This window comes from Azospirillum sp. UENF 211521 (assembly GCF_058780535.1).
The window spans coordinates 1,131,911-1,247,253 of record NZ_JBSNCF010000002.1; the positions used below are offsets into that span (position 1 = coordinate 1,131,911).

Annotated in this window: 95 protein-coding genes, 3 tRNA genes and 3 pseudogenes (1 of these 101 cut by a window edge); 54 read left to right on the forward strand and 47 right to left on the reverse strand. The window is 68.8% G+C overall.

All coding sequences use genetic code 11. The annotated features are described in order from the left end of the window. The 3 genes in view from ACWPN5_RS21930 to ACWPN5_RS21940 are tightly spaced (at most 27 nt apart) and all read right to left on the reverse strand, a layout consistent with a single transcriptional unit that may run on beyond the window. Positions 1-1,590, reverse strand: the 5' portion of a protein-coding gene (locus ACWPN5_RS21930) for a 3-hydroxyacyl-CoA dehydrogenase/enoyl-CoA hydratase family protein (RefSeq protein ID WP_492297353.1). 744 nt of this gene lie to the left of the window's left edge; only the first 1,590 of its 2,334 coding nucleotides appear in the window; it begins with the start codon at positions 1,588-1,590; its stop codon lies beyond the left edge, outside the window. A gap of 27 nt (positions 1,591-1,617) precedes the next feature. Next, a complete protein-coding gene (locus tag ACWPN5_RS21935) occupies positions 1,618-2,781 on the reverse strand; it encodes a thiolase family protein (protein WP_492297355.1) in 1,164 nt (387 codons plus the stop codon). After that, complete coding sequence (locus ACWPN5_RS21940) at positions 2,778-3,275, reverse strand: MerR family transcriptional regulator (protein WP_145680968.1); 498 nt, start codon at positions 3,273-3,275, stop codon at positions 2,778-2,780. Before ACWPN5_RS21940 ends, ACWPN5_RS21935 begins: the two co-directional genes overlap by 4 nt. A gap of 301 nt (positions 3,276-3,576) precedes the next feature. Here ACWPN5_RS21940 and ACWPN5_RS21945 point away from each other — a divergent pair, with 301 nt between their 5' ends. Further along, on the forward strand, positions 3,577-3,771 hold the full coding sequence (locus ACWPN5_RS21945; RefSeq protein WP_492297356.1) for a hypothetical protein: 195 nt from the start codon (positions 3,577-3,579) through the stop codon (positions 3,769-3,771). A gap of 103 nt (positions 3,772-3,874) precedes the next feature. Here ACWPN5_RS21945 and ACWPN5_RS21950 read toward each other — a convergent pair whose 3' ends face one another. The 5 genes from ACWPN5_RS21950 to ACWPN5_RS21970 all read right to left on the reverse strand — a co-directional run bounded on the left by ACWPN5_RS21950 (position 3,875) and on the right by ACWPN5_RS21970 (position 12,876). Beyond that, positions 3,875-8,725 carry an alpha-2-macroglobulin family protein gene (locus tag ACWPN5_RS21950; RefSeq protein WP_492297357.1) on the reverse strand — a complete coding sequence of 1,617 codons (4,851 nt, stop codon included), beginning with the start codon at positions 8,723-8,725 and terminating at the stop codon, positions 3,875-3,877. Between the two features lie 198 nt (positions 8,726-8,923). Then, the gene (locus tag ACWPN5_RS21955; RefSeq protein WP_492297359.1) at positions 8,924-10,552 is read right to left on the reverse strand and encodes a sensor histidine kinase; all 1,629 of its coding nucleotides are present in this window, start codon (positions 10,550-10,552) and stop codon (positions 8,924-8,926) included. Between the two features lie 147 nt (positions 10,553-10,699). After that, positions 10,700-11,863: an aminotransferase gene (locus ACWPN5_RS21960; protein ID WP_145680972.1), complete on the reverse strand. Its 1,164-nt coding sequence runs from the start codon at positions 11,861-11,863 to the stop codon at positions 10,700-10,702. A gap of 107 nt (positions 11,864-11,970) precedes the next feature. Beyond that, a complete protein-coding gene (locus tag ACWPN5_RS21965; protein WP_492297361.1) occupies positions 11,971-12,303 on the reverse strand; it encodes a hypothetical protein in 333 nt (110 codons plus the stop codon). A 117-nt stretch (positions 12,304-12,420) separates the two neighbouring features. After that, positions 12,421-12,876, reverse strand: a complete 456-nt coding sequence (locus ACWPN5_RS21970) for a hypothetical protein (protein WP_145680974.1) — start codon at positions 12,874-12,876, stop codon at positions 12,421-12,423. Positions 12,877-13,032: 156 nt separating this feature from the next. Here ACWPN5_RS21970 and ACWPN5_RS21975 point away from each other — a divergent pair, with 156 nt between their 5' ends. Together ACWPN5_RS21975 and ACWPN5_RS21980 are read left to right on the forward strand one after the other, a co-directional pair. Continuing rightward, complete coding sequence (locus ACWPN5_RS21975; RefSeq protein WP_492297363.1) at positions 13,033-13,884, forward strand: fumarylacetoacetate hydrolase family protein; 852 nt, start codon at positions 13,033-13,035, stop codon at positions 13,882-13,884. A gap of 32 nt (positions 13,885-13,916) precedes the next feature. Then, a complete protein-coding gene (locus tag ACWPN5_RS21980) occupies positions 13,917-15,200 on the forward strand; it encodes a hypothetical protein (protein ID WP_492297365.1) in 1,284 nt (427 codons plus the stop codon). Between the two features lie 166 nt (positions 15,201-15,366). Here the strand turns inward: ACWPN5_RS21980 and ACWPN5_RS21985 are convergent, their stop codons facing one another. The 3 genes from ACWPN5_RS21985 to ACWPN5_RS21995 are packed head-to-tail and all read right to left on the reverse strand — an operon-like array spanning position 15,367 to position 18,265. After that, complete coding sequence (locus ACWPN5_RS21985; protein WP_492297367.1) at positions 15,367-16,380, reverse strand: TRAP transporter substrate-binding protein; 1,014 nt, start codon at positions 16,378-16,380, stop codon at positions 15,367-15,369. A 30-nt stretch (positions 16,381-16,410) separates the two neighbouring features. Next, entirely contained in the window at positions 16,411-17,691 is a 1,281-nt protein-coding gene (locus ACWPN5_RS21990; RefSeq protein ID WP_492297369.1) for a TRAP transporter large permease, read from the reverse strand. Between the two features lie 34 nt (positions 17,692-17,725). Beyond that, positions 17,726-18,265 carry a TRAP transporter small permease gene (locus ACWPN5_RS21995; protein ID WP_145680979.1) on the reverse strand — a complete coding sequence of 180 codons (540 nt, stop codon included), beginning with the start codon at positions 18,263-18,265 and terminating at the stop codon, positions 17,726-17,728. A gap of 475 nt (positions 18,266-18,740) precedes the next feature. Here ACWPN5_RS21995 and hexR point away from each other — a divergent pair, with 475 nt between their 5' ends. After that, positions 18,741-19,625 carry a transcriptional regulator HexR gene (hexR, locus tag ACWPN5_RS22000; RefSeq protein WP_014197391.1) on the forward strand — a complete coding sequence of 295 codons (885 nt, stop codon included), beginning with the start codon at positions 18,741-18,743 and terminating at the stop codon, positions 19,623-19,625. A 225-nt stretch (positions 19,626-19,850) separates the two neighbouring features. Beyond that, positions 19,851-20,840 carry a tRNA dihydrouridine(20/20a) synthase DusA gene (gene dusA / locus ACWPN5_RS22005; RefSeq protein ID WP_492297371.1) on the forward strand — a complete coding sequence of 330 codons (990 nt, stop codon included), beginning with the start codon at positions 19,851-19,853 and terminating at the stop codon, positions 20,838-20,840. Here the strand turns inward: dusA and ACWPN5_RS22010 are convergent. Continuing rightward, positions 20,821-21,279, reverse strand: coding sequence for a DUF3429 domain-containing protein (locus ACWPN5_RS22010; protein ID WP_145680981.1), 459 nt, complete (start codon positions 21,277-21,279; stop codon positions 20,821-20,823). The two genes, dusA and ACWPN5_RS22010, sit on opposite strands and share 20 nt — an antisense overlap. 4 nt (positions 21,280-21,283) lie before the next feature. After that, positions 21,284-21,880, reverse strand: coding sequence for a glutathione peroxidase (locus ACWPN5_RS22015; protein WP_492297373.1), 597 nt, complete (start codon positions 21,878-21,880; stop codon positions 21,284-21,286). Positions 21,881-22,057: 177 nt separating this feature from the next. Here ACWPN5_RS22015 and ACWPN5_RS22020 point away from each other — a divergent pair, with 177 nt between their 5' ends. Together ACWPN5_RS22020 and ACWPN5_RS22025 are read left to right on the forward strand one after the other, a co-directional pair. Next, on the forward strand, positions 22,058-23,209 hold the full coding sequence (locus ACWPN5_RS22020; RefSeq protein ID WP_492297375.1) for an MFS transporter: 1,152 nt from the start codon (positions 22,058-22,060) through the stop codon (positions 23,207-23,209). A gap of 350 nt (positions 23,210-23,559) precedes the next feature. Continuing rightward, positions 23,560-23,793, forward strand: coding sequence for a hypothetical protein (locus ACWPN5_RS22025; RefSeq protein ID WP_200477109.1), 234 nt, complete (start codon positions 23,560-23,562; stop codon positions 23,791-23,793). A gap of 22 nt (positions 23,794-23,815) precedes the next feature. Here ACWPN5_RS22025 and ACWPN5_RS22030 read toward each other — a convergent pair whose 3' ends face one another. Continuing rightward, entirely contained in the window at positions 23,816-26,461 is a 2,646-nt protein-coding gene (locus ACWPN5_RS22030; protein WP_492297377.1) for a DUF3772 domain-containing protein, read from the reverse strand. Between the two features lie 267 nt (positions 26,462-26,728). On the opposite strand from ACWPN5_RS22030, the gene ACWPN5_RS22035 reads away from it, so the two are divergent. Beyond that, positions 26,729-26,911 carry a hypothetical protein gene (locus ACWPN5_RS22035; RefSeq protein ID WP_145680985.1) on the forward strand — a complete coding sequence of 61 codons (183 nt, stop codon included), beginning with the start codon at positions 26,729-26,731 and terminating at the stop codon, positions 26,909-26,911. A 451-nt stretch (positions 26,912-27,362) separates the two neighbouring features. Here ACWPN5_RS22035 and ACWPN5_RS22040 read toward each other — a convergent pair whose 3' ends face one another. Then, positions 27,363-27,566, reverse strand: a complete 204-nt coding sequence (locus ACWPN5_RS22040; RefSeq protein ID WP_247882965.1) for a hypothetical protein — start codon at positions 27,564-27,566, stop codon at positions 27,363-27,365. Between the two features lie 213 nt (positions 27,567-27,779). Here ACWPN5_RS22040 and ACWPN5_RS22045 point away from each other — a divergent pair, with 213 nt between their 5' ends. The 4 genes from ACWPN5_RS22045 to ACWPN5_RS22060 all read left to right on the forward strand — a co-directional run bounded on the left by ACWPN5_RS22045 (position 27,780) and on the right by ACWPN5_RS22060 (position 30,566). Continuing rightward, positions 27,780-27,986, forward strand: a complete 207-nt coding sequence (locus tag ACWPN5_RS22045) for a hypothetical protein (RefSeq protein WP_247888107.1) — start codon at positions 27,780-27,782, stop codon at positions 27,984-27,986. Then, a complete protein-coding gene (locus tag ACWPN5_RS22050) occupies positions 27,983-28,294 on the forward strand; it encodes a hypothetical protein (RefSeq protein ID WP_145680987.1) in 312 nt (103 codons plus the stop codon). The genes ACWPN5_RS22045 and ACWPN5_RS22050 overlap by 4 nt, the downstream gene beginning before the upstream one ends. A 66-nt stretch (positions 28,295-28,360) precedes the next feature. Next, the gene (locus tag ACWPN5_RS22055; RefSeq protein ID WP_492297381.1) at positions 28,361-29,548 is read left to right on the forward strand and encodes a hypothetical protein; all 1,188 of its coding nucleotides are present in this window, start codon (positions 28,361-28,363) and stop codon (positions 29,546-29,548) included. Further along, positions 29,499-30,566 carry a peptidoglycan-binding domain-containing protein gene (locus ACWPN5_RS22060; RefSeq protein ID WP_492297383.1) on the forward strand — a complete coding sequence of 356 codons (1,068 nt, stop codon included), beginning with the start codon at positions 29,499-29,501 and terminating at the stop codon, positions 30,564-30,566. The genes ACWPN5_RS22055 and ACWPN5_RS22060 overlap by 50 nt, the downstream gene beginning before the upstream one ends. A gap of 103 nt (positions 30,567-30,669) precedes the next feature. On the opposite strand, the gene ACWPN5_RS22065 is transcribed toward ACWPN5_RS22060, so the two are convergent. Further along, positions 30,670-30,756 (reverse strand) — tRNA-Leu (locus tag ACWPN5_RS22065). 421 nt (positions 30,757-31,177) lie between these two features. Here ACWPN5_RS22065 and ACWPN5_RS22070 point away from each other — a divergent pair. From ACWPN5_RS22070 to ACWPN5_RS22100, 7 genes are all read left to right on the forward strand, one after another. Beyond that, positions 31,178-31,927 carry a FadR/GntR family transcriptional regulator gene (locus ACWPN5_RS22070; RefSeq protein ID WP_247888109.1) on the forward strand — a complete coding sequence of 250 codons (750 nt, stop codon included), beginning with the start codon at positions 31,178-31,180 and terminating at the stop codon, positions 31,925-31,927. 32 nt (positions 31,928-31,959) lie between these two features. Beyond that, on the forward strand, positions 31,960-32,976 hold the full coding sequence (locus ACWPN5_RS22075; RefSeq protein WP_492297385.1) for a zinc-binding alcohol dehydrogenase family protein: 1,017 nt from the start codon (positions 31,960-31,962) through the stop codon (positions 32,974-32,976). A gap of 155 nt (positions 32,977-33,131) precedes the next feature. Next, complete coding sequence (locus ACWPN5_RS22080; RefSeq protein ID WP_200477625.1) at positions 33,132-34,106, forward strand: C4-dicarboxylate TRAP transporter substrate-binding protein; 975 nt, start codon at positions 33,132-33,134, stop codon at positions 34,104-34,106. A gap of 59 nt (positions 34,107-34,165) precedes the next feature. Continuing rightward, a complete protein-coding gene (locus ACWPN5_RS22085) occupies positions 34,166-34,636 on the forward strand; it encodes a TRAP transporter small permease (protein WP_145680989.1) in 471 nt (156 codons plus the stop codon). A gap of 23 nt (positions 34,637-34,659) precedes the next feature. Further along, positions 34,660-35,907 (forward strand): TRAP transporter large permease, encoded by a 1,248-nt coding sequence (locus ACWPN5_RS22090; RefSeq protein ID WP_492298015.1) that lies wholly within the window; start codon positions 34,660-34,662, stop codon positions 35,905-35,907. A gap of 40 nt (positions 35,908-35,947) precedes the next feature. After that, complete coding sequence (locus ACWPN5_RS22095; protein WP_492297388.1) at positions 35,948-37,447, forward strand: UxaA family hydrolase; 1,500 nt, start codon at positions 35,948-35,950, stop codon at positions 37,445-37,447. Positions 37,448-37,481: 34 nt separating this feature from the next. Further along, positions 37,482-38,951 (forward strand): tagaturonate reductase, encoded by a 1,470-nt coding sequence (locus tag ACWPN5_RS22100; RefSeq protein WP_492297390.1) that lies wholly within the window; start codon positions 37,482-37,484, stop codon positions 38,949-38,951. A 76-nt stretch (positions 38,952-39,027) separates the two neighbouring features. On the opposite strand, the gene ACWPN5_RS22105 is transcribed toward ACWPN5_RS22100, so the two are convergent. The 6 genes from ACWPN5_RS22105 to ACWPN5_RS22130 form a co-directional block, all read right to left on the reverse strand. Further along, positions 39,028-39,453 (reverse strand): NUDIX hydrolase, encoded by a 426-nt coding sequence (locus ACWPN5_RS22105; protein WP_200477622.1) that lies wholly within the window; start codon positions 39,451-39,453, stop codon positions 39,028-39,030. 129 nt (positions 39,454-39,582) lie between these two features. Further along, positions 39,583-40,596, reverse strand: a complete 1,014-nt coding sequence (dgcN, locus tag ACWPN5_RS22110; RefSeq protein WP_200477621.1) for an N-acetyltransferase DgcN — start codon at positions 40,594-40,596, stop codon at positions 39,583-39,585. A 33-nt stretch (positions 40,597-40,629) separates the two neighbouring features. After that, positions 40,630-42,705, reverse strand: a complete 2,076-nt coding sequence (locus ACWPN5_RS22115) for a TRAP transporter permease (protein ID WP_200477620.1) — start codon at positions 42,703-42,705, stop codon at positions 40,630-40,632. 176 nt (positions 42,706-42,881) lie between these two features. Further along, entirely contained in the window at positions 42,882-43,859 is a 978-nt protein-coding gene (locus ACWPN5_RS22120) for a TAXI family TRAP transporter solute-binding subunit (RefSeq protein WP_454017922.1), read from the reverse strand. Positions 43,860-43,993: 134 nt separating this feature from the next. Further along, a complete protein-coding gene (fghA, locus tag ACWPN5_RS22125) occupies positions 43,994-44,857 on the reverse strand; it encodes an S-formylglutathione hydrolase (RefSeq protein ID WP_492297392.1) in 864 nt (287 codons plus the stop codon). Between the two features lie 7 nt (positions 44,858-44,864). After that, entirely contained in the window at positions 44,865-45,980 is a 1,116-nt protein-coding gene (locus tag ACWPN5_RS22130) for an S-(hydroxymethyl)glutathione dehydrogenase/class III alcohol dehydrogenase (protein ID WP_173400351.1), read from the reverse strand. Positions 45,981-46,114: 134 nt separating this feature from the next. Between ACWPN5_RS22130 and ACWPN5_RS22135 the strand changes: the two genes are divergently transcribed. The 3 genes and pseudogenes from ACWPN5_RS22135 to ACWPN5_RS22145 all read left to right on the forward strand — a co-directional run bounded on the left by ACWPN5_RS22135 (position 46,115) and on the right by ACWPN5_RS22145 (position 48,573). Then, positions 46,115-47,032 carry a LysR substrate-binding domain-containing protein gene (locus tag ACWPN5_RS22135; RefSeq protein ID WP_145680998.1) on the forward strand — a complete coding sequence of 306 codons (918 nt, stop codon included), beginning with the start codon at positions 46,115-46,117 and terminating at the stop codon, positions 47,030-47,032. A gap of 187 nt (positions 47,033-47,219) precedes the next feature. After that, a pseudogene (locus tag ACWPN5_RS22140) lies at positions 47,220-47,960 on the forward strand (calcium-binding protein); the annotation flags it as partial. A 181-nt stretch (positions 47,961-48,141) separates the two neighbouring features. After that, on the forward strand, positions 48,142-48,573 hold the full coding sequence (locus ACWPN5_RS22145) for a M10 family metallopeptidase C-terminal domain-containing protein (protein ID WP_492298018.1): 432 nt from the start codon (positions 48,142-48,144) through the stop codon (positions 48,571-48,573). A gap of 81 nt (positions 48,574-48,654) precedes the next feature. Here the strand turns inward: ACWPN5_RS22145 and ACWPN5_RS22150 are convergent, their stop codons facing one another. The 3 genes from ACWPN5_RS22150 to ACWPN5_RS22160 form a co-directional block, all read right to left on the reverse strand. Further along, a complete protein-coding gene (locus ACWPN5_RS22150) occupies positions 48,655-49,890 on the reverse strand; it encodes a YeeE/YedE family protein (RefSeq protein WP_492297394.1) in 1,236 nt (411 codons plus the stop codon). Between the two features lie 129 nt (positions 49,891-50,019). Then, complete coding sequence (locus tag ACWPN5_RS22155; protein ID WP_145681001.1) at positions 50,020-51,267, reverse strand: cation:proton antiporter; 1,248 nt, start codon at positions 51,265-51,267, stop codon at positions 50,020-50,022. A 63-nt stretch (positions 51,268-51,330) separates the two neighbouring features. Continuing rightward, entirely contained in the window at positions 51,331-52,425 is a 1,095-nt protein-coding gene (locus ACWPN5_RS22160) for an MBL fold metallo-hydrolase (RefSeq protein WP_492297396.1), read from the reverse strand. Positions 52,426-52,590: 165 nt separating this feature from the next. Between ACWPN5_RS22160 and ACWPN5_RS22165 the strand changes: the two genes are divergently transcribed. Then, a complete protein-coding gene (locus ACWPN5_RS22165) occupies positions 52,591-53,592 on the forward strand; it encodes an ABC transporter ATP-binding protein (protein ID WP_492297398.1) in 1,002 nt (333 codons plus the stop codon). Between the two features lie 28 nt (positions 53,593-53,620). Here ACWPN5_RS22165 and ACWPN5_RS22170 read toward each other — a convergent pair whose 3' ends face one another. From ACWPN5_RS22170 to ACWPN5_RS22180, 3 genes are read right to left on the reverse strand one after another with little or no spacing between them, the layout of a single operon-like run. Beyond that, a complete protein-coding gene (locus tag ACWPN5_RS22170) occupies positions 53,621-55,348 on the reverse strand; it encodes an ABC transporter permease (RefSeq protein WP_492297400.1) in 1,728 nt (575 codons plus the stop codon). Between the two features lie 2 nt (positions 55,349-55,350). Continuing rightward, entirely contained in the window at positions 55,351-56,391 is a 1,041-nt protein-coding gene (locus ACWPN5_RS22175; RefSeq protein WP_492297402.1) for an ABC transporter substrate-binding protein, read from the reverse strand. Then, complete coding sequence (locus ACWPN5_RS22180) at positions 56,388-56,975, reverse strand: hypothetical protein (protein ID WP_492297403.1); 588 nt, start codon at positions 56,973-56,975, stop codon at positions 56,388-56,390. The genes ACWPN5_RS22175 and ACWPN5_RS22180 overlap by 4 nt, the downstream gene beginning before the upstream one ends. A gap of 187 nt (positions 56,976-57,162) precedes the next feature. Between ACWPN5_RS22180 and ACWPN5_RS22185 the strand changes: the two genes are divergently transcribed. Next, complete coding sequence (locus ACWPN5_RS22185; protein WP_145672669.1) at positions 57,163-57,471, forward strand: Rdx family protein; 309 nt, start codon at positions 57,163-57,165, stop codon at positions 57,469-57,471. Between the two features lie 10 nt (positions 57,472-57,481). Here the strand turns inward: ACWPN5_RS22185 and ACWPN5_RS22190 are convergent, their stop codons facing one another. Further along, complete coding sequence (locus ACWPN5_RS22190; RefSeq protein WP_145681007.1) at positions 57,482-58,615, reverse strand: D-alanyl-D-alanine carboxypeptidase family protein; 1,134 nt, start codon at positions 58,613-58,615, stop codon at positions 57,482-57,484. A gap of 365 nt (positions 58,616-58,980) precedes the next feature. Here ACWPN5_RS22190 and ACWPN5_RS22195 point away from each other — a divergent pair, with 365 nt between their 5' ends. Both ACWPN5_RS22195 and ACWPN5_RS22200 read left to right on the forward strand, forming a co-directional pair. Then, the gene (locus ACWPN5_RS22195) at positions 58,981-60,597 is read left to right on the forward strand and encodes a L,D-transpeptidase family protein (protein WP_492297404.1); all 1,617 of its coding nucleotides are present in this window, start codon (positions 58,981-58,983) and stop codon (positions 60,595-60,597) included. Positions 60,598-60,713: 116 nt separating this feature from the next. After that, positions 60,714-61,094, forward strand: coding sequence for a hypothetical protein (locus ACWPN5_RS22200; protein ID WP_492297405.1), 381 nt, complete (start codon positions 60,714-60,716; stop codon positions 61,092-61,094). A gap of 329 nt (positions 61,095-61,423) precedes the next feature. Here ACWPN5_RS22200 and ACWPN5_RS22205 read toward each other — a convergent pair whose 3' ends face one another. Beyond that, on the reverse strand, positions 61,424-61,906 hold the full coding sequence (locus tag ACWPN5_RS22205; protein WP_200478801.1) for a MarR family winged helix-turn-helix transcriptional regulator: 483 nt from the start codon (positions 61,904-61,906) through the stop codon (positions 61,424-61,426). A gap of 117 nt (positions 61,907-62,023) precedes the next feature. After that, complete coding sequence (locus ACWPN5_RS22210) at positions 62,024-62,212, reverse strand: hypothetical protein (protein ID WP_492297407.1); 189 nt, start codon at positions 62,210-62,212, stop codon at positions 62,024-62,026. Positions 62,213-62,654: 442 nt separating this feature from the next. On the opposite strand from ACWPN5_RS22210, the gene ACWPN5_RS22215 reads away from it, so the two are divergent. The 3 genes from ACWPN5_RS22215 (at position 62,655) to ACWPN5_RS22225 (ending at position 66,104) form a co-directional block, all read left to right on the forward strand. After that, positions 62,655-65,603 carry a hybrid sensor histidine kinase/response regulator gene (locus ACWPN5_RS22215; protein WP_492297408.1) on the forward strand — a complete coding sequence of 983 codons (2,949 nt, stop codon included), beginning with the start codon at positions 62,655-62,657 and terminating at the stop codon, positions 65,601-65,603. A 309-nt stretch (positions 65,604-65,912) separates the two neighbouring features. Next, positions 65,913-65,999 (forward strand) — tRNA-Leu (locus ACWPN5_RS22220). A 29-nt stretch (positions 66,000-66,028) separates the two neighbouring features. Further along, positions 66,029-66,104, forward strand: a tRNA-Ala gene (locus tag ACWPN5_RS22225). A gap of 260 nt (positions 66,105-66,364) precedes the next feature. On the opposite strand, the gene ACWPN5_RS22230 is transcribed toward ACWPN5_RS22225, so the two are convergent. Next, positions 66,365-66,889: a helix-turn-helix domain-containing protein gene (locus ACWPN5_RS22230; protein WP_186465953.1), complete on the reverse strand. Its 525-nt coding sequence runs from the start codon at positions 66,887-66,889 to the stop codon at positions 66,365-66,367. A 539-nt stretch (positions 66,890-67,428) separates the two neighbouring features. Here ACWPN5_RS22230 and fliF point away from each other — a divergent pair. The 11 genes from fliF (at position 67,429) to ACWPN5_RS22285 (ending at position 80,945) form a co-directional block, all read left to right on the forward strand. Continuing rightward, positions 67,429-69,093: a flagellar basal-body MS-ring/collar protein FliF gene (gene fliF, locus ACWPN5_RS22235; protein WP_014198332.1), complete on the forward strand. Its 1,665-nt coding sequence runs from the start codon at positions 67,429-67,431 to the stop codon at positions 69,091-69,093. Positions 69,094-69,097: 4 nt separating this feature from the next. Next, positions 69,098-69,868, forward strand: a complete 771-nt coding sequence (locus ACWPN5_RS22240; protein ID WP_145681012.1) for a FliH/SctL family protein — start codon at positions 69,098-69,100, stop codon at positions 69,866-69,868. A 63-nt stretch (positions 69,869-69,931) separates the two neighbouring features. Then, positions 69,932-70,261 (forward strand): flagellar motor switch protein FliN, encoded by a 330-nt coding sequence (gene fliN / locus ACWPN5_RS22245; protein WP_014198330.1) that lies wholly within the window; start codon positions 69,932-69,934, stop codon positions 70,259-70,261. After that, a complete protein-coding gene (locus ACWPN5_RS22250; protein WP_145681013.1) occupies positions 70,258-71,124 on the forward strand; it encodes a motility protein A in 867 nt (288 codons plus the stop codon). Before fliN ends, ACWPN5_RS22250 begins: the two co-directional genes overlap by 4 nt. A 1-nt stretch (position 71,125) precedes the next feature. Further along, positions 71,126-72,640 carry a sigma-54-dependent transcriptional regulator gene (locus ACWPN5_RS22255; protein ID WP_492297411.1) on the forward strand — a complete coding sequence of 505 codons (1,515 nt, stop codon included), beginning with the start codon at positions 71,126-71,128 and terminating at the stop codon, positions 72,638-72,640. Positions 72,641-72,675: 35 nt separating this feature from the next. After that, entirely contained in the window at positions 72,676-74,838 is a 2,163-nt protein-coding gene (flhA, locus tag ACWPN5_RS22260; RefSeq protein ID WP_145681015.1) for a flagellar biosynthesis protein FlhA, read from the forward strand. Between the two features lie 43 nt (positions 74,839-74,881). Then, positions 74,882-75,943: a flagellar biosynthesis protein FlhF gene (locus ACWPN5_RS22265; RefSeq protein ID WP_492297412.1), complete on the forward strand. Its 1,062-nt coding sequence runs from the start codon at positions 74,882-74,884 to the stop codon at positions 75,941-75,943. Then, entirely contained in the window at positions 75,940-76,734 is a 795-nt protein-coding gene (locus tag ACWPN5_RS22270; RefSeq protein WP_014198325.1) for a MinD/ParA family protein, read from the forward strand. The genes ACWPN5_RS22265 and ACWPN5_RS22270 overlap by 4 nt, the downstream gene beginning before the upstream one ends. A 7-nt stretch (positions 76,735-76,741) precedes the next feature. Then, the gene (locus ACWPN5_RS22275; RefSeq protein WP_492297414.1) at positions 76,742-78,817 is read left to right on the forward strand and encodes a hypothetical protein; all 2,076 of its coding nucleotides are present in this window, start codon (positions 76,742-76,744) and stop codon (positions 78,815-78,817) included. Between the two features lie 14 nt (positions 78,818-78,831). Continuing rightward, on the forward strand, positions 78,832-79,194 hold the full coding sequence (locus tag ACWPN5_RS22280; protein WP_145681016.1) for a hypothetical protein: 363 nt from the start codon (positions 78,832-78,834) through the stop codon (positions 79,192-79,194). A 143-nt stretch (positions 79,195-79,337) separates the two neighbouring features. Beyond that, positions 79,338-80,945, forward strand: coding sequence for a diguanylate cyclase domain-containing protein (locus ACWPN5_RS22285; RefSeq protein WP_492297416.1), 1,608 nt, complete (start codon positions 79,338-79,340; stop codon positions 80,943-80,945). A gap of 27 nt (positions 80,946-80,972) precedes the next feature. On the opposite strand, the gene ACWPN5_RS22290 is transcribed toward ACWPN5_RS22285, so the two are convergent. Together ACWPN5_RS22290 and fliI are read right to left on the reverse strand one after the other, a co-directional pair. Then, positions 80,973-81,410 carry a flagellar FliJ family protein gene (locus ACWPN5_RS22290; protein WP_137141835.1) on the reverse strand — a complete coding sequence of 146 codons (438 nt, stop codon included), beginning with the start codon at positions 81,408-81,410 and terminating at the stop codon, positions 80,973-80,975. Then, positions 81,407-82,753 carry a flagellar protein export ATPase FliI gene (fliI, locus tag ACWPN5_RS22295; RefSeq protein ID WP_145681018.1) on the reverse strand — a complete coding sequence of 449 codons (1,347 nt, stop codon included), beginning with the start codon at positions 82,751-82,753 and terminating at the stop codon, positions 81,407-81,409. The genes ACWPN5_RS22290 and fliI overlap by 4 nt, the downstream gene beginning before the upstream one ends. 277 nt (positions 82,754-83,030) lie before the next feature. Between fliI and ctrA the strand changes: the two genes are divergently transcribed. Then, complete coding sequence (gene ctrA, locus ACWPN5_RS22300; protein ID WP_109070287.1) at positions 83,031-83,762, forward strand: response regulator transcription factor CtrA; 732 nt, start codon at positions 83,031-83,033, stop codon at positions 83,760-83,762. 70 nt (positions 83,763-83,832) lie between these two features. On the opposite strand, the gene ACWPN5_RS22305 is transcribed toward ctrA, so the two are convergent. Beyond that, positions 83,833-84,027, reverse strand: coding sequence for a YjiS-like domain-containing protein (locus tag ACWPN5_RS22305; protein WP_145681019.1), 195 nt, complete (start codon positions 84,025-84,027; stop codon positions 83,833-83,835). Between the two features lie 175 nt (positions 84,028-84,202). Between ACWPN5_RS22305 and gcvA the strand changes: the two genes are divergently transcribed. Then, a complete protein-coding gene (gcvA, locus tag ACWPN5_RS22310) occupies positions 84,203-85,108 on the forward strand; it encodes a transcriptional regulator GcvA (RefSeq protein WP_200479130.1) in 906 nt (301 codons plus the stop codon). Between the two features lies 1 nt (position 85,109). Here gcvA and ACWPN5_RS22315 read toward each other — a convergent pair. The 6 genes and pseudogenes from ACWPN5_RS22315 to ACWPN5_RS22340 form a co-directional block, all read right to left on the reverse strand. Further along, a pseudogene (locus ACWPN5_RS22315) lies at positions 85,110-85,956 on the reverse strand (CheR family methyltransferase). Then, on the reverse strand, positions 85,953-87,053 hold the full coding sequence (locus tag ACWPN5_RS22320; RefSeq protein WP_186465968.1) for a protein-glutamate methylesterase/protein-glutamine glutaminase: 1,101 nt from the start codon (positions 87,051-87,053) through the stop codon (positions 85,953-85,955). Before ACWPN5_RS22320 ends, ACWPN5_RS22315 begins: the two are co-directional and overlap by 4 nt. Before the next feature lie 138 nt (positions 87,054-87,191). Beyond that, positions 87,192-87,557 carry a response regulator gene (locus ACWPN5_RS22325; protein WP_145672709.1) on the reverse strand — a complete coding sequence of 122 codons (366 nt, stop codon included), beginning with the start codon at positions 87,555-87,557 and terminating at the stop codon, positions 87,192-87,194. Between the two features lie 48 nt (positions 87,558-87,605). Further along, positions 87,606-88,104: pseudogene (locus ACWPN5_RS22330) on the reverse strand (chemotaxis protein CheW). Continuing rightward, positions 88,101-90,866, reverse strand: a complete 2,766-nt coding sequence (locus tag ACWPN5_RS22335) for a hybrid sensor histidine kinase/response regulator (RefSeq protein ID WP_492297419.1) — start codon at positions 90,864-90,866, stop codon at positions 88,101-88,103. The pseudogene ACWPN5_RS22330 and the gene ACWPN5_RS22335 overlap by 4 nt, the downstream one beginning before the upstream one ends. Before the next feature lie 334 nt (positions 90,867-91,200). Then, positions 91,201-91,845, reverse strand: a complete 645-nt coding sequence (locus ACWPN5_RS22340; protein WP_200478481.1) for a histidine phosphotransferase family protein — start codon at positions 91,843-91,845, stop codon at positions 91,201-91,203. A gap of 243 nt (positions 91,846-92,088) precedes the next feature. On the opposite strand from ACWPN5_RS22340, the gene ACWPN5_RS22345 reads away from it, so the two are divergent. The 5 genes from ACWPN5_RS22345 (at position 92,089) to ACWPN5_RS22365 (ending at position 98,504) form a co-directional block, all read left to right on the forward strand. Next, entirely contained in the window at positions 92,089-92,271 is a 183-nt protein-coding gene (locus ACWPN5_RS22345) for a DUF3553 domain-containing protein (protein WP_492297421.1), read from the forward strand. Beyond that, positions 92,268-92,666 carry a c-type cytochrome gene (locus ACWPN5_RS22350; protein ID WP_492297423.1) on the forward strand — a complete coding sequence of 133 codons (399 nt, stop codon included), beginning with the start codon at positions 92,268-92,270 and terminating at the stop codon, positions 92,664-92,666. The genes ACWPN5_RS22345 and ACWPN5_RS22350 overlap by 4 nt, the downstream gene beginning before the upstream one ends. Positions 92,667-92,782: 116 nt before the next feature. Next, positions 92,783-95,203 carry a penicillin acylase family protein gene (locus tag ACWPN5_RS22355; protein WP_492297425.1) on the forward strand — a complete coding sequence of 807 codons (2,421 nt, stop codon included), beginning with the start codon at positions 92,783-92,785 and terminating at the stop codon, positions 95,201-95,203. After that, on the forward strand, positions 95,200-96,435 hold the full coding sequence (locus ACWPN5_RS22360) for a threonine ammonia-lyase (protein ID WP_492297427.1): 1,236 nt from the start codon (positions 95,200-95,202) through the stop codon (positions 96,433-96,435). The genes ACWPN5_RS22355 and ACWPN5_RS22360 overlap by 4 nt, the downstream gene beginning before the upstream one ends. A gap of 113 nt (positions 96,436-96,548) precedes the next feature. After that, a complete protein-coding gene (locus ACWPN5_RS22365) occupies positions 96,549-98,504 on the forward strand; it encodes a M10 family metallopeptidase C-terminal domain-containing protein (RefSeq protein ID WP_492297428.1) in 1,956 nt (651 codons plus the stop codon). Between the two features lie 59 nt (positions 98,505-98,563). Here the strand turns inward: ACWPN5_RS22365 and ACWPN5_RS22370 are convergent, their stop codons facing one another. Beyond that, a complete protein-coding gene (locus ACWPN5_RS22370; protein ID WP_492297430.1) occupies positions 98,564-99,058 on the reverse strand; it encodes a flavin reductase family protein in 495 nt (164 codons plus the stop codon). Between the two features lie 255 nt (positions 99,059-99,313). Between ACWPN5_RS22370 and ACWPN5_RS22375 the strand changes: the two genes are divergently transcribed. The 6 genes from ACWPN5_RS22375 (at position 99,314) to ACWPN5_RS22400 (ending at position 106,177) form a co-directional block, all read left to right on the forward strand. Then, a complete protein-coding gene (locus tag ACWPN5_RS22375) occupies positions 99,314-100,375 on the forward strand; it encodes a flagellar motor protein MotB (RefSeq protein ID WP_492297432.1) in 1,062 nt (353 codons plus the stop codon). A 231-nt stretch (positions 100,376-100,606) separates the two neighbouring features. Then, positions 100,607-102,073, forward strand: a complete 1,467-nt coding sequence (locus tag ACWPN5_RS22380; RefSeq protein WP_145672733.1) for a circularly permuted type 2 ATP-grasp protein — start codon at positions 100,607-100,609, stop codon at positions 102,071-102,073. Then, positions 102,070-103,047: an alpha-E domain-containing protein gene (locus tag ACWPN5_RS22385; protein ID WP_145672734.1), complete on the forward strand. Its 978-nt coding sequence runs from the start codon at positions 102,070-102,072 to the stop codon at positions 103,045-103,047. Before ACWPN5_RS22380 ends, ACWPN5_RS22385 begins: the two co-directional genes overlap by 4 nt. Positions 103,048-103,140: 93 nt before the next feature. Then, a complete protein-coding gene (locus tag ACWPN5_RS22390; protein ID WP_145681030.1) occupies positions 103,141-103,881 on the forward strand; it encodes an arginyltransferase in 741 nt (246 codons plus the stop codon). Positions 103,882-104,105: 224 nt separating this feature from the next. Further along, positions 104,106-104,645 (forward strand): TRAP transporter small permease subunit, encoded by a 540-nt coding sequence (locus ACWPN5_RS22395; protein WP_145681031.1) that lies wholly within the window; start codon positions 104,106-104,108, stop codon positions 104,643-104,645. Positions 104,646-104,665: 20 nt separating this feature from the next. Next, the gene (locus ACWPN5_RS22400) at positions 104,666-106,177 is read left to right on the forward strand and encodes a TRAP transporter large permease (protein WP_145681032.1); all 1,512 of its coding nucleotides are present in this window, start codon (positions 104,666-104,668) and stop codon (positions 106,175-106,177) included. A 121-nt stretch (positions 106,178-106,298) separates the two neighbouring features. On the opposite strand, the gene ACWPN5_RS22405 is transcribed toward ACWPN5_RS22400, so the two are convergent. From ACWPN5_RS22405 to ACWPN5_RS22425, 5 genes are all read right to left on the reverse strand, one after another. Continuing rightward, positions 106,299-107,396 (reverse strand): TRAP transporter substrate-binding protein, encoded by a 1,098-nt coding sequence (locus ACWPN5_RS22405; RefSeq protein WP_014198296.1) that lies wholly within the window; start codon positions 107,394-107,396, stop codon positions 106,299-106,301. A gap of 475 nt (positions 107,397-107,871) precedes the next feature. Beyond that, positions 107,872-110,142, reverse strand: coding sequence for a DNA topoisomerase IV subunit A (gene parC, locus ACWPN5_RS22410; RefSeq protein ID WP_492297435.1), 2,271 nt, complete (start codon positions 110,140-110,142; stop codon positions 107,872-107,874). A gap of 18 nt (positions 110,143-110,160) precedes the next feature. Continuing rightward, entirely contained in the window at positions 110,161-110,886 is a 726-nt protein-coding gene (recO, locus tag ACWPN5_RS22415; protein ID WP_492297437.1) for a DNA repair protein RecO, read from the reverse strand. Between the two features lie 182 nt (positions 110,887-111,068). After that, the gene (locus tag ACWPN5_RS22420; RefSeq protein WP_145681035.1) at positions 111,069-111,302 is read right to left on the reverse strand and encodes a hypothetical protein; all 234 of its coding nucleotides are present in this window, start codon (positions 111,300-111,302) and stop codon (positions 111,069-111,071) included. Between the two features lie 42 nt (positions 111,303-111,344). After that, positions 111,345-112,328: a hypothetical protein gene (locus tag ACWPN5_RS22425; RefSeq protein ID WP_492297439.1), complete on the reverse strand. Its 984-nt coding sequence runs from the start codon at positions 112,326-112,328 to the stop codon at positions 111,345-111,347. Positions 112,329-112,704: 376 nt separating this feature from the next. Here ACWPN5_RS22425 and ACWPN5_RS22430 point away from each other — a divergent pair, with 376 nt between their 5' ends. Then, the gene (locus ACWPN5_RS22430; protein ID WP_492297441.1) at positions 112,705-115,242 is read left to right on the forward strand and encodes a sensor domain-containing protein; all 2,538 of its coding nucleotides are present in this window, start codon (positions 112,705-112,707) and stop codon (positions 115,240-115,242) included. Positions 115,243-115,343 lie beyond the last annotated feature (101 nt).

The following is a 115,343-nucleotide window of genomic DNA, read 5'->3' on the forward strand; positions in this document are numbered from 1 at the left end:
CGCGAACAGCGCGAGGCCGAGGTTGGCGCCGACCGAGAAGTTGTCGGCCTCGTTGTGGATGACCAGCGCCTTCCAATCGCCTTTTCCGTCGCCGATCAGCGTCATCGCCTTGCCGTAGGCGGCCATGACGTCGCCGTCCAGCGCGTTCATCTTGCTGGTGAACTCGACGCACAACACGCCGTCGCCGATGTCCCACAGGCTGGCCGAGCCGTTCTTCCACACCGGCTTCGACGCCCGCTTGATGTCCGACAGCAGCAGAACGCCGTCGGGACGCACCACCGTGTCGTAGAGGCCGGCGGTGGTCAGATGCTGGAGCTTGCCGTCCTCCACCCGGTAGAAGGGCCGCCCGGCGGCCTGCTCGACCAGCGGCGGGACGGGGATGCCCTCGCTGCGGCAGAGGTCGGCGAACCATTCGGTGCCCAGCCGGTCGATCAGCTCGAACGGACCCTGCTTCCAGTTGTAGCCGAGCCGCATGCCCTCATCGACCGCGACGATGCTGTCGGCGATCTCCGGCACCAGCGACGCAGCATAAGACAACGTGTGGGCCAGCACCCGGCGGGCGTACCGCCCGGTCCTGTCGGGGAAGTCGGCCAGCGCCCGCAGGTCGCGCCCGGCGGCCGACACGCTCTCCAGCTTCGGCCTGTCCGAGCGGCGGTAGGCGCCGGTGGACAGGTCGATGGCCTCCTTGACCTTGGCGCCGCCGTCGCGGTTCAGGCGGTAGAAGCCGCCCTTGCCCTTGCGGCCGGTGTAGCCCTCCGCGATCATCTTGGTGATGACCGGGTGCTCGCGGAAGGCGGCGCGGTAGGGGTCGTTCTCCGGCAGGGTCGCCAACAGGCTCGCGGATATGTGCGGCATCAGGTCGAGCCCGACGAGATCGACCAGACCGAACACGCCGGTCTTCGGGATGCCCATGGGACGGCCGACGATGGCGTCGGCCTCCTCAACCGTCAGGCCGAGATCGACGGCGGCGTTGATCGCCGTCTGGATCCAGTAGACGCCGATGCGGTTGGCGATGAAGCCCGGCGTGTCCTTGCAGCGCACCACGCCCTTGCCCAGCGCGCGGTCGCCGACGTCGGCGACGGCGGCCAGCGCGTCGGGCCGGGTGGCCTCGCCGCCGACGATCTCCAGCAGCCGCATGTAGCGCGGCGGGTTGAAGAAGTGGGTGATCAGGAAGTCGCGCTTGAAGGCGTCCGACTGCCCCTCGACCAGCACGCCCAGCGGGATGGTCGAGGTGTTGGACGACACCACGGAGCCTGCCTTTCGCACCGGGTCGATGCGGCGGTAGAGGTCGGCCTTGACGGCCGGATTCTCGACGATGGCCTCGACGATCCAGTCGACGTCGGCCAGCAGGGCGAGGTCGTCCTCCAGATTGCCCGGAGTCACCAGCTTAGCGTTCTTCGGGTGCATGAAGGGCGCGGGGTCGGTCTTCAGGAGCCTCTGGACGGCCCCCTTGGCGATGGCGCTGCGGTCGTCACCCTCCTTGGCGGGGATGTCGAGCAGGACGACGGGGATGCCGGCGTTCGCGAAATGGGCGGCGATGCCGCTGCCCATCACGCCGGAGCCGATCACGGCGGCGCGTTTGATCTGCATGGTTGGTGCCTCCCTGTCCCGCCGCCGTCAGACCGCTTCCAGAACCGTGGCGATGCCCTGGCCGCCGCCGATGCACTGGGTGGCGAGCGCGAACCGCTTGCCCTCGCGCTTCAGCAGGGCCGCGGCCTTGCCGGTGATGCGGGCGCCGGTCGCGCCGAGCGGGTGGCCGAGCGCGATCGCGCCGCCGTCCAGGTTCACCTTGGCCGGGTCGATGTCGAGGTCGCGCATGCAGGCGATGGCCTGGGCGGCGAAGGCCTCGTTCAGCTCGATCACGTCGATGTCGCGGATCGACAGGCCGGCGCGCGCCAGCGCCTTCTGCGCCGCCGGCACCGGGCCGAGTCCCATCACCTCCGGCGCGCAGCCGGCCACCGCGACCGAGCGGATTCGGGCGAGGATCGGCAGACCGTTGGCCTTGGCGTAGGCCTCCGTCGTCACCAGAACCGCCGAGGCGCCGTCCGTCAGCGGTGAGGAGGTGCCGGCGGTGACCGAGCCGTCGGCCAGGAAGGCGGGCTTCAGGCCGCTCAGCGTCTCGCCGCTGGTGCCGGGGCGGATGCAGCCGTCGCGCTCCACGAGGCCGGCGGCGGTCTGGATGGCGACGACCTCCTCGGCGAGGCGCCCGGCCTGCTGCGCCGCGGCGGCCTTGGCGTGGGACTCGGCGGCCATCGCCTCCTGGTCGGCGCGGGAAATCCCGTAGCGGCGGGCGACATTCTCCGCCGTGACGCCCATCGAGCAGTAGGCTTCCGGATAATGATCCTTCAGGCCCGGATGGGGCAGCGGGTTGTAGCCCATCATCGGGACACGGCTCATCGACTCGATGCCCCCGCACAGGAAGACCTCGCCCGCCCCCATCTGGATGGCGCCCGCCGCCTGATGGATCGCCTGCATGGAGGAGCCGCAGTAGCGGTTGATCGTGGTGGCCCCGGCGGTCAGCGGCAGCTTCGCCAGGAAGGACACGGTGCGGGCGATGTTCATGCCCTGCTCGCCCTCGGGGAAGGCGCAGCCGACGACCACATCCTCGATGTCCTGCGGGTTGACGCCCGTGCGCTCGACCAGCGCCGCGACGACATGGGCCAGCAGGTCGTCGGGACGGATTTTCGCCAGCTCGCCCTTGTTGGCGAAGGCGAAGGGGGAACGGGCGTAGCCGGCGATGACGACCGGATTGGCGGGCGTGGTCAAAGGCGCCGAGGTCATGGTTGCGTGTCCTCCGGGGTGTGCGTCTCCGTGATTCCGTTCTTGCGGAAATGGTCGGAGATCTGGGTGTCGATGATGCGCAGCTCGCCCAGCGTCTGCTGGACGTCCTGAAGCTGCCGTTCCAGGTCGGCGATGCGGCGGCGGGCGATGCGCTGCATGAAGCGCATCTGCTCCTTCTGGATTTCGTCCGCGTCGTAGAGGGTGAGGAATTCCTTGATCTCGGCGAGGCTGAAGCCCAGCCGCTTGCCCCGGCAGATCAGCGCGAGGCGCGCGCGGTCGCGGTGGCCGTAGACGCGGGCGGTGCCGTCGCGTTGCGGCGCCAGCAGCCCTTCGTCCTCGTAATGGCGGATGGTGCGGTGAGTCAGACCGAACTCGTCGGCCAGTTCACCGATGGCGAAGGAGCGTCCGGCACCATCGGCGCCGGGGTCCAGCCCAATGTCCAGCCCGACGTCGGCGCGCGTGCCCAGCCCCATCAACCTTGCGGGTTGCGACATTCCCCACCCTTCCCTTGATCGTCATTGCCCTTAATTGTCATGGGTTGACGTTTACGTAAAGGTAAGGTGCTTGCCATTTGCTGTCAAGCGGGCAGCCCGTTCCCATTCGGGCGCCCTCCCGATGGACATCCGGGGTGCGGCGCGGGCGCGCTGTGACAGCATGCCACGGGCGGTGTGCCTACCCAGCTATGGCAGGCTCGGGGCACTCAATGAACAAAGCCGCCGGCGGAACCGGGCCAGACATGGCCGGGCGCAACGGCCGGTCACAGGGCAGGACAAACCGGAGTCACGGCAAACAGGGTTGGGACAGCCGATGTCGTCGCGCGCCATCGTATCGCTGGGCGTCTGGATACTCGCCATGGTGCTGATCGGCACCTTGACGGTCGGGGTCGCGTTGCTGTTCTACGTGGCGCTGACCGCCTTCTTCGCGGTCGTGGTGGCCATCCTGATGCTCGTCACCCGCCAGCGCAACGAAGAGCACAAGACGAGCGTCTGATACCGGCATCTGGCCCGGCCAGTGCCGCAACGGCCCGTTTCAAAAAGCAAAAGCCCCATCGTCTGCCACGCGGCGGACGATGGGGCTTTTCCGTTTGGGCCGCCTACTCCGGCAGGACGCGCAGGCGCGACGCGGCGGTGCGGGCCGACTGGTGCGGGCGGTAGAGGTCTTCCACCGTCGCACCGGGCTGGGCGTAGTCGCCGGGCGTCACCGCGCGCACCAGATAGACCAGCCGAAAGCGCGGCGCCTGCTTCGTCATGTCGAGCGCGGCGACGAAGCGGTCGTCGCGGTAATCGATGGCGCGCGGCGCGGTCAGCTCGCCCAGCCAGGACAGGTCGCCCAGCGGCGCCCCACCCCCGGCGAAGCGGGCGGCCTCGATCTCGAAGCCGGCGGGCAGCGGATCGGACACCAGAACCTGCCGGTCCACCGGATCGGAGGCGCTGCCTTCCAGGATCACCACCAGCCGGTCGTTCGGGCGGACGGCGCCCGGATCGGCGGGGCGGCCGGTCATATCGAACAGGCCGCGGGTGACGGTCATGCCCTGCTCCTCCGCCCCCGGCGCCGCGTCGGCGATGCCGGACACCGACAGGATCTGGCGCAGCGGCTCGCCCCCGGCGTTGCGGATGGCCGGCGGGGCCGCCGGGTCGATGCGCTGGAACAGCGGCTTCGCCCCCTCGGCGACCTGATCGGCGCCTTGCTGGTCCTTCTGGGCGATCTTCATCGACGGCGCCCGGTCGATCAGCGCCCTAGCCGCCTGGAGAAGCCACGCCTGCTCCTGCACGCCGGTGGTGCGGACGGCGGCGTAGGTCTTGGACAGGCGTTCGGTCGCCTGGGCCAGGCGGTCCCGCTCAACCACGCCGCTCTCGCCCATCAGTGCCACCACGCCGGCCTCGTCGCGCAGGGACGAGCCGTAGTCGCGCAGGCTGGCCGACACGACGCGGGCGCCGGACAGCCGCCCGAAGGCTTCCGCCGCGCGGTCCTTGTCGCCCAGCGCGGCGATGGCCGTGGCGACCTGGGCGCGGGCGAAGTCGGTCTGCAGCTTGTCCCAGAAGGTCTCCTGGAAGTAGCGGACCGCACCGGCGTCGATCATCTTGGCGCGGGCCAGCACATAGAGCGCGTAGGCGCGGGCCGGCTGCTCGTCGGCCTCCACCCAGGCGTTGTCGAGCGCGCCGCGCAGCCCGTCGAGTCCCTTGCGATACGGCCCCTCCGGCACACGGTAGCCGGCGGCCTTGGCGCGGCCCAGGAAGTCGAGCGCGTAGGCGGTCAGCCAGGAATCGGCCTCCCCCTTCGGCGACCAGGCGGCGAAGGCGCCGTCCATCCGCTGGAAGGTCAGCACGCGATCGACCGACCGCTGCACCCGCGCCTTCACCCGCTCGTCCGAGGCGACGCCCAGCGCCACCGCCACATCGCCCAGCGACAGCAGGGGCAGCGCGCGGCTGGCCGTCATCTCCAGCCCGCCGGGGCCGCCGCGCTCCAGCGCGGTCAGCAGGCCGGGGATGTCGAGGTCCGGCAGGTTGCCGAGCGACAGGGCCGCCGTCGCGGTCTCCGGACGCAGGCCGTTCAGCAGGTCGGCGGGCAGTTCGACGCTGCGCTCCGGGGCCAGCATGGCGGTGGTGCGGCGGGTGACCAGCGGCGAGGCCGGCCGCACCGGGATTTCCCACTGGCGCGTGATGCGCAGGCCGTCCGGCCCGGTCACGTCCAGCGCGATGTGCCCCGTGCCGACGCCGTTGGCGGTCAGGACCCGCCCGGCGGTGGCCCGCTTGCCCTTGCCCAGCTCCGGCACGGCGATGTTGCCCTCGCTGAGCGACACCGCGCCGCTGGCGATCAGGGAAATGGTGTAGGCGCCCGCCGGGCCGGCGACGTTGTCGAGAGTCACCGGGACCACCGCCCGGTCCCCCGGCGCCAGGAAGCGCGGCAGGCCCAGATCGGCCAGCACCGGATCGGCGACCAGCATGGAGGATTCGGAACGGCCCAGCTTGTCCCCGCTCCACGCCACCGCCATCAGGCGCAGCCGGCCCTGGAAGTCGGGGACGTCCAGCGGCACCGCCACCTTGCCCTCCGGCCCCACGGTCAGCACGCCGGAGAACAGGGAGACGACGCGTTCCGACTTCTGCGGAACGGTGACGCCGACCTGGCGCAGCCGGGGCGCCGCGCCGGGGCGCGTGCGGGCGGCGTCGAGGACCGCCGGATCAATCAGCCGCCCGAAGGAATCGCGCAATTCCACGCCGAGGCGACGCTTGCCCAGATAATGGTCTATCGGGTTCGGCGAATGCTGGTCGGTGAGCTGGAGCACGGCGTCGTCCACCGCGGCGACCGTCACATAGGCCGGCTGGCCCTCCGGCGCACCCTCCACCACCACCTCGGCGGTGACGGAGCGGCGGGGCTCGGTCTGCGCCGGGGCGGCGACGCGCACGTCCAGCGCCCGCTCGTCCCCGTCCACGGCCAGCCAGGACAGGCCGACGGCGCGGCGCGCCACGCCCTTCGACGGGCCGCCCGCGGCGTCCGGCGCGCCGAAGGCGGTCGCCAGCACATAGACGCCGCCGGTCCAGGTCGGATCGACGGGGATCTCCAGGAAGGCCCCCTCCGGCCCGATGCGGCGGGTCGAGGCATCGCGGATCTTGCGGTCGGCGACGGTGATCAGCACTTCGCTGTCGTAGGGCGGCTTGACGTAGACCCAGGCGGTGTCGCCGCCCTTGTAGGCGGGCAGCATGACGGTCACGTCCACCTGATCGGGACGCTCGCCGGCGGTCGGGGTCATCCACCAGCCGGCGGCGAAGCGCAGGCTGCTCGCCACGCCGGTCTTGGGATCGAACACCTCCAGCCGGTAGCGGCCGGCGCCCACCGGGGCCTCCACCGACCCCGGCTTGGCCGCCTGGGCGGCGAGCGTTCCGCCGGTCACCCGCTGGTCGCGCACCGTGACCTTGTAGTCCCAGCGTCCGTTGGCCTCGAACCAAGCGTAGTCGTACTCCTCCTCGAACAGCTCGTAGGAGAGGTCCTCCTTGTCCATCGGCTGGCCGTCCGGCCCGACCGCCACCACGTCGAAGCCGGCGGTGGCGCCTTCCGGCACCCCGTCGCCCTCGAAGCGCGGGCGGATGCCGACGGCGAAGGGCTGGTGGCGCACCGGCAGGACCAGATCGCGGCTGACCGAGCGGCCCCCGATGTCGAGCAGGGTGGCGCGGACCACCGCCTCCAGCGGCTTGGTGCTCTCCGGCGCCTTGGGCAGCGCGAGGTCGGCCTTGGCCTGCCCGTTGCGGTTGGTCGTGAAGCCCGGCAGGTCGCTGCGCAGCGGCTTCACCTCCTCCTGCGTGAGGCCGAAGCGGTAGCCGGGCAGGTTCGGGTAGGGATTCGCCGCGGCGCGCAGAGTCACCGCCAGCTCGCCCGGCAGGCCCGCCGCCGGAGCGCCGTAGAGGAAATGCCCGTCAACGGTCAGGGTCGTCTTGCCATCCGCCGGCAGCTCCGCCGCCTCGGCGGCCAGGGCAACCTCGAGGCGCGGCGGCACGAAGTCCTCGACAAGGAATTCGGCGCGGCCCAGCACCGGGCCCATGGTGTTCGGCTGGGCGCCCGCCTCCGGCTCGCCGTGGGCGGTGACGGCCCAGGTGCCGGTCATGGCGTTGGCCGGAATCTCGACGCGGGCGGCGAAGCTGCCGCCGCCGGATTCGGCGAGCGGACGGCGGTCCACCTCGAAGCCGTCCGGACGCTGGATCTTCAGCGTGACGGGACGGCCGGTGACCGGCTTGGCGTCGGCGTCGCGCAGCAGCGCCGCCAGATGCACCGTCTCGCCGGGGCGGTAGATGCCGCGCTCGGTGTAGAGGAAGGCGTCGGGCTGGCCGGGGGCCGGGCGCGCCGGGACCACCGCCGCCACACCGCCCGGCGCCGCGTTGGGCGCCCCGGCCGCCGGCGGCGCGTTGGCCAACGTCGGCGTCACGAGGTCGAGGAAGCCGAAGTCCCCCGCCCCGCGGTAGGCGAACAGCGCCTGCACCGGTTCCCGCCCGGCGGCGCGCAGGGCGGTGAGGTCGAAGCGCGCCAGCCCGTCCGCACCGGTCAGCGCCTTCCCCAGCTCCTCGTTGTTGCGGGCGAGCAGGCGCAGCTCGACGCCGGCCTCGGGCGTTGCGCCCTTGACGGAACGGGCGAAGACGACCAGCGCGTCCTCGCCGGTGATGGCGTTCAGGCCGAGGTCGGAGACGACGAACCATTGCGTCGCCTTGTGGTCCCAGCCGCCGGGCTTGATGTCCTCGGTGCTGGCGACGGCGATGTAGACGCCGGGCTCCAGCCGGCCCAGCACGGCGTCGATCGGAAAGGGCGTCACCACCGCCTGGTTGCGGCTGTTGCTGATCGCCATTTCCCCGCGCCACACCTCCTGGCCGGAGCGGTCGAGGATCTCGCCGACCTCGTGGTCGGACATCTGCTGGCCGATGCGGCCGAAGTAGATCTTCTCCACCAGGCTGCGGTCGTTGATCCGCAGCACCTGGAGCTTCGCCCGGTCGAGGTTGATGGAGCGCAGCGGCAGCCCATCGGCGCCGATGCGCGGCAGGATGTAGCCCGCCCCGCGGAAGGCCAGCGCCGGCTTGCGGTTCGGCACCTCGATGTCGCGCGCGTCGGGGTTGGGCAGGCGCTTCCCGTCGCTGCCCGGCAGCCCGTCGCGCAGGGTGATGCGGTAGCTCTGCCCGTGCTTCAGCCCCTCGACGCAGAGCGTACGGTCGCGCGCCACGGCGGTCCCGTCGAAGGCCGCTCCATTGCCCGCCGGCGTCACCTCCACGTAGTCGCGGTAGTTCACCGCGCGCGACTTCTCCAGCCGGTCGGTGAAGGTGAAGCAGGCCTGCGGCACGTCGCGCTCCGCCACCACCTCGGCGGAGGAGACGCCGAAGGGCACCGGCTCGGGCGGCGCGTCGGCGGCGATGACGGGGGTTGAGGACGCGACGAGGACGGCACAGACACGCGCCACTGCACGCAACATTCGATCTTCCCTGGACCAGCCGCCCGGCGCGGCGCGCGCGGGCCTATGCGAAAACTTGGGGCCTGCGAAAACACCGTTTTCGGCAAACCGGCGCGGAGTATGCCGAAGCGCCCCTGGTTTCGCCACGGCTTTGCGGCCCAGCCCGGAAAATCCCGCAGCGCGGATGAAGGGGTGAATGAGGGGTGGATCGGGCGCGGATCAGCCGGCGAAGTCCAGCGTGAACTGGCTGCCCTCGCCGGGCCGGCTGTCGATGCGCAGGCGCCCGCCGTGGGCCTCCATCAGCGACCGGACGATGGCCAGCCCCAGCCCGCTGCCCTGCCCCGGCAGCGCCACATGCACTGCGGCCTGACCGAAGGGCTCCGCCGCCTGATGGAGCTGCTCCGGCGTCATGCCGATGCCGTTGTCGGTCACCCGGACGCGGCACCCGCCGTCCGCTCCGCCGCCGACCGTCACCAGGATGCGCCCGCCGTCCGGCGTGAAGGTGACGGCGTTGGCCAGCAGGTTCAGGAGCATCTGCTTCAGGGCGCGCTCGTCCGCGGAAACGCTGTGGTGCCCCGGCTCGACGTTCATGTCCAGCCGGATGCCCTTGGCGTCGGCCTGTGCCGCCACCATGCGGAAGGCCCATTCCACGATCGGCGCGACGTCGAGGTCCTCCGGATGCAGCGGCAGGGTCCCCGCCTGGAGCCGCGACAGGTCCATGATGTCGTTGATCAGCCCCAGCAGATGCCGCCCCGATTCATGGATGTCGCGGGCATAGTCGGCGTAGCGCGCCCCGGCCTGCGGACCCAGCATCTGGTCGCGGATGACCTCCGAGAAGCCGAGGACGGCGTTCAGCGGCGTGCGCAGCTCGTGGCTGACGCGGGCGAGGAAATTGCGGTTCAGCGCCAGGGCGGCGCGCAGCCGCTCCGCCGTGCGGTGCTGAAGCAGCAGGAACAGCGCCATCAGCAGAACGGATGCGGTCAGGATCGCCGCCAGCAGAAACAGCGTGTTCCTCAGGTCGGCCACCGCCGCCTCGATGTCCGTCCGCGCGATCCCCACCGTGGCGACCAGCGGGTAGTTCTCCACCACGCGGTAGGCGAAGGCGCGCAGGACACCGTCGGTCTGGGATTCCTGCCAGTAGATTCCGGAGAGCGACCGGCTCATCTCCTCCCACAGGCGGGACTGGGGGATGGCGAGGCCGACCGCCTCGACGCCCCGCGAGGCGCCGCGGGCGCGGATCACCTTGTCCATTCCGATCAGGGTCACCGCCCCCTGCGGCCCCAGATTGGCCTGCTGGTAGAACTCGCCCAGGACGTCGGGATCGACGTTGGCGACCACGATGCCCGCGAAGCCGCCGTCCTCGTCGGTCAGCCGCCGGCTGAGGCGCAGCAGCGGTCCGCCGCCGGTCGTTCCGGGAAAGGGCGTGCCGATGTGCATCAGGTCGCGGCCGGTGTCCTGGTGGAAGGCGAAGGCCGCATCGTCCCGCTCGTTCGCCTGCCCGCCCGGCCCTTCGCTGCGCAACAGCACGGCCCCGTCGGCGTCGAGAACGGTGAAGTGGTGGATCAGCGTCGGATCGTAGAGCGTCTGGTCGAGGAAGTTGCGGACGCCGGGCAGGCCGGCCTCGCCGAACTCCAGCGCCAGGGAGCGCAGCGTGATGTCCACCTCGTGCACCGCACGGTGGGTGCTCTTGGCGAAAGCCCGGACCATGGTCTCGGCCTTCTCCACCGCCTCGCGCGTCTGGCCGTCCAGAAGTTCGCGCACCACCTGCGCGTAGGCGCCCCAGACCACCGTGATCGCGATGGCGGCGATGGCGAACACGCACCAGCGGAACGAGATCGGCAGGCGCATCCCGGCTCTTCCACAGGCGGTCCACCGCGGCCGGTCCGGACAGTGATCCGTTCCGGCCCGGCATCGACCCAAGAGCACAAGGGGTATCACGCTATGGAAGCGGCGGGCAAGCCCCTCCATCGCGCGTTGCTGTGGAGCGCGCGCCGATCATCGACGCGCGAAATAGGCCGAAAGCCGCTCAACCGCGCCATCGAGGATCTCGTCCCTTTTGGAGAAGCAGAAGCGGATGAAGCTGCGCGGCGCATCCTCGACGAAGAAGGCGCCGACCGGGATGGCCGTCACCCCGGCCTCGGCGGTCAGGCGGCGGCAGAAATCCTCGTCGTTTCCGTCGAAGCCGAAAGGCGACACGTCGGCCACGACGAAGTAGGTGCCGGCGGACGGCAGCACTTCGAACCCCACGGAACGCAGCCCGTCGGCCAGCCGGTCGCGCTTGGCCTGCAACCCGCCGGCCAGAGCGGTGAAGTAGGCCTCGTCCTTGCCCAGCCCATAGGCGACCGCCGCCTGGAGGTTGGGCGGCGTCGTGAAGGTGATGTACTGGTGCGCCTTGACGACCGGCTGGAGCAGGTGCGGCGCGCCGGTGACGTAGCCGACCTTCCAACCGGTCAGCGAGAAGGTCTTGCCGGCCGAGCCGATCTTCAGGCAGCGGTCGCGCATGCCCGGCAGGGTCATCAGCGGGATGTGCGCAAGCCCGTCGAAGATGATGTGCTCGTACACCTCGTCGCAGACGGCGAAGGCGTCGAAGCGCTGGACGAATTCCGCCAGCAGCTCAAGCTCCGCGCGGGTGAAGACCTTGGCGGCGGGATTCAACGGATCGTTGATGAGGACGAGCTTGGTCTTGGGCGAGAAGACCGCCTCCAGATCGGCACGCGTGAAGCTCCAATCCGGAGCCTTCAGGCTGACGAAGCGCGGCACGCCGCCGGCCAGCCGGACGATCGGCAGGTAGCTGTCGTACATGGGCTGGAACAGCACGACCTCGTCGCCCGGGTTGATGAGGCCGAGCAGGCTGGCGGTCAGCGCCTCGGTGGCGCCGGAGGTCACCATCACCTCGGTCTTCCAGTCGATGTCCAGCCCGTAGAAGCGCTTGCCGTGCGCGGCCACCGCCTGGCGCAGCTCCGGCGTGCCCATCATCGGCGGATACTGGTTCCAACCCTCCAGAATGGCCTTGGCCGCCACGTCCAGCACGTCGGCGGGGCCGCGCTCGTCGGGAAAGCCCTGGCCGAGATTGATCGCCTTGTGCTCGTCCGACAGGCGGGACATCACCTCGAAGATCGTCGTGCCGTAGCTCGACAGGATTGCGTTGCCGGACTTCACCTTGAGCCTCCTGACCACCGAAGCGGACAGGAATGCCGCAGCGGCCGTGCGCTGTCCAGCGTCCCGTCCGCAGAGCGGCCCGGCGGCAATGGCGGAGACCGGGCCGCTCAGGCGGTTGCGGCGGCCTTGGCCCTGGCGGCGTTGCGGCGGTGGCGCAGCTTGATGCGGATACGCTCGACGGGGCTGAGCAGCCGGGGGTGGCGGCGCTTCAGCCGCACGAACAGGCGGCGGGCGTCCGCGGAGTTGCGCAGCAGGATCACCCCGCCGGCCAGCGCCACCGGAAAGCCGAACGGCCCCGGCAACGGCGACATCAGGGCGCCCAGACCAATCAGGCTCCACCCCGTGCCGATCAGAGCGAGTTGCCGGACCCGGGCAAGCGTGGGCCTGGCAAGCGTGGGCCTGGCGAGCAGCGAGCGGGGGATGGCGGCGCGACGATGCATCGGGGCTCCTCCTCCTGTGCCTGCAGCCATATGGGAGCATAAGGGCACAGGGGAAGAGGCCGGACGATGTGACTTTTCGGGGGAGGCCGTGGGGAAAAGGGTGGAGAAAGGGGCGTGTCAGTGCAACGGCGCGGCGCTGGCGGGCGGCCCGAGGACGAACAGCGCGGCGGTGACCTCCGCCGGCGCCGGCGCCCATTCGAAGTCGCGCATCAGTTCGCTGCGCGCGGCGTCGGCGCGTTTCGCCAGGGCATTGCCATTGCCGCCGGTGCGCCGGGCCGGCTTGCGGCCGCGCCGGTCGGCGCAGCTTTCCAGCATCAGGCGGATCATCCGCTCCCGCTTGGCGGCGTCGACGAAGCCCGACTGGTCGAAATACAGCTTGGTGAAGGCAACCTCGGTCACCGTTGGCGTGGCGCCCTGCTTGCCGACCAGCACCGCCGCCACCAGTTCAACGCAGCGGCCGGCGTAGTCGGGGATCGGCGCCGTGCCGTCGTCGGCGCGGTCGTATTGGCGGCTCGGCAGTTCGACCAGCCGCCCGGTCGGCTCCTTCACGAGGTAACGGCGCCACACCGGCATATCCGCCTCCCGTCTGGTTTCCCCATGGGCTGAAAAAAGGGTACACCAGACCGCACCGCGACGGAACAGCCCCTTTCCGGCTTCGGCCGGAACCGGACAGCACTCACCGGAGGAGAGGCGCGGCTCAACCTTCGGGAACGGGAAGGGTTTAGCCTGATGAAACTTCTGCGATTCGGCCCGCCGGGCCATGAGCGTCCGGGCCTTCTGGACCGCAATGGCGTGATCCGCGACCTGTCGGGCGTGGTGTCGGACATCGGTCCGGCCGCCCTGACCGAGGATGGGCTGGCCCATCTGCGCACGCTCGACACCGACCGGCTGGCCCAGGTGCCGGACGGGACCCGGCTCGGCCCCTGCGTCGCCGGGGTGTCCAAGGTGGTCTGCGTCGGGCTGAACTATCGCGCCCACGCCGCCGAATCCGGCCTGCCCGAGCCGGCGGAGCCGGTGCTGTTCATGAAGGCGACCACCTCCATCTGCGGCCCCAACGACCCGGTCCAGATGCCGCGGGGCGCCACCAAGCTCGACTGGGAGGTCGAACTCGGCATCGTCATCGGGCGCACCGCCCGCTACGTCGATCAGGCCGACGCCTTCGACCACATCGCCGGCTATTGCGTCCTCAACGATGTATCGGAGCGCGCCTTCCAGACCGAGAGCACCGGCCAGTGGGTCAAGGGCAAGAGCGCCGACAGCTTCTGCCCGATCGGTCCCTGGATGGTCACCCGCGACGAGGTGCCCGACCCGCAGGCGCTGCGCCTGTGGCTGGAGGTCGACGGCCAGCCGATGCAGGACAGCACGACCGCCGACATGATCTTCGGCGTCGCCGAGATCGTGTCCTACATCAGCCGCTTCATGACCCTGCTGCCGGGCGATGTCATCGCCACCGGCACGCCGCAGGGCGTGGCGCTGGGCCGCGGGCCGAACCACCCCTGGCTCCAGCCCGGCCAGACCATGCGCCTGGGCGTCGAAGGGCTGGGCGAGCAGCGCCAGTCCGTCCGCGCCTTCGAAGGCTGAGCGGCGCCGGGACCGGAATAGGAGTGTCTTCGATGAAGCGAACAAGCCGTCTGGCCGCGTGGCTGCTCGCCGCCGGTGTCGGCACCCTGGCGGCCTCCGGGGTCGCGTCCGGCGCCGCCCGAGCCGAGGATGGCGCGGCGGCGCTGGCCGGGAAGACCTGCGGCACGCTGGTATCGCGGGTGGCGGAGATTCCCGGCTCCGGCCCGGTGTTCCTGCGCAGCTACGACAGCAGCTTCGGCGTCGGCCAGACGTCGGAGCTGCCGCTGCGCGAGGCCGCCTTCACCTATGACAACGCGCTGGCCGTCATCGCCCTGGTCGCCTGCGGCAAGACGGAACCGGCGCTGCGCATCGGCGAATCGCTGCTCTCCGCCGCCACGCTGGACCGCGCGCGGCGCCAGGGGCGGCTGCGCAACACCTACCGCGCCGGCGCCCAGACCCAGAAGCCGATCCCGCCCAACGGCTGGTGGGACGTCACCGCCAACCGCTGGTTCGAGGACGCCTATCAGGTCGGCTCCGCCACCGGCAACGTCGCCTGGGCGGGGCTGGCCCTGATGACGCTGGACCAGGCGACCGGCGAGCAACGCTTCCGCAACGGTGCGGCGGAGCTGGCCCGCTGGGTGGTGGCCAACACCGCCGACCCGCGCGGGCCGGGCGGCTTCAACGGCGGCGTCCAGGGCTTCGACGACAAGCCGCAGCCCCTGACCTGGAAGGCGACGGAGCACAACACCGACCTCGTCGCCCTGTTCGGCTGGCTGGAGCGCAGCGGCACCCCCAGGGAAGGGGGCGGCGACTGGGCCGGGCCGGAGAAGGCGGCGCGCGGCTTCCTCGACCGCATGTGGGCGGACGGCGGCGGGCATTTCCCCACCGGCACGGCGCCGGACGGGGTGACGGTCAACCGGGCCACCTCCGGCCTCGACGCCCAGCTCTGGCCGCTGCTGCTGCGCGGCGCGCCGGAGGCGTGGCGGGCGGCGCTGGACTATGCGGAGAAGGCCCACGGGGTCGACGGCGGTTTCGACTTCAACGACGATCGCGACGGCATGTGGGTGGAGGGCACGGCGCAGGCCGCGCTGGTCTACCGCCTGCTGGGACGGTCCGACGAGGCGCAACGGCTTCTGGCCGAGGTCGGCAAGGAGGTCAGCCGCGGCGGCCATGTCTGGGCGACACGCGAGGACAGCATCACCACCGGCCTCGCCATCGGGCCGGACAGCACCACGGACGATTTCCGCTACTACCGCCGCCCCCACCTGGCGGTGACGGCCTGGACGGTCCTGGCCGCCGTGGGCTGGAACCCGTTCACGGGTGAGCGGGTGAAGTGACGGATGAAAAGCCCCTCTCCCGCCCCGGGAGAGGGTGCCCGCGTCAGCGGGCGGGTGAGGGTCGTGCAAGGATCAAGAGGCTGATTCTTGGTGTTACCCTCACCCTTCCCGCGCTTTCGCGCGGGCCCCTTCCCTCTCCCGGAGCGGGAGAGGGAGATTCAAAGCCTTACTTGCGGACCTTGTTGATCTCGCCCTGCAGCTCGTTCAGCAGGTCGGCGCCGCCGTCGGCGGCGAACTTGTCCATGGCCGGCTTGACCATCTCACGCATGCGGCCCAGCTCGGCGTCGCTCAGCTCGTTGATCTGCATGCCCTTGTCCTTGAGGTAGGCGATGCTCTGCTTCGACGCCTCGCGGCTGTCCTTGCGCTCGAAGTCGCGCGAGGCGACGGCGGCCTCGTTGATGATCTTGCGCTCGTCAGCGGACAGGCCGTCGTACCAGCGCTTGGAGGCCAGAACGATCCACGGGCTGTAGACGTGCTTGGAAATGGTCAGATACTTCTGGACCTCGTAGAACTTCGAGGACTGGATGGTAGTGACCGGGTTCTCCTGGCCGTCCACCGTGCCCGTCTCCATGGCGGTGAACAGCTCGGAGAAGGACAGCGGCACGGCGTTGGCGCCGAAGCCGTTGAACATGTCGATGTAGACCGGGTTCTGCATGACGCGCAGCTTGATGCCCTTCAGGTCCTCGACCTTCTCGACCGGGCGCTTGCTGTTGGTCAGGTTGCGGAAACCGTTCTCCCAGTAGACGAGGCCGACGAGGCCCTTGTCGTTCAGCTTGGCCGCCAGCTTCTGGCCGAACGGGCCGTCGAACACGGCGTCGGCCTCCTGCTCGTTGTTGAACAGGAACGGCAGGTCGAAGACGGCGAAGTCCTTGACGATGCCGACCAGCGTGGCGGTCGAGCCAACCATCATCTCCTGCGCGCCGCCGATCAGGGCGTTCTGCATCTGGATGTCGCTGCCCAGGCTGGCATCGGCGAAGCCCTTGACCTTCAGCTTGCCGCCGGAGCGCTTGGACATCTCCTCGACAAAGAATTTCACGGCGCGGCCCTGGTTGCTGCTCTCCGACAGGCCGTAGCCGAAGCGGATCAGGCGCGGCTTGATGTCCTGGGCGGAGGCGGCGACGGGGGCGAGGATGGCGGCGGCAAGGCCGGTCGCCAGAAGGACGGAACGGAGCAGCTTCATGGGTCGGTTCTTCCCTGTGAGCATTTGTGATTAATGGCGGAACAGAGTCAGCGGGGCCGTGACGATCTCCGGAACGGCGATCAGCAGGCTCAGCAGAAGCAGGTAGGTCAGCAGGAACGGCCAGATGCCGCGCGTGGCGCTTTCCAGCGAGATGCGGGCGACGCCGCACACCACGTTCAGCACCGTGCAGACCGGCGGATGGATCAGGCCCAGCGTGCCGGTCAGCACGAACATCACGCCGAAATAGGTCGGGTCGATGCCCGCCGCCGCGGCCAGCGGAGTCAGCACGGGGCCGAGCACCAGGATCGTCGGCGTCAGGTCCATCACCGTGCCGACGGCGAGCAGCAGCAGCGTGATGGCGACCATCAGCAGCTTCGGCTCGTGCAGCAGCGGGGCCAGCATCTCGTTCATCTGCTGCGGCAGGTCGGCCAGGGTCACCATGTAGGACGACACCAGCGCCGCCGCGCACAGGAACATCACCGTGCTGGTGGTGCGCGCGGCCTGGACCAGCAGCGGCACCAGATCCTTCAGCGTCACCTGCCGGTAGACGAACAGCGCCACGACCAGCGAGTAGACGGCGGCGACCACCGCGGCCTCGGTCGGGGTGAAGATGCCGCCGCGCAGGCCGCCGATGATGATGACCGGCAGGGCCAGCGCCCAGACGCCCTCGACCAGCGCGGTGCGGCGCTCGCCCCAGCTCGCCTTGGGCTGCAGCTTCACGGTCATGCCGCGCACCACGAACATCCAGGTGATGACCAGACCGGCGCCCATCAGCAGGCCGGGCACGATGCCGGCCATGAACAGGCCGCTGATCGAGGTGTTGGTGGTCACGCCGAAGATGATGAAGGGCATGCTGGGCGGGATGATCGGGGCGATGATGCCGCCCGACGCGATCAGGCCGGCGGAGCGCGGCACCGGGTAGCCGTTGTCGCGCATCATCGGGATCAGCAGCGTGGCGAGCGCCGCCGTGTCGGCGATGGCCGAACCGGACAGGCTGGCCAGCATCACCGACGCGCCGATGGTCACGTAGCCCAGGCCGCCGCGGATGTGCCCGACGAGGCTGACCGCGAGGTTGATGATGCGCTGCGAGATGCCGCCGGCGTTCATCAGCTCGCCGGCCAGGATGAAGAAGGGCACTGCCATCAGCGGGTAGTTGTCGGCGCCGCTCAGCATGTTCTGGGCGACGAGCTGGGCGTCGAAGAAGTCGAGATGCAGCATCAGCGCCACGCCTGTCAGCATCAGGGCGAAGGCGATGGGCATGCCGAGCAGCATCAGGCCGAACAGCGAGGAGAGGAAGACCGCAAGGGCCATGGAACGGGCTCCGCTTTCAGAAGGCCGGACGGAATCAATGCTCGGCGATGGCGCCGCCCTGCGGGGCGGTGACGCCGTGGGGGTCGCCGTTGCCGGGGATGTGCGCCGTCGCGTCGCCCGACAGGATTTTCCAGAGGTTGGCGATGATCGTCAGCGCCATGGCGATCGCCGGGAAGAATCCCGCGGCGGCGTAGAAGGCCATGGGGAAGCTGAGCACCGTGGAGCGCGTCTCCATCCCGATCAGAAGCTGGAACCAGCTCCCCTGGATGAACAGCCACAGCGCGTAGATCATCAGCAGGTGGCTGATCACCGCGCAGACCCGGCGGACGCGGGCCGGCAGGCGGGCCTGGAGGATGTCCAGCCCCAGATGCTGGTGGCGGCGCAGCGCCAGCGTCGCGCCCAGGAAGACCAGCCAGACGAACATCAGGCGGGCCAGCTCCTCGGCGGCGACGATGCCGCTGTTGAAGCCGTACCGCAGAACCACGTTGCCGAAGACCAGCGCCACCATCACGGCGAGCATCAGCGCCATGATCCATTCGGTGACCATCTCCAGCGCTTCCACCATGCGCTTCATGCACACTCCTCGGCCCGCCTCGCGGCGGGGCTCACCCAAACGGAAAGGGCGGCGGCAGGGGACGGACGCGGGAAGGAGACGGCACGGAAGGGAACGGGCGGCGCGGCGCACCGGCAGCGGGGCCGGGCGGCGGGTCGGGGTTCCTCCCATTTGGTCTCTTGCCGGGGTCTCTTGCCGGGACCTTGAATTTTCTGTGTCGGAAAATAGAGGAGTCCCGCAACCGAGTGAAGAAGATTTTCTTCATAACGGCACCAAAACCGCCAGACGATCGGCATAGCGACGAAAATTATCTTCACAAGGCGCCCTCCCACGCATAGCTTGGGTCCCAGGGAAAGCGGCGCGACGACCCGGCCGCGCGGGCCAGGGCAGGCTATGCCGCTCGCGGCGGCGGTGGTACGGTCCCGCCGCCCACCGACGCCCGGAGCCGAGAAGGCCGGGACCCAAGAACGCTTTTAGGGATGGACGGTCCGTTTCGATGCTCCAGCCGGTGAACATCCTCGATCACATCCGCGGCCGTCTGCCGGAGTTGAAGCGTTCCGAAGCCCAGGTCGCCGAGATGGTGCTGGTCGAGCCGCAGAAGGTCCTGGGGCAGAGCATCACCGTGCTGGCCCAGGCCGCCGGGGTCAGCGAGGCGACCGTCGTCCGCTTCTGCCGCAGCATCGGCTGCGCCGGCTTCCCCGATTTCAAGCTGCGGCTGGCCGAGGGGCAGGCCCGCGGCACCCCCTTCGTCAGCCAGGACGTGGCGCCGGACGACGAGACTCCGACCGTCGCGCGAAAAATCTTTTCATCCGCCGCCGCCGCTCTGAACGACGCGGCCGGCGCGCTCGACATGGCGGCCGTCTCCCGCGCCGTGGAACTGCTGGCCGACGCCTCCAGCATCCTGTGCATCGGCACCGGCGCCTCGGCGGTGGTGGCGGAGGACGCGGCGCACAAGTTCATGCGCTTCGGCATGGCGGCGCAGGCCAGCGCCGATCCGATGATGGTCCGCATGCTGGCGGTCAATCTGGGAGCGCGCGGCGTCCTGCTGGCGATCTCCAACACCGGGCGCACCGTGATGGTGACGGAGCTGGCGCAGATGGCCCGCGACCTGGGCATCCCGGTCATCGCGATCACCGCGCCGGGCTCGCCGCTGGCCGCGGTGTCGTCGGTCGCCATCGGCCACACCCCGGTCGAGGACGCGGAAATCTACACGCCGATGGCCTCCCGCCTCGTCCATCTGGCGATCATCGACGTGCTGTCCACAGGCGTGGCGCTGAAGCTCGGCGCCGAGGCGCGGCACCATCTGGCGAAGGTGAAGGCCGTGCTGTCCGGCACCCGCTCCTCCCACGGCAAGCCCGCCCGCGGTCGCCAGCGGGCGTGATTTTATCCCCTCTCCCCTCTGGGGAGAGGGTTAGGGTGAGGGGGTTGCGCGTGTTGGTGCGTTCGGCACAAGCGCACCCCCCTCACCGGCCCTGCGGGCCACCCTCTCCCCGGAGGGGAGAGGGCTGGTAATCCAAGGCGACAAAACCACCTCCCCCCTTGCCATCCGGGCCGGCTTGGTCCAATTGGTGCGCCGCCGTTCCCGATTCACAGACAGTCCCCGCCCATGCCCGCCATAGCCCTCAGCGTTGCACCGATGATGGACTGGACGGACCGCCATTGCCGGACCTTCCATCGCCTGCTGTCGAAGAACACGCTGCTCTACACCGAGATGGTCACCACCGGCGCCGTGCTGCACGGCGACCGCGAGCGGCTGCTCGGCTACGACGCGGCGGAGCATCCGGTGGCGCTCCAGCTCGGCGGGTCGGACCCGGCGGAGCTGGCGGCCTGCGCCCGCATCGCCGAGGAGTGGGGCTATGACGAGGTCAACCTGAACGTCGGCTGCCCGAGCGACCGCGTGCAGTCGGGCCGCTTCGGCGCCTGCCTGATGGCCGAGCCCGATCTGGTCGCCCGGCTGGTCGGCGCCATGCGCGAGGCGGTGTCGATCCCCGTCACCGTGAAGTCGCGGATCGCCATCGACGAGATGGAGGAATGGCCGACACTGGACCAGTTCGTGCGCACCGTGTCCGCCGCCGGCTGCACCCACTTCATCGTGCACGCCCGCAAGGCGTGGCTGAAGGGCCTCAGCCCCAAGGAGAACCGGGACATCCCGCCGCTGCGCTACGACCTCGTCCACCGGCTGAAGCAGGAGAATCCGCAGCTCACCATCGCCATCAACGGCGGCATCCGGACCCTGGACGAGGCGGAGGGGCATCTCGCCACACTGGACAGCGTGATGATCGGGCGCGCCGCCTACGAGACGCCCTACATCCTGGCCGACGCCGACCGCCGCCTGTTCGGCGGGGAGCCCGGTCCCGACCGCTACGCGGTGGTCGAGGCCATGGCGGCCTACGCCGAGGAGCGGATGCGCCAGGGCGCGCCGCTGTCGGCGATCACCCGGCACATGCTGGGGCTGTTCCAGGGCCTGCCCGGCGCCCGCGCGTGGCGCCGCCACATCAGCGAGAACGCCCATCTCCCCGGCGCCGGGCCGGAGGTGCTGCTGAAGGCCGCGGCGCTGGTGCCCCACCGGGAAGCGGTCACCCAGCCAGCGGAATGAGTGCTGCGAGCGTCAGGCAGACGACGACGGTCAGGCGCGTCCGCAGCGTGCCGAACCAGCGGGGATAACGTCCGTCCGCCGCCGCGCTGCGGTCCACCGCCCAGGCGAGCAGGAAGGTCAGGATCAGCGCCGGCACCGTCAGGCCGGACGGCAGCAGGGTGGCACCCCACCCCAGCAGCGACGGCGCCACTCCCCAGGCCAGCCACGCCGGCCCGCTCGTCTCGCCGTCCCGCCCGGAAAGGATGCGGCCCCAGTGGATGGCGCCGATGAAGGACAGGATCGACACCGCGTAGACGACGACCGCCCGGACCACGGCGGCCCGTACGTCGCCCTCCGCCATCCAGGCCAGCGCGGCGCCGCCGACGAAGGGGATCAGCCCGCCGTAGGACAGCAGCCGGACGACCGAGGCCCGGCGGTCCTCGAAGGACAGCGCGTCCATGCGGTTACCGCTTCGCGGCGGGCTGGGCCAGCGCCTTGTCCACGGCCGCGGTCAGCGTGGCGGACTCCGGCGTGACCGAACTGCCGAACCATTCCACCAGCCGCCCGTCGCGGCCGATCAGGATCTTGTGGAAGTTCCAGCGCGGCACGCCCTGCGGCCCGGCGACCGCCGCCGCCCAGCGGTAGAGCGGGTGGGCCTGCGGTCCGGTGACGGCCTGCTTCTCCATCAGGGGAAAATCGACGCCGTAGTTGAGTTCGCAGAAGGACGCGACCTGGGCGTTGCTGCCGGGCTCCTGCCCACCGAAATCGTTGCTCGGCACCCCCAGGACGACCAGCCCGCGGTCGCGCCGCCCGGCCCAGAGCTTTTGCAGCCCCTCATACTGCCCGGTGTAGCCGCATTGCGACGCCGTGTTGACCAGCAGCACCGCCTTGCCCCGGAAGGCATCGGGCGCGAGCGTGCCGCCGTCGATGGCCGGCAGTGGCAGCGCCGCCCAGTCGAGCGCGTCGGACTCCGCCGCCGCACCAGGGACGGCCGCGGACAGCATCAGGACGGCGGACAGAATCCCGGCGGCGGTTCGGGCGGCATTGCGGATCGTTGGCATGGCGGTCTCCCGGTCGGCGGCGCTGGTCTGCAGGGCCTTGCTCTATACGGCGGTCGAGGCCTGTCGGATCATGCACGCGCATGGGTGCCATGGCCATCTTGCCGTGCGACGGACGGCCGCACCTGCTTTAGGGTTGTCCCCCGCCCGCCCCAGACCATAGACCGGCCGACGCCTCCCATGCGCCTTCTCATCCTGATGCTCGGCCTCGCCGGTTTCGCGAGTGCCTTTTCGCTGCGCACCACCGACCCGATGCTGACCGTCATCGCGTCGGACCTCGGCATCGGCGTGGCCGAAGCGGCCCTGCTCTCCTCCGCCTACACGCTGCCCTACGCCGCGATGCAGCTGATCCTGGGACCGGTCGGCGACGCCATCGGCAAGACGCGGCTGATCCGCCTGTCGCTGGTCGTCCTGACCATCGGCGTGGCGCTGTCGGCGGTGGCGCCCGGCTATTACAGCGTTCTGGGCTCGCGGATGCTCGCCGGCGCCTTCGCCGGGGGGATCATCCCGGCCTCCATGGCGCTGATCGGCGACCGGGTCGTCTACACCGAGCGGCAGTTCGCAATCAGCCGCTTTCTGCTGGCGGTCATCCTCGGCCAAATGTCCGGTTCCGCCGTGGCCGGCGCCCTGTCGGAGGTGGCGGGCTGGCGCACCGTCTTCGCCCTGGCCGCCGTGGTGACCGGCCTGATCGCCCTGACCGCCGCCCTCCTCCTGAAGGGTGAGCGCGAGGAGCGGCATCCCCTGTCCGTGGCCGACGCGCGGGCGCGCTACGCCTCCGTCCTGGCGAATCCGGTGTCGGTCTGGGTCTTCGCGACGGTGGCGGCGGAAGGGCTGCTGATCTTCGGCGTCTTCCCCTTCGTCGCCCCCATGCTGGCCCGCCACGGGGCGGAGGGCGCCTTCGAGGCCGGGGTGACGCTCGCCGCCTTCGCCATCGGCGGAGTCGTCTACAGTTTCATCGTGCGGCGCCTGCTCGGCACGCTCGGCCAATGGGGGATGATGGGGGCCGGCGGCCTCGTGGCCGGCGGCGCCTATCTGGCGATGCTCGCCCCGGTGCCCTGGCCGGTGGTGTCCCTGCTGTTCCTGGTCGCCGGATTCGGCTTCTACATGCTGCACAACACGATGCAGACCCAGGCGACGGAGCTGTCGGCGACGGCGCGCGGGTCGGCGCTCGCCCTCTTCGCCTCCTCCTTCTTCCTGGGGCAGGGGATCGGGCCGGTGGTCTATGGTGCCGTCGCCCATCAGGTCGGGCTGCCCGCCCTGTTCCTGTTCGGCGGCGCGCTGACCATGCTGCTGGGCATCGGTGCCGTGCGGCTGATCCGCCGTCCAACCTGAGAGAGCCGCCCCGACTGATATGTCAATATTTCGGATATCCCCAGATTCTGTGGATAACTCTGTTGGCGAATCGAGGGGTAACCGAAGGGAGAGGCGGCCCCTCAAGGGGTCCGGCACAAATGCCTGAAATTTGGGCACATTAGAAAACCGCGCCGATCAAGGAGTTTTCGTGCCCGGCGCTCCGTTTCCGCCCTGGTCCGCGGCCTGCCCCGCCCCGCAACGGGAGTCAAGCGAAGGATGCGCGCGCCTGTGAACAACTTTCCTTGACAGGGTTTGCGGGCCACGGCAAAGGGCTGTTTCCGGCGCCGGGAGGGCTTGCGCGCCTTTGGTCCGCGGGGCACTCTGGCGCCATGTTCACCGTCAGCGAGAGCGAAGCCGAAACGATCCGCCGGGCCTTCCACGACCGCGGCGAATGGTCCGCCGTGGTGGAGTTGCGCCGGCTGTTCCCGGTCTTTGCCAACAACCCGGAAGCGCTGCGCTGCGTGCGCGCCATCGCCGGCTGGCAACCCCTCCCCGAGTCCGCGGCGCCCCCGCCCAAAGTCACTCCGCTTCGGCGCCGCAAGCCGGCGGAGCCACCGCTCTGACGACACTCTGCGGGCCGCCCCGTCAGGTGGCGGTGCGCGGCCCGCGGTCGCTGAGCGTGTCGGCCAGCGGCACGACCTTGCCGCTGTCGGCCACCACCTGAAGCTCCGGCACGCCGGCCTGGGCGCGGCGCTCGGCCAGGAGGACCTCCAGCATCGCCTCGACCTTCGGCATGTGGACGGTCTGCTGGTCGAAGGGCATCTGGATGCCCTGCTCGCGGAACTGCTCCAGGATGCGCATGCGCAGCTCGTTGCGCACCGGGATGATGTGCTCGGTGTTGGCGACGAAGCAGCGCAGCTCGAACTCCGGCCCGCTCGGCCCGAAGTCGCGGAACATCACCACCGGCTCCGGGTTGCGCAGCACCTGGGCGTGGCCGTAGCCGATCCTCAGCAGCAGCGCGTAGACCTGCCGGGCGTCGGTGTCGTAGGTGATGCGGACCTTGATCTCAATGCGGGTGGTCTTGTCCTTCAGCGTCCAGTTGACCACCGACTTGGAGATGAACTCCGAGTTCGGGATGATGACGGAAGCGCGCTGGAAGGTCTGGATCTCCGTCGCGCGCACGCTGATCCGGCGCACGGTGCCCTCCAGCCCGTTCACCACCACCCAGTCGCCCACCTTCACCGGTCGCTCGACCAGCATGATCAGGCCGGAGATGAAGTTGCTGACGACGTTCTGCAGGCCGAAACCGATACCGACCGACAGGGCGGACGCGATCATCGCGAGGCTGGACAGGTCGAGCCCCAGCGTGCCGACCGACATCAGCACCGCCATGGTGGTGCCGAGATAGCCGACACCCATGCGGATCGAGTTGCGCACGCCGTCGTCCATGTTGACGCGGCCGAGGATGCGCTCGTCGAGCTGGCGCTGGATGAAGCGGGTCACCGCGACGACGACGCCCAGCACCATCAACGCCGACATGATGTCGCCCGGCGCGATGCGCACGCCGCCCACCGTGACGCCGCTGAGGAAGCCGTCGGCCAGCCCCTTCATCTCCGACAGGGTCATGCCGGTCAGCGGCAGCAGGAAGAAGGCGGCCACGGTCAGCAGAAGCCCGTCGATCACCGTCCGCCCGGCCTGCCCCAGCATCCGCCGGCCGCGGTCGGTGGCGATGACGATGTCGCGCACCTCGGCCACCTGCCCGCTGCCGCGCTCCAGCAGGACGCACAACAGCTCGCGCAGGACGCCGCGCGCCACCAGCAGGACGCCGCCGATGATGAGGGTGGTCAGCATCAGCTTCGACGCGTAGATCGCGCCGACCAGATAGCCGGAGCCTGCGGCGACCAGCGAGGCGAGCGCCACCGCCCCGATCAGCAGCCGCAGGCGCAGCCCGACGACCCGCGGACGGGCCGGCGGCTCCTCCGCGGCCTCCGCCTCGCTGGGCGCGGCGGCCGGCGGCAGGGTGACGTCCAGTCCGGCCCCGGGCGTCGGCTCCGGGCAGCCGCAATCGTCGGTCGCCTCGGCCTCCGGCGGCGGGGCGGCCAGCCAGAGGTGGTCGGGGTAGAGGAACAGCAGCGACACGGCGATCAGCGCCATGGTGCCGAAGCCGGTGATCGAGCGCAGCTCCGGCGGGGTGAACATGCCCTCCGACAGGGCGATGCCGGTGCCGGCCAGCGCCAGCCCGATCATGACGAGCGGGATGCGGCGGACCAGACGGCGCGCGCTCGCCGGGTCGAGGTTGGCGAGCTGCCAGGACGGATGGTCGGGCGCCAGGGTGGCGCGGGCGACGCCGGTGACCAGGAAATAGGCGGTCAGGCCGCCGGACACCCCGACCACCAGCGCGGTCAGCGGCCCGGCGTCGGCGGCGTCGCGCAGCAGCCCGACCAGGGCGCCGCTCAGCACCAGCGTCGGCACCAGCGGCACGAGGCAGCGGGCCAGCGCCTCCACCGCCATCGCCACCACGCGCTGGCGGTAGCTCGGCCGCTCCTCCAGGTCGCGGTGGCCGTAGCGGCGCAGCAGGACCCGGCGCACCGGCCAGGCGACCAGAAACAGGATGGCGGCCAGCGCGCCCAGACCGTACAGGCGGCCGCGCCACTCGTCGTCGCCCATCACGATGCCGAAGGCCCGCGCCATACGCTCCTGCACATAGGCCGTCTGCTCGGGCAGGGCGGCCCAGGTGGCGGGCAGCAGGGGCACCGGCCCGCGCCGGACGATCTGCTCGGTGAGCTGGGTCATGCGCTGGTCGGCGGCGGTGCGCAGCAGGATGTCGGCGCGGGTGACGATCAACTCGGTCTGCTTGGTCCGCCCCTCCGCCTCGCCGATGGTCTGGGACAGGCGCTTGCGTTCCGCGGCGATCCCGGCCTCCTCCGGCGGGGCGCCCTGGGCCGGCGGCGGCCCCAGCGCGTCGAGCATGCGCTGCGCGGTGTCGCGGGCGGCGGCGGCGGCGGCCCCGGCCTCCCGGACCTCGTGCTGGATCTTCGCCAGATCGGCGCGCAGGGTCTCGTATTCGGTGTTCGCCAGATCACCACCCGCGATGCGGTTGGCCGCCCGCTCCAACGCGTTCTGCCATTGCGGGAGCTTCGTCTTGAAGTCCGCCGCGGCCTCCGCCGCCGGAGCGGCGGTCTGGGCGAAGGCCGACGGCGCGGCGGTGCCCACGGCAAGCGCGCCGCACAGCACCAGGGCTGCCAGGAGCCGGCCGACCCGGCGACGGAAGGCGGAGGGGATCTGGATCACCGTTCGAAATCTCGTGTTGGCGAAAGGCGGCCACCCCGGCGGACCGGGAAAAGGGATACCTATACTCTTCGTCGTCACGGCAAAAGTATGGCACGCCGTGTCACCAGGATGTGACAGGGAGCGGTGGCGGGGCACATCCCGCGCAGGGACCGGCGGCGCCCGCCCGGTTTCCGTCGTTTATGCGGTTGCCTTCCGATTGGGCATGGCGTGGTTGCGCGTCTTGATGATAGAGGTTGCGCATCGTCGCTTCACACGCACGTCATCATCATGGCCGGTTTGACCGACATCGACCGCACCCTGCTCCGCACCGCGCTGAAGGCCGCCAAGCGCAACGACGTCCCCTCCGTCGGGATGCCGACCGGGACGCTGGAACGGCTTCTGGAGTATCTGGCGCTCCTCGAGGGCGCGCAGGCCGGAGCGCGGGCTGAGGTCACGCAGGAATCAAACTGAACCCGCCTGCAACCAAAGCTTGGTCGGCGGCGGCCGGGCATCCAGGCCCGACGTCACATACTATTGTATGCCAACCAGCCGGTGACCGACTGATGGGTCCATTGAACGACACGTTGTGACATCGTATTCGACTCGCGACCGACGCTCGACGGCTTCTGTCAAAAGGAGTAATACTTTGGGACCCACTCCTTCAGGCGGACAATCGTTTTGTGCCAGTTTGCCACGCCGGAATGCGGTCACGCCTGTCGCGCGATCAGGCTCGTCCGCGAACACAGCCGCGGCCCCGTGGGGTTGGACGCGCGCGCCTACCTGATCCGGGTCGAGCGCCGGCTCATGCAGTTCCATTGCGGCGCTCCGCTGGGCATCCCGGCGGAGGCGCAGCCGCCCCGCGAAGCCGCCGAGTAACCGCAAGAGCGGAGCCGGGCCCTTCCCCCGGCGCTCGGCCCGGCGGTCAGTCGCGGCCGCTGGGGGTGTCCGACCGGCCGCGGTCCGGCTCGCCGCCGCGATCCCCGTCCCGGCCACGCTCCCGGCCATCACCCCCGTCCGATGCCTCGTCGCGTTCGCGCTGGCGCTGCCATTGATCGAACTTCTCGGGATCGGTCACCAGATCGATGACGGACGGCTTCCGGTTGCCGTTGTCCTGCTGTGCGGGCATGAACACCTCCATCGTTGCACCACACCTGTCCTTTTGCATCATCAACAGCGCAAAGGGCCCGGAGCACCAAGCCCCGCAAGGGGAGAACCCCGCAAGCACAGCCCTGCTCCTTTGGCGTCCGGTTTTTGACACAGCACACCCCCGGCCGAATCCTTAGCCTGCGACGACGATCAAGACACAGTCGGGGGCGGGATGCTGCGGTTGGGAACACGGGTGAGGTTTGCGGGCCAGGAGGCCCTCGTCGTCGCACGAACCCTTGCCGGTGAGCCGACCTACGACATCCGTCTGGCCGACGGCCGTCTCATCAAATACGCCGCCGAGAGCGACCTGGAACCGATCGAGGGGGAGGGGTCCGACTCCCCGCCCGCCGCGACGCGGCCATCGGGCTCCGGCGGCTCCACCACGGGGGGCATGCAGTGACCCGCGACGACTTCCCCTATTCGCTCCAGCCCTACGCCATGCCTGACGACGGCGGCGACGGGACGCAGGACAGCGACGGCTGGACGCTGGTGCTGTTCCGCGCCGCCGACGAGGCGGAGCGGCTGTGGTTCCGCGATCACGGATTCGCCATGGAGGGCCGCCGCTGGGTCCGCCACGCGCCGGCTCCGGACGACGCCGCGGACACGCCGGCCCCCGCGGACGCCTCCGACGATCCCGACATCGGAGACCGTGAATCCGACGACCGGGCGCCGACCGGTGGCGGGCCCGCGCCGGACGTCGCCGCCTGATTTTCTGCTCCGGCGTCCGCGGCCTGATCCAGTGCCGGCGCCCCTGTTCGCGGACACGCACGCCCCATGCCCGACAGCCTCGACTTCGACCGGAACGAGCTTGCCCCCCTCCGACTGGGCTCCAGTGATTTGCCGCAAGGCGATCGGGCTCAGGGCGATCGGACCCAGGGCGATTCGCCCGCCGGCGACCCGCCTCCGGGCGATCGTCACCGGCCCGCCCCCGCCGCGACGGTTCCGCAGACCGCCCTGATCCGGCGGTTGCGCCGTGCGGCCTCGGGCAACGTCCCGGCGCCGGAAGGCGTGACGCTTCGCCAGGCACAGCAGCGCGAGGTGATGGTCGGCGCCCATCTGACCCTGAGCATCGACTGGGCGACGGAGGTGGAGGTCCGGCTGGGCGCGGAGATGGTGCGATTCGCCATCTATTGCCGCAACGCCGCCGAGTTGAACGCGACGCTGGCCCGCGATCTCGACGCCGAGGCCGCCTCGCTGGAGACGGCCCACCGCTTCGCCACGCTGCTCGGCCCACTGGACGAGCGGGTCGAGGCGATGGCCGCGGCTGAGGAGCCGCTGCCGCCCCTGCCCTCGCTGCGTGGCCCCTACTACCTGCACGAGGTCTGCACCGGCTGCAACGGCGGCGGGGTGCGCGCCTGCGGCGGCGACGGCTGCCGCGGCGGCAAGATCCGCTGCACCCACAGCGCGACGGCCGAAGCGCCGGACTGCCCGGAGTGCGGCGGACGCGGCCAGCACCGCTGCCCGGTCTGCGCGGGAGACGGCGTGGTCGCCTGCGAGTCCTGTGGCGGGGTCGGGCAGTTCACCCACATCCACCACCCTCGCCTGACCGCCCACCCCTCCTACAGCCTGACCGCCCCGCCGGACGCCCCGGCGGCCGTGCGGATGGCGCTGGAGGAGGCCGGCTTCGCCGGTTTCGCGGCGCTCGCCAACCCCGCCCCCGCCACGGTGCGCCATTCCGGCACGCAGCTCCTCTACCAGCGCAGCGGCACGCTGACGGTGGTGGCGCTGTCCTGGGAGTGCGACGGCGTGCCGTTCGAGGTGGAAACCGTCGGGCCGGACGGCGACTCCGCCCCCCTCCCCCTTCCTCGACACCGTTCTGGCCCCGGTTCTGGAGCGCATCGCGGCGCTGCCACCCGCCGACGCCTTCGCCCTGGCCGGCGCCTACCGGCTGACCCGCTCGGTCGCCGAGGCGGTGCTCGACGGCCGCGAGCCGGACGCCGCGGCGATCGTCGCCGACCATGAGGGCTGCATCAGCCCCGCCTTCGTGATGGAGTGCGCCGCCGTCCTGGCGGAGCGCTTCGCCGAGACCAGCCGCACCGCCGTGGCGCGGAGCTGGATCGCCGCGGCGGGGCTGCTCGCCCTGGTCCTGCTGCTGGTGGCGGGGGTGGACGGGCCGGCCCTGCTGACCGGCGCGACGCCCGAGCAGCCCGCCCCGGCGGCGCTGCGGCTCGGCTGGGACATCGGGCTTCCCATCATTGCCGGGCTGGGCCTGTGGACGCTGGTGCGCGGGGTGGTGCGCGGCGCGCTGGGCGCGGTCTTCGGCGGACCGGTCCGCGCGCCGGACCAGGGCTCCTGGCCGCTCGTCCTGCTGTCCGCCGCGGCGGTGCTGCATCTCGGCCTGCTGACCTGGTGGAACGGCGGGCCGGGCTTCAGCCGCCTCAACCACCGGCTGGACGTGGAGGCGATCACCGAGGGCCGCGCGCCGATGCCCGCCCCACGCGTCCTGACGCCGGAGGAGCGAATCATGGCGGCGCAGCGGGCGCTGGCCCGGCTGGGGCGCTACGACGGGGCCATTGATGGCAAGATGGGCGAAGGCACGCGGACCGGGCTGGCCAGCCTGACCGGGCTGATCGACACGCCGCCCGGCGTGGCGCCCGAGGACCCGCTGGATCTGGCGGTGGCCATCGCCGCCGATCGGGTGCCCGTCAATGTCCGGACGCCGGAGCTGCTGGTCGGGCCGGGCTGGAGCAACGCCACCCGCCTGCGGATGAGCCAGGATGACCAGGCGCAGGTCGCCGGGGCCTTTCTTGGCGCGCTCGCCGCGTCGGGCACGGAGCGGGCGTCCATGGGCCAGGAGTGGATGTCGGGCGACCGCTTGCGCTCCGGCGTGGTCACCGTGACGGGCCGCATCGCCGACCCGAAGGACCGCGGGCGCCTGTGCTTCGGACTGACCCACGTCGTGACCACCCCCGCCGGCCGGGACCCCGGGGCGCCGCTGCGCACCTGCCGGACCGCCGGAAACTGGACCCTGGAGGAATGACGGGGGATGAGGGGGAACGAGGCCCGCGTCTTGCGGGCATGAAAAAGGGGCCTGAGAAGGCCCCGATTTTCATTGTCGTCCGGCGATGCGCCGACGATAGGGATGGTGCGGTCGAGAAGACTCGAACTTCCACAGCATTTCTGCCACAGCGACCTCAACGCTGCGCGTCTACCAATTCCGCCACGACCGCAACTTCATCGTTTCAACGGAGCGGGCACAAACACCCAACCCATTGAATTAGCTTGCTTTCCTAAGCGGGACGTTACGCGGCGCCGCGTCGGATTGCAACAACTTTCTCAGGGTGCGGCCAAGCCGCCAACCGGCCGTTTCCGGCCCGCCCGCGCACCCATCGTGCGCGCCGCGCCCTGTTATCGCATTCCCGGGGGATAAGCAAGCGGGATGCACCAGCCGGACACACTCGCCGGTCGAGCGAGCGCGTCGCCACACCCTTTAGTTTTGCCACAGCAACAAGATGCCGACATTCGGGGGAAAACCCGAAAGTGAGGCCCCGCACCACACGATGATGCGGCGCAAAAATTTGGCTTCATGCGTTAACAGCGCTGTTTTCGACATTTTGTGACTCCTTTTGGCGTTTTCCGCCCGAAGCCGCGGTGCTATCGTTCGCCATCAGTTGTCCAATTGTTGGACCAAACTTCGGCGGCGCGATCATGAACGGCGTCTCAACCGTCAAGGCCATCTTCGAAGAGCTTCGCAAGGAGATCCCCGAGCGCTACCAGCCCGGCGATCTGCTTCCGAACGAACGCCTGCTGGCCGAGCGGTTCGGCGTCAGCCGCAACACGATCCGCGAAGTCATCATTTTCCTCGAAGCCTATGGCTTGGTGGAGAAGACGCAGCGCGGCCCGCGCGCCAGCAAGCCGGACATCGAAGCGATGTTCCGCATTCTCGATCAATGCTTCGACCGCAGCGTCAAGACCTGTCGGGAAGTCTTGCAGTTCCGCCGGATCATCGAGATCGGCGTGCTGCCCGAAGTGGTCCGGCACATCACCGATGCGGAGATCGACGGGCTCAACCGTCTGGCGGAAGACATGGAGCACCAGTTGACGGTGCGCGAGGCGGCGGAGGTGGACTTCCGCTTCCACGCCGCCATCGTCGCCGCATCGCGCAACTCCATGTTGCAGAAGATGTATCAGGCGATGTCTCAGCCGATGATCTATTACATGGAGATCGGCAAGAGCAACGCGGTGATCGGGCCGACCACGGTCGATTATCATCGCCAGATCATCGCAGCGCTGCGTGAGCGCTCCGTCGAGAAGGCCGTCGAGGCCAGCAACGCCCATTTCCATTTCAGCGAGAGCGTGTTCAACCAGGAAGCGCAGCCGAAGGCCGCGCCCACGCCCTGAACACGTCCGCTTCCTAAAAAAGGACATCACCTGTGAAAGCACTGATGATCGAAGGCGTGGACGTCTGCGCGATCCACGAGGTGGCCGAGCCGACCCCCGGCCCCGGCGAGGTGCTGCTGGCCATCCGCCACGTCGCCCTGTGCGGCAGCGACCTCAGCACCTTCAAGGGGCTGAACCCGCTGGTTTCCCTGCCGCGCATTCCCGGCCACGAGATCGGCGGCGAGATCGCCGCGGTCGGCGAGGGCGTTCCGGCCGAGTACACCGTGGGCCGGCGCGCCATCGTCATTCCCTACACCGCCTGCGGCACCTGCCCGTCCTGCCGCAAGGGCCGGGTCAACGCCTGCCGCAGCAACCGCACGCTCGGCGTGCAGCAGAACGGCGGTCTGGCCGAGCGCATCGTCCTGCCCTACGGCAAGCTGATCCTGAACGACACGCTGGCGCCGCGCCATCTGGCGCTGGTCGAGCCGCTGTCGGTCGGCTTCCACGCCGCGGCGCGCGGCCGCGTCGAGGCGGCCGACACCGTTCTGGTGCTGGGCTGCGGCATGATCGGCATGGGCGCCATCGCCGGCTCCGTCCATCGCGGCGCCACGGTGATCGCCGTGGACATCGGTGAGGCGAAGACCGGTCTGGCCCGCCGCTACGGCGCCGCCCACACCATCGACGCCGCCAAGGAGGACGTGTCCGCCCGCGTCCTGGAACTGACCAACGGCGACGGCGCCGACGTGGTGATCGAGGCGGTCGGTGTGCCCGCCACCTTCACCCAGGCCATCGACCTCGTGTCCTTCGCCGGCCGCGTCGTCTACATCGGCTACGCCAAGGAGCCGGTGTCCTACAAGACGCAGTTCTTCAACCTGAAGGAGCTGGACATCATGGGGTCGCGCAACGCGACCTCCGAGGATTTCCAGGCCGTCATCCGCTACCTCGAAACGCTCGACCACGCCCCCGACGACCTGATCTCCAAGGTCTTCCCCTTCGAGGAGGCCGACAAGGCCCTGCCCTATTGGGCCAAGGAGCGCGACACCACGGTCAAGGTGATGATCGAGCGCTGACCCTTCCGGCGGCGCCCGCCGGGCGCCGTCACCACCAGAACTGCTGCGGCGGGGCGTGCCGGTCCCGCCGCCGGGTCCGGCCATGTTCGGCGGGACCCGTCACTGGGCCACGTCCGCAGACGGGCTCCCCGGCATCCACTATGGAGGAAATAACAATGAAGCGCTTTTTGGCGTCTGCCCTTGCCGCGTGCGTGCTGTCGATCGGTGCCGCGTCCGGCGCCATGGCCAAGACCGAGATCATGGTCGCCTACGAGAACAACCCGGGCGAGCCGCTCGACCGGGTGATGCATCACTGGGCCGACCTCCTGAAGGAGAAGAGCAAGGGCGAGATCACCCTGAAGCTGTTCCCCAGCTCCCAGCTGGGCGCCAAGAAGGACGTCATGGAACAGGCGATGATGGGGATGAACGTCATCACCCTGACCGACGTCGGCTTCCTGCAGGATTACGACGCCGACCTCGGCGTTCTCTTCGGTCCGTACCTGACCGACGACCCCCAGAAGCTCTTCAAGATCTACGAGAGCGACTGGTTCAAGAAGAAGGACGAGGGGCTGCGCAAGAAGGGCGTGCACATCGTCATGTCCAACTACCTGTACGGCGTGCGCCACATCCTCGCCAAGAAGCCGATCAACACGCCCGAGGACCTCAAGGGCATGAAGATTCGCGTCCCGAACAACGTGATGCAGATCAAGACGATCGAGGCGATGGGCGCGACCGCGACGCCGATGCCGCTGGGCGAGGTCTATCCGGCCCTGACCACCGGCCTGATCGACGGCGTGGAGAACCCGATCTCCGTGCTGTACGGCGCCAAGCTGCATGAGCAGGCCAAGTATCTGAGCCTCGTCGGCTATCTGACCAACACCTCGGTGTGGGTCGGCGGTGAGGCCTTCTTCAGCAAGCTGCCGGCGGACGTCGTGAAGATGGTCCACGAGACCGGCTACGAGGCCGGCCTCTACAGCCAGAAGCTGGCCGCCGAGCAGGACGCCGAGTTCATCGAGAAGATGAAGGCGTCCGGCGTCACCGTGATCCAGCCGGACCCGGCGCCGTTCCGCGAGGCCACCAAGGTCGTCTACACCCAGTTCCCCAAGTGGTCGGCCGGCCTGTACGAACAGATCCAGAAGGATCTGAAGTAAGAAATAAGTAAATCCGGGCGGGGCTGCCGTCCCGCCCGGATCGTTTGGAGGATTGTGCCATGGAGTTGATCCGGCGTTTGCCATCGGTCATCGCGGGAACCGCGCTGGCCGGTCTGGTGGTGATGACCATCGTGGCGGTGTTCGCGCGCTATCTCTTCGACGCTCCGCTGCATTGGGGCGAGGAGATGTCTGGGCTTCTGATGATCTGGATCATCATGATCGGCGCCATCGTCGCCGAGCGTGACGGCCAGCATCTGGAAATCCCGCTGTTCGTGGACCTGCTGCCCACCCGCATCCGGGCGGCCGTCGATCTGGCCATTTCGGCCCTGTCGATCCTGGTTCTCGGCTATGCCGGCTGGCTCGGTTACCTGCTGGCCCAGAGCGCCCAATACAAGCTGACGGAAATTCTTCAGATCTCCTGGTTCTGGATCGACATTGCCGTTCCGGTCGGTGCGATTGGCCTCGTCGCCTATCTTCTGCATCGCTGCTTTATTGACATCATGGTGATCGTGAAGGGGGAAGCGCCATGAGCTGGCCCGTCATCATTCTTATTATGCTTTGTCTTTTCGCTTTGAATATGCGAATTTACATTGCAATTTTCGCATCGGTTCTTGTCTATTTCGTGTTCTTCAGCCCGGTTCCGGACCAGATCGCGGTGCAGCGGCTGATCGGCGCCTCGCAGAACCTGTCCCTCCTGGCGATCCCCTTCTTCATCCTGCTCGGCACGCTGATGGACCACACCGGCGTGGCGAAGCGCCTGCTGCGCGTGGCCGACCTGATGGTGGGCAAGCTCACCGGCGGCATGGCGCTGACCAACATCATGCTCAGCACGCTGCTGGGCGGCGTCAGCGCCTCCAACCTCGCCGACAGCGCCATGCTCACCCGCATGCTGGTGCCTGAGATGGAGCGCAAGGGCTACAACCGCGCCTTTGCCGCCGCCGTCACGGCGTCGGGCGCGCTGGTGACGCCGATCATCCCGCCGGGCATCGCGCTGATCATCTACGGCCTCGTCGCCGACGTCTCCATCGGCGCCATGTTCATGGCCGGCATCCTGCCCGGCATCGTCATGGCCATCATGCTGATGGGCGCCGCCTACATCGTGTCCAAGCGCAACGGCTACCCGCCGTCCCGCGACAGCTGGCCCACCGCCTCGGAGACCACCAGCGCGCTGGTCGGCGCTTGGCCGGTGCTGGTCCTGCTGGTCGCCATCATCGGCGGCATCCGCGCCAACATCTTCACCCCGACCGAAGCCGGCGCGGTGGCGGTGCTGATCGTCCTGGTGATCGGTTTCGTGATCTACCGCGAGATGCGCGTCGCCCATGTGCTGGACGCCCTGGTCGGTACCTTCAAGGCGACCTCCTCGGTCATGCTGGTCATCATGGCCTGCTCGGCCCTGGCCTGGGTGCTGTCGCTGGAGCAGGCGGCGCAGCAGCTGGCCACCTTCATCACGGCCCTGACCGACAACAAGTACGTCTTCCTGATCATCCTCAATCTGCTGCTGCTGTTCCTGGGCATGCTGATCGAGGGCAACGCGATCCTCATCGTCATGGTCCCGCTGCTGATGCCGACGGTGCACCAGCTCGGCATCGACCCGATCCATTTCGGCATCGTGGTGATCGTGAACCTCGCGGTCGGCTGTCTGACGCCGCCGGTGGGCACGGTGATGCTGCTGGTCTGCAACCTCGCCAAGGTGAAGATCTCGGACTTCATGAAGCAGTCCACCCTGCTCTTCGTGGCGCTGTTCGTGGCTCTGATGATCGTCACCTTCGTGCCGGAACTCTCGCTGGTCCTGGCCCGCTAACCACTCCCGCTTCCCACGCTTCTCCCCCAAGGGGCCTGACATGCCGAAGTACCTGAAGATCCATTCCAGCGACACCGTCGCCGTCGCCCTGGAGCCGCTGGCCCAGGGCACCGCGATCGACGGTCTGGGCGTCGTCCTGCTCGACGAGGTGCCGCAGGGCCACAAGTTCGCCGTGACCGCGCACCAGCCGGGCGACCGGGTCATCAAGTACGGCAGCGTGATCGGCCTCGCCAAGGAGGCGATCCCGGTGGGGCGGCACATCCACACCCACAACATCGGGACGGCGCTGGGCGGCGTTCAGGACTACGCCTACGCCGGCCCGGCGGCCAACGCCGACGCCGACGCGGCGCCGGCCAGGCGGGAGGCGCCGACCATCCAGGCCTTCGTCCGCGCCAACGGCGAGATCGGCGTGCGCAACGACCTGTGGATCATCCCGCTGGTCGGCTGCGTCAACGGCCTCGCCAAGAACGCGGCCAAGCGCTTCGAGAAGATGGGCCTGCTGCCCGAGGGCTCCCGCGTGATGGTGCTGGAGCATCCCTACGGCTGTTCGCAGCTCGGCGGCGACCTGGACAACACCCGCAACATCCTGCGCGACTTCGCCATCCACCCCAACGCCGGCGGCGTGCTGGTCATGGGGCTGGGCTGCGAGAACAACACCCGCGCCCTGTTCACCCAGGGCTTCGAGCATCCCGACCCGCGCCGCCTGCGCTATCTGACCACCCAGGAGGTGTCGGACGAGCTTGAGGCGTCGCTGGAGGCGATGACCGAGCTGGCCGCGGTGATGCGCGAGGACAAGCGCGAGCCGGTCGGCGCCGACCGCCTGCGCATCGGGTTGAAGTGCGGCGGCTCGGACGGCTTCTCCGGCATCACGGCGAACCCGCTGCTGGGCGCCCTGTCCGACTGGCTGTGCGGGATCGGCGGCGCCACCGTGCTGACCGAGGTGCCGGAGATGTTCGGCGCCGAGCATCTGCTGATGGAGCGCGCCGAGAGCCGCGAGGTGTTCGAGGGGGTCGTCACCCTGATCAACGACTTCAAGCAGTACTTCATCGACCACAACCAGCCGATCTACGAGAACCCGTCGCCCGGCAACAAGGCCGGCGGCATCAGCACGCTGGAGGAGAAGTCGCTGGGCTGCACCCAGAAGGCCGGCCTCTCCCCGGTGCGCGACGTCATCCGCTACGCCGAGCGCATCCGCAAGCCGGGCCTGACCCTGCTGGAGGCGCCGGGCAACGACGGCGTGGCGGTCACCGCCCTGGCCGCCGCCGGCTGCCACATCGTTCTGTTCACCACCGGCCGCGGCACGCCGCTGGGCGGCGTGGTGCCGACCATGAAGATCGCCACCAACACCGCCATGGCCGAGAAGAAGCGGCACTGGATCGACTTCAACGCCGGCCCCATCGCCGAGGCCACCGCCACGGTGGACAGCCTGCTGCCGTCCTTCATCGACAGCATCCTCGCCGTCGCCAACGGCAAAGAGGCGCGCAACGAGGAGAACGACGTCCACGACCTCGTGATCTTCAAGTCCGGCGTCACGCTCTGAACCCCGCCACCCCACTCAGACAAGGACGCCGACCATGCAGCGCCTGAACGCATCCTTTCTCAACGGCCGGCCGCGCCCGACGACGACGCGGATCGTGCAATTCGGCGAAGGCAATTTCCTGCGCGCCTTCTTCGACTGGAAGGTCGACCGCCTGAACGAGGCCACCGGGGGCGACTGGGGCGTGACCGTCGTCCGCCCCATCCCCGGCGGCTTCCCGCAGACGCTGAACGAGCAGGAGGGCGTCTACACCGTCCTGTCGCGCGGCGTCGACGAGGCCGGCGCGAAGGTTTCGCAAGCCCGGCTGATCGGCTGCGTGCGCAACGAGATCGCCGCGCACGGCGAGTGGGCGTCGGTGCTGGAGCTGGCGCGCGACCCGAACGTCACGGTGGTCGTCTCCAACACCACCGACGCCGGCATCGCCTATGTCCCGTCGGTGGCCTACGCCGACGAGCCGCCGGTCTCCTTCCCCGGCAAGATAACCCGCTTCCTGCACGAGCGCTGGAAGGCCTTCGACGGCGCGCCCGAGGCCGGCCTGCAGATGCTCGCCTGCGAGCTGATCGACCACAACGGCGAGGAGCTGAAGCGCATCGTCCTGCTGCACGCCCGCGACTGGGCGCTGGAACCGGCCTTCATCGCGTGGGTCGAGACGGCGAACGCCTTCTACAACACGCTGGTCGACCGCATCGTCCCCGGCTTCCCGCGCGCCGAGGCCGACGAGCTGCGCCGCGAGCTGGGCTACGAAGACAGCTTCATGGCGGCGGCGGAGCTGTTCCACCTCTTCGTGATCGAGCGCAAGGAGGGGATGCCGGCGCTGCGCCTGCCGCTGGGCGAGCATGACGAGGGCACCGTCGTCACCGCCGACGTCACCCCCTACAAGGCGCGCAAGGTCGCCATCCTCAACGGCGCCCACACCGGGCTGTGCGCCCTGGCCCTGCTGGCGGGCGTCGAGACGGTGGGCGAGGCGGTGAGCGATCCCGCCGGGGCGCGCTTCCTCGACCGGCTGCTCAACGAGGAGGTTATCCCCTTCCTCACCCTGCCGAAGCCGGAACTGGAGGACTTCGCGGCGGCCGTGCTGCGCCGCTTCCGCAATCCCTACATCCGGCACCTGTGGCATGACATCAGCCTGAACGGCCTCGTCAAGTACCAGACCCGCAACCTGGACCGGCTGCTCGCCTACCGGGAGCGGTTCGGCCGGCCGGCGCCGCTGATGAGCCTGTCGCTGGCCGCTTGGCTGGCCTTCTACCTCGGCCGCTTCCCCGGCGCCGCCACGCTGCCGCCGCGCGACTCCGCCGAAATCGTCGAGCGCGTCCGCGCCATCGGCGCCCTGGACGACGGCACCCCGGCGGGGCTGGAGGCGATGGTCGCCGCCTATCTGGGCGAGACCGCCTTCTGGGGCCGCAGCATCGACGACCGCTCGCTGCGCGCCCAGGTGATCGAGGACATCCGCTTCCTGACGGACGAGCCCTTCACCTTCGCCCGCCTCGCCGCGAGGCTGGAGCGCTGACACTGAAATGGCCCCTTCCGCCGGTGTGGAAGGGGCCTTTTTCTTTGAGAGCCGCGTTGTTCTGCGCCGGTCCGGCTCAGTCCGGCGGGATGCCCAGCCGCAGCAGCATCTCCACGAGGCCGCTTTCCCCGACGGCCAGGGCGGCCTGCGACGGGGTCAGCCAGCGGCGCTCGCGCTGGCCCTTCTCGGGCCATTCGTCCAAAACCTCGTCGACTTCCAGCAGGAAGACGGTCACCGCGCACAGGACCGACTTGTTGACGCTCAGCCGCTTCATGTAGCGGAAATTGCCGAAGGGCCGGTGATCGACGGTGCCCCGCACGCCGGCTTCCTCGTAGGCCTCCCGCGCCGCCATGGCGCAAGGTTTCACGCCCTCCTCCGCCCACCCCTTGGGAATGATCCACCGCTTGGTTTCCCGCGAGGTGACCAGAAGGATTTCCGGCCGGCCGTTGCGAAGGCGGAAAGGAAGGGCGGCGTATTGGGTGGCGGGAGTGCGGTTGCTCATCATGTCCAAGTGGGGAGGCCGGACCCGCGATCCAATTCGGCTGAACGGGATGGCGGGCGATCATTCTTATGACGATGGGCGGCTGTGCTTCGTGCCGCCCATCGGCATCATGATCATCCCCTATTAACGTTACTCAGTGGCAAATTCTTCCGTCAGACGGTCAATAATTTCGCCTACGCCAAACCGGATAGGGTCACTGGCCGGAAGGTCATGGGCCTTGGCCGCCGCCTCCAGGCAGGCGCGCGCCTCGTCCTCGCCGTAAGCCTTGGTGTTGATGGCGATCCCGACCGGACGGATTCCAGGGTTGGTCAATTGCCCGCAGCGGATGGTCAGGTCGATGACCTCCTGGATCGACGGCAGCGGGTGCTGCACGCCGCGCATGGTGCTGCGGGTCGGCTCGTGGCAGACGACGAAGGCGTCGGGCTGGGCGCCGTGCAGCAGCCCCAGCGACACGCCCGCGAAGGACGGGTGATAGAGCGAGCCCTGCCCCTCGATCAGGTCCCAGTGGGCCGGATCGGCCGCCGGGGCGATCCACTCCACCGCGCCGGAGATGAAATCCGCCACCACCGCGTCGATGGCGACCCCGCGGCCGGAGATGAACACGCCGGTCTGGCCGGTGGCGCGGAAATCCGCGTCCATGCCGCGGGCGCGCATTTCCTTCTCCAGGGCCAGCGCCGTGTACTTCTTGCCCACGGAGCAGTCGGTGCCGACCGTCAGCAGCCGCCGGCCCGGACGCTTGGTCCCCTTGCCGGTGGCGAAGCTCTGGTCGGAATGGCGGACGTTGAAGAGCTGGCGGCCGTGGCGCGCCGCCGCCTCGGCAATCGCCGGGATGCTTTCCAGCCGGGTGTGCAGGCCGCTCGCCACGTCCATGCCGGACTCGATGGCCTGGACGATGACGCTCGTCCAATGCTCCGGCAGGACGCCGCCGGCGTTGACCACGCCGACCACCAGCGTGCGGGCGCCCTGCCCCGCCGCCTCCGCGATCGTCATGTCGGGGATGCCGAGGTCGGCCTTGCAGCCCTCCAGCCGGATCTGGCCGAGGCACCAGTCGGGCCGCCAGTCCACGATGCCCTGCGCAGTCTTGGCGCCGAGCTGGTCCTGAACGTCGCCGAGGAACATCAGGTAGGGATGGGGAATGTTCATTTGTCGGGTCCTCTCGAAGAGACCGGTTGTTCTTCAGGCGGGCTCGGGCGTCAGGCGGCGGGCCGACTTCTGACGGAGCAGGACGGGCACGATCAGCGCCAGCCCCAGCAGCGACGAATACAGCTCCGGCGCGACCAGCAGGATGGCGGCCAGCCCCAGCAGCACCCGTTCCCAGGTCTTCATGGTGGTCAGCAGCCAGCCGGTCAGGGTGGCGCCCAGACAGACGATGCCGACGATGCAGCCGAAGAAGGCGATGAGGAAATCCGGCCAGGTGAAGCCGGGCGCCACCAGCAGCAGCGACGGCGAGAAGACGAAGACGAAGGGCACCAGCGCCTTCGCCAGACCCAGCCGGAAGGCCGTGTTGCCGGTCTTGAAGGGGTCCGCCCCCGCCATGCCCGCCGCCGCGTAGGCGGCCAGCGCCACCGGCGGCGTGATGTCGGCCAGCACGCCGTAATAGAAGACGAAGAAATGCGCGACGATCGGCGCCACGCCGAGAAGACCCAGCGCCGGGGCGGCGATGGTTGCCATGATGATGTAGTTGGCCGTCGTCGGGATGCCGCAGCCCATCAGGATGCAGACGATGCCGGTCATGACGAGCGTGAACAGCAGCGTCAGCCCCTTCACATCGGCCAGCCAGCCGGGCAGGAAGGCGCCGAGCACCCCGGCCATTTCACCCGCGGTGGAGGTGACGATGTAGGAGATCTTGAAGCCGACGCCGGTCAGCGTGACCACGCCGACGATGATGCCCACGGACGCGGCGGCGGCGCCGACCGCCAGCGCGTATTTGGCGCCGTCGCGCAGCCCGTCCAGAACCTCCCGGATGGTCATGCGTTTGCGCGGGTTCAGCAGGCCGACCGCGATGCACAGGGTGATGCCCCAGAAGGCCGCCAGATAGGGGGTGTAGCCGGCGATCAGGATGCCGATCAGCACCACCAGCGGGATGACCGTCGGCCAGTCGCGGCGGAAGGCCTCCTTCAGGTCCGGCATCTCGTCGGGGCGCAGGCCGCGCAGGCCGTTGCGCTTGGCCTCCAGATGCACCTGCACCAGCACGCCGAAGAAATGCATGAAGGCCGGGACGATGGCCGCCAGGATGATGGTCGTGTAGGGCAGCCCCAGGAACTCGATCATCAGGAAGGCGGCGGCGCCCATGATCGGCGGGGTGATCTGCCCGCCGGTCGAAGCCGTCGATTCCACGGCGGCGGCGAAATGCGGCTTGTAGCCCAGCCGCTTCATCGCCGGGATGGTCAGCGAGCCCACCGTCACCGTGTTGGCGACCGAGGAGCCGGAGATCATGCCGAACAGCGCCGACCCGAAGATGGCGACCTTGGCGGGACCGCCCGCGTAGCGCCCGGCCACCCAGGCCGCGCAATCAAGGAAGAGCTGACCCAAGCCGATGCGCGTGGCGAAGACGCCGAACAGCACGAAATGGAAGACGTAGGTCGCCACCACGCCGAGCGCGATGCCGTAAATGCCCTGCGTCGTCAGGTACAGATGGTCGACGAGCTGCGACACCGTGGCGCCGGGATGCTTCAGCAGCCCCGGCATCTGCGGTCCCCAGATCGCGTAGAGCATGAAGACCGACGCGATGATCGGCAGCGGCCAGCCGACCGACCGGCGGGTCGCCTCCAGCAGCACGATGATCAGGACGGAGCCGAGGATCACGTCGGTGGTGGTTGGGTTGCCGACGCGGAAGGCCAGATCGTCGAGCGGAATCAGCGGGACGTGCATCACCGCGACCACCGCGCCGATGGCCAGCGCCCAGTCCTGCAGGCCGATGCCCAGCGGACGCAGCAGCGTGCCCATCACCGGCTCGCCGTAGCCGCGCTTGGTGAAGGGGAAGACCAGGAAGACGAGGCCCAGCACGAAGGACAGATGGATGCCGCGGTGCTCCATCTCCCCCAGCAGACCGAACCCCGCGGTGTAGTAGTGGAACAGCGACAGAATGATCAGCAGGCCGCCGACCAGATGTCCGGCCAGCGGCGACAGCGGCCGGAAGCGGATTTCGGAGTCGAACTTCTCCTCCAGCTCCCGCGCCTTGGCCTCGTCGAGTTCCATGGACGCGGACTCCAGCCGGATGTCGGGCGGCGGGTCGCGATGGGTATCGGTCATGGATGCTCCATTCCCCTCTCCCCTCCGGGGAGAGGGTCAGGGTGAGGGGGTTGCGCGTGTCGGAAAGTTCGGCAAAAGCGCATCCCCCTCACCGGCCCTTCGGGCCACCCTCTCCCCAGAGGGGAGAGGGTTTTACTGGTCGGATGCGGCATGAGAAAAAGCAAGGAAGGTGCGCCTTACTTCAGGACGCCCTGTTCCTTGTAGAACTTCTCCGCGCCCGGATGCAGCGGGATGCCGAGGCCCGAGGTGGCGTTCTTCAACGTGACGAGCTTGCCCTTGGCGTGGCCGGCGTCGAGCGCGGCGCGGCTCTTCTCGTTGTAGAGCGTCTTGACGATGTTGTAGACGAGATCGTCCGGCTGCTTGGCGCTGGTCAGCCACTGGGCGTTGACCGAGATGGTCGCCGTCTCCGGAACGTCCTTGTAGGTGCTGGCCGGAACGGTGTCCTTGGCGAAGAACTGGTACTGGCCCAGCATCTTGTCGACTTCCGGACCGGTGATCGGCACCAGCGAGATGCCCGACGAGGTCGCCAGTTCGGAGATGGCGCCGGTCGGGTAGCCGCCGACGAAGAAATACGCGTCCAGCGCGCCGTCGCGCAGGCGGTCACCCGCCGGACCCGGCTTCAGATACTCCGCCTTCACGTCCTTCTCGGTCAGGCCGAAGGCGCCGAGCACGATGCGCGCGTCGACCAGCGTGCCCGAGCCCGGCTCGTCCAGCGACACCCGCTTGCCCTTCAGGTCGGCGACCGACTTGATGTTGGCGTCCTTGCGGGCGACCAGATGGATGGTTTCCGGGTAGAGCGTGGCGATGACGCGCAGGTCCTCCACCTTGCCCTTGCCCTCGAACAGGCCGGTGCCGGTGTGGGCCCAATAGGCGACGTCCGACTGCGAGAAGCCCGACTCGGACGAGCCGCCGTTGATCGCGTTGATGTTGGCGACGGAGCCGTTGGAGGCCACGGCGGTGGCCACCAGACCGGGCACGCCGCCGTTGGTGCCGGAGATGACGTTGGCGATCAGACCGCCCACCGGATAGTAGGTGCCGGCGGTGCCGCCCGTGCCGATGCGGAAGAAAGCCGGGGTCTGCGCCACGGCGACGGTGGCGCCGATGGCGACCGCGCCCGCCACGGCGGCGAACGCCAGACGGCGGGTCTTGGACATGAACTTCACGACAACCTCCCAATTATTTCGCGTCGTAACGAAATCATGCCTTTGGGTAGGAGGCTTGTCGACACGAATGGGTGTCCCGTCCGCACATACGGCCCATTCCGGACCGCATGTGCGGACGAAACGCGTCAGTCCGCCAGCAGCGCCGCCGCGTGGTGGCGCAGGTGGTCGTCGATGAAGCTGGCGATGAAGAAGTAGCTGTGGTCGTAGCCCGGCTGCATCCGCAGGGTCAGCGGGTGGCCCGCCGCCTCCGCCGCCCGCTGCAGGTTTTCCGGCTTCAGCTGCTTCTCCAGGAAGCTGTCGGCGTCGCCCTGGTCCACCAGGATCGGCAGCCTCTCGGTGGCGCGGCCCAGCAGGGCGCAGCTGTCCCACTCCAGCCACGCCGCGTAGTCGGTGCCGAAGAAGCGCTCGAACGCCTTCTCGCCCCAAGGCACGCTGGCCGGATTGCCGATCGGCGCGAAGGCCGACACGGCGCGGTAACGGCCTGGGTTGCGCAGTGCACAGACCAGCGCGCCGTGCCCGCCCATGGAATGGCCGGAGATGGAGCGCCGGTCGGTCACCGGCAGTTCCGCCTCGACCAGCGCCGGCAGTTCCCGCACCACATAGTCGTGCATGCGGTAATGCTTCGCCCACGGCTCCCGCGTCGCGTTGACGTAGAAGCCGGCGCCCAGCCCGAAGTCCCAGGCGCCGTCCGGGTCGCCCGGCACATCGGGGCCGCGCGGGCTGGTGTCCGGCGCGACGATGGCGATGCCGAGGTCCGCCGCCATCCGCATGGCGCCGGCCTTCTGCATGAAGTTCTCATCCGTGCAGGTCAGGCCGGACAGCCAGTAGAACACCGGCACCTTTCCCGATTTGGCGCCCGATTCGGCCTGCGGCGGCAGATAGACGGCGAACACCATGTCGCAGTCCAGCACCGCGGAGCGGTGCCGGAAGCGCTTGTGCCAGCCGCCGAAGCAGCGGTTCGCCGCGATCTGGCTCAGTTGCGACTCCATCCGGTCCTCACGGGTTGTAGAGGATGACGGAACGGATGCTCTTGCCCTCATGCATCAGGTCAAAGGCCTTGTTGATGTCCTCCAGCCCCATGGTGTGGGTGATGAAGGTGTCCAGCTCGAACTCGCCCTTCAGGTAGCGCTCCACGTAATCCGGCAGCTCCGAGCGGCCGCGCACGCCGCCGAAGGCGGAGCCGCGCCAGACGCGCCCGGTGACCAGCTGGAACGGGCGGGTGCTGATTTCCTCCCCGGCCCCGGCGACGCCGATGATCACCGACTCGCCCCAGCCCTTGTGGCAGCATTCCAGCGCCGCGCGCATCACCTTGACGTTGCCGATGCACTCGAAGCTGTAATCGACGCCGCCGTCGGTCATCTCGACCAGAACCTCCTGGATCGGGCGGTCGTAGTCCTTCGGGTTCACCACGTCGGTGGCGCCGAGCTGCTTGGCGATCTCGAACTTGTCGGGGTTGATGTCGATGCCGATGATGCGCGACGCCTTCGCCATGACGGCGCCGATGATCGCCGACAAGCCGATGCCGCCCAGGCCGAAAATGGCGACCGTCGAGCCCGGCTCGACCTTCGCCGTGTTGCGCACGGCACCCATGCCGGTGGTCACGCCGCAGCCGAGCAGGCAGACCTTCTCCAGCGGGGCCGCCTTGTTGATCTTGGCGACCGCGATCTCCGGCAGCACCGTGTATTCGGAGAAGGTGGAGGTGCCCATGTAGTGGAACACCGGCTGGCCCTTCGCCGTGAAGCGGCTGGTGCCGTCCGGCATCAGACCCTTGCCCTGGGTGGCGCGGATCGCCTGGCAGAGGTTGGTCTTGCCGGACAGGCAGAATTTGCACTTGCCGCATTCCGGCGTGTAGAGCGGGATCACATGGTCGCCGACCTGGACGGAGGTGACGCCCGGCCCGACCTCCTCGACGATGCCGGCGCCCTCATGGCCCAGGATCGCCGGGAACACGCCTTCCGAATCCATGCCGGACAGGGTGTAGGCGTCGGTGTGGCAGACGCCGGTGGCGACGATGCGCACCAGAACCTCGCCCTGCCTGGGCGCCGCGACCTCGACCTCTTCGATCTCCAGGGGGCGCTTCGCCTCCCAGGCCACCGCCGCGCGTGACTTCACCATCCCACCGTCTCCATGCGTTCGCGTTTCTTTGATGATCGACGTTAGCATTCCGCGCGCGTTGACAACGCTGCAATGTTGGAGAGGATTGTTGCCGTATGGGGATAATCGGCGCGGAATCGGGGGTTTGACGGGTGAGCCGCTGGGATGGCATCGACGAGTTCGTGGCGGTCGCCGAGTGCGGCGGCTTCTCCCGCGCGGCGGAACGGCTGCGCATCTCCTCCTCGCAGGTCAGCCGGCAGGTGGCGCGGCTGGAGGACCGGCTGCAGGCCCGCCTGTTCTACCGCACCACCCGCAGCGTGACTCTGACCGAGGCCGGCCGCTCCCTGCTCGCTCACTGCCGCCGCCTGATCGAGGAGCGGGACGAGGCGCTGCTCGCCGTCAGCGACCTTCAGGCGGAGCCCAAGGGCCTGCTGCGGCTGACCTGCGCGGTGGCCTACGGCGAGCGGTTCGTCGTCCCGCTGGTCAACGATTTCCTGGAGCTCCACCCCCAGCTCCGCGTCGAGATCGAGCTGACCAACCGCCGGCTGGATCTGGTGCATGAGGGGGTGGATTTGGCGGTGCGGCTGGGCCGGCTGATGGATTCCAGCCTCGTCGCCACGCGGATCGCGCCGCGGGTCATGCATCTGTGCGCCGCCCCCTCCTATCTGGAGCGGCGCGGGACGCCGCGCCGGCTGGCCGACCTCGCCGAGCACGACTGCCTGACCGGCACCGCGGATGGCTGGACCTTCGACGCGGGATCGCTGGAGGATGGCGGCCTGGAAGGAAACGGCCCGGAATGGCTGTTCCGACCGCAGGGGCGCTGGCGCTGCAACAGCGGCACGGCGGTGCTGGACGCGGCGCTGCGCGGCTTCGGGCTGTGCCAGTTGCCCGACTACTATGTGGTCGAGCATCTGACGGCGGGCCGGCTGGTCGCCCTTCTGGAGGCCCATCGCCCGCCCAACACCGCCGTCTGGGCGGTCTACCCGCCGCAGCGCCACCTGTCGCCCAAGGTGCGGCTTCTGATTCAGCATTTGAAGGAAGGGCTGGCCCGGCGGCCGGAGTACCGTTGATCACCGAGGAGCTCGGTCGTCGATCTCTTTGGAAAGTCATTTCCAAAAAAACACTTTATGCGACAAAATATCCCACAAGAAACCCTCAATAGGAGTGACGACCGTCACATCAGTCACCCCTGTCCGATCTCTATTTTCAAGTTGCCTTACGGCTGGTTGCAAAAACAAGATCGATCAGGAGATGACGATGCCGGTGATTGTCGGGACCCCGGATGCGGATGAATTGCGGGGCACACGGAACGACGACGACCTTTCTGGCTTGGAAGGGAACGACACGCTGATCGGTGGGAAAGGGGCGGACACCCTGCGTGGTGGCGATGGAGACGACCGCCTGTACATCGATGCGGATGATCTGCTCATCAGTGGGGGGGCCGGCATCGACACCGTCGTTGTGCAAGGAGCGGTCGGCATCACACTGGATCTCGCCGCCACGGAAATCGAGCGCGCCTACGGCAGCGCGGGCGACGATGTGCTGACCGCCATCGGCGCGACCGAAGGCGTCCTTATTGATGGGCGCGGCGGGAACGACACCATCACCGGCGGTGATTTCAATGACACGTTGCGTGGAGGAGACGGCGACGATCTGCTTCAGGGGGGCGCCGGTGACGACACGCTCGTCGGAGGCCCGGGCTTCGACACACTGTTGGGAGGCGATGGGAACGACCGCCTGTACATCGACGGTTACAGTGATTGGGGCGATGGTGGCGATGGATACGACACCCTTGTCGTGCAAGGAAGCAATCCCGTCTACATCGACCTGGATGTTTGGAACGTCGAACGGGTCTACGGTGGTGACGGAGACGATTATTTCTACGGTGATTACCGTACGGTCTCCGTCGAGATCAATGCAGAGGCCGGAAACGATTGGCTGGTCGGAGGCAGCGCCAATGATACTCTGCGCGGCGGAGCAGGAAATGATTCCTTCGAAGGAGGCGTCGGGGCCGATCTGATCGTCGGCGGAGACGGGATCGATATGGCCTATTTCAGCCGCTCCGGAGCGGCCGTCACCGTGAATCTGACCACCGGGATCGGAAGCGGAGGCGCTGCCGAAGGCGACCGAATTCAGCGGCATCGAGAATGTTCAGGGTTCCTACAGCGGCGACACCCTGATCGGCAACACTGCGGCCAACCGGCTGGACGGATGGGAAGGCAACGACACGCTTTCCGGGGGGAAGGGCGACGATACCCTCATTGGAGGGAACGGCAACGACCTTTTGATCGGTGGCGCCGGCGCGGATGCCTTCCAATTCCTTCGGTATGACAAGGGGAGTGACACCATCCAGGATTTCGAGAGCGGAGTGGATCGCATCGAAATCTACGGCTGGTCGTACGGCAATCTTCCTGATGGGACGCTGAATGCCGATCTGTTTGCGCTGGATGCCCCGGTCGACGCCAACGACCGATTCATCTTCAACACCACGACCGGCGTTCTGTCCTTTGACGCCGATGGTACCGGTTCCGGTGCGGCAATCGCGATCGCGACGCTGAACGTCAGGACGCTGTCGGCGTCGGACATCGTGTCGATTCCGTACGGCTCATAACGTCGTCCCGATCGGCATGCGGCGAACCGGAGTGCCCACCGGTTCGCCGCCTTGACACGTCACGGGCGCCCTTGATGTCGTTCAGCAGGCGGTCGGACGCGGCGTGCGCTCGACCTCCAGGCCGAAGAACGGGCGCAGGGCGGTGCCCAGATAATTCCCGGCCAGCGCCGCCACGATCCACACCCAGCCGTGCAGGCTGCCCGACGCGATCCCGCTGAAATAGGCGCCGATGTTGCAGCCATAGGCGAGGCGCGAGCCGTAGCCGAGCAGCAGCCCGCCGACCACCGCCGCCACCAGCGACCGCAGCGGCAGCTTCCACACCGGGGCGAACTTGCCGGCCAGACCGGCGGCGAGCAGCGCGCCCAGGATGATGCCGAAATCCATCACCGAGGTGACGTCGGCCAGCACGCTGTCCTGCAACGCCCTGGCTTGGGCCGGCGCCTGCCAGAAGGGCCAGGAAGCGACGTCCACGCCCAGCGCGGCCAGCCCCTTGCTGCCCCACAGGGCGAAGGCCGAGGTGATGCCCCACGGGCGCCCAGCCAGCGCCAGCGTCGCGAAGTTCAGCACGGCCAGGGCAACCGCGCCCCAGACCAGCGGCCATGGACCGCGCAGGAAGCGCCGCAGCCCTTCGGTCCTGGCCGGAGCGCCTTCGATCAAGCGGCCGTGGCGCCGCTTCTCCAGCGCGAGGGTGCCGACGTAGACCGCGGCGAAGATGGCGAGGTTGACCGCCAGCGCCACCGGCCAGCCCCAGGCGGCGACGACCGACACCGGGGCGGCGGTCCATTGCGCCTGCCACCAGGGCAGGTGATAGGCCCCCAGCACCGAGCCGACGATGAAGAAGGCCAGCGTCACGACCATCCGCGTGCTGCCGCCGCCCACCGTGAACAGCGTGCCCGAGGCGCAGCCGCCGCCGAGCTGCATGCCGATGCCGAACAGGAAGGCGCCGGCCACCACCGACAGGCCGACCGGCGACACCAGCCCCTTCACCGGCGTGCCGAACAGCGTCCCCGCCGCCAGCACCGGGAAGAACAGCGCGCAGGCCACGGCCAGCATGACCATCTGCGCCCGCAGCCCCGCCCCGCGCCGGTCCGCGATAAAGACGCGGAAGGCGGAGGTGAAGCCGAACAGCGCGTGGTAGAGCACGAGGCCCATGGCGCCGCCCACCAGATAGAGCGCCGCCTGCCGCCCCGACACGGCGTCGCCGATCCACAGGCCGCCGCCCACCAGGGCGAGCAGCGCCACGGCGACCACCCGCCAGTCGATGCCCGGCAGAAGCGTGGCCGAACCCGCCGCCCGGCCCAGAGTCGTGTCCGTCATCCCGACACTCCAAAACAACAAAAATGATGCGTTGATAAAGGCGATTGCCTGATTGATTTCAGTAGATAATAGGATGCTTTCCACAGGAAAGGCCGTTCTGCGCATCCCTGTCCTGCGCGGGATGGCCCGTCAGCCCTCGGGGAACAGGCGACGGGCCAGCCGGCCGAGCGTCAGGCTCTGCACGATGATGGTGAAGGCGACGACGGCGTAGCAGGCGACCAGCAGCAGGTCGCGGTGCGGGTTGTCGGGCAGCGACAGCACCAGCGCCACGGCGATGCCGCCGCGCACCCCGCCCCAGGTCAGGACCGCGGTGACCGCCGCCTTGCGCTCACTGCGCAGATGGACGGCGACCACGGGCAGAACGCTCGCCAGCCGGGCCACCAGCGCCAGCAGCGGCGCCACGAACGCCGCGGCCATCACCGGCGCCTGCCAGGACAGCACCACGGCAGCCTCCAACCCGACCAGCATGAACAGGATGGCGTTCAGGATGGCGTCCACCATCGACCAGAAGGCCTTCATGATGAAGCCGGTCCGCTCCGACGAGACGTGGTGCTTGGCGGTGTTGCCGATCAGCAGCCCCGCCACCACGACCGCGATCGGGCCGGACAGGCCGAGCCGCTGGGCGAGGCTGTAGGTCGCCGCCGCCAGGGCGAGCGAGATCGACAGTTCCACCGCCGGATCATCCGCCCGGCTCTTCGCCCAGAAGGCGATCGAGCCGGTCGCCAGCCCGAGCAGGACGCCGCCGCCTGCCTCCTTCACGATGTCCCAGGCGACACCCAGCACCGTCACATCGGTGTCGGTCCCGGTGGCCAGCCCGAGCAGCAGGGCGAACAGCACCACCCCCATGCCGTCGTTGAACAGGCTCTCCCCCGCGATGGCGGTGCGCAGCCCTTCCGGCAGCGGCGCCTTGCGCAGCACCGCCAGCACCGCCACCGGGTCGGTCGGCGCCAGCGCCGCCCCCAGCACCAGACACCAGATCAGCGGCACCGGCTGGTCCATGGCGTCGAAGACCAGCCACATCCCGGTGCCCATGACGGCGGTCGAGATCACGACACCCAGCGTCGCCAGCAGCGCCACCGCCCAGCGCCGCCGCCACAGCGTGCCGCTGTCCTGCTCCACCGCCCCGGCGAACAGCAGGAAGGCCAGCACCCCTTCCAGCAGCGCTTCGGGCAGGTGGGCGCTGGTCACCAGACGCTCCTCCCAGACGCGGATGTCGATGGCCGGCACCAGCGTCCCGACCACCGCCGTCGCGAAGGCAAAGCCGAAGGCCAGCAGGAACACCCCCGCCGTCGCCGGCAGGCCGAGCAAGCCGCGGCTGGCGAAGCTGAACAGCGCCGCCAGGGTCAGGAGGATGGACAGCAACTCGAACGTGCCCATGGACATCCGTCGGCAAAGGGACAAGCCATGCCAACAGGATGTCCGCGGCGATCCTCTCGCGCGTCAGCCCTCCGGACCGTCCAGCCCCTCCAGAGTGGCCGGGGCGAAGGCGGCCCGCCAGCCCTCCCGGTGCCGGATGTCGCCGAAGGCGGGCAGCACCCGCTCCGCCCCCGTGGCGGCCACAAGCGCCGTCAGCTGGCGCAGCGTCGGGTGGACGTTCCAGCGCCGGTAGCGGGCACGGCCCGCGTCGACCAGGGTCCGCGACGGGGTGCCCTCGGCAAGGTAGCCGGTGAAGACGATGTCCGGTGCTTCCAACCCGGCCCAGCGCTCCACCAACTCGGCGGCGGTGCCGCTGGTGGCGTTGGGGCCGGCGGCGAAGGTCACGTCGCGCGGGTCGCCCGGTTCCTTGGCGCGGTCGAGCAGCCGGCGCAGACGTTCCTCCGCGCCGGGCCGCAGGGCGGTGTCGGCCTCCGCCAGAAGATGGGCGATGGCGGCACGGTGGGCGTCGTCGATGGCCGGGACGACGCCATGCTCCAGCGCCCACAGGGCCATCTCCGGCCCGCGCCCGTCCGCCGCCACCGGGAACAGCGCGCCGCCCGCGTGAAGGAAGGGCTCCAGCGCGGCCAGCCGCTCCGCCTGCGGGGTGTCGTCCAGCCCGTAGGAGGCGTCGAGGATCACCCGTCGCGCCGGCGGCGGCGGGTCGAAGGGGAACAAGGCCGACTCGTCGGAATGGTCGCCCATGTAGAGAATCCCGCCGTCCTCCGTGCCCAGGTGAATCCACACCCCGCCCGGCGCGTGGCCGGACCGCCCGGTGGTCACCGGCACGCCCTGAATCTCCACCGTTCCGCGCACCGGCAGCGGCAGGGCCGCGACGGTCGGCGGCAGGAGGCGGGCGGCCAGCGGTGTGGCGTAGACCGGCGGGCTGCCGACCCGGTGGCGCAGGCCCAGCGCGCCGGCGTGGTCGCCGTGGGTGTGGGTGACCAGGATGGCGTCCACCCGCCCCGCTCCGCTCAGCGGCGGCAGGCGCCCGGCGTCCGGCCCCTCGCCGAGGTCGAGCAGCAGCCGCGCCCCGCCGATCATCGCCAGGAAGCAGGCCGGCCCCTTGTTCCCCAGGCCCGACAAGGCGCGCAGCCGGACCTTCTGTCCACGCCCCGTCATAGCAGCGTCACTTGACATCACGCCCCCGTTCCGCACTGTGCCTATCCCTCGCCGCCTTCCTGAATAGCGCGACTTCCGGTGCCATGACCACTCAGAACTCCCGCCCTGCTGATCGACGACGCTTCCCGCCACTATGCCGGGACACCCGCTCCCGCGGTGGACGGCGTGACCATCGACGTGGCGGCGGGGGAGTTCCTCGCCCTGCTCGGCCCGTCGGGCTGCGGGAAAAGCACGCTGCTGCGCATGGTCGCCGGGTTCGAGCGGCTGGACGGCGGGCGCATCACGGTCGGTGGCCGAACCCTGTCCGGCCCCGGCACCCACGTCCCGCCGGAGGAGCGGCGGATCGGCCTCGTCTTCCAGTCCTACGCGCTGTGGCCGCACATGACGGTGGCCGGCAACGTTGCCTACCCGCTGGAGACCGCCCGCGTTCCCCGCGCGGAGCGCGAGCAGCGGGTGCGCGCCGCGCTCGACACGGTGGGGCTGTCGGGCTTCGACGCCCGCCACCCCGCCGAGCTGTCGGGCGGCCAGCGGCAGCGCGTGGCGCTGGCCCGCTGCCTCGTGATGAGCCCGGAGCTGGTGCTGCTGGACGAACCGCTCGCCAACCTCGACGTGCATCTGCGCGCGGCGATGGAGGAGGAGTTCGCCGACTTCCACGCCAAGACCGGCGCCACCATGGTCTACGTCACCCACGATCAGGCGGAGGCGATGGCGCTGGCGACACGCATCGCGGTGCTCGACCGCGGGCGGCTGGCCCAGGTGGCGGCGCCCCGCACGCTCTACCGCGAACCGGCGACGCGTATGGTCGCCGGCTTCGTCGGCCAGGGCGCGGTGGTGGACGGCGTGGTGACGGGTCCGGTCGCCGACGGCCGCGCGCGGGTGCGCCTGATCGGGGCGGACGCGCTGGTCCGCTGCCGTGCCGGCCAACCGGAGGGGCCGGCGCTGGTCTGCCTGCGGCCCGAGGATCTGGAGCCGGCGGCGGACGGTCCCATCGCCGCGACCGTGGTGCGCGCCGCCTACAAGGGCGGCTTCGTGCTGGTGGAGGCCGAACCGCAGGCAGCACCGGGCGTGCGCCTGCTGCTGCGGGTGTCCGGCGACGCGCAGGTCGCGCCGGGCGAGGCGCTGCGCCTCGCGGTGCGCGACGGCTGGGTGGTGCCGGAGGGGCTGTGAGGTGAGGGTGGGGGCCCCGTTCAGCCCCTCATCCCCGCCAGGGAATGATCCCCGCCGGCAGCCGCCGCCCCAGCCAGCCGACCGCCAGCAGCACCGCCACCACCACGGCAATCGTCACCACGCTGAGCGCCGCGGCGAGCGTCGGGCTGCCGCCCTCCTCCAGCGCGTAGACGACGACGCCCAGCGTCTCCCGCCCCTGCGACCACAGCAGGATCGACACGGTCAGCTCGTTGAAGGCGGTCAGGAACACCAGCACCCCGCCCGCCGCCGCCGCGGGCGCCACCAGCGGCGCCACGATGGTGCGCAGGCGGCGCAACGGCCCGGCGCCGCAGGCGCGCGCCGCCTCCTCCATCGCCGGGTCCAGCGCGGCGCAGGCGGCCTGGGCCGGCCGCAGGGCCAGCGACAGGAAGCGCGCCAGATAGGCCGCCAGGATGATTCCCAGCGTACCGTACAGGCCGACGCCCAGCAGCGGCAGCGGCTTCAGGAAGACCAGGATGCAGCCGATCGCCAGCACCACGCCTGGCACCGCGTGCGGCAGCTCGATCAGCACGCCGACGGCGCGGACCAGCCGCCCGCCCTTTCCCGGCCCGGCCATGGCGTGGGCCAGCGGGATCGCCAGCAGGATCAGCAGAAGCGCCGCCGCCCCCGACAGCACGAAGGAGTTGGTGAAGGCCCGTCCCACCTGATCGAGCCCCAGAACCGTCGCGTAATGCGCCAGCGTCGCCGTCTCCGGTCCCAGCGGCAGGCCATAGACGCGGATCAGGCTGGTCGAGGCCAGCGCCGCCAGCGGCGCCGCCAGGATCAGCGCCACCACGGTCCAGCAGAGGATCTCCAAGGGGCGCCGCGCCCGGCCCAGCCGCAGCACCGCCGCGGGCGCCGAGCCGCCGATCACCCGCGCGTCCACCCGCGCCTGGAGCGCCATCTGCGCGGCGATGCCGACGCAGGCGATGGCGCCGATCAGCACGGCCAGAACCGCAACCTCCGGCAGGACGGACGGGCCGAACCCGGCCAGCCGCCGGTAGATCAGCGTCGGCAGCACCGGAATCCCCGCCGGGATGCCGAGCAGCGCCGGAACCCCGAAATTGCCCAGCGCCGCGACGAAGGACAAGGCCAGCCCGGCGGCCAGCCCCGGCAGGCTGAGCGGCAGGACGATGGTGCGCAGCACCCGCCCGCGACGGGCGCCCGCCGCCTGCGCCGCCTCCACCAGATCGCGCGGCACGGCGCGCAGGGCGGCGCGCAGCGCCAGGAAGACCAGCGGCGCGTGCTCGATCCCCATCACCAGGATCATCCCGGCGGAGGAATAGACCGGGTTCGGCGTGCCCGGCGCCGGGGCGAGGCCCAGCGGCTTCAGCAGCGGGCTGCCCGAACCGGCGAGGTGAATCCACGACAGGGCGACGATCTGCGCCGGAATCATCAGCGGCAGGATCAGGCAGAAGGCCAGCGCCGTCTTGCCGCGCAGGTCGGTCAACCCGCAGAGCAGCGCAAAGGGCACGCCGAGCGCCGCCGCCACGACCGTCGCCCCCGCCGCGATGGCGACGCTGTTCCCGGTGGCGCGCCACGTCATCTTGGAGGTCAGCACGCGGGTCAGCGCCGTCAGGTCGCCCCCGGCCATCGGCCCGGCGACCTCCCACACCAGCCGCAGGATCGGCAGCAGGACGATCAGCCCGGCCAGCGCGAACAGCAGCGGCGCCCCGGAAACGGAAAAACGACCGGCGGCGTGGAAAGGCCGCCGGTCGTTGAGTGTTGCCAAACTCATCCTTAGCCGCCGAACAGGTCGGCGAAGTCCTTCTTGTTGGCCTCGTCGTCCTTCAGGGCCTTGGCCGGGTCATAGGGCATCAGCGAGATGAAGGAGGTGTCCGGGAAGCCGGCCGGCGGCGCCACCCCCGGCAGCGCCGGCAGGAAGCCCTGGCGGGAGGCCAGCTCCTGGCCCTCCTTGCTCAGCAGGAAGGCGATGAAGGCCTTGGCGGCGTCGGGATTCTTGCTGGTGTTCAGGATGGCCACCGGCTCGGTCACCGCGCTGACGCCCTCCTTGGGGAAGACGAAGGCGACCGGGGCGCCCTTGGCCTGCTCGCGGATCGGCAGGTAATCGACGATGACGCCGTACAGCTTCTCGCCGCTGGCCACCGACTTCAGGATGCCGCCGTTGCCCTTGGCCGCGGTGGTGCCGTTGGCCTGGAGCTTCTCGTAGAAGGCCATGCCGAGATCCGGCTGCTCCTTCACGGCGGCCATGTGGATGGCCGCGGCGCCGGAATAGAGGGGGCTGGGCATCACGGTGGTGCCCTTGGCTTCCGGCTTCAGCAGGTCAAGCCAGGAGGAGGGCTTCATCGGCGCCGCCGTGTTGTAGGCGATGCCGGTGGTGATCAGCTTGGTGGCGAACCAGGTGCCGTCCGGATCGTGGGTGCCGGGGCGGTAGCCCTGGACCGGCGCGTCCGTGTAGGCCAGCAGGCGCTTCTCCGCCTTCAGCGACTCCATGGTCACCGCGTCGGCGATCAGCAGCAGGTCGGCCTGCGGGCTGCCGGCGGCGATCTCGGCGCGGAGCTTGTTCATCAGCTCCGTCGTGCCGCTGCGGACCCACTCGACCTCGACGCCGGGGTTCTTGGCCTTGAAGGCGTCCACCGTCTGCTTCGCGTCGGCTTCGAGCTGCGAGGTGTAGAGGACCAGCTTGCCGGCCAGCTTGTCGGCGTTGGTCTGGGCGGCAGCCTGGGCGGGCAAGGCCAGCAGAAACGCGCCGGCGGCGGCGGCGATGGTCGTCCCGATGGCCGCGAACGCCGCGGCAAGGTGTGTGCGCTTGGCCTTCATGTCTCCCGTTTCCCTCTCTGGTCGTCTCCGCCGATCCGGAGCCTCACTGGAGTGCCCCGGTATGCGAACGAAGGCCCTTGTTTACGCCAGAACCATGACAGCCGCGTGACGGCGGCCGTTCCGGACGGTCTTGCAGCGTCATACCCGATTGGGACGGCACAGGGAAAGGGGACGGCCCGCGGAAGGGGGGCGGCGGACGCGGTTTCGTCCTTGCCGAGGCCCAGCGCGTTGCGGGTGGCCTCCAGCCGGTCGGCGGAGCGCGCCACCGCGGTGGCGCTCTTGCGCAGGCGGTACAGGCTGCGGACCATGCTGTCCACCGCCGCACCACGGAGCTGGGCGGCGCGGGCAGCGGGGGCGTTCTTGTCGTCGGGCACGGCGTGCAGGGGCGCCGGCCGCGTCACCAGCAGGGTGGAGACCTCCAGCCGCATGGCGTTGTCGCGGACCGCGTGAACGCGGTGGACAAGTTCGGCCAGGGAGATGTCACGGCACAGGCCCCGGCACCACAGGGAACCGGTTTCCGACCGCATGCAGAATCCGCAGCCCGCTTCCTCGCTCCACAGACGCTTGGCTGTGTGTACCGGCATGCTCCACCCCGTTGCTCCGGCTTCAGGAAAGCGCCGGAAGGGGGCATGAAGCAAAGCGTCTTTGGCGATACCGCTCTGTGGGGAGGCCGCTACGCCCCTTTTCCAACAGAATCGCGCGAAGGGCTTGGTAGACAAGCCGTTCGGCAGCACCCTCAGAACAACCGCCATAGCGAAAGGAGCGCGGACCGTGACCAGCGAAGCCCCCGACCGGCCCATCCTTCAAATCGAATATTGCCGCCAGTGCCGCTGGATGCTGCGCGCCGCCTGGATGGCGCAGGAGCTTCTGACCACCTTCGAGGACGAGTTGGGCGGCGTCACCCTGATGCCCGGCACCGGGGGCATCTTCGAGGTGCGGCACGGCGAGGCTGTGGTCTGGTCGCGCAAGGCGGAGGGCCGCTTCCCAGACATCACCGAACTGAAGCAGCGGGTGCGCGATCACATCGCCCCCGACAAGCCCCTGGGCCACGCCGACCGCAAGCGGCCGGCGGAGCCGTAAGGGGAATCGCTTAGCGGACGGCCTTCACGTCGGTGACGGCCACCGTCTGCTTGGGCGGCGCGGCGCCGAAGCCCTGCTCCAGCAATTCGGCGACCTCGCGGTCGCGGGAGGCGGCGGTCGTGCCGCCCAGCACGACGGCGACCAGACGCTGGCCGTTGCGGCTGGCGCTGCCGGCGAGGTTGAAGCCGCTGAGGTTGATGAAGCCCGTCTTGATGCCGTCGTAGCCTTCGACGCGGCCGAGCAGCCGGTTGTGGCCGGGCACCACCGTGCCGTTCCAGTCGAAGCGCGTGCGCGAGAAGTAGGCGTATTCCCGCGCCGGGCGGGACACGATGGCGCGCGACAGGCGGGCCATGTCGCGGGCGGTGGTGCGCTGCTCCTTGTGCGGCAGGCCGGAGGCGTTGCGGAAGGTGGTGCTGGCCATGCCCAGCGCCTGCGCCTTCGCGGTCATCATCTCGGCGAACTGCTCCTCGCTGCCGCCCATCGCCTCGGCGAGAACGACGGCGACGTCGTTGGCCGACTTCACGGTCAGGGCGAGGATCGCGTCCTCCACCCGGATGGTCGAGCCGACGGCGAGGTTGAGGCGCGACGGCTTCTGGTTGGTGGCGTGGCGCGACACCGGCAGTTCCTGGTCCAGCCGCAGCGTGCCCCGCTCCAGCGCCTCGAAGGTCAGGAGCAGGGTCATCATCTTGGTCAGCGACGCCGGATAGGTCAGCGTATCGGCGTTCTCCGAATCGAGGACCCGGCCCGACTGCGCGTCCATCAGCACATAGGCGTGGACCGGACGGAAGACGGCGGCCCCCGCCACGGTGCCGGCGGCGGCTCCGGCGGCGACCCGGCCCGCGCGGCGCGCCTTGCCGGTGCGGTGGACGGCGGCCTTGCGCAAAGAGGCCTTGTGAGTGGCCGCCTTATGAGTGGCGACCTTGTGCGCGGTCCGGACGGCGGCGGGTTTCGCCGCGGTCTTGGAGGCCGCAGCCTTCTGGGGCGCAGCCTTGGCGGCCGTCTTGGCGGTGGGCTTGGGCGCCTGCTTGTGCACCGTCTCCTGGGCCGCCTTGGCGAGGGCGTCCACGGGATTGACGGCGACGGGCGTGGCGACGGCCAGGGACAGAAGCAGCGGCAGAACGAAACCGTACGGCGAACGCGGCATGATGGCGACCGGATGGAGAGATGGTCGCCTCCTGTACCCTGAAAGCGGTTAACAAAAAATGTGTCGAATCTCTGGCGCCTTGTGTGATTTTGCGGTTCCGGCGTGAGCGGTGCCGTTTACCAATCAGCTGGTACCCATCGATCGCCCACGGCTCCGCGGTTGCCTGTGTCGCAGCGGCAACTCTGCTGTGCACATTGTGGCACAGAAGCATCATCCGACGCGATGTCACTTGTGCCGCGCCGCCGCGGACGTCAGATGTCTTATGCCGAAAGGGCGCTGGTTCCCGCGTGTCGTCCATGCGACCTCACGTCCGGACAGAGCCTTTTGTTAGCCGTCTGTTCATCGCCGCGTGGGATGCTTCGATTATGCTGACGACCATTCGCACCTGCGCCCGGCCCGCCCTCGGAGCGAGGATCGCCGTGGGCCTCCTCGCCGGGCTGCTCGCCCTGCCCGCTCAGGCCGCGCCGTCCACCGCTTCGGGCACCTCCACGGGCCGGGATGTCGTGGGAACCTGGATCGCGCGGATCGACCAGCGCGCCGCCGAGCTGGAGGGCATGCCGCGCGTGCAGCAGACGCGCGTCGGTTACGGCTCCGTCCTGAAGAAGGGCGACGGCGGCATGGTCGACGTGGTGGCTCCCGGCCCGGTGCGCCCGTCCGACGTGCCGGAGGGCACCGCCCCCGCCGCCGGGACCGCACCGACGGTCGTCGTGACCCCGCCCGCCGAGCCGATCCCGCAGGCCGATCCGTCGGCGACGCCCGGCAACGCGCTGAGCGGAACGGCGACGCCCGGCACGGTGGTGGAGGTGCTGCCGCCGCCCCCGGCCCTGACCATCCAGGTGCGGGCGCGCGCCGCCGACCGCGTCGGCCGCCTGTCCACCCGGCTGATCGAGCTGGGCTTCCTGAACCAGGAGCAGTGGACGGAGACCTTCGACGACAACCTCGAAACCGCCGTCCGCGCCTTCCAGCTCTCCGAAGGGCTGATGCAGGACGGCAAGGTCGGCGAGGTCACGCGCCAGGCGCTCGACCGCACGCCCAAGGAGGCCGCCAAGCTGATGCGCGGCGCCACCGCGTCGATGCGCGCCTTCCAGGCGTCGGTTCCGGACACGGTGATCCTGGTCAACCTGCCCAGCCAGACCGTGTCCTTCATCGAGCGCGGCAAGCTGAACTTCACCATGCGCGCCGTGGTCGGCCGGCCGTCGCGCCAGACCCCGCTGCTCCAGGACCGCGTCACCAGCGTGACGATCAACCCGACCTGGACCGTGCCGCCGACCGTTCTGGTCGAGGACAAGCTGCCGGTGCTGCGCAAGAAGGGCAACACCGGCATCAAGGACGCCGTCGTCTATCTGGACGGGGTCGAGGTGGTGCCGGAGAGCATCAACTGGTGGCAGGTGACGCCGGAGCGCATCCGCATCGTCCAGAAGCCCGGCGACGACAACGCGCTCGGCCGCTTCCGCTTCAACCTGACCAACGGCGACGGCATCTTCCTGCACGGCACCAACGACCCGCGGCTGTTCGAGCGCGACCTGCGCGCCGCCAGTTCCGGCTGCGTGCGGCTGGCCGACGCGCGGATGGTCGCGGAGACGCTGCTGCGCCCCGCCAAGCTCGACTCGGCGGCGATCGAACGGCAGCTCGACAGCGGCAAGACCAAGACGGTCTCCCTGCCCAACGCCGTGCCGGTCCGCTTCGTCTACTGGACCTCCACGGTCGAGAGCGACGGCACCGTGCGGGTGCATCCGGGCATCTACGACGATGTGCCCTCCAGCCCGTCCGCTCCGACCTCGGCCACCCAGGCCCCGGCCGCCGCGGGCACCGTCTCGGCCCCGCGCCGGGTGGAGCCCAAGCCCGTCCGCCCGACCCCGGCCGCCGCCCCGCAGGCGACTCCGGTCCCGGCCCCGACGCCCGCCCAGTCCTCCTCCACGGCCACCCCGGCCCGCGCCGCCGACACGCGCAACGGGGCCGAGGCCGTCCGCACGGCGATGTGACGCCGCCGCGCAGGAGCACGCTTTGCCGAACGTAGAAAAGGCGCCGTCTCGACGGCGCCTTTTTCATTTCCCATCTATGCTTATGGCGGCGTCCCGCGCCGCGGTGGAGGTGCGCGATGATCCCCTTCCCGACTCCGGCGCGACTGTGCGCCCTGCTCCTGCCCGCCCTTCTGATGATGCCGGCGCCGGCGCTGGCCGGCGGCTGGCATGGGGGGAACTTCTTCGGCTTCAGCGTCTCGCTGCCGCTGGCTTTCGGCTTTCCGCCGCCCCTCTATGTCCCGCCTCCCCTCTACGTGCCGCCGCCCGTGGTCTATGTGCCGGTCCCCCAGCCGGTTCCGGCGGCGCCATTGGCCACCCGGACCTCCCCCACCTATCTCGGCCCCGGCGGGCGCCCTTGCCGCGATTTCCAGATGCCCGGCGTCGTCGGCGGACGCCCCGCGACGCTGGTCGGAACCGCCTGCCTCGATCCGGACGGCCAGTGGCGGGTGACCGGTTGAGGTGGGGGCCGTCGGCGGGCAACTCTATCCGCAATATCGGGATATCCCCAGAAGCTGTGGGTAACTCTGTGAGCGAATCCGGGAGCAACCTGTGAGCATGGCCGGGAATCCGCGACCTTGACCAAGTTGCCCAAATTTCAGGCACTTCTGAAAAGGCGGAATTGCCCGACTTTTGCGGGTTTCAACGGTTTCGAACCGGTCTGGAAAAACAAAAAAGCAACATTCGCAGAGTCAAGGACGCCGTTCAGGCGAATGTGCATAACTCGGGCTAACCCGGACCATTGGCCCCACAGACCGTTGCGACATGACCTCCGGGAAACGGCCGGGGCTCACGCGCACAGGCGGGCCAGCAGTTCGGCCAGCCGGGTCCGGTCGTCCGCGGACAGGCGCCCGGTCAGTTCGGCTTCCGCCTGGGCGATGGCTGGCCCGGCCGCCTCCACCACCCGGCGTCCGCTGTCGGCCAGCCGGACGAGGTTGCGGCGGCGGTCCAGACTGTCGGGGCTGCGCAGGAGGTAGCCGCGGTCGATCAGCCGCACCACGACCCCCTGCATGGTGGCGGGGTCCATCGCGATGCTGCGGCCAAGGTCGATCTGCGACATCGGCCCATGCTGGTGCAGCGCCGCCAGCGCCGCCCATTGCGGTGCCGTCAGGTTGAAGGCGGTCAGGGCTTCGCTCAGCATGGCGGTGGCCCGCTGATGAACGCGGCGGATGCGGCTGTGGATGGACTCTGCGGGCACGGTGCAAAGGGCGACGTCGCAACCCTCCCTGCCGTCGGCAGAATCGGTGCCGGCCATTTCGGTCGGGAGAGCCATGAACGCGGTGGCCTCGTGTCAATGAACGACACGTTGGCCTTTAACACCGATCTGTGTCGGTTGTGTTTCAGGAGCGCCTTACGACATTACCGTTCTGAAATATGACGAAAGGCGAGGTCACTCCGCCGCCTGACAGATCGACGCTGCCGCGCCGTCGCGCGTCTCGCGCCGCTCCAAATCAAGGAGTTGAACCATCCGGCGCTCCACCGCGACCAGATACTCGCGCGTTTCCAACCCGCGGCACTCCCGGCTGTGCCGGCGCAGCAAAAGGATGGCTTGGTAAGAGGGATTGCGGCTCCATGGCATGGTCGGCTCGCGTGGAAAGACGGTGGTAGGGGCTCCAATTACAATTGAGAAATATTACGGGAATGCGAGCGGCGCCATGAAAATGATTCGTTGCGAACGGGACCCTGGTTTGCTCGGGAGGGTTACGTCCGCGGCGACCGCCACGCATGACGCGCATGTCCGGGACCGGGAGTCGGTTGCTTTGGGAGAAGCGGCAAGCGCGGTCACGACCACCGCGTCGACGGTTGTGGCGGCCCTCGGCCATCGGGTGGTGAGGCCGCGTGATCCGATGGCCGCCGGGCGGTGGGCCGAGGCGGAATCAAAATGGAGTTATCCGGCCCGTTAATCGTTGCATCTGTGCCCCCGTGTGGCATGAACGCGCTGTGGAGTTTGGAGAACATCCACCACCGACGATCCTGTTCCGGTTGCCACTTGCAGCGGTTCGCCCCGTTCGGGCGCAAGGATGGCCGACCTCCTTCATCAGATTCCCTTGGCGATGCCCCATTATCTGCGTCTGTTTCTCTTGATCATGGCCGCCGTGGTGCCGCTCGCGGCGCTCCAGTTCATGACGCAGCACAGCCTGCGGCAGGATCGGGAAAACGAGGTGCGCAACGACACCCTGCGCCTCCTTGATCTGCTGGACGCCGAGCAGCAGCGCATCGCCGCGGAGGCGCGGCAGGTGCTCGCCACGATCGTCGAATCGGGCGTGCCGCAGGCGGGGCCGCCGTCCTGCCAGCAGGCCATGGACCGGCTGCGCGCCCGCTATCCCGCCTATCTGTCGGTGGAGGTGGCCGACCGGACGGGCCGCGTGTGGTGCGCGACCGATCCGGTCTCGCTGGGCGTCGATCTCGGCGGCATCCGCACCTTCCAGAACGCGCTGGCCAGCGGCGCCCTGACGATGGGCGAGTATGGGCTGCGCTATCCCAACCAGCGCCCCATCCTGCCCTTCCGGCTGGCCTACCCGTCGCCGGACGGCACGCCGGACGGCGTGGTGACGGTGCTTCTCGACGCCCGCTGGCTGGAGGAGAATCTGGGCCGCCGCCCCCTGCCGCCGGGCATGGAGATGGTGATCGCCGACCGCCAGGGCCATGCGGTGGCGCGCCTGCCGGAGGCCCCCGAGGCCATCGGGCAACCCCTGCCCACCGCCATGCTCCAGGCCATGCGCGCGGCGCGCGGGACCCGGTCGGTCGCCGTCTTCGAGACCGGCGGGGTGGAGCGGATGGTGGTGTCCGCCCCCCTGGAGACCGGCAGCGGCGAATCGATGATCGCCATCGGGATCGACCGCGATGCGGCGTTGCGCCCGGTCCGCGACGCCATGGCCTTGTCGCTGGCGCTGTTCGGCGGGGCGCTCCTGCTCACCTGCCTGGGGGCGGCCTGGGGCATGCGGCAGTTCCTGCGCGTGCGCGAGCGGATGCTGGAGACGGTGGTCGAGAAAGCCTCGGTCCTGGAGAGCACGACGGACGCCGTGGCCGAACTCGACCGGTCCTGGCGGGTGGTCTTCGTCAACGAACGGGCGCGCGCCCTGCTGTCCGAGTCCGGGAAGGCCGTGGGCCGGAACGGACGGCAGGCCTTCGCGGAACTGATGGGCGGGGAGTCCGGACGGACCCTGCAGGAGGCCATGGAGCGGCGGGAAGCCGTGGAGTTCGAGACGCAGGGGCCGCGCAGCGGCGTCTGGTTCGCCGTGCGCGCCTTCCCCTCGCGCAAGGGGCTGGCCCTCTATTTCCGGGACGCCACGGAGCGCCGGCGCCTGGAGGACGAGCGCACGCTCCTGACCCGGCAGCTGGAGGCCGAGCGCAGCCTGCTGACGGCCATTCTGGACCATCTGCCCTCGGGGCTGCTGGTGGCGGAGGCGCCGAGCGGGCGGATCGTCAAGGTCAACGACACGGCGCTCAGCCTGCTCGGCGGCCCACCGCCTCCCGCCGCCGGCTGCGGCTGCGACGGCACGCGGGCCTGCAACGGCGGCGCCTGCTTCGGCGAGGGGCGCTGCCCGCTGTCCCGTGCCTTGCGGATGGGCGAGACGGTGGAGCAGGAGGACATGCCTTACACCCGGCCCGACGGCACCGCCATGACCCTGTCGGTCAGCGCCACGCCGGTCCGCGGCGCCGACGGTCGAACGACCCTGGCGATCTGCACCTTGCGCGACGTCGGGGAGCGCAAGGCGATGGAGTTGGCGCTCCAGCGCGCCAAGGAGGAGGCCGACGAGGCCAACCGCGCCAAGTCGAAGTTCCTCGCCGCGGCCAGCCACGACCTGCGCCAGCCGATGCAGTCCATGTTCCTGTTCACCGGCGTCCTGCACCGCTTCGTCGGCGACGAACAGGGGCAGCGCAGCCTGGACATGCTGGAGCGCGGCCTGGACACGCTGAAGGGGCTGCTGGACAGCCTGCTGGACGTGTCGCGGCTGGACGCCGGGGCGGTCGATCCGCGCGTGGAGCCCTTCCCCCTGAACAATCTGCTGGACGAGATCGCCGCCTCCTACGCGCCGATCCTGGAGAGCAAGAGGCTGGCCTTCCGCATCGTGCAGGACCAGGCGGCGACGGTGCTCAGCGACCGCGTCCTGCTGGGCCGGATGGTGCGCAACCTGCTGGAGAACGCCGTCAAGTACACCGAGCGCGGGGCCGTGCAGATCTCCGTCCAGATGCAGAGCGATGGCGCACCGGGCAACGGGGCATCGGGCAATAGGACGCAAGGCGGCCGGGTGCGGATCGAGGTCAGCGACACCGGAATCGGCATCCCGCCCGATCAGTTGACCCGGATCTTCGCGGAGTTCCACCAGCTCAACAACCCGGAACGCGACCGGGCGCGCGGCCTCGGCCTCGGCCTCGCCATCGTCCAGCGGCTGTCGGCGATCCTCGATCATCCCGTGGAGGTGAAATCCCAGCCGGAGCGCGGGTCCGTCTTCGCCGTCACCGTGCCGGTCGCCCCCGTGGAGACGGCGGCGGAGACGGCCCCGCCGTCCGTGATCGCTTCCGCCTTCACCGGCGGCGGCGAGGCTCCGCGCGCCCTGCTGGTGGACGACGACGCCATCGTCCTGCTGGGGCTGCGCGACATGTTCCGGGAATGGGGCTACGAGGTGCGGATCGCCGGTTCCACCGACGAGGCGGTGGCGAAGATCGAGGCGGACGGGCGCATGCCCGACGTGATGCTGGTCGATTACCGCCTGCGCGAGGGGCGGGTCGGGACGGAGGCGGTGGTGCGGGTCCGCGCCATGGCCGGACGGGACGTGCCCGCGGTGATCCTGACCGGAGAAGCCGGTCCGGAATGCGAGACGGACGCCGCCGCGCATGGGCTGGAGGTGATCCGCAAGCCGGTGACCCCGCGCCAGCTCCGGCGCGCGTTGGACCGCGCCTTGGCGAAGCGGGCGAGGACGGCGGAGGCCATGACCGGGGCGGAGGGTGAGCGTCTTCCGCTGTGAGGAGCCCCGCGGCGGGTTGAGCCCGCTGGACAAAGAAAGTGGCCCGCCGTCCGGTCGGACGGCGGGCTCTTGAGGTGCAAAACAGGGAGGCACACGCCCTTGGGGCAGACTGAAGATAGCGACGGGCCCCTCCCCGCGCGAAAGGGTGAAAGTCGTAGCGTCCGGCGTGTCCGGGGTGCGCCGAAGGGAGCGGACGTCCTCCCCGAAAAAATGACCGCCCCGAACGATTTCGCTTGAGCACCGCCGTCGGCACGGCTATATCAGCGCTCCCGCGTCGCCCCAAGGGATGCGGGACAAAGAGCAGACGATGCGCTTGTGGCGGAATTGGTAGACGCGCTAGGTTCAGGTCCTAGTGGCTGAAAGGCCGTGGGGGTTCGAGTCCCTCCAAGCGCACCAACACTTCTTGTGTTGGTCTGATCATAAGTGGGGCCATAGCTCAGCTGGGAGAGCGCTACAATGGCATTGTAGAGGTCAGGAGTTCGATCCTCCTTGGCTCCACCATCATGAAGCCAGCAACCCCGACGGGTTGCTGGCTTTTTCCTTTTGGTCCCGGCGCCGCGGCTGATCCGATGCCGCGGCGCGGACCCGGTGCGCCGGCCCGCGCGCCCGGACGCCTCTCTGGGGGCTTGAGGCGACAAGGCGAAGCGGTCCGCCACGCCCCGCCGCGGATGGCGGGGCCGGTCAAGACCTTGAACCGGCTACCCTTCGAACCGGGCGGGCAAGCCGCGTGGAACCAAGTCCGCGGCCACCCCGCCCGTGCCTCACGCCTGCCCGACGCTGTGCCCGGCACCACGCCCGCGGCGACCCCGCGCGGCGGGCGGATCGACAACCCCGACCTCCGCGCCAAGAGCCGGGTCGCCGGCACCGTCGGCCTGGTCGGCGCAGCGCTCGGCCAGTTCGCGGATCGCCCCGCGGATCTCCGGATCGCGGATGTTCTGGAAATAGCGGGCGAGCATCAACGCCTCGCGGGAGCGCAGCGTGCCTTCGGTCTCTTCCGCCTGCGGGCTGACGGTTCCCGCCTCCTGGGCGGCGTGGCGTTCCTCCAGCCCCTCGAAGAAGACGGAGACCGGGACCCGGAAGAACTGCGCCAGCTTGAACAGCCGGCTGGCCGAAACCCGGTTGAAACCACGTTCGTACTTCTGAAGCTGCTGGAAGGTCAGACCCAGAGCGGACGCGACATCGCTCTGACTCAAACCGGCGAGCATGCGCAACTCGCGCAGGCGCTGCCCAACAAACACATCGACCTCGTTGAGGCCTTCCTTCTTCTCACGTCCACGTCTTTTCACGGCATTCCCCCATCGGCAACGGTGGCAAAGCCCCATGTCGCGCGAAGCAACATTCGGTTTTGCGTTGGAAAGATTCCGACGTGCTTGTGCCACGATCTTTTTGGTATCGGACAAGCGACCATTGCAACTCAGCTATGACGTCGAGGTCGCAAAGTCAACCACCGCTGCGATATTTACTACCTACGTCCAAACAAACCCTAGAAAGAGAATGGGTATATGCAAGCAGATCATTCTTTCTTTCGAGGTAATTTTTAATTGCTTGCCTCGGAAACAATCGCAACGCCGCGCCTTTACGGAGAGAGGCCGCTCCGCTTCTCGCCCGCCGGTCGGCAAAGGAGCGTTGCCGGCGCGCATCGGTAGGCACATTTTGCCGGGCACTGGGCAATTTCTGCCCATGAATTAACGCTCTCTTCATCAAGACAGGCCAGCATGCGCGCTTAAGGCAAGGACCGGCGCGGTTTTTGCAAATTCCCTATTCTGCGTCTGCGAAATCAAGAACTTCCCGGAGATCACCGGGGCATCCGATCGGGGACTAGCGCGTGAACAACCTTCTGCAGACCTTGCGCAACCTGGGTCCCGCGCGCCTGGCCGCCATCGGCGGCGTCGGCCTGCTCCTGATCGGATTCTTCGTTTACCTGATGACGCGCCTCTCCACCCCGGAGATGGAGCTTCTCTACGCCGAACTCCAGCCCACCGAGGCCGCGGCCATCGCCAAGAAGCTGGAGGAGGCGAAAGTCCCCTTCACGGTGGACAAGACCGGCACGAAGATCATGGTCGCCGCCGAGCAGGTGGGACCGACCCGCATGCGGATGGCCGCGGCCGGCCTGCCGTCGGGCGGCTCCATCGGCTACGAGCTGTTCGACAAGGGCGAAGGCTTCGGCGCCACCAGCTTCATGCAGAACATCAACCACCTGCGCGCCCTGGAAGGCGAGATGGCGCGCACGGTGCAGACGCTGAACGGCGTGCAGAGCGCCCGCGTCCATCTGGTGCTGCCCAAGCGCGAGCTGTTCGCGCGCCAGCAGAATCCGGCGACGGCCAGCATCTTCATAAAGCTGCGCCCCGGCGCCCAGCTGTCGCGCGAGAACATCCAGGCGATCCAGCACCTGATCGCCGCCTCCGTGCCGAACCTCGACCCCAGCCGCATCTCCATCGTCGACGACAAGGGCACCCTGCTCGCCCGCGGCACCGGCAACGACAGCGCGGACGCCATGCTGGCCTCGGCGGAGGAGAAGAAGGTCGCCTACGAGAGCCGCGTCGCCCGCATCATCGAGGATCTGCTGGGCCGCACCGTCGGCTACGGCAAGGTGCGGGCGGAAGTGTCGGCGGACCTCGACTTCGACCGCATCACCACGCAATCCGAAATCTTCGATCCGGAAAGCCAGGTCGTCCGCTCCACCCAGACGGTGACGGAGGCGAACGAGAGCCACGACCGCGACCCGCTGTCGCCGGTCACCGTGGACCAGAACCTGCCGACCGCGCAGTCGGGCAACAACGCCGGCCCGATCTCGCAGAACAAGCAGAACCGCAGCGAAGAGACGATCAACTACGAGATCAGCCGGACCACCAAGAACCACGTCCGCGAGTCCGGACAGGTCCGCCGCCTGTCGGTCGCGGTTCTGGTCGACGGCACCTACAGCCTGCCCAGGGACGGCAACCCGGCGGCCTACCAGCCGCGGCCGGAGCAGGAGCTGGAGAGCATCAAGGCGCTCGTCCGCTCCGCCGTCGGCCTCGACGCCGTGCGCGGCGACACGCTGGAAGTCATCAACATGCGCTTCTGGTCGCCGGAAGACGACGTCCAGAAGCCGGAGGAGCTGTTCCTCGGCATGACCAAGGACGACCTGTTCCGCATCGCCGAGATGGTCGTGCTGGGCATCGTCGCCGTCCTCATCATCCTGCTGGTCATCCGCCCGCTGATCACCCGCGCCTTCGAGAAGGCCGACCAGCAGGAGGAGGACGACATGGACCGCCTGCTGGCCGACCAGAGCGGCATGCCCGCCGCCCTGGCCGCGCCGACCGGCGCCCTGGCCCAGGATCTCGCCCTGGAGGCCGCCCAGGCCGACGAGGAGCTGGAGCAGATGATCGACATCAACCGCGTCGAAGGCCGCGTCCGCGCCTCCTCGCTGCGCAAGGTGGGCGAGATCGTGGAGAAGCACCCGGAGGAAGCGGTGTCGATCCTGCGCAACTGGCTGTATCAGGAGAGCTGACGCGATGAGTTCGGTCCGCAAATTCCTGTTCGACGAGTCCTTCGACGTGGACGCGCCGCCGCGCCGCCAGCATCAGGCCGACGACGACTATTTCGACAACATCCCCCTGCCGGAACCGGAGCCCGAACCGGAACCGGAGCTGCCGCCCGAGCCGCCGCCGCCGGTGTTTGGCGAGGCCGATCTGGCCGCCGCCCGCGCCGCCGGCTTCACGGAGGGCGAGACCGCCGGCAAGTCGACCGGCTACGGCAAGGGCTTCGTGGACGGCAACAACGCCGGCCGCAAGGATGGCTACGAGCAGGCCCGCGTCGAGATCGAGGCGACGGTGCAGGCGCGGATCGCCAACGCGCTGGAAACCGTCGGCAACGGCGTGCAGCATCTGCTGAACGAGCATTACGCCACCAGCGCCCAGCGGGCCGACCAGCCCGTGCACATCGCGCTGGCCATCGTGCGCAAGCTGATGCCGGAACTGGCGCGGCGCGGCGGGCTGCTGGAGGTGGAAGGGCTGGTGCGCGCCTGCCTGACCGACCTGATCGACGAGCCGCGCCTGGTGGTGCGCGTCGCCGACGACATGGTGGACGCGGTGCGCGAGCATCTGGACCAGGTGATCGCCGCCCGCGGCTTCGGCGCCAAGCTGATGGTGGTGGGCGATTCCGGCCTCGCGCCGGGAAGCTGCCGGATCGAATGGGCCGAAGGCGGGGTGGAGCGCGACACCGCCGGCCTGCTCGCCCAGATCGAACGGCGGATGGCCGGCCTGCTGGAGGCCCCGCCGGGGTGACATCCCCGCGGGTTGGATGGCGCACAGGATTTTTTAAGGTTCTAAGGGCTTCTGGAGACTTCGATGGCCAAGGACAGCTTCTCCCTCGACGAGTTGGACGGCGGCGGCCGCAGCGACATTGCGGAGTATGAGACCGGCCTGGGTCCAGCCAAGGATCTGGAAGCGGTCTACGACATCCCCGTCCAGATCTCCGCCGTGCTCGGCAAATCGACCATGCAGGTCAGCCAGCTGCTCAAGCTCGGGCGCGGCGCGGTGGTGGAGCTGGACCGCAAGGTCGGCGAAGCCATCGACATCTATGTGAACAACCGTCTGGTCGCCCGCGGCGAGGTCGTCGTGGTGGAGGACCGGCTGGGCATCACCATGACCGAAATCATCAAGTCGGACCGCGGATGAGCCTCACACGAGACAGCGCCGAATCGTCCCGCCGGGGCGGGCGTTCGGCCCGGCCGCGCGGCGGGGTGGACATGGCGACGCTGGTCGGTCTGGCCGCCGCCGCCGTGGTCATCTTCGTCGCCATGGCGGCGGGCGGCAGTCTGCGCGCCTTCGTCGACCCGCCGTCGCTCATCATCGTGCTGGGCGGCACGCTGGCGGTCACCACCGCCTCCTTCTCGCTGTCCGACGTGGCCATCGCGTGGCGCGACGCCGGGGCGGTGCTGATCCACCGGACCAGCGACCCGCGCGGCGTGGCCCGGCAGGTGCTGCTGCTCGCCGAGGCGGCGCGGCGGGCGCCGGAGACGCTGCGCAACGTCCTGCCGGAGCTGAAGCACGAGTCCTTCCTGCACCGCTCGGTCACGCTGGTGGCCGAAGGGCTGCCGCCCGACGACATCGAGCGGATGCTGATCGGCGAAGTCGAGGCGTCGGGCGCCGGCAAGGTCAAGAGTGCCGGCGTGCTGCGCCGGGCGTCGGAGGTGGCGCCGGCCATGGGGCTGATCGGCACGCTGGTCGGCCTCGTCCAGATGCTGGGCAGCCTCAACGACCCGTCAAGCATCGGCCCGGCCATGGCGCTGGCCCTGCTGACCACCTTCTACGGGGCGGTGCTGGGCAACGTCGCGCTGGCCCCGCTGGCCGCCAAGGTGGAGCGGACGGCGGAAGAGGACGCGCTCGTCAAGACTCTCTACACCATCGGCGCGGTATCCATCGCGCGTCAGGAAAATCCGCGGCGTCTGGAGATGCTCCTGAACGCCGTTCTTCCGCCTGGAAAGCGGATTCAGTACTTCGACCGGGACTCCGACCGGGGTTCTCCGAGGGGAGCGTAAGATGCGTCTGCTGATCGTTGGAACGTTGGAAGGGTACATCACCGCCGCTGGCAAGATCGCCATGCAGCGCGGGGCGAAGGTGTCCCACACCGACAGCATCGAGGGCGCCCTGAACGCCCTGCGCGCGGCGGCGGGGGCGGACCTCGTGATGATCGACGTCAAACTCGACATCGCGACCTTCATCGAAAGCCTGAAGGCGGAACGGATCACCATTCCCGTGGTGGCCTGCGGCATCGGCACCGACGCGGCGGCGGCGGTGAAGGCGATCCGCGCCGGCGCCAAGGAATACATCCCCCTGCCCCCCGACGCGGAGCTGATCGCCGCCGTCCTGGAAGCGGTGGCGGAGGAAAGCCACGCCATCGTCTGCCAGGACCCGGCCATGCTGGCGACCCTGCGGCTGGCGGACCAGGTGGCGCCCAGCGACGCCTCCGTCCTCATCACCGGCGAGAGCGGCACCGGCAAGGAGCTGATGGCCCGCTACATCCACCGCAAGAGCCGGCGCTCCGACGCGCCCTTCGTCGCGGTGAACTGCGCGGCCATCCCGGAGAACCTTCTGGAATCGGAGCTGTTCGGCCATGAGAAGGGCGCCTTCACCGGCGCCGTCGCCCGCCGGCTGGGCCGCTTCGAGGAGGCCAACGGCGGCACCCTGCTGCTCGACGAGCTGTCGGAGATGCACCCGCGGCTCCAGGCCAAGCTGCTGCGCGCCATCCAGGAGAAGGAGATCGACCGCATCGGCTCGTCCCAGCCGGTGAAGGTCAACGTCCGTCTGGTCGCCACCTCCAACCGCAACCTGGAGAACGAGGTCCGCGCCGGCAACTTCCGCGAGGATCTCTATTTCCGGCTGAACGTGTTCAGCGTCGCCATCCCGTCCCTGCGCGAACGGCCGGCCGACATCCCGCTGATCGCCGACCATTTCCTGAAGAAATACGCGCAGGCCAACGGGCTGGGCGAGAAGCGGCTGTCGGACGACGCGCTGCTGATGCTGCGCGCCCACCACTGGCGCGGCAACGTGCGCGAGCTGGAAAACACCATGCACCGCGCCGTCCTGCTCTCCAAGTCGGAGACGGTCGGACCGGACGCGATCATGCTGACCAGCCAGCTGCTCGCCCCGGAAGGGGCGGCGCAGGCGTCGATCCCGACCAACTCGCCGGTCGCCAACCCCTTCGCCGGGCCGGGCGGCACGGTGCCCCAGGCGCCGCGCGGCTATGGGCAGCCGGCCCCCGGCTACCCGACCTCCTACGCGCCGCCGCAGGGCCACGCCGCGGGAGCCGCGGCCTACGGCAACGCCGGAGCCGCGTCCGGCGCCCCGGCCGTCCAGGGCCTCGTCGGGCGCACGGTGGCGGAGGTCGAGCGCGACCTGATCATCGGGACGCTGTCGCACTGCCTGGGCAACCGCACCCACGCGGCGAACATCCTGGGCATCTCGATCCGCACGCTGCGCAACAAGCTGAAGCAGTACAGCGAGGAGGGCGTGCCGGTGCCGCCGCCGGGGACCGAGGAACGGGCGGCCTACTGATCCGCTGATCGGGGGAAAGGCGGAGGAGCGGCGGCATGGCATTGACCGAACACAATCCGGGGGCACGCGCGGGCGGCGGCAACATGTCCGCGCTGACCGACATGGCGGCCGTCGCCAAGAGCGCGCTGAAGCGCGGCGACATCGTGATGGCGGCCGGCATCATGCTGATCGTCGTCGGGCTGATCCTGCCGCTGCCCCCGATGCTGCTCGACGTGATGCTCGGGCTCAACGTCACCATCTCGGTCCTGATCCTGATGGTGGTGCTGTTCATCGAAAAGCCGCTGGAGCTGTCGGCCTATCCGACGATCCTGCTCATCACCACGCTTTTGCGCCTGTCTCTGAACATGGCCTCCACCCGCCTGATCCTGACGCAGGGCCACGAGGGAACCTCCGCGGCGGGCCATGTGATCGAGGCCTTCGCCGGCTTCGTCATGGGCGGCGACTTCATCATCGGCGTGATCGTCTACGCGATTCTGACGATCGTGAACTTCAAGGTCATCACCGCCGGTTCGGGCCGCATCGCCGAAGTGGCGGCGCGCTTCACCCTGGACGCCATGCCCGGCAAGCAGATGGCCATCGACGCCGACCTGTCCGCCGGCATGATCGACGAGACCACCGCCCGCGCCAAGCGCAAGGAGCTGGAGGACGAAAGCGCCTTCTTCGGCTCCATGGACGGTGCGTCGAAGTTCGTGAAGGGCGACGCCGTCGCCGGCCTGATGATCATGTTCATCAACATCATCGGCGGCGTGTCGCTGGCGGTCCTGCGCTACGACATGCCGATCCTGCAGGCGCTGGACACCTTCACCAAGCTGACCATCGGCGACGGCCTCGTCTCGCAGATCCCGGCGCTGGTCATCTCCATCTCCGCCGGCTTCCTGGTGTCGAAGGCCGGCACGGGCGGCTCCACCGACAAGGCGGTGGTCGGCCAGCTCACCAACCATGTCAGCGCGCTCGGCCTGTCGGCGGGCGCGATGACGCTGCTGGCCCTGATGCCGGGCATGCCGGTGCTGCCCTTCCTGCCGGTGATCGCCGTCGTCGGGGCCGCTGCGTGGTATCTGCCGAAGATGCGCGCCAAGAAGGAGGCGGAGGAGGCCGCTGCTGCCGCCGCCGAGGCCGCGGGCATGGGCGGGCCGGGCGGCGGGGCCGCCCCGGTGGCCGACGAGCCGATCGCCACGGCGCTGGCCATCGACCTGATCCGGCTGGAGCTGGGCTACGGCCTGCTGTCGCTGATCAACCAGCCGCAGGCGGGCAGCCACAGGCTGACCGACCAGATCAAGGGGCTGCGCCGCCAGATCGCCGGCGAGGTCGGGTTCGTCATGCCCGCCGTGCGCATCCAGGACAACCTCCAGCTTCCGCCCAACGCCTACATCATCCGCGTCAAGGAGATCGAGGCGGGGCGCGGCGACATCCGCCCGAACATGCTGCTGGTCATGGACCCGCGCGGCGAGGCGATGAGCCTGCCCGGCGAGCAGACGGTGGAGCCGACCTTCGGCCTGCCGGCCATCTGGATCGAGCCGGGCTACCGCGAGGAGGCGCTGTTCAAGGGCTACACGGTGGTCGACCCGTCCACCGTCATCACCACGCACCTGACCGAGCTCATCAAGGACAACATGCCGGAGCTGCTGTCCTTCACCGAGACGCAGAAGCTGCTGGACGAGCTGGACAAGGAGCACCAGAAGCTGATCGCCGACGTGGTGCCGGCGCAGATCACTGTGGGCGGATTGCAACGGGTGTTGCAGAACCTGCTTGCAGAACGGGTGTCGGTACGCGATCTTGCGACCATTCTGGAGGGCGTGTCCGAAGCGGCAAGCCAAACCCGCAGCATCACGCAGATCACCGAGCATGTGCGCACGCGCCTGGCGCGGCAGATCTGCGACGCGAACATCAACGAGATGGGAGTGATCCCGCTCGTCACCCTGTCCCCCGAGTGGGAACAGGGGTTCGCGGAATCGCTGGTGGGCGATGGCGACGACCGGCAACTGACGATGGCGCCGAGCCGGCTTCAGCAATTCATCACTTCGGTCCGCCAAACCTTCGAGCGACACGCCATGATGGGCGAGACCCCCGTCCTGTTGACCAGCCCCCTGATCCGTCCCTTCGTCCGCTCGATCGTCGAGCGGTTCCGGCCGGCCACCGTGGTGATGTCGCAGAACGAGATTCACCCCAAGGCGCGGATCAAGACCCTGGGGCAGATCTGATGCAGGCCATGACGAACCAGTGTGACAGGCGGGGAGCGGGCCGATGCGGCTGAAGTCGTTCCACGCCAAGTCCATGTCCGAAGCCATGCGCATGGTCCGCCAGACGCTGGGCGACGATGCCATCATCGTCGCCACGCGCGAGGAGGATGGCGGCGGCGTTCGCGTGACCGCGGCGGTGGAGGACGACGATCTGCTGATGGCGCAGGCGCGCACGGCCCAGCCGACCCGGACCGCCCGCCCCGTGGTGGTGGTCGAGGAGGAGCCGGAGATCGACGTGGGCGAGGTGGTGGCCGACGTGCTGCACCGCCACGGCGTTCCCGCCGCGCTGGCCGAGCAGTTGATCGACGCCGCTGCCGGTCTGGAGACCGACGACCCCGCGCTGGCGCTGGGCGCCGCCCTCGACTCCATGTTCACCTTCAGCCCGCTGCAGGACCGGCGCGGCGGCAACAAGCCGCTGATCCTGGTCGGACCGCCGGGCAGCGGCAAGACGCTGATCGTCGCCAAGCTGGCCGCCCAGGCGGTGTTCCGCAAACGCTCGGTCGGCGTGATCACCACCGACACGGTTCGCGCCGGCGGCATGGAACAGTTGGCCGCCTTCACGCGTCTGATGAAAATCAAACTGGCGACGGTGGAGGACCCCGACGCGCTCGCGGGCGCGTTCGAGGTCAGCCGCGGCGCCGACGTCGTCCTGGTGGATACCGCCGGGCGCAACCCCTACAACCGGGAAGACATGGCCGACCTCAAGGCCCTGCTGTCCGCCGGGGTGGCCGAGCCGATCCTCGTGCTCCCCGCCGGGCTGGACGCCATGGAAGCCGCCGACATCGCCCAGTCCTTCAAGGCGCTGGGCGTGCGGCGGATGCTGATCACCCGGCTCGACATGGCGCGGCGGCTGGGCAGCCTGCTCGGCACCGCGCACCGTTCGCGCATGGCCTTCTGCAACGCCAGCGTTTCCTCCAAAGTGGCCGAAGGACTGACACCGCTGAACCCGGTGGCCTTCGCCCGCCTGATGATGCCCGCCGAGGACAAGGCGGCGCGCAACCGGCCCAAGCCGGCGGCCCCTGCCAAGACCAAAGCCGTTCGTTCTTCGTCGAGGACCATCCCATGACCGATCCGGTGTTTCCGGCCGCCCTCAAGAACGTTCACCCGCTGCGCGGTGCCAACGTCATCGCCGTGGCCAGTGGAAAGGGCGGCGTCGGCAAGACGTGGTTCTCGATCACGCTCGCCCACGCGCTGACCAAGATGGGCAAGAACTCGCTGCTGTTCGACGGCGACCTCGGCCTCGCCAACGTCGACATCCAGCTCGGCTTCCAGCCGAAGAACGATCTCGGCGCGGTCATCAACGGCGACGTGACGCTGGGCCGCGCGGCCCAGCGCTACACCGAGGGCGGCTTCGACATCATCGCCGGCCGCTCCGGCTCCGGCACGCTCGCCCAGCTGCCGAGCCAGCGCCTGTCCGGCCTGCGCAACGACCTGATGGAGCTGGCCCGGCGCTACGACTGCGTCATCATGGACATGGGCGCCGGCGTCGACCGCACGGTGCGCACCCTGTCCGGCCCGGCCGGGACGACGCTGGTGGTGACGACGGACGAGCCGACCTCGCTGACCGATGCCTACGCCTTCATCAAGCTGACCCACGCCACCAACCCCACCGCCGACCTGCGCGTTGTGGTCAACATGGCGCAGAGCGTGAAGGACGGCGAGCGCACCTACGGCACCATCCTGAAGGCCTGCCAGAACTTCCTGAAATACAAGCCCGCCCTGGCCGGCATCATCCGCCGCGACCTGAAGGTGCGCGACGCCATCCGCAACCAGTCGCCGCTGCTGACCCGCTCCCCCAGCTCCGACGCGGCGCGGGACGTGCTGGCCATCGCCCAGCGGCTTCTGAACGGCCAGTAAGTCCGGGATGGGGGGCGCCCTTCCACCCCCGGTCGTCGGAACGCCCGCCACCCCCGCGGCGGCGGCCACCCCCGCGCCCGCCCCGGTGGCGGTCGCCGAGGGCACGGTCAAGGCCCTGCCCGAGCGCCTGCAGGACATCGCCCGCCCGGTGGTGCTGACCGGCACCGTCGTCGGGACCACGCCGGAGGGCTTGGCCCGCGTGCGCACCCAGGCCGGCGAGCTGCTCGTGCAGACCCCGACGCCGCTGCCCGCCGACAGGCCGGTGATGCTCCAGATCACCCCGGCGCAGGTGCTGCTGGAGCAGGCCGCATCGGCCGATCCCGCCGCGGCGTCCCCCACCCAGAGCCTCGCGGCGAAGGTGCTGGTGCTGACCCAGGGCACCCCGGCCACGGCACCAACCACATTGCCGAACGTCCCGACCACGCCGACAACGAGCGGACCGGCGCCGATCATCCCCGGCCAGACCGGCGCGGCACGGCCTCAGGGCTCGGCGACTCCGGTGGTGATCCTGCCCAACCCGGCGTCCACCACAGCGACAACAGGACCGGCCGGCCAGCCGCTTCCCCTGCTGCTGCCGGGCACCATCGTGCCGGCGCTGGTCATCGCCGCGGCGCCCAAGCCTCCGGCTCCCCCCGGCATGGCCCCGGCCCTTCCTGGCCAGCCGGCCGCCACACCGGCCACACCGGCCCCGCCCCCCGTCACGGACGGCGCCTCCGGCGCGCCCCCGGCGCCGGCCAGCCAGCCCAGTACCACTTCCGCTCCTCCGCAGGCGCCGCCTTCCCCCGCTCCGGCGGGAGCGACGGCGCCGCCTCCCGGCAAGCCGATGCTCGACGCCACGGTGGAACTCGGCGGTGACGCGGCGCATCCCGGCGGCGACCTCGGAGAGCCGGCGTCTTCCGCGAAACCGGCCCTCGCGAAGCCCACCACGGACCCCATGCTGACCCAGGGCGGCACCGTCGCTCTGAAGATCCTGACCGTCACCCCGCCACCGGACCAGCCGCCGGCCGCTCGGCCCGACGACGCTTCCCTCCCGCCGGATGATCAGAATCCCGGCACCCCGCCGCGCAAGGACGGCGCACCGCCTCACCCGGTGTCCCCGCCGCTGGCAGCGCCGCAGCCGCTCCCCGCCCCGCCACGCACCGCGGCGGCCGCGGCGGCCGCGACGCCGACCATGCCCGGCGCGCACCCCGGGTCCGCCCCGGCGTCTCCGGAGTTCCCCGACGGGCCGGTGCTGAAGGGCACGGTGGCCGGCAGCACGCCGCAGGGCCAGCCGATCCTCGCCACACCCCAGGGCATGCTGGCGCTGAACGTCCAGGCGAGCCTGCCGCAGGGCAGCGCCGTCACCGCCATGCTGACCGATCCGGCCAAGGCGCTCCAGACCGCACCGTCCCCGCTCGCCGCGGAGCCGGGCCCGTTGAGCGAACGGGACTGGCCGGCCATGCGCCAACTTCTGACCGCCCTGGCCGGGGTGGACCGCTCCGCCGCGCAGGCGCTGATCGGCACGGTGATGCCGCAGCCGAACCGCAAGCTGGGCGCGGCGATCAGCTTCTTCCTGTCGGCGATCCGCGGCGGCGACGCCCGCGGCTGGCTGGGCGAGGACGCCGCCTCCGCCCTGGAGAAATCCGGCCAGGGAAGCCTGCTGTCCCAGTTGGAGCGCGAGTTCCGCAGCCTCCAGCAGCAGGCGGGCGATCCCCTGCCCGGCGACTGGCGCCCCTACACCCTGCCGATGATGGACGCCAACGGGCTGCTGCCCATGAAGCTGCACATCCACCCCATCCAGCCCGACGAGGATGGGAAAACGGGCCGCAAGGCCGGCGACAAGGGCAGCCGCTTCCTGCTCGACCTCGATCTCAGCCGTCTCGGCCCGATGCAGCTCGACGGGCTGGTGCAGCCCAACCGGTTCGACCTGATCCTGCGCAGCCACACCCCGCTGGCGCCGGAGATCCGCCTGGACCTGATCCAGATTTTCGCGGACAGCATCCGTGCCGTCGGCTACATCGGCGGCCTGTCCTTCCAGTCCGGCGCCAAATGCTGGGTCAAGCTGACCCGCGTCGGAGCCGGCGGCAGCAGCTACACCGCCTGACGAGCCCGGACGCCATGCACCGCCGCGAATTTTTGACCACCGCCGCCAACCCGGACGCCCGCCACGACTATCTGGTGGAGTTGCACGGGGAACCGGCGCCCGGCATCCGCCTGACCCTGCGCTACGTGCCCGACCGCGCGGTGGGCACGCCGGACGGTGTCGCCGCCTATCTCGGCGCCCTGTTCGACACCGCGGCGGCGGCCGGTCCGGAGGCGCTGGCCGTCGCCGTGCTCGACGACCTCAACAACGAATTGATCCCCCGCTGGGTGGAGATCACGGTGGAGCGGAGCCTGCCCGTCCCCCACCGCGTGGTCATCGAGGACCGCCAACCCGGCTGGGACAACCCGCATCTGTTCTCCCGGATGCGGCGCGTCTGATTTCCCGTTCCCGTCGCCATCATCCGGACGGCATGGCTGCACCGCGCCGATCCACGGCGTTGATCGCTTGATTTCCTCAACCCGCATGCGAATAAAGCGGGTCGGTCGGTGCGTGGATGAGTCCGTTGAAACGTACACGAATATTGAGACGCGCCCAAACCCTCTGGGCGCGCGTTGGGCTTCGCGCACGCCTCGAAGCCTTCATTCTGCTCGCCCTTCTTCCACTGGTGGTTCTGGTCCTCGTTCTTCTTCTTCAAGAGCGCAGCCAGGACATCGAACGGGCACGCGAGGGCACCCGCCTTCTGGCCCACCGCGGGGCGCTGCAGCAGACACAGATCGTGCAGCAGGTCCGCAGCGTCCTCCAGCTTCTCACCCTCGTTCCCGACATCCGGGAAGCGATCCCCGGACGCTGCACCACCCTGTTGAAGCAAACGACCGACCTGTATCCCTGGGCCTCCGGTTTCGGTGTGTTCGATCCCGATGGAAAGCTGCTGTGCAACAGCAGCGACAATCGGCCCGTGAACCTCGGCCAGCGCGACTACTTCAAAGAGGCGGTGGCGGCGCGCCGATTCACGGTCAGCAACTTCCTGATCGGCCAGAACAGCAAGCAGCCCCGCGTGGTCGCCGCCCTGCCGATTCTCGGCGCCGGCGGATCGGTCAGCCGTGTGCTGGTGGCCGGCGTGGATCTGAGCTGGCTTGCCGAACTGTCCGCCGAGATCGCCCGCGAGTCCGGCGGGACCGTGTCGCTGTTCGACTCCCAGGGGACGATCCTCGCCCGCGTGCCGGACCCGCAGGGCCTCGTCGGGCACTCCATGGGCGACCACCCGACGGTCCGCAGGTTCCTTGAGGACGACGCGGGCATCATCGAGGGCGGCGGCCTGGACGGCGTGCCCCGGATCAGCGGCTTCGCGACCCTGGCGGACACCGGCGCCAAGATCGTCGTCGCCGTCGCCCGCGACGACATCCTGGCCGCGGCCGACCGGAACCTGCTGGTGGGAACCGGTGTCATGGTCGGCGTGGTGCTCCTCATCGTCGGAGGGGTCTGGGTGCTGATGGACGTGATGATCCTGCGCGGCCTGCGCGACCTCAAGGCGTCGGCGGCGTTTCTCTCGTCGGACCTCTTCGATCCTCACGCCCCCTGCACGCCCGCTCCAACTCATCCGTCCGAGTTCAGCCAGGTCGCCCAGGCGATGCGGACAATGGGACGGACGCTGACCGCCATCGCGTTCGAGGATCGCCTGACCGGGCTCGCCAACCGACGCTCCTTCGAAGCGCATGTGGAGCGCCTTCAGGAGCAGCCGGCGGAGGAGCAGACCGCGATCGCCATCCTCTACATCGACCTCGACGGGTTCAAACCGGTCAACGACCAGCACGGACACCACACCGGCGACGCCGCATTGAAGGAGATCGGTGCCCGGCTGTCGCGCTGCGTGCGCCATGGGGATTTCGCCGGCCGCCTCGGCGGCGACGAGTTCGCCGTTCTGCTGTCCCTGGCGGACGGCCAGCCGGAGCGTTACATCCGGGACGTCGCCCGACGGATCATCGACAGCGTGTCCGCCCCGATCCTGGTCGATGACCTGGACGTCCGGATCGGGTGCAGCATCGGCATCGCGCTTTGGCCATCGGACACGGAGGATCTCGTCGTGGCTCTCCAGAACGCCGATCAGGCGCTGTACGCCGCCAAACGCGCCGGCCGCGGCCGCGCGGTCACCTATTCGGAGTTTTCCGACAATAAGGCCGAGTCGATCTGAGCAGGCCTGTCGGATTGGCCCGGCGCGTCAGGACTCGACGCTGCTCTCCTCCTGCTGGCGGCGGCGGAAGCCGACCAGAGCGGTTTCATCCAGCATGTTGGCCTCCTTGCGCTTGAGCTTCTCCTTCTCGCGCTTCAGCCGCTCCTCCTCGGCCAGCTCGTAGCGCTTCAGTTCCTGGAAGGCTTCAGCCATCTCGTCGGTGGCGACGGCGATCTGGGCCTCGACCTGCCCCATGGACTGGGTCAGCCGCTTGCCGCGCTCCATCGCCGCCTGGATGTAGTTGCTGTAGGTGAAGGCGTATTCGACGTTGCCGCGGGCGGTGTCGCGCTCCGCGGCGATCTCCTCCTTCAGCCGCTCGATCTCCGCCTGGAGCCGGTCGGCGAGGTTCTGAAGTTCCGCCAGCGCCCGGCGCTTCTCGTCGAGCTTCCATTTCTGAAGGCGGATGATGGTCTTGAGACTGCTCATTCTTGCGGCGGCCACTGTTCAATGCCGAAGATGGCGGCAAGCTGGGCGTAGCTGTTGTCGAGGTCGGTCGCCTCGCGTTTGCCCTGCTTCAGGAACGCCTCCAAGGCCGGCTGGAAATGGATGGCCTCGTCAACCTGCGGGTCGGTGCCCTTGCGGTAGGCGCCGAGGCGGATCATCTCCGCCATGTTGTCGTAGGACGACATCAGCCGCCGCGCGTGGTTGACCAGCTCGTTCTCCATGGGAGAGTTGCAGCCGGGCATGGTGCGCGACACGCTACGCAGGATGTTGATGGCCGGATAGCGCCCGCGCTCGCCGATCTGGCGCTCCAGGACGATGTGGCCGTCCAGGATGCCGCGCACGGCGTCGGCGATGGGTTCGTTGTGATCGTCGCCTTCGACCAGCACGGTGAACAGGCCGGTGATCGAGCCCGACCCGTTCAAGCCCGGCCCGGCGCGCTCCAGCAGGCGCGGCAACTCGGCGAAGACGGTCGGGGGATAGCCCTTGGTCGTCGGCGGCTCGCCGGCGGACAGGCCGATCTCGCGCTGGGCCATGGCGAAGCGGGTCACGCTGTCCATCATGCACAGCACGTTGCAGCCGGCGTCGCGGAAGGCTTCCGCCACGGCCAGAGTCATGTAGGCGGCTTGGCGGCGCATCAGCGGCGCCTCGTCGGAGGTGGCGCAGACCACGACGCTGCGCGCCAGACCCTCCTCCCCCAGATCCTCGGTGATGAATTCCTGAAGCTCGCGCCCGCGCTCGCCGATCAGCCCGATCACCGCGACCTCGGCGCCGGAGAAACGGGCGAGCATCGACATCACCGACGACTTGCCGACGCCGGAGCCGGCGAAGATGCCCATGCGCTGGCCGCGGCAGCAGGTGAGGAAGGCGTTGATGGCGCGGATGCCCAGGTCCAGCTTCTCGCCCACGCGGGCGCGGGAATGGGCGGGCGGCGGGTTGTTGCGGATGGGAACGCCGTGCGTCCCCTTGGGCAGCGGTCCCTTGCCGTCCACCGGCTCGCCCAGCGCGTTGATGACGCGGCCGAGCCACGCCTCCGTCGGGAAGACCATGGGCTGGCTGTCCGACACCAGCGCGCGGCAGCCCAGCCCGACACCGTCGATGGAGCCGAAGGGCATCAGCAGCGCGCGGCCCTGACGGAAGCCGACCACCTCGCAGGGGACTTGCCGGCCGTCGCGGGATTCGACGATGCAGCGGCCGCCCACCGACAATTCCTTCTCGATCCCCCCGACCTCGACCAGCAGGCCGAGCACGGCGGTCACCCGCCCGAACCGGCTGCAGCCGGAGACGGACTCGATTTCCTGAAGGATGCGGGCGACGTCGGCGGGCACGGTCTTGCGGGTTCGCGAACGGGAATGGGACGGGTGAGCCGGGCGCGGGCGGCGCAAGTCGCGGTGGGCACGGAGTCCCCCGCCATGCCGCCCCCGTCATGCTCATCCAAAAACATTAACGTTAAATGAAGTGCTATGCCTCTGGCGTTAAGCTGAATCGTCTGTTAACTTGTGTAAACGGACGGGCCGATCTGTTAAGGGAATCGGTTAAGGAACTGCGGGAAAGCAACGCCGCATCGGAAGCCAGAAACGCGCCATCTAACATCGGGATATCGCCATGAGGGTTCTGCTGGTCGAAGACGATTCCTCCACGGCCAAGAGCATCGAACTGATGCTTCAGTCGGAAGGCTACATCGTCGACTCTACCGACCTCGGTGAGGATGGACTCGAAATCGGCAAGCTGTACGATTACGACATCATCATCCTCGATCTGATGCTGCCGGACATCGATGGCTACGAGGTGCTGCGCCGCCTGCGCGCCGCCCGTGTGACCACGCCGATCCTCATTCTTTCCGGCCTGTCGGAGCTGGACCACAAGATCAAGGGTCTGGGCTTCGGCGCCGACGACTATCTGACAAAGCCCTTCGACAAGCGCGAGCTGATCGCCCGCATCCAGGCCATCGTTCGCCGCTCCAAGGGCCATTCCGACAGCATCATCCGCACCGGCCGTCTGACCGTGAACCTGGACACCCGCACGGTGGAGGTGGACAACCAGCCGCTCCACCTGACCGGCAAGGAATACGGCATCCTGGAGCTGCTGTCGCTGCGCAAGGGCACGACCCTGACCAAGGAGATGTTCCTGAACCATCTCTACGGCGGCATGGACGAGCCGGAGCTGAAGATCATCGACGTCTTCGTCTGCAAGCTGCGCAAGAAGCTGGCCGCGGCGACCCAGGGCGACAATTACATCGAGACGGTGTGGGGCCGCGGCTATGTGCTGCGCGACCCGCACGAGGACGCGTCCCCGATCCCGCGCGTCCCGCACCCACAGGCACAGGCGGCCGGCTGACCGCCGACCGCCCGTCACCGTTAACCGTCATCCCGATGAACGGCGGGCCTGGGCCCGCCGCCAACCGCACTCACTCCTGCCAGAACGCCTTGTCGGTTTCGCGGCGGGCGTCCTTGCGGCTCAGCCCGACATCGCGCAGCAGATGGTCGTCCAGAGCCGCCAGGGAGCGGCGCTGCCGGTGACGCTCGATCATCCCCAGCACCTCGCCGAACGCGCGCTCGGCAAACCGCCGCGCGCCGCCGCCAGCCTGTCCAAGAGACACCATGCCCCGGTCTGTGGAAACGGCGCCCAGCGCTCTCCTGCTCATGATCCAACACTCCGCTTGATGATTTCCGTCCCCTAGAAATGCCCCGGAAGCGGCTTGTCCGCAAAGGATGCTTTCTCTAACCTGCATGAGAGAATTTCATGCGGCCGGTCAACAATCCGGCGGATGCGGACCCATGCAGATCCCTCCCCTCAACGGCCTGCGCGCGTTCGAAGCGGCGGCCCGCCATCTCAGCTTCACCCGGGCGGCGGAGGAGCTGAACGTCACCCAGAGCGCGATCAGCCACCAGATCCGCACGCTGGAGGACCGGCTGGGCATCCGGCTGTTCCGCCGGCTGAATCAGGCGCTGGTTTTGACCGACGCCGGCCAGCTTCTGCTGCCCAGCGTGCGCGACGCCTTCGCGCGGCTGGCCACCGGCCTGGAGCGGGTGATGGAGCACGAACGCTCCGGCGTGCTGACGATGAGCGTTTCGCCCTCCTTCGCCAGCCGCTGGCTGATGAGCCGCATCGGCCGCTTCCGCGCCCGCCACCCGGAAATCCACCTGCGCATCAGCGTCAGCCAGCACGAGATCGACTTCGAGCGCGAGGCCGACATCGACATCGGGCTTCGTCATGGCCTGGGGGTGTGGGAGGGTTTGCGGGCCGACCGCTTCCTCGATGACGCGGTGTTTCCCGTCTGCAGCCCGGCTCTGCTTCAGGGACCGACGCCGCTGGGGCAGCCGGCCGACCTGCGCCATCACGTCCTGGTCGAGGAGACCGGCCACAGCTATTGGGCGACGTGGCTGGCCATGGCCGGGCTCGGCGACCTGAAGCCAAGCTCCGAGATGGTCTTCGACGAGATCGGCATCGCCATCGAAGCGGCGGAGAACGGCCAGGGCATCGCGATGGCGCGCGGCACCCTGGTCCTGGAGGAACTGGCGAGCGGGCGGCTGACCCGGCTGTTCGACCTCGCCCTGCCGGGAGACTTCGGTTACTACCTCGTCTGCCCGGAGGTGACCGCCGACCGGCCCAAGATCGCCGCCTTCCGCCGCTGGATCATGGAGGAAGGCGCCGCCGACCGTCTCACCGTCACGCCACCCTAAATCACACGGCGGCCCGCAGCCCGCTCGGCACCTGGAAGCCGCCCAGGCTGTAGAGGCCGCGCTGGCCGTCCACCGGCTTGAAACGGTCGGTGATGCCCAGCACGGTCTCGGCGCCGCCGAGATAGAGCACGCCGTCCTGCGGCATCTGGCGGGAAATCGCCTCCAGCACCTTGGTCTTGGTCGGCTGGTCGAAATAGATCAGCACGTTGCGGCAGAACACGATGTCGAACTGCCCCAGCGCCGAGAGGTCGCCCAGCAGGTTGAACTCGCGGAAGGAGGCCATCTGGCGAAGCTGCTGGCTGATCTGCCACTTGTCGCCCTGCTGCTTGAAATGCTTCACCAGCATTTGAATCGGCAGGCCGCGCTGCACCTCGAACTGGGTGTAGATGCCCGACTTGGAGCGCTCGACCATTTCCGCCGAGATGTCGGTGCCGACGATCTCGATCCGCCAGCCGGCCAGCTTCGCCGCGTCCTCGTTCAGCAGCATGGCCAGCGAGTAGGCCTCCTGCCCGGACGAGCAGGCCGCCGACCAGATGCGGATCGACCGCTTGGCGGACCGCGCCTCCAGCAGCCGCGGCAGGACGATCTGCCTGAACTGATCGAAAGGCTTCTGGTCGCGGAAGAAGGACGAACTCGTTGGTCGTCATCGCCTCGGTGATGTCGCGCAGCAGCGCTTCGTCCTTGCGCGTCCGCACGGTGGAGGCCAGCTCCTCCAGCCCCTTCATGTTCCACTTGCGCGCCACCGGCATCAGCCGGGATTCGAGCAGGTAGGCCTTGTCCCGGGTCAGGACCAGACCGGAACGCTGCTTGAGCAGCGTGGAGAACATGTCGAAATCTTCGACTCTCATGCTGCCCTCGATGCGAACTTGCGGATGTAGGGACCGATTTCCTTGAGCGGCAGCACCGCCGAGCAGATGCCCGCCTGGGCGACGGCGCCCGGCATGCCCCACACGACGCTGGACGCCTCGTCCTGCGCGATCAGCGTGCCGCCGGCGTTCACCACGTCGGTGCAGCCCTTCAGCCCGTCCTGCCCCATGCCGGTCAGGATGCAGGCCAGGACCTTGCGCCCGCCGAAGGCGCGGAGAATGGACCGCATCATCGGGTCCACCGCCGGGCGGCAGAAATTCTCGGGCGGGTCCTTGGTCAGCGAAATCACGTTGGCGCCCGCGCGCTGGGTCACCAGCATGTGGAAGTCGCCCGGCGCGATGTAGCAGCGTCCCGACACGATCGGCTCGCCGTCCTTCGCCTCCTGGGCGTTCAGCCCGCACTGGCGGGTGATGTGCTCGGCCAGGATGGTGGTGAAGGTCGCCGGCATGTGCTGGGTGATCAGGATCGGCTGGGTGACGCCGGCCTTCAGATGGGCGAGCACCTCGAACAGCGCCTGCGGGCCGCCCGTGGAGCTGCCGATGGCGATCACATCCGGCTTCACCTGGCCGACGGAACCGACGGCCGGAGCCGGGCGCAGCGTGACGGGCGGCGGCTCTCGCTTCAGGAAGGCGGCCGGCACCGGCGTCAGCGGGCGCAACTCGCCGCGGGTGCGGGACCCGGCGCGGCGGGCCGCGGCGCCGAGCGCTTTGACCTTCGACACCAGTTCGCGCTTGAAGGCGTCCGCCCCGCCGATCTCGCGGGTGGAGGTCGGCTTGGGGATGTAGTCGGCGGCGCCCGCGGACAGGCAGCGCATGGAGATGTCGGCCCCGCGCAGCGTCAGCGTGGAGGCCATGATGATCTTCACCTGCGGCGCCACCGCCAGCAGCTTCGGGATGGCGGTCAGCCCGTCCATCACCGGCATCTCGATGTCGAGGACGATGACGTCGAGCGAGTTGCGCTGCAGGGCGTTGACCGCCATCTGGCCGTCGCCGACCGACGCGACCACGCGGATTTCAGGATCGCCTTCCAACGCGCGGGTCAGGAGGCCGCGGATCACGGCGGAATCGTCGACCACCATCACCCGGACGGGATCGCCGCCGGCCGCACCGGTCGGATGCCCCGCCGGTGCGGGGGGAGGAGGTCTGCCGAAACGATCGGACATAACGCAATCAGCCTTTCAGGGTCGGAACGGTGCGCGGTGCGGTGGTCCCGCTCCTCACAGCAGCCCGACCTGCTCGAACTTGGTCTGGATGATGTCGCTGTCGAACGGCTTCATGATGTACTCGTTCGCCCCGGCGGACAGCGCCTCCTGGATGTGGGCGAGGTCGTTCTCCGTGGTGCAGAACACGACCTTGGGAAAGTCCCCGCCGCTCATCTTGCGCAGGCGGCGCAGGAACTCGATTCCGGTCATTACCGGCATGTTCCAGTCCAGCAGGATGGCGTCCGGCATCTTCTGCGCGCAGGCCTCCATGGCCTGCTTGCCGTCCTCCGCCTCGGTGCAGGCGAAGTGCAGCTCTTCCAGGATCTTCCGCGCGACCTTGCGGACCACGCGGCTGTCGTCGACGACCAGGCAAACTTTCATGGTGAACGGGCCTCAGGCTTCGCTTTGCACACCGACCGGGGTTTCGCCTCAGGCCGCTTCCATCGTGGTGAAGTTCAGCAGACGCGGCACGTCCAGAACCACCATGAGCTGACCGTTCAGGCGGTAGATGCCCGTGGACACCTCGCGCCAGCGCGGGTCGAGGGTGGCCGGGTTGCGCTCGAAGTCGTCGTTGGAGAGGCTCAGCACCTCCCCCACCGAGTTCGACCATCAGGCTGTAGAGCTCGCCGCGCAGGTCCACCACGATGGACATGCCCGGCTTGTCCTTCGGGCGCGACGTCAGGCCGAGCCGCAGGCGCACGTCGATGGCGGTGACGATGCGCCCGCGCAGGTTCAGCGAGCCGGCGACCTCCGGCGGGGCCAGCGGGATGCGGGTGATCCGCTGGTGCCCCAGCACGTCCTGGACCTGGAGGACCGGAATGCCGAACAGCTGGTCGGCAATCGTCATGGTCACATAGTCCTGGCTGCCACCGGAGATGATCTCGTCGCCCTTGGACTTCTTGGTGGCGGGCAGCTTGGCGTTGCTCATGCGGCACCTTTCTGCTCGGACAGGGTCTGCTGCAGCGCGTACAGCAGAGCGTCACGGTCGAACTTGGCGACATAGTCGGTGAACCCGGCCTGACGGCCGCGGTCGAGGTCGCGCGGGGAAGCGTGGCTGGACAGGGCGACCATCGGCGTGCCGCTCCAGCGGGTGCCGCCCTGGCGGACCGCCTCGGCGAAGTCGAAGCCGCTCATCCCCGGCATCTCGATGTCGGAGACGATGACGTCGAAGTCCTCGCCCGCCTCGCAGAGCGCCAGCGCCTCGTTGGCGTTCTCCACGGCGGTGACGTCGTAGCCGGCGACCGACAGAAGCGGGGTCAGCAGGTTGCGGAAGAAGGGGCTGTCGTCGACCAGCAGCACGCGCTGGAGCGTCCTCTCCTCCTCGTAGCCATCGGTCGAGGACGAGCCGAACCAATCCTTGTAGGCCTGGGTCAGGAAGAAGCCCGCGTCGAGCACGTCCGTCGCCTTGCCGGCGATGATCGCCGAGCCCATCAGGCCCGGACGGTCGGCGGTGAGCTGCACCACCAGACGCTCCTCCACGATGTCGACGATCTCGTCGACGATCAGGCCCATCGACCGGTCGCCGTCGGCGAAGACCAGGACCGGCTGGCGGCCTTCCTGGCCGATCATGAAGCCCGGATCGATCGGCACCAGCGGCATCAGCTTGCCGCGGTACTGGACCACCGGCATGCCGTTGGACGATTCGACGCTGGCGAGGTCGACATCCTCCAGGCGGGCGACCAGCGACAGCGGCACCGCCTTCGGCGCGCCGGCCCCGGCGCGGAACAGCAGGAGGGCCATCTTGTCCTCCTGGCGGGTCGCCTGGACGGAGGTCGCCTCCTTCGACGCGGTCTCGCCCATGGCCATCTCGCCGGTCGCCGACGCGATGCCGTTGGGGTCGAGGATCATGATGACCGAGCCGTCGCCGAGGATGGTGTTGCCCGAGAACATCTCGATGTGGCGCAGGATCGGCGCCACCGGCTTCACCACGATTTCCTCGGTGTCGAACACGCGGTCGACCATGATGCCGAAGGTGTAGGTGCCGACCTGCGTGACCACGATGAAGGTCTCGTCGGTCTTCTTCTCGCCGCCCTCCTGGTCGTCCAGACGCAGCAGCTCCTGCAGCGAGACCAGCGGCAGCAGGCGGTTGCGCAGGCGCAGGACCGGCGTGCCCTTCAGCCGCTCGATGGTGTGCTCGCTGTCGGCGGCGGCCCGCACCAGCTCGACCACGCTGATCTGCGGGATGGCGAAGCGCTCGCCGGCGCATTCCACGATCAGGGCGGAGACGATGGCCAGCGTCAGCGGGATCTTGATGACGAAGGTCGAGCCCTTGCCCTGCTGGGACTTGATCTCGATCGTGCCGCCAATCTTCTCGATGTTGGTCTTGACCACGTCCATGCCGACGCCGCGGCCCGACACGTTGGTGACCTTCGCCGCGGTCGAGAAGCCGGGCTTCATGATGAACTGGATGATCTGCTGGTCGGACATCGCCGCCAGCTCGCCTTCCGAGGCCATCCCGTTCTGGATCGCCTTCTGCTTGATCCGGTCGATCGCCAGGCCCTTACCGTCGTCCTGGATCTCGATGATGATGTGGCCGCCCTCGTGATAGGCGTTCAACGTGATGCGGCCGGTCTCCGACTTGCCCGCGCGCACACGGTCGGCGGGCACCTCCAGGCCGTGGTCGGCGGAGTTGCGCACCATGTGCGTCAGCGGGTCCTTGATCAGCTCCAGAACCTGGCGGTCCAGCTCGGTGTCGGCGCCGAGCATCTGGAGGTCGATCTTCTTGCCCAGTTCGTGCGACAGGTCGCGCACCAGACGCGGCAGCTTGGCCCAGGCGTTGCCGATGGGCTGCATGCGCGTCTTCATGACGCCTTCCTGCAGCTCCGACGTCACGTGGTTCAGGCGCTGCAGCGGGGCGGCGAACTCGCTCTCCTTCTGCGACCGCAGGATCTGGAGGAGCTGGTTGCGGGTCAGCACCAGCTCGGACACCATGGTCATCAGGTTTTCGAGCAGGTCCACGTTCACGCGGATGGTCTGCGCGGCGACCGCCGACTCCTTCGTCGCGGCCTCGCCGCCCGCACCGGCGCCGGATGAGGCCTCCGCGGCGGGAGCGGGCACCTTGGCGGCGGCCGGGACCGGATCGGGGTCCGGAACCACCAGATCGTGCGAGGGCGCCGGATCGTCCGCCGGCTCCGCGGCGACCGGGGCCAGCGCGGTGCTGGTCGGGCCGGGGGTGGCGTTCCAGATCGCCTCGAGCTCGTCCAGGGTGAGGTTGCCCGAGGAGGAGGCCGGGGCTTCCTCCGCCGCCGCGACCGCGGGGGCCGGCGGGGGTTCCGGGGCTGCGGCGGGCTTGGCCGGAGCGGCGGCGCCCAGCTTGCCTTCGGCGCACAGGTTCAGCCGCTCGATCAGCGGCAGGTCGTCGCCCGGGGGCTCCGCCTCCGTCGCCTCCAGCACCGCCAGCAGGCTCTTGATGGTGTCCAACGCCTGAAGGATCAGCGAGACCGCCTCAGGGTTGATGGTCAATTCCCCGTCGCGGAACTTGCCCAGCACGTTTTCCGAGGCGTGCGCGACCTTCTCCAGGCGCGGCAGGCCGAGGAAGCCGCAGGTGCCCTTGATGGTGTGCACCAGACGGAAAATGTTCGACAGAAGTTCCGGATTGTTGGGATTCTGCTCCAGACGGACCAGTTCCACGTCGAGAACCGACAGGTTCTCGTTGGTTTCCGTCAGGAATTCGGAGAGCAGATCATCCATGTCGCGATCCCCACGCCCGCAATTGTATCCGTTTCCGGCCGGGCCGTCCGGAGGGCGGCGTGCGCGACGCCGCCGGTACGGGCCATTCCAGCTACGGTCGGAGCCTGTCAAACACTGATTAAGAGAACCTTACCTCCTTCGATACCACTCTCGGGCTCCGCCGTCATGCCGAGCCACCCGGCCCAAGGTCACAGCCCGCCAGGCCGGTGCCGCCGTCCCGGCCTATGACCGCCGGGGACATTCCATACGGCCATGGCGAAGCGCCGCGCGCCGGAACGGCCGCGGTTCGGATCACGTCATTGCTGCGCGGGTCACGCCCCCGGCGGGGTCCGCATCACCAGTCGACGGTGAAGACCAGCCGGTCCGGCCCGGAGGGGGTGGCGGCGACACGATAGCCGTCGTCCTCGGCGAAGCGCCCGGTCATGTAGGCGTGGATGCTGCGCGGGGTCAGGTCGGCGGCGGCGACCGTGCCGGCCAGCGCCGCCGCGGACTCGTCCTTCAGGGCGCCGGGACGCCCGGCGGCGGTGATGGTGAAACGGCCCGCCTGCTCGTCCCCCTCCGCCGCGACGGTGATGGTGCCGCCGTGGGTCAGCGCCTCGTCGGCCAGGATGATGACGTTGAGCAGCACCTTCGACGCCCCGCGCTTGAAGGCGAGCTGGTCGTTCGGAACCCCCGCCGGCCAGTCCAGCGTGGTGCGCCCGCCCTCCAGAAGCCCCTGCGCGGAGGAGCGGGTGTCGCCGAAACCTTTCTGCTCGCGCCCGGCGAGGCCGTAGGCCAGCCGGAAGACGCGCAGCCGCCGGTCGGCCTGCCCAGAGGAATGCTCGATCAGCTTCACCGCCTCGCCCAGGAAGCCCCCGGCGGGCTCGTCCTCCATCTCCTCGATCAGTTCCAGCCCGTTGCGGATCGCTCCCACCGGGCTCACGAGGTCGTGGCAGATGCGGGAAGCGACAAGCTCGATCACACGGATGTCAAGCGGCACGGGTGGTCTCCAGATCGTTGACGGCCGACCTCCGGCGAACCGGGTGGCGGCCATGGCCGCGGCCCGGGGAACGTCGTCGAGGAACTTCCCCGGCCGGGCGGCATTCTGTTGCATGCCGGTCCCCCATGGGGATGGCCGGCGGCGACGTTCGTTTGTATCATTCCAGGGGCGCGGATGCCGCCGCTTTTCCACGGTCATCCCGCGAAAGCGATAACCAATTCCGGCGGATGCAGGAGGCGCGGCATGGACGATTCATTGGTTCCCGGCGCCTGGGTGCGCCACCCCGCCCGTCCCGACTGGGGCCTGGGGCAGGTGCAGTCGGCCATCGGCGACCGCGTCACCGTGAATTTCGAGAACGCCGGGAAGCTGCTCATCAACACGTCCGTGGTCGCGCTGACCGTGACCGATCCGGACGACATGCCGTGAGGGGCGGGCTGCCGCTGGCCGCCCTCCTCCTGCTGGCCGCCGGCAGCCCCGCGCTGGGCGACGACGCGTCCCATGCGGCGCCCGATGCGGAGCGCGGCAAGGCGCTGTTCCGCGCCTGCGCCTTCTGCCACACGCTCACTCCGGACGGCGGCAACCGCGCCGGCCCGACGCTGTGGCGGCTGTTCGGGCGCCCCGCCGGGGCGGTGGCGGGCTACCACTATTCCCCGGCGCTCAAGGGCAGCGGAATCGTCTGGGACGAGGCGGCGGTGGCCCGCCTGTTCGAGATCGGCCCCGACGTGATGACCCCCGGCAGCAAGATGCCCATGCAGACCATCACCAGCGCCGCCGACCGCCGCGATCTGGTCGAATACCTGAAGGAAGCCACGGCGCCGTAAGTCCGGATTGCGAGGCCCGCAAGCGGAATTGAGGAGCATGGCCCCGGACGGGCCCCATCCCCATCTCTGTCTGTCGAACCCCTTTCCGAGCCCCTTTTCCGAGCTGTGGTTTCCCGATGATTCCCCGCGCCGTCCGCAAGCCGCTGGCCATCCTGGTCGCCATTCTCGCCCTGGTGGTCGTGGTGCCGGTGCTGGGGGCGGGCGGCTTCCTGCTGTGGCTTCGCCAGCAGACCCCGGCCTACGAGGGCTCCGCCACCGTCCCGGGAATCGAAGGCCCGGTGGAGATCCTGCGCGACCGCAACGCCGTCCCGCACATCTTCGCCGCCACCGAGCGGGACGCCTATTTCGCGCTCGGCTACGTCCACGCGCAGGACCGGCTGTGGCAGATGGAGACGATGCGGCGCGGCGGCGCCGGGCGACTGGCCGAGCTGGTCGGCACGCGCTTCGGCGACTGGGCGCTGCGGCTCGACCGCTCCATGCGCACACTGGGCGTCTACCGCCGGGCCGAGGAGGCCTATGAGGAGCTGTCGCCGGAAGCCCGCACGGCCTTCGATGCGTACGCCGCCGGGGTCAACGCCTGGATCGAGACGCGCCGCGAAGCGCTGCCCATCGAGTTCCAGCTCCTGCGTCACACGCCGGAGCCCTGGCGGCCCGCCGACAGCCTCGTCTGGGGCAAACTGATGGCGCTCCAGCTCTCCGGCGATTCGCGGGACGAGCTGTTCCGCGCCAGCGCCCTGAAACACCTGACGCCGGAGCAGATGCGCGACCTGTTCCCGGACTCCGACCCCACCGCCCCGGTGACCCTGGCGGCGGCGCTTGACGGCCTGGATCTGCAAAAGGCGCTGGCCGCCCTGCCCGACCTCGGCTTCGACACCGCGTCCAACGAATGGGCGCTGACCGGGGCGCGCAGCGCGACCGGCAAGCCGATCATCGCCAACGACCCCCATCTCGGGCTGGAGGCGCCGATTCTGTGGTATCTGGCGCGCATCGTGACTCCGGAGCACCGCATCGCCGGGGCGACCATCCCCGGCGTGCCGCTTCACATCCTGGGGCACAACGGGCGCGTCGCCTGGGGCTTCACCACCACCCACAGCGACACCCAGGACCTGTTCATCGAGAAGCTCGACCCGCAGGACCCCGGCCGCTACCTGACGCCGGACGGCAGCGAGGCCTTCGAGACGCGCCACGAGACGATCCGCATCGCCGGCCAGCCGGACGAGACGCTGACGGTGCGCGAGACGCGGCACGGCCCGGTGCTGACCACCCCGGACGCCGCCGAGGCGGCGCCGGAGGGCCATGTGCTGGCGCTGGCTTTCCCCGGCCTGTCCGCCGCCGACACCACGGCGGAGGCGCTGTACCGCCTCAACCACGCCGCCGACGCCGCCGCGGTGCGCGAGGCGCTGTTCCTCCATGTGGCGCCGCAGCAGAACGTCGTCTACGCCGACACGGCCGGGACGCTGGGCTTCCTGTCGCCGGCGCTGGTCCCGGTGCGGCGCGGTGGCGACGGGCGCGTTCCGGTGCCGGGCTGGACCGGCGAACACGACTGGATCGGCTACATCCCCTTCGACGCGCTGCCCCAGGCGGTCGATCCGCCGTCGGGCCAGTTCGTAAACGCCAACAACGCGGTGGTCGGCCCCGGCTATCCCTACGCCCTGGCGACCGAATGGCCGGACCCCGCCCGCGCCGAGCGGATCGTGCAGATGCTCGGCGACGGCCCGCACACGGTGGAGGAGGTCGCCGCCCAGCAGATGGACGAGCTGTCCCTGCCGGCGCGCGACCTGCTGCCGCTGATGCTGGAGCCGCTGCGCAACGTGCCCGATCTCAATGGGCAGGCCCGCGCCGCGCTGGACCGTCTGGCCGGCTGGGACGGGCGCATGGACCGCGACCGGGCCGAGCCGCTGATCTTCTCCTGGTGGGAGCGGGAACTGGTGCGCAGCGTCTTCGCCGACGAGCTGGGACCGCTGTTCCAAAGCTACTGGGACCTGCGCCCGCGCGCCCTGCACCGCGTGCTGACCCAGGCGCCGCAGTGGTGCGACGACCGGACGACGCCGGCCCGCGAGGACTGCGCCACCATGCTCGCCGGGTCACTGAAGACCGCTCTGGCCGAGATTGAGCGGCGCCACGGCGCGGACATGACCGGCTGGCGCTGGGGGGCCGAGCACAAGGCCGCTCTGAACCACCGGCTGCTCGGCCGGATTCCGCTGCTCGGGTCGATGTTCGACCTGTCGATCCCGACCGGCGGCGGCGCCTTCACCGTCAACCGCGGCACCACCCGCGTGCGCGACCCACAGGACCCCTTCTCCCACGTCCATGGTCCGGGGCTGCGCGCGGTCTACGATCTGGCCGACCTCGGCAACTCCCGCTTCTCCATCGCCACCGGCCAGTCGGGCAACCCGCTGTCGCCCCATTGGGGGGATCTGGTGCAGGGCTGGCGCGACGGGGTGGGTCTGCGGTTGGCCGGCGACCGCGGCACGCTCGCCCGCGACGGCGCCACGCTGCTGACGCTTTCCCCCAACCGTCCAGGGAGTTCGCCATGACCGAGGCTACACCGTCTCCGACCCTGACCCTGGACGACGTCCGCGCCGCCGCCGCGCGGATCGGCGGCCACCTGCCCGTCACCCCCACCGAGGCCTCGCCCCGCCTGTCGGAGATCACCGGCTGCTCGGTGGTGCTGAAGCTGGAGAACCAGCACCTCACCGGATCCTTCAAGGAACGCGGGGCGCTCAACAAGCTGCTGTCGCTGGGCGAGGCGGAACGACAGGCCGGGGTGATCGCCATGTCGGCGGGCAACCACGCCCAGGCGGTGGCCTGCCACGCCACGCGGCTGGGCATCCGCTCGGTCATCGTGATGCCGTCCTTCACCCCCTTCACCAAGGTGGAGCGCACGGAAAGCCTCGGCGCGCGGGTCGAGTTGCACGGCGAGACGCTGAGCGACGCGGCGGCCTACGCGCAGGAACTGGCGGCGCGCGAGGGGCTGACCTTCGTGCACCCTTACGACGACCCGCTGATCGCCGCCGGCCAGGGCACCGCCGCCCTGGAACTGCTGGACGCCGCGCCGGACCTGGAGATGCTGGTGGTGCCGGTGGGCGGCGGCGGGCTGATCGGCGGCATGGCGGTGGCGGCCAAGGCGTTGAAGCCCGACATCGCGGTGATCGGGGTGGAGTGCGCCATGTTCCAGTCGATGCGCCAGGCGCTGGCCGGGCAGCCCATCACCTGCGGCGGCGCCACCATCGCCGACGGCATCGCCGTCAAGGCCCCCGGCGCCGTCACCCTGCCGCTGGTCCGCCGGCATGTCGACGCGGTGGTCGAGGTGGGCGAGCCGCGGCTCGAGGAGGCCGTCTACCGTCTCGCCACCGTGCAGAAGCTGGTCGCCGAGGGCGCCGGGGCGGCGGGGCTGGCCGCGGTGCTGGACGATCCGGAGCGGTTCCGCGGCAAGCGGGTGGGCATCGTCGTGTCCGGCGGCAACATCGACGCGCGCATCCTGGCGCAGGTCCTGACGCGCGGGCTGGTCTACGAGGGGCGCATGGTGCGGCTGCGCATCGGCATCACCGACGCCCCCGGCGCGCTCGCCCGCGTCGCCCGCCTGCTGGGCGAGGCCGGGGCCAACATCGTGGAGGTGCACCACCAGCGCCTGTTCCACGACGTGCCGGTGCGCATGGCCGAGATCGACGTGGTTCTGGAAACCCGCGGGCGCAGCCACGTCCAGCGCCTCGTCGCCCACATGGAGGAGGCGGGCTTCCCGACGGAGCTGATGACCGACATCTCCTGAGCCGCGGTGGAATGACGCAAGACGGTTTTCTTGTTGCGCAGCCCCTGTACAAAAATGACGCACTCCATGATAGAGAAACTCAACAGAAATTCTCTCCATCAGGATGTAAGCGCATGCCTGCCGCCTCCTGGGTCCCCACTTCGGTTGCCACCGTCTACGGGTTGACCTCCGCCAACCGACCCGCCACCGACATCGACGGTGGCCCGCTGGGATGCGATCCCGCCCTGCTCCGAACCGGCATCGTGACGGCGCCCCAGGCGATTTCCGATCCGTCCCTGACACCCATCCTGTCGGGGGCCAAATGGGGCACCACCCAGGCCGCGGTTCCGGTCACCCTCACCTATTCCTTCTACGAGAACGGCGGTCCCGCCGTCGCCACCGCGGGGGTCAATCCGGCCCCGCTGAACGCGGGCTTCCGCGACGCCATCCGCGGCGCCCTGGCCAGCATCGCCGACGTCGCCGGCATCCGCTTCGTCGAGATCACCGAGACGACGACGGGCGGCCCGCTCACCGCCCCCGGCGCGTCGGGCGCTTTGGTCGGCCATCTGCGCTTCATCGACGACGCCCGGCTGGACAGCGATCCGGGAACGCCCGCCTACGCCATCGGTCCGTCCGCCTCGACCCTGTCGAGCGGTCTGGTCGCCTTCGACTCCGACCGCGTCAACGCCGCCAGCGCCGCTGGACACGCGCGGATTCTCCGGGAGATCGGGCGCGCCCTCGGCCTCACCGACAGCTTCGAGCCCGGCGATGCGCCTGCGGCCGGCAACGATCCGCGGGCGGAGAACGGCGTGTGGAGCACGGGTTGGACGATGATGTCGGTCACGCCACCAGCCTCCCGCCTGCCAGCCGGCACGGCGTTCAACCCAGTCGGGCCGATGGCGGCGGACATCCAGGTGCTGCAGTCCTGGTATGGGGCCAACCTGAGCACGCGTACCGGGGACGACGTCTACCGCATCGACGGTCCGCTCGCGGGAGCGGCGATCTGGGACGCCGGTGGAACCGATACACTGGACGCCTCCGCTGCGTCGAGCGGTCTGCACATCGATCTCTCATCCAATGAGATCAACGGCAACGCCGTCATCGCCAAGGGCATCAGCATTGAAAACGCCATCGGCGGGGCCGGCAACGACACCATCTTCGGGTCGTTCTCCAGCCCTATCCATCTGGTCAATGGCACACTTCTTCCCGGCAGCGCCAACAATCGCCTCGACGGCGGACCGGGCAACGACGACATCATGGCGGGGTCCGGCGACGACACGCTGATCGGCGGAACGGGCAGCAACGTGCTCGACGGGAGCCTCGGGTACGACACCGCGGTCTATGGCGCCGCCTCGACCGACGCCTATGCCTACAGCCTGCACGGCACCCTGTTCCTGTCGATTCCCAAGCTGGGCATCAGCGACCGGCTGCACGGGATCGAACAACTGTCATTCACCGACCGCAGCGTCGCCGTCGCGGACGCCCCATCGATCCTACGGTCCCCCCTTCCCAATCCCGTCAAGGAGCCTCCGGTTCCCGTGCCCATCGATCCCGCGCGCCGCCTTTCGATCACCCGCGGCGGGGTCAGCAGCGAAATCGCGATGGACCGCTACTCCGGTCCGGTGAATTGGCTGCACAACAGCCACATCGGCCAGAACGACAGCGAGGCGATGCGCGGGACGGAGCGTGCCGACTTCATCAACACGGTGGGCGGCGACGACGCGGTGGACGGCAGCGGCGGCGACGACGTGCTGGACGGTGGTCTCGGCTCCAACTTCCTGACCGGCGGGAACGGCAGCGACACCTTCTTCGTGGACGGGCGCGGCGGCGGCGTCACCTGGTCGACGGTGACCGACCTGGAGGCGGGGGAATGGGTCACCGCCTGGGGCTGGAAGGAAGGGACGTCCAAACTGACCTGGGCCGAGATGGCCGGCGCGGAGAGCGCGAAGGGCGTCACCGCGCACATCGACCTCGACAGCAACGGCAGCATCGACATGAGCATGACCATCGCCGGAAAGTCCCTCGGCGCGATTTTCGTCACACCCGGAGAGGTCGGCGGCTCCAGCTACCTCGCCTTCGCCCTCAAATGACGGCCCGCCGGTGACGGTCGCCCGGTCCCGACCGGGCGCCCCGAACACCGGGTGGTGGCTCAGGGAAGCTGCGCGTAAGCGCCGCGGAAATAGAGCAGCGGGTTCCCGTCCTTGCTGCCGGACAGACGGCGCACGCGGCCCACGATGATGACGTGGTCGCCGCCGTCGTAGACATGCTCGCGGTCGCATTCCAGGGTGGCGAGGCAGCCGGTGAGGATCGGCACGCCGCTGTCCCAGCGCTCGACCCTGACACCGTCCCAGCGTTCCTGCAGGTCGCGGCGCGAGAAACGGTTGGACAACTCCGCCTGCACTTCGGCCAGGATGTTCACCGCGAAGGACGGCGCGATGGTGAAGGCTTCGAACGACATGGCCGCCCGGCCCAGGCAGAACTGCACCAGCGGCGGGTCGAGCGACACCGAGGAGAAGGAGTTCACGGTCACGCCGATCGGCTCGCCGTCCGGTGCGACGGTGGTGACCACGGCGATGCCGGTGGCGAAGCATCCGAGGGCGTTGCGGAAGGCCCGCGAGTCGAAGGCCTGAGAATCGATGGTCATGGCGGCCTGTGTGGGCTCGTCGGTTATTGGGGCGAGGGTGCGGCGGCGAAACAGCGGGATTAACCCAGCCGGACCGTCGGTGCAAGCCGCATCTGCCCCGGACCTTTGCACAGGACCGGCCGGAAGCGGCCGGAAGCCGCCCCCCGCCGCATTAAACGGATCTTAAGGATAACCATCCACCTTTCGGGTGCGCGCACTGGCCACGAACTCCCGGCCACGGAATTCCCGACCACAAGGCCCACTCAGCAAGGCTTCATGTCAGCGAACCCGTCCGGCGGCGAACAGCCGATCATCATCAAGAAGAAGAAGGGTGGCCATGGCGGCCACCATGGCGGCGCCTGGAAAGTCGCCTACGCCGACTTCGTGACGGCGATGATGGCCTTCTTCCTGCTGCTGTGGCTGCTCAACGTCACCACGTCGGACCAGCGCAAGGGCATCGCGGACTATTTCTCGCCCAGCTCGGTCAGCCGCGAAACCTCCGGGTCCGGCGGCATGCTGGGTGGGCGCACCATCACGGCGCCCGGCGCCCAGATGTCCCCCTCCTCCCCGATGTCGGCCGACGTCCCGGTCTCCGGCCCGCCCGGCAATTCGACCCAGGAGGACGATGAGGCGAACGACCCGACCGACGCCGCCCCGCCGCCGCCCGCCTCGACCGCCGAGCAGAAGTCCAACGAATCGCGGCTCGACTACCAGAAGCGTCTGGAGGAGCAGGCCAAGCAGCTCGGCATTCCCGGCCAGAAGCCGGGCGAGCGGCTGTCCGACTTCGCGGAACGGGTGAAGGAGGGCGGCGAGAAGCTGCAGGACGCCCAGAAGGAGGCCCGCCAGTTCCAGCAGGCCGCCACCGAGATCCGCCAGGCCATCCAGTCCGTGCCGGAGCTGGAGCCGCTGGCCCAGAACCTGATGATCGACCAGACGCCGGAAGGCCTGCGCATCCAGATCGTCGACCAGGACCGCGTCTCGATGTTCCCCGGCGGGTCCGGCCAGATGTACCCGCAGACCCGCCAACTCGTCATGCAGGTGGCCAAGGCGCTCGCCAAGCTTCCCAACAAGCTGTCGATCAGCGGCCACACCGACGGCATCCCCTTCACCTCCGGGGCCGGGCGCGACAACTGGGACCTCTCCACCGAGCGCGCCAACGCCACCCGCCGCGCCCTGATCGCCGGCGGCATCCCGGAGGAGCGCGTCCAGGACGTGATCGGCCGCGCCGACCGCGACCTGTTGGTGCCCGACCAGCCGGGCAGCCCGCGCAACCGCCGCATCAGCATGGTGCTGCTGCGCGAAAGCAAGACCACACCCCCGCCCGCCGCGACGAACTGATACCAAAGCCGATGCGGCGCTGGTACCAAGGCGTTAGTTCTTTGCCTTTGAACGTACCCCTTCTTGTTTTGTCGATGCGCCGCACAACGCGGGGAATGTTTGCCCTGTTCAAATGGCGAAGCGATGGTTCATACTTCGCGGCAGACACCATTGCCACACGGCATCGGTCAATCAAGGGCGTTAGCTGCGGGGGAGTCTGTGAGCGTACCCGAAGGCAAGGCGAATGACCTTTTGACGAACTATGATCCCGGCCTTTACTACGACGAATTGTTCGGAGGCCGTGATTATCCAGCCGAGCACTCGGCGCTGATCCGGCAGAGACTGGCCGGTCTGAACTTCGGGGATTTGTTGAGGCGGTCGCAGGACGCCGAACGTGAACTGTACAATCTGGGCATCACCTTCCTCGTTTATTCGAACAAGGACGCGGTGGACCGGATTCTTCCCTTCGACATCATTCCCCGGGTGATCTCGGCCAAGGAATGGGCGCATCTGGAGGCGGGAATCACCCAGCGCGTCACGGCGCTGAACCTGTTCCTCCACGACATCTACCACGACCAGAAGATCCTGAAGGACGGGGTGATCCCCGCCGACCTCGTGCTGGGCAACGGCTGCTTCCGGCCGCAGATGGTCGGGCTGGACGTGCCGTTCGACACCTACATCCACATCATGGGCACGGACCTCGTCCGCGACCGCGAAGGGACCTTCCGCGTGCTGGAGGACAACGGGCGCGTGCCGTCCGGCGTGTCCTACGTGGTCGAGAACCGCCATATGATGCAGCGCGTGTTCCCGGACCTGATGCAGGACATCGGCATCCGCCCGGTGGACAATTACGGGCACAAGCTGCTCGACGCGATGATGGAGATCGCGCCGCAGGACGTCGCCGACCCGCAGGTCGTGCTGCTGTCCCCCGGTTCCTACAACTCCGCCTATTTCGAGCACATCTTCCTGGCGCGCGAGATGGGCGTGCCGCTGGTCGAGGGCCGCGATCTGGTGGTGGAGAACGACCGCGTCTACATGAAGACCACCAACGGTCTGGCGCGGGTCGATTCGATCTACCGCCGCATCGACGACGCCTTCCTCGACCCCAAGGCCTTCAACCCGGACAGCATGCTGGGCGTGCCGGGCATCATGGAGGCCTACCGCAAGGGCAACGTGGCGCTGGCCAACGCCATCGGCACCGGCGTGGCGGACGACAAGGCGATCTACTGCTACGTCCCGCGGATGATCAAATACTACCTGGACCAGGAGGCGATCATCCCCAACGTGGACACGCGCATCTGCCGCGAGGCCGACGCGCTGCAGTACACGCTGGACAATCTGGACAAGCTGGTGGTGAAGCCGGTCGGCGAGGCCGGCGGCTACGGCATCACCATCGGCCCGCGCGCCAGCAAGGAGGAGTTGGCGGATTGCCGGGCCAAGCTGCTGGCCGATCCGTCCAACTACATCAGCCAGCCGGTGGTCGACCTGTCGGTCTGCCCCACCGTGACCGACGACGGCATCGATCCCCGCCACGTCGATCTGCGCCCCTTCGCCATCACGGGCAAGAACACCTGGGTGCTGCCCGGTGGTCTGACCCGCGTGGCGCTGAAGAAGGGCACGCTGATCGTCAACTCGTCGCAGGGCGGCGGGTCCAAGGACACCTGGGTTCTCCAGGACGGGGGGCCCCAGGATGGGTCACAGGAAGGGAGCGCGTCGTGAATCTGCTGGCCCGTTACGCCGAATGCATTTTCTGGATGGCGCGCTACATGGAGCGCGCCGAGAATCTCGCCCGCATCCTGGACGTGCATGAGACCTTCGCGCGCGACACGCGGGGGATGACCAACTGGTTCTCCATCGTCCAGCTCAACGCCGACGAGAAGGACTTCTTCAGCCGCCACGACCGCCCGACGGCGGAGGCGGTGGTCCACTACTACATGTTCGACACCCAGAACACGAACTCGCTGGTGTCCATGCTGCGCATGGCGCGGGAGAACGCCCGCGTCCTGCGCCCCTGGATCTCCACCGAGATGTGGACGCAGATCAACGTGTTCCACAACAAGCTGGTGGAGATGAACGGCAAGGGCGTCGCGCTGCCCAACCTGTCCAAGGTCTGCACCTGGATCAAGGAGGAGTGCCAGACCCACACCGGCATCACCGAGGGCACCTTCTACCGCGACCAGGGCTGGTACTTCTACCAGCTCGGCAAGTACATCGAGCGGGCGGACCAGACGACCCGCCTGCTCGACATCAAGTATCACACGCTGCTGCCCTCCCCTGTCGTGGTCGGCTCCACGCTGGACATGAGCCAGTGGACGACGGTGCTGCGCTCCGCCGCCGGGTACCACGCCTTCCGGCGCGTCTACCCCCGCGGCATGTCGCCGACCACGGTCGCCGGCTTCATGATGTTCAACGAGGGATTCCCGCGCTCCGTTGTGATGTGTGTGCGACAGATCGACGGCCTCTTGACCCGCCTGAAGTCCCGTTACACCCTGCGCAACGGCAGTGAGGCGATGGAGAAGGTGGACGAACTGCTCGGCGCGCTGTTGGCCCGCCCGATCGAAGAGGTGATCCAGCTCGGCCTGCACGAGTATCTCGACGGCGTGCAGGCCCAACTCTGCGGGATCACCATCGAGATCGGACGCGCCTTCTTCGGCCAGGACACCGTCCCGATGACCCAGAGCCAGTCCCAGTAAGCTTCGTTACCGTAACCTCCGTTCAGCACCCTCTCCAGCCGCAGACCCCCAACAGCCGGCCCCCGGGCCGGTGATCCAGAAGTCAGCCAGCCGATGTCGGTCATCCAGCCGCAACTCCGCCCGCTCCAGCAGTTCTTCCGGTCCGGGCCGATGCCCTGCCCCTATCTGCCGGGCCGGGTGGAGCGCAAGCTGTTTACCCGGCTGTTGGGGCCCTATTCGGCGGAGGTCAACTCCACCCTGTCGCGCGCCGGCTTCCGGCGCAGCCACGACATCGTCTACCGGCCGGTCTGCCCGAACTGCCAGGCCTGCGTCCCGGTCCGCATCCCGGTGGCCGCCTTCGTCCCCACCCGGTCGCAGAAGCGGGTCCTCCGGGGCAACGGCGACCTGACGCTGGCGGAGGCGCCGGCCGCCGCCACGACGGAGCAGTACCGGCTGTTCTCGCTCTACCAGAACTCCCGCCACGGCGAATCCGACATGGCGCGCATGGCCATGGCCGATTTCGCCGCGATGATCGACGAGGGCCGGGCCGACACCAGCCTGTTCGAGGCGCGCGACGCGGAGGGGCGGCTGGCCGGCTGCATGCTGACCGACCGGCTGACCGACGGCTATTCCGCGGTCTACAGCTTCTACGATCCCCGCCAGGACCGCCGCAGCCTGGGCAGTTTCATGATCCTCAGCCTGCTGGAGCGCGCCCGGGCGGATGGCCTTCCCTACGTCTATCTCGGCTATTGGATCGCCCAGAGTCGCAAGATGGCCTACAAGGCCAAGTTCCGTCCGCTGGAGGCGCTGGGCCGCGACGGCTGGTTCCGCCTGCCGAACGATCCGGAAGACTGACCGACCGACCGCCGGATTGACTGTGATCGGAGACTATTGGGGCAATCACGTATAAAGGCTTTCAAGCTCTTGCGCTGCCGGGGCCACCTGCGGAATATTGCCGCAGCAAACACCCCATGGTGTTACCATAAAAGATTGAACCGGCGCCCAGCGCCACCGTTCACAGGGCAACAAAAGGAACGGACGGGGATACACCCGTTCCAAACCAACAGGGAGGCTCTCCGTTGAGGTTCCTGCTCCGAATCAGCGGGCTGATCGATGCTGTCAACGACGGCGTCGGCAAACTCGTCTATTGGCTGGTGCTGGTCGCCGTGATTGTCAGCGCCGGCAACGCGACCATCCGCTACAGCCTCCATTACAGCTCCAACGCCTGGCTTGAGCTGCAATGGTACCTGTTCTCCGCGATTTTCCTGTTGTGCTCGGGCTACACGTTCCTGCGCAACGAACACATTCGCATCGACATCGTGCTCGGCCGCTTCTCCAGGCGCGTCCAGTGCATGGTGGACATCTTCGGGATCCTCTTCTTCCTGTTCCCGATGGCCATCCTGATCATGTGGCTCTCCTGGCCGATGTTCTGGGACAGCTTCATCACCAAGGAAATGTCGAGCGACGCCGGCGGCCTGATCCGCTGGCCGGCCAAGATCCTGGTTCCCGCCGGTTTCTTCCTGCTGACCATGCAGGCGGTGTCCGAGCTGATCAAGCGCGTCGCTTTCCTGGCCGGTCTGATTGACCAGCCCGGCGAGAAGATGCACAGCCACTCCTAAGAGACCGGGAACCACACACGATGGCCGCCTTCCTCATTGAGAACATGGCGCCGCTGATGTTCGCGGCGCTTGTTCTTTTCCTTTTGATGGGTTTCCCGGTCGCCTTCGCGCTCGCCGCGAACGGCCTTCTCTTCGGTCTGATCGGCATCGAGCTGGGTCTGCTGACGCCGGCGCTGTTCCAAGCGCTGCCAGAGCGCGTCTTCGGCATCATGCGCAACGACACGCTGCTGGCCATTCCCTTCTTCACGTTCATGGGCCTGATCCTCGAACGATCCGGCATGGCCGAGGACTTGCTCGACACGGTCGGGCAGCTCTTCGGCCCGCTGCGCGGCGGTCTGGCCTATGCGGTGATCTTCGTCGGCGCGCTGCTCGCCGCGACGACCGGCGTGGTGGCCGCGTCGGTCATCTCGATGGGCCTGATCTCGCTGCCGATCATGCTGCGCTACGGCTATGACCGCCGTCTGGCGTCGGGCGTCATCGCGGCGTCGGGCACGCTGGCCCAGATCATCCCGCCGTCGCTGGTGCTGATCATCCTGGCCGACCAGCTCGGCCGTTCGGTCGGCGACATGTACGCCGGCGCCCTGGTCCCCGGCCTGGTGCTGACCGGCCTCTACGCCGGCTACATCCTGGTCGTCAGCATCGTCCGCCCGGAGTTCGCTCCGGCCCTGCCGCCGGAGGCCCGCTCCCTGCGCGGCTTCCAGCTGCTGTTCCGGGTGCTGACCTCGCTGGTGCCGCCGCTGGTCCTGATCTTCCTGGTGCTGGGCACCATCTTCCTCGGCATCGCGACGCCGACGGAAGGCGGCGCCATGGGTGCCGCGGGCGCCATGATCCTGGCGCTCATCAAGCGGCAGCTGAGCTGGTCGCTGATGCGTCAGGCGATGGACACGACGGCGAAGCTGTCCTCCTTCGTCATCTTCATCCTGATCGGCTCGACGGTCTTCGGTCTGGTGTTCCGCGCCGTGAACGGCGACCTGTGGGTGGAGCATCTGCTGACCAGCCTGCCGGGCGGCGAACTGGGCTTCCTGATCGTCGTCAACATCATGGTCTTCCTGCTCGCCTTCTTCCTCGACTTCTTCGAGCTGGCCTTCATCATCGTGCCGCTGCTCGCCCCGGTCGCGGAAAAGCTGGGCATCGACCTGATCTGGTTCGGCGTCCTGCTGGGCGTCAACATGCAGACCTCCTTCATGCATCCGCCCTTCGGTTTCGCCCTGTTCTTCCTGCGAAGCGTCGCTCCACGGGAGGATTACAAGGACAAGATCACCGGGAAGATCATCAAGAAGATCACCACCGGCCAGATCTACTGGGGCGCCGTGCCGTTCGTCTGCATCCAGCTGATCATGGTGGCGCTGGTCATCATGTTCCCGGAGATGGTCTTCTCCGGCCTGGACCGCGGCGAGCCGATCGATCTGGACAACGTGAAGATCGAGATTCCGGCCTTCGACTCGGGCGAACCGCCGCCGCCGTTCGGCGCGCCGGAACAGCCCGCCGAGGACCCCAACGCCGACCTCATGAAGCAGTTGCAAGGCAAGTGACCGGTCCTTCCCTCCACCCCCGCTTGGCGGGGGTGGAACCCGGATCGGAGAACGGCCGGATCATCGGCAACAAAAAAAGCCCCGCTTCCGCGGGGCTTTTTCGTGTCCGGCCTCTTTCCCCTTACGACTTCTTCTTCGGCGTCGGCGCGGAGTAAACGAAGTTGTCGAAGGTGTTCTCGGCGACGCGGAACCACAGGTATTCCTCATCGCGGAACTTGCGCCACTGCTCGTAGACCTTGCGGAACTTCTCGTTCTTCGCGGCTTCCTCCTCATAGACATCGAAGGTCGCCTGGTAGCAGGCCTGCAGGATGTCGCGCGGGTAGGGCTTCAGCACGGTGCCGGCGCCGACCAGACGCTTCAGCGCGTGCATGTTCACCACGTCGTACTTGCCGACCATGTCGGCGGTCGCGTCGGCGCAGGCTGCTTCGAGAATCGCCTGGTAATGCTTGGGAAGCTGCTCCCACTGCGGCAGGCTGACGAGGAAGGACACCTGCGGCCCGCCCTCCCACCAGCCGGGGTAGTAGTAGTATTTGGCAACCTTGTTGAAGCCGAGCTTCTCGTCATCGTAGGGGCCGACCCACTCCGCCGCGTCGATCGTGCCCTTCTCCAGCGCCGGATAGATGTCGCCGCCGGCGATCTGCTGCGGCACGACGCCCAAGCGTTGCAAGATGGTGCCGGCATAGCCGCCGATGCGGAACTTCAGGCCCTTCAGGTCCTCCACCGTCTTCAGCTCATTGCGGAACCAGCCGCCCATCTGGGTGCCGGTGTTGCCCGCCGCGAACTGGACGATGTTGTAGCCTTTGAAGAACTCGCGCATCAGCTCCATGCCGCCGCCGTGAGTCATCCAGGCGTTCTGCTGGCGGGCGTTCAGGCCGAAGGGCATCGCCGCGTCGAAGGCGAAGGTCGGGTCCTTGCCGACGTAATAGTAGGAGACGGTGTGGCCGCACTCCACGGTGCCGTCCTTCACGGCGTCCAGCACCTGCAGGCCGGGAACGATCTCGCCGCTGGCGAAAGTGCGGATCTGGAACTTGCCCTCGGTCATCTCGGCGACGCGCTTGGCCACCCGCTCGGCGCCGCCGTAGATGGTGTCCAGGCTCTTGGGAAAGCTCGACGCGCAGCGCCACTTGATCTCGGGGTTGCTCTGCGCGATGGCGGGGGCGGCCAGCGTGCTGGCGGCGACACCGACACCGGCGCTGGTGATGAAGGTACGGCGTTTCATGGCGGTCTCCTTGGGTCCTCTCGTCCCGGCGTGGGCGCACACCGCCGTTCCTGCCCCCGCAAAGGGGTGCGGCGTGCGAACCGAAAGGCTGTTGTTTTTTTGAGGAAGTTGTCTGGCAACGCCGGATCGACGTCACCGTGCGGGTCACGGACCGGGGCTGCCGGGGCCGATGGGCCGCCGTGCCGCCGCTGTGCCTTCACACGGATCTGTGGTGACCATGCGCGTGCCTCCCTGTCGCCCGGTGTTCCTCCGGCCCCGGATGCCCCATTCGGGGCACCGCTTCGGTCGGCGGCACCGAGTTCGTTTTGATACGTTCACTATGCCGGAATCGCGGGTCAGAGTTCAAGTCCGAGCATGGCTGAACCCTACCAATTCGGGAACTTTCCGTCGGAAATTCCGCCAAAAGTGAAACGGGGGGCCGAAAACCCCCCGTTTGCGCGCAACGTTAGGTGTATAGGTTCGGGAAACGGCCGGCTTACGTGAAGCGGTTCACCTTGGGGAAGCCGTTGGGCGGCATCTTGCCCACGCCGGCGCGGTTGCCCAGCCAGCCGGTCAGGTTGGTGACGTTGAACTGCCGCTCGCCGTGCTTCCAGCTCAGCCCTTCGGCGATGGTGAAGACCTTCAGGTCGGACAGGCTGCCGTCCTTGTACTTCTGGAGCTGCACGCCCTTGCCGCGGGCCATCACCGGCACCTGCTCCAGGGGGAAGACCAGCAGCAGGCGGTTGTTGCCGATAACGGCGACATGGTCGCCCTCCGCCGGGATGCAGATCTTGGCGTCCTTGTTGTCGTCGGGATTCAGGACCTGCTTGCCGGAGCGGGTGTGGGCGACGACCTCGTTCTCCTCGACCTGGAAGCCGCGTCCGTCCTCCGACGCGACCAGCAGGCGGCGGTCGGGCTGGTGTTTGAACAGGGTGATGATGTCCGCCTCGTTGCCGAGATCGATCATCAGCCGCACCGGCTCGCCGAAGCCGCGCCCGCGCGGCAGCTTGTCGGCGGACAGCGTGTAGAATTTGCCGTTGGTGCCGAAGACGAGGAGCTTGTCGGTGGTCTCGCAATGGACCCAGAAACCTTCCTTGTCGCCCTCCTTGTACTTCACGTCGAGACGCTCGGCGTCGGTCAGATGGCCGCGCACCGCGCGGATCCAGCCCTTCTGCGAGCACAGCACGGTCAGCGGCTCGCGCTCCACCATGGCGTCCACGGGGATGTCGATGACGGCCGTGGCCTCGGCGACCTGCGTGCGGCGGTCCTCGCCGAAGCGCTTGCGCGTCTCCTCCGTCTCCTTGCCGATGGTCTTCCAGCGCAGGCTCTCGTCCGCCAGCAGCTCGCTCAGGCCGGCGCGCTCGGCGGTCAGCGCGTCGTTCTCGCGCTGGATCTCCATCTCCTCCAGCTTGCGCAGGTTGCGCAGCCGCATGTTGAGGATGGCCTCGGCCTGCACCTCGGTCAGGGAGAAGGCGCGCATCAGCGCCTGCTTGGGCTCGTCCTCCTCGCGGATGATGCGGATCACCTCGTCCAGGTTCAGATAGGCGATCAGGTAACCGCCCAGGACCTCCAGCCGATGATCGATCTTGGCCAGCCGGTGGCGGGACCGCCGCTCCAGCACCTCCATGCGGTGGTCGAGGAAGGCGTCCAGCACCTCGAACAGGTTCATCACGCGCGGGACGTTGTCCTTGTCCAGCACGTTCATGTTCATGGCGAAGCGGACTTCCAGATCGGTCGTCTGGAACAGCGAGGCCATCAGGACCTCGGGGTCGACGTTGCGGCTCTTCGGCACCAGGACGAGGCGCACATCCTCCGCCGACTCGTCGCGCACGTCCTCCAGAAGCAGCAGCTTCCGGTTGGTCAGAAGCTCGGCGATCTTTTCGACCAGCCGGGCCTTCTGCACCTGATAGGGCATCTCGGTGACGACGACCTGCCACGTGCCCTGCCCCAGCTTCTCCACCTCCCACCGGGCGCGCAGGCGGAAGGAGCCGCGGCCCGTGCGGTAGGCCTCGACCACGTTGGCGCGCGGCTCGACCAGCACGCCGCCGGTCGGGAAGTCCGGGCCGGAGATCAGGGTGACCAGATCCTCAATCTTCGTCGGGGCCGGCTTTTCCTTGCCGGCCAGCGCCGCCTTGACGCAGTCCAGCTTGTGCTTCAGCACCAGCCGCAGGGCGGAGCAGAGCTGGGCGGCGTTGTGGGGCGGGATGTTGGTCGCCATGCCCACGGCGATGCCGCTGGAGCCGTTGGCCAGCAGGTTGGGGAAGTTGGCCGGCAGGACCGCCGGTTCCTCCCCGTCACCGTCGTAGGTCGGGCGGAAATCGACCGCGTCCTCGTCGATGCCTTCCAGCAGGGCCTTGGCGACGTCGGTCAGGCGCGCTTCGGTGTAGCGCATGGCCGCGGCGTTGTCGCCGTCGATGTTGCCGAAGTTCCCCTGCCCGTCCACCAGCCGGTAGCGCACCGCGAAGTCCTGCGCCAAACGGACCAGCGCGTCGTAGACGGAGGTGTCGCCGTGCGGGTGGAACTTGCCGATCACGTCGCCGACCACGCGGGCCGACTTCTTCGGCGGGGTCGAGGGGTCGAGGCGCAGCTGGCTCATGGCGTAGAGCAGACGCCGGTGCACCGGCTTCAGCCCATCGCGCACGTCGGGCAGCGACCGCGCCATGATGGTGGACAGCGCGTAGCTCAGGTACCGCTCGCTCAGCGCGTCGCGGAGCGGCTTTTCCTGGATGTCAAGGACGGGGTCTTGGGCAGGGTCTCGGGACGTCATGGCGTGTGGATACCAAATCTAGCGGCCACGCGCCACCGTGTTCTCGCAACGTTCTCTTAATCGCAGTCTTGCCGGCGGCAGCGGGCCGTTGAGCAGATGGCGCTCCAGGAAATGGCCGGTCAGGCGCAGCCCCTCCCCCACCGCCTGCGGCCCGCCGCCGCCCAGCCCGATGAGGAATCCGGGCAGCGGCAGCAACCGGTCGCGGTAGGGCTCCCCGGCCGAGGCCGACACCGCGCGGCCGGTGCGCGGGCTGACATAGGCGAGGTAGTCGTTGGTCCCGGTGACCGCGCAGCGGTCGAGGTCGAGCCCGAATCCAAGCTCGGCGAGCAGCCCGACCTCCCACCGCACATAGGACTCGGCCCAGGCGTCGCTGCCCAGCAGACCGAACAGCGCCAGCAGCCCATCGAACAGCGCGGGGTGTGGCTGGTGCTCCGGCAGGGCGGCTTCGGCCAGCGCGCAGGCGGCGGTCAGGGTCGCGAGTCGCAACGGATCATCGAGAAAGGCGGCGGAATAGCCATGCACCGCCTCCAGCGTCAGGGTGCCCAGATGCTCGGGCAGGCGCGCGCGCCAGCGCGCCGACACCAGCGTGCCGGGTTCCAGCGCCGCCCGCGTGCGACTCGACCGCCCGCCCATGACCATGCCGGCGTGCCGCCCATGCTCCCGCGTCAGCAGGGTGACGACCGCCGAGGTCTCGCCATGCGGCCGCGCCGACAGCACGACGCCCTGATCGGACCATTCCATCACATGTCAGCCCTGGGAAAGGCGAAGGCCATGCCGCCCCTCCGTTCGTGTGCCCCCGCATCCATATGCCGCGTCGGCAGGGGCACTGTCGCGCCAAATCGACTGTTCTTCAAAATAGTCAAAAAAAACCATCGCCCGCCGAACAGCAGACGTCAAAATCAATAAAGGCAATTTTCCAAATACGCCTAAGATGAAGAATCCAAAAGCGCCGAAATACTGTTTATGTTGTATGTTCTGTGCATGTCTATATCGTGGGCGCCTTCCGTACCCTTCACGGTCACGAAGACCTTGAAGGATGTCTCGTCCTCTGACTGAACCTTTATCGGCTCCACCCTTACCGTCAACCGGTCCTGGTTGGAGCGCGGGGGCTGGGATAAGCCGAGAGGCACATCCGCATCGCCGCTGACATCGATCTCCATCGAACACTCCATGGATCGCATCACAAGAAAAACAGACGATACCTAGTCAACCCTTGCAGGGAAAGCAATAAGCCTTCTGTGGGAAGCCATGTGGCTTTTCGTCTGGCTAAGAACCGTATAAAGCACATCCGCGTAGGCACTCGCCAGCTCTGGACAATATCTTCTGTCAAATGCGCGGCTGCTCTCACAATCCACACAGACGAATCCCCAATAGTCATCTTGAACATGACCTTGCAGAGACGGCTTATTTTCCGGGGTCTTTTCATACTTTATACCATCCCCGTATTGAAATCGGATTGGCACGGCAAGCGTGCTCTTGAAGGGCAGCTTCCATCCGACAACCTTGGAAAACCCCAGGAACGTACGGATCTCTGGCTCTCCGACGATTGAGAACGCCCCGTTGTGATACTTATGGATTCGCCACTCCCGGATCAGATTGTTTCGAAGATAATATCGGCTGCAACCATCCAATCCGTAAAATATGTTCTTCAAACTCGTAAATTCATGAAGGGACATGGGCCTCATCGCAACCGACCGTCGCTTCGATGAGAGAATGTCCTCCTTGACAACCGCGACAAGAAATTTGTTGTCTTCGCCCTGCTTCTGCAGCTCTTTTATAGAAACTCGGCAGTGCTTTCCGGTGATCAGGGTAAAACAATTTGCGAGACTGCTGGCGATGTTGGAAAGAAGCTCATCAAGGCTTGGATCCTGCCCCAGATGAAGCTCCGCCACATAATCGCGGGCGATATGGCAGGCATAATGCAAATGAAGAACCGCTTGCGCGTAGCGATGAAGCTTCTGCTGCTCGCGAACAATGATATAAAACAAGGACGCCAACAAAAGAGAGACAACGGAAACCGCATACACCACCCCGACCCAATCCTGCGGAAACCAAACCGGGGACACAAACAAGCTCAATATGGAGGCCAGTCCAGCGGCAACCGCGAACCAGGAAGAGGCATGATCAAAATTCTTCTTGGGGAGCTGCTCTCGGTAGGCAGCTCTTTTTGTATTCGAATTTTCCATCCGGCAACCCATGAAAGCGTAGTTTTTTCAAAGATACGCAAACATACCAGAGCATTCTTTTTTAAGCTCGACCAACAATCTAGTTCATGCACTTAGACAACGTCAATTGTCGCTTTTGTTTGCACACCAACGCAGTGATCCGCCGAACCGGCCTCGCATTACTGTCGACGACTGGGAGTTCCTCGTGGTCCCACCTTCCGGACTGGCCTTCCGGACTGGCCGGAAAATCGTGCGGCGCACGAGTGGCACGACCTCGCACGCGACCGCTGTGGGGCAAGCGGACCGTTCATGCGCATTCAGCTTCACATCTCATTCACCATTCCGGCACTATGTTGCGAGTTACGGAATGCGGGCGCGCCGCGGCGGTGAGGGGGCTTTGAGCAGCACGATCGAGCGATATCTGCTGGCCGAGAAAGCCGGCTCCGAAGGCGTCTGGGACTGGGACCTTCGCAACGATACGATGTTCCTGTCTCCCCGCTTCAAGGAGTTCCTCGACCTGCCGCCGGGCGACGTCAATCGCCCGGAAGATTGGCTCGACCGCGTCCACCCCGACGACATCGACTGGCTCTACGCCTCCTTCGAAGGCCAGATGGTCGGCGTCTCGCTGCCTTTCCAGATCGAACACCGCGTCCGCCGCGCCGGAAGCGGTTTATCGTCTCCGGACGCCGACGCATCGCCGGACGACGGCGACTCCGGCTGGCGCTGGCTGGTCTGCCGCGGCATGGCGGTCCCCGACGAATCGGGCGATCCGGTCCGCCTCGTCGGGTCGGTCGCCGACATCACCGACCGCAAGCACGCCGAACGCCAGCTGCGCCGGAGCGAGGAGCGCTATGCGCTCGCCGCTGCGGCCAGCAACGACGGCCTATGGGACTGGGATCTCAGCGCCGGAACCGTCTATTACTCGCCGCGCTGGCTGTCGCTCCTCGGGCTGGAGGTGGGCAGCGTCGGCAGCAGCCCCGACGAATGGATGGGGCGCGTCCATCCCGACGACCGCCCGTCGTTGCGCGCGGCGCTGGACGCCCTGGGTGGCGACAACACGGTGTTCCAGATCGAGTATCGTGTGCGCCACGCCGATGGCGGCACCCGCTGGATGGCTTGCCGCGGCATCGCCGTGCTGGACGCGCAGGGCCGCCCGGTGCGGCTGGTCGGCAGCCAGGCCGACGTCACCGACCGCAAGACCGCCGAGCAGCGCCTGCTGCAGAGCGAGGAGCGCTACGCGCTCGCCGCCGCCGGCGCCAACGACGGGCTGTGGGACTGGCGGCTGGACACGGACGAGGTCTATTATTCCCCGCGCTGGGCGGCCATGCTCGGCTTCGCCGGAGACAGCCTGTCCAACCGGATCGGCGAATGGTTCGGCCGCGTGCATCCCGACGATCTGGCCGGGCTGCGCACCGCCATCGACCTGCATCTGACGGGCGAGCGCGAGCATCTCCAGCACGTCTTCCGCATCAGCGCCGCCGACGGGGACGAGCTGTGGATGCTGGTCCGCGGGCTCGCCGTTCGCGACGGATCGGGCCGGGCGGTGCGAATCGCCGGATCGATGACCGACATCACCGCCCAGAAGCGGGCGGAGCAGCAGCTCCTGTTCGACGCCTTCCACGACGGCATGACCGGGCTGCCCAACCGGACCCTGCTGCTGGACCGCATCGGGCAGGCGCTCGACCGCAACCGGCGGGCCGGCGGCAAGGCCTTCGCCGTCATCTTCGTCGATCTCGACCGCTTCAAGTCGATCAACGACGCGCTGGGCTCCAGCGTCGGCGACCGGTTGCTGAAGACCATCGCGGAGCGGCTGGACGAGACCCGCCGCATGGGCGACACGCTGGCCCGCCTGTCGGCGGATGAGTTCGCCGTTCTGCTGGACGGCATCGACGATGTCGGCGATGCCCTGTCCGCGGCGGAGTGCATGGGCGAGGCCGTCGCGCGGCCGCTGGCGCTGGACGGCCACGAGCTGGTGCTGTCCGCCTCCATCGGCATCGCGCTCAGCGTCTCCGGCTACGACCGGGCGGAGGAGATGCTGCGCGACGCCAGCCTCGCCATGTACCGCGCCAAGTCGGGCGGGCGGGCGCGCATCGACGTGTTCGACAGCAACCTGCGCCGTCAGGCGATGGCCCAAATGCGCACGGAAACCGACCTGCGCACGGCGCTGGAGCAGAATCAGCTCGTCCTCTACTACCAGCCGATCGTCGCCCTGTCCTCGGGCCACATCGCCGGGTTCGAGGCGCTGATGCGCTGGAAGCACCCCGAGCGCGGGCTGGTCCCGCCGGGCGAATTCATCCCGCTGGCCGAGGAGTCGGGCCTGATCGTCCCGATGGGCCGCTGGGCTCTGCGCGAGGCGGCGCGCCAGCTCGGCCAATGGCAGGCCCGCTTCCCCCGCCCCGCCCCGCTGTTCATGAGCGTGAACGTCTCCTCCCGCCAGTTCAGCGACGACGACCTGATCGGGCTGGTCAGCGAAGTGCTTCAGGAAAGCGGCGTTCCGCCGTCGAGCCTGAAGCTGGAGATCACGGAAAGCCTGCTGATGAAGGACCCCGCCAAGTGCCGGGTGCTGATGCAGGGCATCCGCGACATGGACGTGCGCCTGTCCATCGACGATTTCGGCACCGGCTACTCGTCGCTGTCCTACCTTCACAAGTTCCCGGCGGACACGCTGAAGATCGACCGCAGCTTCGTCCAGGCCATCTCGTCGGGCGAGGGCAACGCCGCCATCGTGCAGGTGATCGCCACGCTGGCCGCCATCCTGGGCATGGAGGCGGTGGCCGAAGGCGTGGAAACCGAGATGGAATCGGAGTTCCTGCGCGACATCCTGTGCAAGTACGCGCAAGGCTACCTCTACGCCCGACCGGCCCCCGCCGACGCCATCGAGGCGCTGCTGCTCCGCGAGGCGGAGGAACCGCTGGTCGTCCCCAGCCTGGCGTAAGGCATCCCCTCTCCCGATCCGGCCCCGCCACGGCCCCATCCAACGGACACTTTCCGCGGCACCGCCCTTTGTGCGACTGTCCGCGCTCTATTCATCAGGAC

Excerpts from the sequence above, each read along its gene's own strand:
- ACWPN5_RS21935 (WP_492297355.1), bottom strand. The coding sequence starts at position 2,781 with ATGACCTCGGCGCCTTTGACCACGCCCGCCAATCCGGTCGTCATCGCC.
- ACWPN5_RS21940 (WP_145680968.1), bottom strand. The coding sequence starts at position 3,275 with ATGTCGCAACCCGCAAGGTTGATGGGGCTGGGCACGCGCGCCGACGTC.
- ACWPN5_RS21950 (WP_492297357.1), bottom strand. The coding sequence starts at position 8,725 with ATGTTGCGTGCAGTGGCGCGTGTCTGTGCCGTCCTCGTCGCGTCCTCA.
- ACWPN5_RS21955 (WP_492297359.1), bottom strand. The coding sequence starts at position 10,552 with ATGCGCCTGCCGATCTCGTTCCGCTGGTGCGTGTTCGCCATCGCCGCC.
- ACWPN5_RS21965 (WP_492297361.1), bottom strand. The coding sequence starts at position 12,303 with ATGCATCGTCGCGCCGCCATCCCCCGCTCGCTGCTCGCCAGGCCCACG.
- ACWPN5_RS21970 (WP_145680974.1), bottom strand. The coding sequence starts at position 12,876 with ATGCCGGTGTGGCGCCGTTACCTCGTGAAGGAGCCGACCGGGCGGCTG.
- ACWPN5_RS21975 (WP_492297363.1), top strand. The coding sequence starts at position 13,033 with ATGAAACTTCTGCGATTCGGCCCGCCGGGCCATGAGCGTCCGGGCCTT.
- ACWPN5_RS21980 (WP_492297365.1), top strand. The coding sequence starts at position 13,917 with ATGAAGCGAACAAGCCGTCTGGCCGCGTGGCTGCTCGCCGCCGGTGTC.
- ACWPN5_RS21985 (WP_492297367.1), bottom strand. The coding sequence starts at position 16,380 with ATGAAGCTGCTCCGTTCCGTCCTTCTGGCGACCGGCCTTGCCGCCGCC.
- ACWPN5_RS21990 (WP_492297369.1), bottom strand. The coding sequence starts at position 17,691 with ATGGCCCTTGCGGTCTTCCTCTCCTCGCTGTTCGGCCTGATGCTGCTC.
- ACWPN5_RS21995 (WP_145680979.1), bottom strand. The coding sequence starts at position 18,265 with ATGAAGCGCATGGTGGAAGCGCTGGAGATGGTCACCGAATGGATCATG.
- hexR (WP_014197391.1), top strand. The coding sequence starts at position 18,741 with ATGCTCCAGCCGGTGAACATCCTCGATCACATCCGCGGCCGTCTGCCG.
- dusA (WP_492297371.1), top strand. The coding sequence starts at position 19,851 with ATGCCCGCCATAGCCCTCAGCGTTGCACCGATGATGGACTGGACGGAC.
- ACWPN5_RS22010 (WP_145680981.1), bottom strand. The coding sequence starts at position 21,279 with ATGGACGCGCTGTCCTTCGAGGACCGCCGGGCCTCGGTCGTCCGGCTG.
- ACWPN5_RS22015 (WP_492297373.1), bottom strand. The coding sequence starts at position 21,880 with ATGCCAACGATCCGCAATGCCGCCCGAACCGCCGCCGGGATTCTGTCC.
- ACWPN5_RS22020 (WP_492297375.1), top strand. The coding sequence starts at position 22,058 with ATGCGCCTTCTCATCCTGATGCTCGGCCTCGCCGGTTTCGCGAGTGCC.
- ACWPN5_RS22025 (WP_200477109.1), top strand. The coding sequence starts at position 23,560 with ATGTTCACCGTCAGCGAGAGCGAAGCCGAAACGATCCGCCGGGCCTTC.
- ACWPN5_RS22035 (WP_145680985.1), top strand. The coding sequence starts at position 26,729 with ATGGCCGGTTTGACCGACATCGACCGCACCCTGCTCCGCACCGCGCTG.
- ACWPN5_RS22040 (WP_247882965.1), bottom strand. The coding sequence starts at position 27,566 with ATGCCCGCACAGCAGGACAACGGCAACCGGAAGCCGTCCGTCATCGAT.
- ACWPN5_RS22055 (WP_492297381.1), top strand. The coding sequence starts at position 28,361 with ATGCCCGACAGCCTCGACTTCGACCGGAACGAGCTTGCCCCCCTCCGA.
- ACWPN5_RS22080 (WP_200477625.1), top strand. The coding sequence starts at position 33,132 with ATGAAGCGCTTTTTGGCGTCTGCCCTTGCCGCGTGCGTGCTGTCGATC.
- ACWPN5_RS22085 (WP_145680989.1), top strand. The coding sequence starts at position 34,166 with ATGGAGTTGATCCGGCGTTTGCCATCGGTCATCGCGGGAACCGCGCTG.
- ACWPN5_RS22090 (WP_492298015.1), top strand. The coding sequence starts at position 34,660 with ATGCTTTGTCTTTTCGCTTTGAATATGCGAATTTACATTGCAATTTTC.
- ACWPN5_RS22095 (WP_492297388.1), top strand. The coding sequence starts at position 35,948 with ATGCCGAAGTACCTGAAGATCCATTCCAGCGACACCGTCGCCGTCGCC.
- ACWPN5_RS22100 (WP_492297390.1), top strand. The coding sequence starts at position 37,482 with ATGCAGCGCCTGAACGCATCCTTTCTCAACGGCCGGCCGCGCCCGACG.
- ACWPN5_RS22105 (WP_200477622.1), bottom strand. The coding sequence starts at position 39,453 with ATGAGCAACCGCACTCCCGCCACCCAATACGCCGCCCTTCCTTTCCGC.
- dgcN (WP_200477621.1), bottom strand. The coding sequence starts at position 40,596 with ATGAACATTCCCCATCCCTACCTGATGTTCCTCGGCGACGTTCAGGAC.
- ACWPN5_RS22115 (WP_200477620.1), bottom strand. The coding sequence starts at position 42,705 with ATGACCGATACCCATCGCGACCCGCCGCCCGACATCCGGCTGGAGTCC.
- ACWPN5_RS22120 (WP_454017922.1), bottom strand. The coding sequence starts at position 43,859 with ATGTCCAAGACCCGCCGTCTGGCGTTCGCCGCCGTGGCGGGCGCGGTC.
- fghA (WP_492297392.1), bottom strand. The coding sequence starts at position 44,857 with ATGGAGTCGCAACTGAGCCAGATCGCGGCGAACCGCTGCTTCGGCGGC.
- ACWPN5_RS22150 (WP_492297394.1), bottom strand. The coding sequence starts at position 49,890 with ATGACGGACACGACTCTGGGCCGGGCGGCGGGTTCGGCCACGCTTCTG.
- ACWPN5_RS22155 (WP_145681001.1), bottom strand. The coding sequence starts at position 51,267 with ATGGGCACGTTCGAGTTGCTGTCCATCCTCCTGACCCTGGCGGCGCTG.
- ACWPN5_RS22160 (WP_492297396.1), bottom strand. The coding sequence starts at position 52,425 with ATGACGGGGCGTGGACAGAAGGTCCGGCTGCGCGCCTTGTCGGGCCTG.
- ACWPN5_RS22170 (WP_492297400.1), bottom strand. The coding sequence starts at position 55,348 with ATGAGTTTGGCAACACTCAACGACCGGCGGCCTTTCCACGCCGCCGGT.
- ACWPN5_RS22175 (WP_492297402.1), bottom strand. The coding sequence starts at position 56,391 with ATGAAGGCCAAGCGCACACACCTTGCCGCGGCGTTCGCGGCCATCGGG.
- ACWPN5_RS22180 (WP_492297403.1), bottom strand. The coding sequence starts at position 56,975 with ATGCCGGTACACACAGCCAAGCGTCTGTGGAGCGAGGAAGCGGGCTGC.
- ACWPN5_RS22190 (WP_145681007.1), bottom strand. The coding sequence starts at position 58,615 with ATGCCGCGTTCGCCGTACGGTTTCGTTCTGCCGCTGCTTCTGTCCCTG.
- ACWPN5_RS22195 (WP_492297404.1), top strand. The coding sequence starts at position 58,981 with ATGCTGACGACCATTCGCACCTGCGCCCGGCCCGCCCTCGGAGCGAGG.
- ACWPN5_RS22200 (WP_492297405.1), top strand. The coding sequence starts at position 60,714 with ATGATCCCCTTCCCGACTCCGGCGCGACTGTGCGCCCTGCTCCTGCCC.
- ACWPN5_RS22205 (WP_200478801.1), bottom strand. The coding sequence starts at position 61,906 with ATGGCTCTCCCGACCGAAATGGCCGGCACCGATTCTGCCGACGGCAGG.
- ACWPN5_RS22210 (WP_492297407.1), bottom strand. The coding sequence starts at position 62,212 with ATGCCATGGAGCCGCAATCCCTCTTACCAAGCCATCCTTTTGCTGCGC.
- ACWPN5_RS22215 (WP_492297408.1), top strand. The coding sequence starts at position 62,655 with ATGGCCGACCTCCTTCATCAGATTCCCTTGGCGATGCCCCATTATCTG.
- ACWPN5_RS22240 (WP_145681012.1), top strand. The coding sequence starts at position 69,098 with ATGAGTTCGGTCCGCAAATTCCTGTTCGACGAGTCCTTCGACGTGGAC.
- fliN (WP_014198330.1), top strand. The coding sequence starts at position 69,932 with ATGGCCAAGGACAGCTTCTCCCTCGACGAGTTGGACGGCGGCGGCCGC.
- ACWPN5_RS22250 (WP_145681013.1), top strand. The coding sequence starts at position 70,258 with ATGAGCCTCACACGAGACAGCGCCGAATCGTCCCGCCGGGGCGGGCGT.
- ACWPN5_RS22255 (WP_492297411.1), top strand. The coding sequence starts at position 71,126 with ATGCGTCTGCTGATCGTTGGAACGTTGGAAGGGTACATCACCGCCGCT.
- flhA (WP_145681015.1), top strand. The coding sequence starts at position 72,676 with ATGGCATTGACCGAACACAATCCGGGGGCACGCGCGGGCGGCGGCAAC.
- ACWPN5_RS22265 (WP_492297412.1), top strand. The coding sequence starts at position 74,882 with ATGCGGCTGAAGTCGTTCCACGCCAAGTCCATGTCCGAAGCCATGCGC.
- ACWPN5_RS22270 (WP_014198325.1), top strand. The coding sequence starts at position 75,940 with ATGACCGATCCGGTGTTTCCGGCCGCCCTCAAGAACGTTCACCCGCTG.
- ACWPN5_RS22275 (WP_492297414.1), top strand. The coding sequence starts at position 76,742 with ATGGGGGGCGCCCTTCCACCCCCGGTCGTCGGAACGCCCGCCACCCCC.
- ACWPN5_RS22280 (WP_145681016.1), top strand. The coding sequence starts at position 78,832 with ATGCACCGCCGCGAATTTTTGACCACCGCCGCCAACCCGGACGCCCGC.
- ACWPN5_RS22290 (WP_137141835.1), bottom strand. The coding sequence starts at position 81,410 with ATGAGCAGTCTCAAGACCATCATCCGCCTTCAGAAATGGAAGCTCGAC.
- ctrA (WP_109070287.1), top strand. The coding sequence starts at position 83,031 with ATGAGGGTTCTGCTGGTCGAAGACGATTCCTCCACGGCCAAGAGCATC.
- ACWPN5_RS22305 (WP_145681019.1), bottom strand. The coding sequence starts at position 84,027 with ATGGTGTCTCTTGGACAGGCTGGCGGCGGCGCGCGGCGGTTTGCCGAG.
- gcvA (WP_200479130.1), top strand. The coding sequence starts at position 84,203 with ATGCAGATCCCTCCCCTCAACGGCCTGCGCGCGTTCGAAGCGGCGGCC.
- ACWPN5_RS22320 (WP_186465968.1), bottom strand. The coding sequence starts at position 87,053 with ATGGTGGTCGACGATTCCGCCGTGATCCGCGGCCTCCTGACCCGCGCG.
- ACWPN5_RS22325 (WP_145672709.1), bottom strand. The coding sequence starts at position 87,557 with ATGAAAGTTTGCCTGGTCGTCGACGACAGCCGCGTGGTCCGCAAGGTC.
- ACWPN5_RS22335 (WP_492297419.1), bottom strand. The coding sequence starts at position 90,866 with ATGGATGATCTGCTCTCCGAATTCCTGACGGAAACCAACGAGAACCTG.
- ACWPN5_RS22345 (WP_492297421.1), top strand. The coding sequence starts at position 92,089 with ATGGACGATTCATTGGTTCCCGGCGCCTGGGTGCGCCACCCCGCCCGT.
- ACWPN5_RS22355 (WP_492297425.1), top strand. The coding sequence starts at position 92,783 with ATGATTCCCCGCGCCGTCCGCAAGCCGCTGGCCATCCTGGTCGCCATT.
- ACWPN5_RS22360 (WP_492297427.1), top strand. The coding sequence starts at position 95,200 with ATGACCGAGGCTACACCGTCTCCGACCCTGACCCTGGACGACGTCCGC.
- ACWPN5_RS22365 (WP_492297428.1), top strand. The coding sequence starts at position 96,549 with ATGCCTGCCGCCTCCTGGGTCCCCACTTCGGTTGCCACCGTCTACGGG.
- ACWPN5_RS22370 (WP_492297430.1), bottom strand. The coding sequence starts at position 99,058 with ATGACCATCGATTCTCAGGCCTTCGACTCGCGGGCCTTCCGCAACGCC.
- ACWPN5_RS22375 (WP_492297432.1), top strand. The coding sequence starts at position 99,314 with ATGTCAGCGAACCCGTCCGGCGGCGAACAGCCGATCATCATCAAGAAG.
- ACWPN5_RS22390 (WP_145681030.1), top strand. The coding sequence starts at position 103,141 with ATGTCGGTCATCCAGCCGCAACTCCGCCCGCTCCAGCAGTTCTTCCGG.
- ACWPN5_RS22400 (WP_145681032.1), top strand. The coding sequence starts at position 104,666 with ATGGCCGCCTTCCTCATTGAGAACATGGCGCCGCTGATGTTCGCGGCG.
- ACWPN5_RS22405 (WP_014198296.1), bottom strand. The coding sequence starts at position 107,396 with ATGAAACGCCGTACCTTCATCACCAGCGCCGGTGTCGGTGTCGCCGCC.
- parC (WP_492297435.1), bottom strand. The coding sequence starts at position 110,142 with ATGACGTCCCGAGACCCTGCCCAAGACCCCGTCCTTGACATCCAGGAA.
- ACWPN5_RS22420 (WP_145681035.1), bottom strand. The coding sequence starts at position 111,302 with ATGGAGATCGATGTCAGCGGCGATGCGGATGTGCCTCTCGGCTTATCC.
- ACWPN5_RS22425 (WP_492297439.1), bottom strand. The coding sequence starts at position 112,328 with ATGGAAAATTCGAATACAAAAAGAGCTGCCTACCGAGAGCAGCTCCCC.